The organism is Streptomyces winkii (assembly GCF_032248595.1).
GTDB lineage: Bacteria > Actinomycetota > Actinomycetes > Streptomycetales > Streptomycetaceae > Streptomyces > Streptomyces winkii.
The window spans coordinates 913,226-1,021,247 of record NZ_JASTTH010000001.1 but is presented as its reverse complement, the minus strand read 5'-3'; the positions used below and the strand labels follow the sequence as shown (position 1 = coordinate 1,021,247).

General features: G+C 70.3%; 69 protein-coding genes, 2 tRNA genes and 5 pseudogenes (1 of these 76 only partly in view). 27 read left to right on the top strand and 49 right to left on the bottom strand.

The genetic code is table 11. The annotated features are described in order from the left end of the window. From QQM67_RS04405 to QQM67_RS04375, 7 genes are all read right to left on the bottom strand, one after another. Window positions 1-940: Rho termination factor N-terminal domain-containing protein (locus QQM67_RS04405; protein WP_314172175.1), on the bottom strand; the 940-nt coding region annotated here is incomplete at its 3' end. Between the two features lie 431 nt (window positions 941-1,371). Beyond that, on the bottom strand, window positions 1,372-2,319 hold the full coding sequence (thrB, locus tag QQM67_RS04400) for a homoserine kinase (RefSeq protein WP_314172174.1): 948 nt from the start codon (window positions 2,317-2,319) through the stop codon (window positions 1,372-1,374). 390 nt (window positions 2,320-2,709) lie between these two features. Beyond that, entirely contained in the window at window positions 2,710-3,789 is a 1,080-nt protein-coding gene (thrC, locus tag QQM67_RS04395) for a threonine synthase (RefSeq protein ID WP_314172173.1), read from the bottom strand. A 52-nt stretch (window positions 3,790-3,841) separates the two neighbouring features. Beyond that, the gene (locus tag QQM67_RS04390; RefSeq protein ID WP_314172172.1) at window positions 3,842-5,134 is read right to left on the bottom strand and encodes a homoserine dehydrogenase; all 1,293 of its coding nucleotides are present in this window, start codon (window positions 5,132-5,134) and stop codon (window positions 3,842-3,844) included. Window positions 5,135-5,227: 93 nt separating this feature from the next. Beyond that, entirely contained in the window at window positions 5,228-6,619 is a 1,392-nt protein-coding gene (gene lysA, locus QQM67_RS04385) for a diaminopimelate decarboxylase (protein WP_314172171.1), read from the bottom strand. 175 nt (window positions 6,620-6,794) lie between these two features. Then, window positions 6,795-7,712, bottom strand: a complete 918-nt coding sequence (locus tag QQM67_RS04380; RefSeq protein WP_314172170.1) for a DALR anticodon-binding domain-containing protein — start codon at window positions 7,710-7,712, stop codon at window positions 6,795-6,797. Between the two features lie 223 nt (window positions 7,713-7,935). Then, on the bottom strand, window positions 7,936-8,370 hold the full coding sequence (locus tag QQM67_RS04375; protein WP_314172249.1) for a response regulator: 435 nt from the start codon (window positions 8,368-8,370) through the stop codon (window positions 7,936-7,938). Window positions 8,371-8,551: 181 nt separating this feature from the next. On the opposite strand from QQM67_RS04375, the gene QQM67_RS04370 reads away from it, so the two are divergent. Beyond that, window positions 8,552-8,623: transfer RNA gene (locus QQM67_RS04370), tRNA-Arg, on the top strand. Between the two features lie 292 nt (window positions 8,624-8,915). On the opposite strand, the gene QQM67_RS04365 is transcribed toward QQM67_RS04370, so the two are convergent. From QQM67_RS04365 to QQM67_RS04355, 3 genes are all read right to left on the bottom strand, one after another. Continuing rightward, window positions 8,916-10,256: a tyrosine-type recombinase/integrase gene (locus QQM67_RS04365; RefSeq protein WP_314172169.1), complete on the bottom strand. Its 1,341-nt coding sequence runs from the start codon at window positions 10,254-10,256 to the stop codon at window positions 8,916-8,918. Between the two features lie 563 nt (window positions 10,257-10,819). Beyond that, window positions 10,820-11,164 (bottom strand): hypothetical protein, encoded by a 345-nt coding sequence (locus QQM67_RS04360; protein ID WP_314172168.1) that lies wholly within the window; start codon window positions 11,162-11,164, stop codon window positions 10,820-10,822. A 1,457-nt stretch (window positions 11,165-12,621) separates the two neighbouring features. Then, on the bottom strand, window positions 12,622-13,431 hold the full coding sequence (locus tag QQM67_RS04355; RefSeq protein ID WP_314172167.1) for an IclR family transcriptional regulator: 810 nt from the start codon (window positions 13,429-13,431) through the stop codon (window positions 12,622-12,624). 277 nt (window positions 13,432-13,708) lie between these two features. Here QQM67_RS04355 and QQM67_RS04350 point away from each other — a divergent pair, with 277 nt between their 5' ends. From QQM67_RS04350 to ilvE, 5 genes are all read left to right on the top strand, one after another. Further along, a complete protein-coding gene (locus tag QQM67_RS04350; RefSeq protein ID WP_314172166.1) occupies window positions 13,709-15,028 on the top strand; it encodes an MFS transporter in 1,320 nt (439 codons plus the stop codon). Beyond that, complete coding sequence (locus tag QQM67_RS04345) at window positions 15,025-15,888, top strand: hypothetical protein (protein ID WP_314172165.1); 864 nt, start codon at window positions 15,025-15,027, stop codon at window positions 15,886-15,888. Before QQM67_RS04350 ends, QQM67_RS04345 begins: the two co-directional genes overlap by 4 nt. Next, a complete protein-coding gene (locus QQM67_RS04340) occupies window positions 15,872-17,659 on the top strand; it encodes a thiamine pyrophosphate-binding protein (RefSeq protein WP_314172164.1) in 1,788 nt (595 codons plus the stop codon). The genes QQM67_RS04345 and QQM67_RS04340 overlap by 17 nt, the downstream gene beginning before the upstream one ends. A 39-nt stretch (window positions 17,660-17,698) precedes the next feature. Beyond that, the gene (locus QQM67_RS04335; protein WP_314172163.1) at window positions 17,699-18,823 is read left to right on the top strand and encodes a Xaa-Pro peptidase family protein; all 1,125 of its coding nucleotides are present in this window, start codon (window positions 17,699-17,701) and stop codon (window positions 18,821-18,823) included. Window positions 18,824-18,915: 92 nt separating this feature from the next. Continuing rightward, window positions 18,916-19,791: a branched-chain-amino-acid transaminase gene (gene ilvE, locus QQM67_RS04330; protein WP_314172162.1), complete on the top strand. Its 876-nt coding sequence runs from the start codon at window positions 18,916-18,918 to the stop codon at window positions 19,789-19,791. Window positions 19,792-19,896: 105 nt separating this feature from the next. Here ilvE and lhgO read toward each other — a convergent pair whose 3' ends face one another. Both lhgO and QQM67_RS04320 read right to left on the bottom strand, forming a co-directional pair. Beyond that, complete coding sequence (lhgO, locus tag QQM67_RS04325; protein ID WP_314172161.1) at window positions 19,897-21,111, bottom strand: L-2-hydroxyglutarate oxidase; 1,215 nt, start codon at window positions 21,109-21,111, stop codon at window positions 19,897-19,899. Further along, entirely contained in the window at window positions 21,108-22,640 is a 1,533-nt protein-coding gene (locus tag QQM67_RS04320) for an aldehyde dehydrogenase family protein (protein WP_314172160.1), read from the bottom strand. Before QQM67_RS04320 ends, lhgO begins: the two co-directional genes overlap by 4 nt. Before the next feature lie 60 nt (window positions 22,641-22,700). Between QQM67_RS04320 and QQM67_RS04315 the strand changes: the two genes are divergently transcribed. The 8 genes from QQM67_RS04315 (at window position 22,701) to QQM67_RS04280 (ending at window position 32,175) form a co-directional block, all read left to right on the top strand. Next, a complete protein-coding gene (locus tag QQM67_RS04315; RefSeq protein WP_314172159.1) occupies window positions 22,701-23,324 on the top strand; it encodes a helix-turn-helix domain-containing protein in 624 nt (207 codons plus the stop codon). Window positions 23,325-23,365: 41 nt separating this feature from the next. After that, window positions 23,366-24,748 (top strand): MFS transporter, encoded by a 1,383-nt coding sequence (locus QQM67_RS04310; RefSeq protein WP_314172158.1) that lies wholly within the window; start codon window positions 23,366-23,368, stop codon window positions 24,746-24,748. Further along, complete coding sequence (locus tag QQM67_RS04305; RefSeq protein WP_314172157.1) at window positions 24,745-25,950, top strand: metal-dependent hydrolase family protein; 1,206 nt, start codon at window positions 24,745-24,747, stop codon at window positions 25,948-25,950. Before QQM67_RS04310 ends, QQM67_RS04305 begins: the two co-directional genes overlap by 4 nt. A gap of 39 nt (window positions 25,951-25,989) precedes the next feature. Then, on the top strand, window positions 25,990-27,129 hold the full coding sequence (gene solA / locus QQM67_RS04300) for an N-methyl-L-tryptophan oxidase (RefSeq protein WP_314172156.1): 1,140 nt from the start codon (window positions 25,990-25,992) through the stop codon (window positions 27,127-27,129). Then, window positions 27,126-28,517, top strand: a complete 1,392-nt coding sequence (locus QQM67_RS04295; protein ID WP_314172155.1) for an MmgE/PrpD family protein — start codon at window positions 27,126-27,128, stop codon at window positions 28,515-28,517. Before solA ends, QQM67_RS04295 begins: the two co-directional genes overlap by 4 nt. Window positions 28,518-28,686: 169 nt before the next feature. Then, window positions 28,687-30,366, top strand: coding sequence for a thiol reductant ABC exporter subunit CydC (gene cydC, locus QQM67_RS04290; RefSeq protein ID WP_314172154.1), 1,680 nt, complete (start codon window positions 28,687-28,689; stop codon window positions 30,364-30,366). A 187-nt stretch (window positions 30,367-30,553) separates the two neighbouring features. Next, entirely contained in the window at window positions 30,554-31,762 is a 1,209-nt protein-coding gene (locus QQM67_RS04285) for an IS701 family transposase (RefSeq protein ID WP_314172153.1), read from the top strand. A 342-nt stretch (window positions 31,763-32,104) separates the two neighbouring features. Next, window positions 32,105-32,175 (top strand) — tRNA-Arg (locus tag QQM67_RS04280). An 84-nt stretch (window positions 32,176-32,259) separates the two neighbouring features. Here QQM67_RS04280 and QQM67_RS04275 read toward each other — a convergent pair. After that, window positions 32,260-32,352 (bottom strand): annotated as a pseudogene (locus QQM67_RS04275) (IS5/IS1182 family transposase); the annotation flags it as partial. Here QQM67_RS04275 and QQM67_RS30575 point away from each other — a divergent pair. Beyond that, the gene (locus tag QQM67_RS30575; protein WP_449657447.1) at window positions 32,326-32,946 is read left to right on the top strand and encodes a transposase family protein; all 621 of its coding nucleotides are present in this window, start codon (window positions 32,326-32,328) and stop codon (window positions 32,944-32,946) included. The pseudogene QQM67_RS04275 and the gene QQM67_RS30575 sit on opposite strands and share 27 nt — an antisense overlap. Before the next feature lie 26 nt (window positions 32,947-32,972). On the opposite strand, the gene QQM67_RS04265 is transcribed toward QQM67_RS30575, so the two are convergent. Next, window positions 32,973-33,782 carry a hypothetical protein gene (locus QQM67_RS04265; RefSeq protein WP_314172152.1) on the bottom strand — a complete coding sequence of 270 codons (810 nt, stop codon included), beginning with the start codon at window positions 33,780-33,782 and terminating at the stop codon, window positions 32,973-32,975. 210 nt (window positions 33,783-33,992) lie between these two features. Further along, window positions 33,993-34,300, bottom strand: a pseudogene (locus QQM67_RS30760) (tyrosine-type recombinase/integrase); the annotation flags it as partial. Between the two features lie 3 nt (window positions 34,301-34,303). On the opposite strand from QQM67_RS30760, the gene QQM67_RS04255 reads away from it, so the two are divergent. Continuing rightward, entirely contained in the window at window positions 34,304-34,429 is a 126-nt protein-coding gene (locus QQM67_RS04255; protein WP_314172251.1) for a hypothetical protein, read from the top strand. A 157-nt stretch (window positions 34,430-34,586) separates the two neighbouring features. On the opposite strand, the gene QQM67_RS04250 is transcribed toward QQM67_RS04255, so the two are convergent. The 13 genes and pseudogenes from QQM67_RS04250 to QQM67_RS04190 all read right to left on the bottom strand — a co-directional run bounded on the left by QQM67_RS04250 (window position 34,587) and on the right by QQM67_RS04190 (window position 49,855). Next, window positions 34,587-35,315, bottom strand: a complete 729-nt coding sequence (locus QQM67_RS04250; RefSeq protein ID WP_314172150.1) for a hypothetical protein — start codon at window positions 35,313-35,315, stop codon at window positions 34,587-34,589. 24 nt (window positions 35,316-35,339) lie between these two features. Beyond that, window positions 35,340-35,894, bottom strand: a complete 555-nt coding sequence (locus QQM67_RS04245) for a hypothetical protein (RefSeq protein ID WP_314172149.1) — start codon at window positions 35,892-35,894, stop codon at window positions 35,340-35,342. Next, entirely contained in the window at window positions 35,867-37,159 is a 1,293-nt protein-coding gene (locus tag QQM67_RS04240; RefSeq protein WP_314172248.1) for an MlaD family protein, read from the bottom strand. Before QQM67_RS04240 ends, QQM67_RS04245 begins: the two co-directional genes overlap by 28 nt. After that, entirely contained in the window at window positions 37,159-38,478 is a 1,320-nt protein-coding gene (locus QQM67_RS04235; RefSeq protein ID WP_314172148.1) for an MCE family protein, read from the bottom strand. Before QQM67_RS04235 ends, QQM67_RS04240 begins: the two co-directional genes overlap by 1 nt. Next, on the bottom strand, window positions 38,475-39,638 hold the full coding sequence (locus QQM67_RS04230; protein WP_314172147.1) for an MCE family protein: 1,164 nt from the start codon (window positions 39,636-39,638) through the stop codon (window positions 38,475-38,477). Before QQM67_RS04230 ends, QQM67_RS04235 begins: the two co-directional genes overlap by 4 nt. After that, a complete protein-coding gene (locus QQM67_RS04225; protein WP_314172146.1) occupies window positions 39,635-40,633 on the bottom strand; it encodes an MCE family protein in 999 nt (332 codons plus the stop codon). The genes QQM67_RS04230 and QQM67_RS04225 overlap by 4 nt, the downstream gene beginning before the upstream one ends. Then, window positions 40,630-41,658: an MlaD family protein gene (locus QQM67_RS04220; protein ID WP_314172145.1), complete on the bottom strand. Its 1,029-nt coding sequence runs from the start codon at window positions 41,656-41,658 to the stop codon at window positions 40,630-40,632. Before QQM67_RS04220 ends, QQM67_RS04225 begins: the two co-directional genes overlap by 4 nt. Further along, entirely contained in the window at window positions 41,655-42,938 is a 1,284-nt protein-coding gene (locus QQM67_RS04215) for an MCE family protein (RefSeq protein WP_314172144.1), read from the bottom strand. The genes QQM67_RS04220 and QQM67_RS04215 overlap by 4 nt, the downstream gene beginning before the upstream one ends. Window positions 42,939-42,944: 6 nt before the next feature. Beyond that, window positions 42,945-43,775 (bottom strand): MlaE family ABC transporter permease, encoded by an 831-nt coding sequence (locus QQM67_RS04210; RefSeq protein ID WP_314172143.1) that lies wholly within the window; start codon window positions 43,773-43,775, stop codon window positions 42,945-42,947. A gap of 3 nt (window positions 43,776-43,778) precedes the next feature. Further along, entirely contained in the window at window positions 43,779-44,549 is a 771-nt protein-coding gene (locus QQM67_RS04205; RefSeq protein WP_314172142.1) for an MlaE family ABC transporter permease, read from the bottom strand. Window positions 44,550-44,851: 302 nt separating this feature from the next. Continuing rightward, window positions 44,852-45,784: pseudogene (locus QQM67_RS30570) on the bottom strand (ABC transporter ATP-binding protein); the annotation flags it as partial. Window positions 45,785-45,960: 176 nt separating this feature from the next. Next, the gene (locus tag QQM67_RS04195; RefSeq protein WP_314172141.1) at window positions 45,961-47,136 is read right to left on the bottom strand and encodes a sigma-70 family RNA polymerase sigma factor; all 1,176 of its coding nucleotides are present in this window, start codon (window positions 47,134-47,136) and stop codon (window positions 45,961-45,963) included. A gap of 238 nt (window positions 47,137-47,374) precedes the next feature. Continuing rightward, complete coding sequence (locus tag QQM67_RS04190; protein WP_314172140.1) at window positions 47,375-49,855, bottom strand: heavy metal translocating P-type ATPase; 2,481 nt, start codon at window positions 49,853-49,855, stop codon at window positions 47,375-47,377. A 1,138-nt stretch (window positions 49,856-50,993) separates the two neighbouring features. Between QQM67_RS04190 and QQM67_RS04185 the strand changes: the two genes are divergently transcribed. The 3 genes from QQM67_RS04185 to QQM67_RS04175 all read left to right on the top strand — a co-directional run bounded on the left by QQM67_RS04185 (window position 50,994) and on the right by QQM67_RS04175 (window position 53,938). Continuing rightward, the gene (locus QQM67_RS04185; RefSeq protein ID WP_314172139.1) at window positions 50,994-51,386 is read left to right on the top strand and encodes a hypothetical protein; all 393 of its coding nucleotides are present in this window, start codon (window positions 50,994-50,996) and stop codon (window positions 51,384-51,386) included. Window positions 51,387-51,524: 138 nt separating this feature from the next. After that, window positions 51,525-52,637, top strand: coding sequence for a PLP-dependent cysteine synthase family protein (locus QQM67_RS04180; protein ID WP_314172138.1), 1,113 nt, complete (start codon window positions 51,525-51,527; stop codon window positions 52,635-52,637). After that, complete coding sequence (locus QQM67_RS04175; protein ID WP_314172137.1) at window positions 52,634-53,938, top strand: MFS transporter; 1,305 nt, start codon at window positions 52,634-52,636, stop codon at window positions 53,936-53,938. Before QQM67_RS04180 ends, QQM67_RS04175 begins: the two co-directional genes overlap by 4 nt. 95 nt (window positions 53,939-54,033) lie before the next feature. On the opposite strand, the gene QQM67_RS04170 is transcribed toward QQM67_RS04175, so the two are convergent. The 5 genes and pseudogenes from QQM67_RS04170 to QQM67_RS04150 form a co-directional block, all read right to left on the bottom strand. Next, entirely contained in the window at window positions 54,034-54,651 is a 618-nt protein-coding gene (locus QQM67_RS04170) for a DUF305 domain-containing protein (RefSeq protein ID WP_314172136.1), read from the bottom strand. Window positions 54,652-54,774: 123 nt separating this feature from the next. Continuing rightward, a complete protein-coding gene (locus QQM67_RS04165; RefSeq protein ID WP_314172247.1) occupies window positions 54,775-55,131 on the bottom strand; it encodes a DUF6153 family protein in 357 nt (118 codons plus the stop codon). A gap of 238 nt (window positions 55,132-55,369) precedes the next feature. Further along, entirely contained in the window at window positions 55,370-55,861 is a 492-nt protein-coding gene (locus QQM67_RS04160) for a DUF4396 domain-containing protein (protein WP_314172135.1), read from the bottom strand. Window positions 55,862-55,947: 86 nt separating this feature from the next. Further along, window positions 55,948-56,252, bottom strand: a pseudogene (locus tag QQM67_RS04155) (cation transporter); the annotation flags it as partial. Window positions 56,253-56,320: 68 nt separating this feature from the next. Continuing rightward, window positions 56,321-56,584 (bottom strand): heavy-metal-associated domain-containing protein, encoded by a 264-nt coding sequence (locus QQM67_RS04150; protein WP_314172134.1) that lies wholly within the window; start codon window positions 56,582-56,584, stop codon window positions 56,321-56,323. A gap of 115 nt (window positions 56,585-56,699) precedes the next feature. On the opposite strand from QQM67_RS04150, the pseudogene QQM67_RS04145 reads away from it, so the two are divergent. Further along, window positions 56,700-57,460 (top strand): annotated as a pseudogene (locus QQM67_RS04145) (hypothetical protein). Window positions 57,461-57,634: 174 nt separating this feature from the next. Here QQM67_RS04145 and QQM67_RS04140 read toward each other — a convergent pair. Then, complete coding sequence (locus tag QQM67_RS04140) at window positions 57,635-58,852, bottom strand: CehA/McbA family metallohydrolase (protein WP_314172133.1); 1,218 nt, start codon at window positions 58,850-58,852, stop codon at window positions 57,635-57,637. Between the two features lie 331 nt (window positions 58,853-59,183). Between QQM67_RS04140 and QQM67_RS04135 the strand changes: the two genes are divergently transcribed. Together QQM67_RS04135 and hpnR are read left to right on the top strand one after the other, a co-directional pair. Continuing rightward, entirely contained in the window at window positions 59,184-59,726 is a 543-nt protein-coding gene (locus QQM67_RS04135; protein ID WP_314172246.1) for a tellurite resistance TerB family protein, read from the top strand. 281 nt (window positions 59,727-60,007) lie between these two features. Then, the gene (hpnR, locus tag QQM67_RS04130) at window positions 60,008-61,504 is read left to right on the top strand and encodes a hopanoid C-3 methylase HpnR (protein ID WP_314172132.1); all 1,497 of its coding nucleotides are present in this window, start codon (window positions 60,008-60,010) and stop codon (window positions 61,502-61,504) included. A gap of 67 nt (window positions 61,505-61,571) precedes the next feature. Here hpnR and QQM67_RS04125 read toward each other — a convergent pair whose 3' ends face one another. Then, window positions 61,572-61,916, bottom strand: a complete 345-nt coding sequence (locus tag QQM67_RS04125) for an MmcQ/YjbR family DNA-binding protein (RefSeq protein ID WP_314172131.1) — start codon at window positions 61,914-61,916, stop codon at window positions 61,572-61,574. Window positions 61,917-62,027: 111 nt separating this feature from the next. Between QQM67_RS04125 and QQM67_RS04120 the strand changes: the two genes are divergently transcribed. Continuing rightward, window positions 62,028-63,698 carry an alkaline phosphatase D family protein gene (locus QQM67_RS04120; protein ID WP_399065151.1) on the top strand — a complete coding sequence of 557 codons (1,671 nt, stop codon included), beginning with the start codon at window positions 62,028-62,030 and terminating at the stop codon, window positions 63,696-63,698. Window positions 63,699-63,711: 13 nt separating this feature from the next. Here QQM67_RS04120 and QQM67_RS04115 read toward each other — a convergent pair whose 3' ends face one another. Continuing rightward, window positions 63,712-64,377 carry an SDR family NAD(P)-dependent oxidoreductase gene (locus QQM67_RS04115; protein WP_314172129.1) on the bottom strand — a complete coding sequence of 222 codons (666 nt, stop codon included), beginning with the start codon at window positions 64,375-64,377 and terminating at the stop codon, window positions 63,712-63,714. Window positions 64,378-64,578: 201 nt separating this feature from the next. Here QQM67_RS04115 and QQM67_RS04110 point away from each other — a divergent pair, with 201 nt between their 5' ends. Next, on the top strand, window positions 64,579-65,565 hold the full coding sequence (locus QQM67_RS04110; RefSeq protein ID WP_314172128.1) for a LacI family DNA-binding transcriptional regulator: 987 nt from the start codon (window positions 64,579-64,581) through the stop codon (window positions 65,563-65,565). A 65-nt stretch (window positions 65,566-65,630) separates the two neighbouring features. On the opposite strand, the gene QQM67_RS04105 is transcribed toward QQM67_RS04110, so the two are convergent. The 6 genes from QQM67_RS04105 to QQM67_RS04080 all read right to left on the bottom strand — a co-directional run bounded on the left by QQM67_RS04105 (window position 65,631) and on the right by QQM67_RS04080 (window position 73,783). Then, entirely contained in the window at window positions 65,631-66,968 is a 1,338-nt protein-coding gene (locus QQM67_RS04105; protein ID WP_314172127.1) for an MmgE/PrpD family protein, read from the bottom strand. After that, window positions 66,965-68,338, bottom strand: coding sequence for an amidohydrolase family protein (locus tag QQM67_RS04100; RefSeq protein ID WP_314172126.1), 1,374 nt, complete (start codon window positions 68,336-68,338; stop codon window positions 66,965-66,967). Before QQM67_RS04100 ends, QQM67_RS04105 begins: the two co-directional genes overlap by 4 nt. A 94-nt stretch (window positions 68,339-68,432) precedes the next feature. Continuing rightward, a complete protein-coding gene (locus QQM67_RS04095; protein WP_314172125.1) occupies window positions 68,433-69,278 on the bottom strand; it encodes an ABC transporter permease in 846 nt (281 codons plus the stop codon). Then, window positions 69,275-70,231 carry an ABC transporter permease gene (locus QQM67_RS04090; RefSeq protein WP_314172124.1) on the bottom strand — a complete coding sequence of 319 codons (957 nt, stop codon included), beginning with the start codon at window positions 70,229-70,231 and terminating at the stop codon, window positions 69,275-69,277. The genes QQM67_RS04095 and QQM67_RS04090 overlap by 4 nt, the downstream gene beginning before the upstream one ends. After that, window positions 70,210-71,805: an ABC transporter substrate-binding protein gene (locus tag QQM67_RS04085; RefSeq protein WP_314172123.1), complete on the bottom strand. Its 1,596-nt coding sequence runs from the start codon at window positions 71,803-71,805 to the stop codon at window positions 70,210-70,212. Before QQM67_RS04085 ends, QQM67_RS04090 begins: the two co-directional genes overlap by 22 nt. Window positions 71,806-71,881: 76 nt before the next feature. Then, window positions 71,882-73,783 carry an ABC transporter ATP-binding protein gene (locus QQM67_RS04080; RefSeq protein ID WP_314172245.1) on the bottom strand — a complete coding sequence of 634 codons (1,902 nt, stop codon included), beginning with the start codon at window positions 73,781-73,783 and terminating at the stop codon, window positions 71,882-71,884. Between the two features lie 299 nt (window positions 73,784-74,082). Here QQM67_RS04080 and QQM67_RS04075 point away from each other — a divergent pair, with 299 nt between their 5' ends. Further along, window positions 74,083-75,183: an NAD(P)/FAD-dependent oxidoreductase gene (locus QQM67_RS04075; protein ID WP_314172122.1), complete on the top strand. Its 1,101-nt coding sequence runs from the start codon at window positions 74,083-74,085 to the stop codon at window positions 75,181-75,183. Between the two features lie 187 nt (window positions 75,184-75,370). Here the strand turns inward: QQM67_RS04075 and QQM67_RS04070 are convergent, their stop codons facing one another. The 3 genes from QQM67_RS04070 to QQM67_RS04060 all read right to left on the bottom strand — a co-directional run bounded on the left by QQM67_RS04070 (window position 75,371) and on the right by QQM67_RS04060 (window position 78,515). Continuing rightward, window positions 75,371-76,099: a GPP34 family phosphoprotein gene (locus QQM67_RS04070; protein WP_314172121.1), complete on the bottom strand. Its 729-nt coding sequence runs from the start codon at window positions 76,097-76,099 to the stop codon at window positions 75,371-75,373. A 172-nt stretch (window positions 76,100-76,271) separates the two neighbouring features. Further along, on the bottom strand, window positions 76,272-77,852 hold the full coding sequence (locus QQM67_RS04065; protein WP_314172120.1) for a serine/threonine-protein kinase: 1,581 nt from the start codon (window positions 77,850-77,852) through the stop codon (window positions 76,272-76,274). 210 nt (window positions 77,853-78,062) lie between these two features. Then, the gene (locus QQM67_RS04060) at window positions 78,063-78,515 is read right to left on the bottom strand and encodes a nitroreductase family deazaflavin-dependent oxidoreductase (RefSeq protein WP_314172119.1); all 453 of its coding nucleotides are present in this window, start codon (window positions 78,513-78,515) and stop codon (window positions 78,063-78,065) included. A gap of 275 nt (window positions 78,516-78,790) precedes the next feature. On the opposite strand from QQM67_RS04060, the gene QQM67_RS04055 reads away from it, so the two are divergent. Then, window positions 78,791-79,699, top strand: a complete 909-nt coding sequence (locus tag QQM67_RS04055; protein WP_314172118.1) for a metallophosphoesterase family protein — start codon at window positions 78,791-78,793, stop codon at window positions 79,697-79,699. Beyond that, window positions 79,696-80,460, top strand: coding sequence for a 4'-phosphopantetheinyl transferase family protein (locus QQM67_RS04050; RefSeq protein WP_314172117.1), 765 nt, complete (start codon window positions 79,696-79,698; stop codon window positions 80,458-80,460). Before QQM67_RS04055 ends, QQM67_RS04050 begins: the two co-directional genes overlap by 4 nt. 118 nt (window positions 80,461-80,578) lie before the next feature. On the opposite strand, the gene QQM67_RS04045 is transcribed toward QQM67_RS04050, so the two are convergent. From QQM67_RS04045 to QQM67_RS04030, 4 genes are all read right to left on the bottom strand, one after another. Continuing rightward, window positions 80,579-81,823, bottom strand: a complete 1,245-nt coding sequence (locus QQM67_RS04045; protein ID WP_314172116.1) for a cytochrome P450 — start codon at window positions 81,821-81,823, stop codon at window positions 80,579-80,581. A gap of 96 nt (window positions 81,824-81,919) precedes the next feature. Continuing rightward, complete coding sequence (gene fabD, locus QQM67_RS04040; RefSeq protein WP_314172115.1) at window positions 81,920-84,337, bottom strand: ACP S-malonyltransferase; 2,418 nt, start codon at window positions 84,335-84,337, stop codon at window positions 81,920-81,922. Then, on the bottom strand, window positions 84,337-90,771 hold the full coding sequence (locus QQM67_RS04035) for an SDR family NAD(P)-dependent oxidoreductase (RefSeq protein WP_314172114.1): 6,435 nt from the start codon (window positions 90,769-90,771) through the stop codon (window positions 84,337-84,339). The genes fabD and QQM67_RS04035 overlap by 1 nt, the downstream gene beginning before the upstream one ends. Next, window positions 90,768-108,022 carry the 3' portion of an SDR family NAD(P)-dependent oxidoreductase gene (locus QQM67_RS04030; protein ID WP_314172113.1) on the bottom strand. Its footprint extends 7,891 nt past the window's final position, so 17,255 of the gene's 25,146 nt are visible here — the last part of the coding sequence; its start codon lies beyond the right edge, outside the window; its stop codon occupies window positions 90,768-90,770. The genes QQM67_RS04035 and QQM67_RS04030 overlap by 4 nt, the downstream gene beginning before the upstream one ends.

The following is a 108,022-nucleotide window of genomic DNA, read 5'->3' as shown; positions in this document are numbered from 1 at the left end:
CGAGAATGTCCAAGATCCCGGCCACCGGAATCAGCACATCATCCTCAGCGACCTGCGGCTCCGCATCCTCACGCCCACCACGACGCCCCCGACGATCCCGATAACGACCCCGACGACCACGCCGGCCGCCCTCGAAGTCGTCGTCGTCACGCCGGCCGCCGCCCTGGCTCTGGTTCTGGCCGCCGCCCTGGTTCTGGCCGCCGCCGTCGCCGCCCTTGCCACGGCCGCGCTGGCGGTCGCGCTTGGAGGGGCGGTCCTGCTGCTGCCGGCCGCCGCCATCGCCGCGGCCGTCTCCGCCACGGCCGTCGCCGCGGTCGCCGCGGGAGCCGTCGCCCTTGGACTGCTGTCCGCCGTCGCCGCGGCCCTCGGTCTTCCCCTCGGCGGTGTCCACGGCGGCCTCGGCCTTGCCGCCACCGCCCTCGCCGCGCTCACGGCGGCCGCGGCGGTCGCCGCCGCCGGCCTTCTCCTCGTTCGCGGGCTGTCCCGGAATGTCGATCTGGGCGTCCTGCTCGTCGTCCGCGCCCGGCTCACCCGTGCGCGCCCGGGACGTGGCACGGCGCTTCGGCTTCGCGGCGGACTGGTCCTCGCCTTCCCCGGCGGAGGCCCCGTCCTTGCCGGCCGGCGCGTCGGCGCCGGAGGCCGAACCCCCGCCCGCCTGCCGCTCCTTGATGGTCTCGATCAGCTGGCTCTTGCGCATACGCGCGGTGCCCTTGATGCCGAGACCGGAGGCAACTTGCTGAAGCTCGGCGAGCACCATGCCCTCAAGCCCGGTGCCGGAGCGCCGACGCTTGGGCGCAGCACCCGAGGCAGGCGCGGCAGAAGCGTCCGTGGCAGGCGCGTCGGCTTTCTCCACAGGGGCACCCCCGGTGGAGGTGCCACCCGAGCCATCGGACTCAGGAGGAGCGGCGTTCACGCCCATCAGATCGGTGGTGTCGCTCACAAAGGGTCCTTCCCTGGAGCGGACGTCGGCCTGTCTGGCTCGGCGACCGGTCGTGCTGTCCGGCGATGGTCCTGTACGCGCGGACCTGGCCGAAACGGTGGTTCCCGCCTGGATGTGTGGCGGGGAGATCAATTCATGGTTCGACGTGCGAGGAGAATGTGCGTCCTCCACGTCGGCTCCGGAGCGTGCTCGGGACTGCTTCGCAACGCGAAGCAGCGTGGGAGGCTCCTGGAGGAAGAGGCGATCCTGGGCCTCTGCCCTGAGGGATCACTCAAGCACTGCACTCTACGGACCACCACAGAGTTTCACGTGTGGACCGCGAGACTGCGAGCACTGACTTGAGGTTAACACTACCGGACCCAACAAACATTCCCCCTCTCCTCGATCATCGGCCCCTCCGAGGCCTTCGCGTGCTGTTCAGGCCGTACACGTCACTGGGATGCGCCGCGGTCCGTACCGTCCGCCTTCAGCGGCAGGACGCTCGCTCCCGCGGTGTCGAGGCTCAGCCTGTTCGCCGTCCACTGCTCACCTGCGAGCTTCGCGACCTTGTCGGCGGCTCCGTGGCCCTCGGGCAGCGCGAGCACCGTGGGTCCCGCACCCGAGACAACAGCTGGGACGCCGTCCGCCCGCAGCCGGTTCACCAATTCCACGCTCTCCTTCATCGCCGGCGCCCGGTACTCCTGGTGCAGCCGGTCCTCGGTTGCCGGCAGCAGCAGATCGGGGCGCCTGGTCAGCGCCTCCACGAGCAGCGCGGCACGTCCGGTGTTGAACGCCGCGTCCACATGCGGAACATGACGGGGCAACAGACCGCGCGCCGTCTCCGTCGACAGCGGCACGGGAGGCACGAAGACCACCGGCACGACGGATTCCGCGGGCTCCATCCTGATCGCGCGCGCGGCTCCCGCGTCCATCCAGGCCAGCGTGAAGCCGCCCAGCAGACAGGCCGCGACGTTGTCGGGGTGGCCCTCGATCTCGGTGGCCAGCTCCAGCATCGCCGAGTCGTGGAGCTTGGCCTCGCCGCCCGTGGTGACCGCGCGTGCCGCCACGATCCCCGCGCAGATCGCCGCGGAGGAGGAGCCGAGGCCACGCCCGTGCGGGATGCGGTTGGCGCAGACGACCTCCAGACCGCGCGGCTGGCCGCCGAGCAGGTCGAACGCCGTACGCAGGGAGCGCACGAGCAGATGGTCCTCGTCGCGCGGCAGGGTCTCGGCGCCCTCCCCCGCGATGTCGACGTGCAGGCCGGAGTCGGCGACCCGTACGACGACGTCGTCGTACAGGCCCAGCGCGAGGCCCAGGGCGTCGTAGCCGGGGCCGAGGTTGGCGCTGGTGGCGGGAACGCGCACGCGGACAGCTGCGGCGCGGAACGCGGGACCGGCCATCTCCCGATGACTCTCCTTGGATTGTTGACGCGATTTCCCATGGACCGCGGCGGCGGCGCCGGAGGGGTCACGGCCCCTGTGCGCCCCGGGCGCGGCGGACCGGGTGGGGCTTCCCTGGCAGGACGAGGGGATGCCCCGGAATACGTACGGGGAGTGGGATGAACGCAAGCTTATCGAAGGAAGGTTCAGTGGCGACACAGGGCGCACGGGAGGCGCACGATGCGTGTCGCAAGCGGCTACGCGCTCCCTTGCCCCGGGTCTCCGACCGGGAACCTCTCCCCGCTTCCGCCTTCGTTCCCCTCTTGTTCCGTCTTCGCTCTCGCAGTTCTCTGCGCCGGGTGACGCTCCGGTGTCACGGGATGGCTTCCCGCCGCCGGTCCGGGCGAACCGTCAGGCCAGGCCGAGGTGTTCCGCCGCGGCGTCCGCGTCGACGGGCACCGTGACGGGACGCGGCGCGCCGGCCACCGCCCAGTCGGGATCCTTGAGGCCGTTGCCGGTGACCGTGCACACCACGCGCTGCCCCGGCTCCAGCCTGCCCTGCTCCGCGGCCTGGAGCAGGCCCGCGACCGACGCGGACGAGGCCGGCTCGACGAACACGCCCTCCCGGGACGACAACAGCTTGTAGGCGCGCAGGATCTGACGGTCCGTCACAGCGTCGATGAAGCCGCCCGACTCGTCCCGCGCGCGCTCCGCGAACCCCCATGACGCCGGGTTGCCGATGCGGATGGCGGTGGCGATCGTGCTCGGGTCCTTCACGGGCTCACCGCGCACGATGGGAGCGGCTCCGGAGGCCTGGAAGCCCCACATGCGCGGCGCACGCGTCGCGGGCCCGTCCGCGAGGTACTCGCTGTAACCGCGCCAGTACGCGGTGATGTTGCCCGCGTTGCCCACCGGCAGTACGTGTACGTCCGGGGCGTCCCCGAGCATGTCGACGATCTCGAAGGCGGCCGTCTTCTGCCCCTCGATGCGGTCGGGATTGACCGAATTGACCAGCGCCACCGGGTACTTCTCCGACAGGCCGCGGGCGAGGGTGAGGCAGTCGTCGAAATTCCCGTCCACCTGAAGGATCTTGGCGCCGTGCACCAGCGCCTGCCCCATCTTGCCCAGCGCGATCTTGCCCTGCGGCACCAGGACGGCGCAGACCATTCCGGCACGCACGGCATACGCGGCCGCTGACGCCGAAGTGTTGCCCGTGGACGCGCAGATGACGGCCTGCGCTCCGTCCTCCTTGGCCCGCGTGATCGCCATCGTCATGCCGCGGTCCTTGAAGGAGCCGGTCGGGTTGGCGCCCTCGACCTTCAAGTGGACGTCGCAGCCGGTGAGTTCGGAGAGCAGCTGCGCCGGTACGAGCGGAGTGCCGCCTTCTCGCAGGGTGACGGGAGCCGTCGCGTCGCCGACGGGCAGCCGGTCGCGGTACTCCTCGATGACGCCGCGCCACTGGCGGGAGGTGGCGGGTGCTGCGGTTTCCATGGTGGTCACTGTCCTCGATTCCCCTGTGGCCGGGCCCTGCTGGCGGTCCCGTTCATTCGCCCTCGACGCGCATGATGCTGGCGACTCCGCGCACGGTGTCGAGGCCGCGCAGCGCCTCGACCGTCGCGCTCAGCGCCGCGTCGGGCGCGCTGTGCGTGACGACGACGAGCCATGCGTCGCCGTCCTTGCCCTGCTGGCGGACGGTGTCGATGGAGACGCCGTGCTCCGCGAACGTGGTGGCGACCTGGGCGAGGACGCCGGGCTTGTCCGCCACGTCGAGGCTGATGTGGTAGCGAGTGACGACCTCGCCCATCGGCGAGACCGGAAGCTGCGCGTACGCCGATTCGCCGGGCCCCCGGGCCCCGTTGAGCTTGTTGCGGCACGCGGCGACGAGGTCACCGAGCACGGCCGAGGCCGTGGGCGCGCCGCCCGCACCCGGCCCGTAGAACATCAACTGGCCCGCGGCGTCCGCCTCGACGAAGACGGCGTTGTACGCCTCGCGGACGTTGGCGAGGGGATGGCTGAGCGGGATCATCGCCGGGTGCACGCGTGCGGTGACCGAGCGGCCGTCGGCGGCCCGTTCGCAGATGGCGAGCAGCTTCACCGTGCAGCCCATGCGTTTCGCCGAGGCGATGTCGGCCGCGGTGATCTCGGTGAGCCCCTCGCGGTGCACGTCGTCCAGGCGTACGCGGGTGTGGAAGGCGATCCCGGCGAGGATCGCGGCCTTGGCGGCGGCGTCGAAGCCCTCGACGTCGGCGGTCGGGTCGGCCTCGGCATAGCCGAGCGCGGTGGCCTCGTCGAGGGCCTCGCCGTAGCCGGCGCCGGTGGAGGCCATCCGGTCGAGGATGAAGTTCGTCGTGCCGTTGACGATGCCGAGGACGCGGTTGACCTTGTCGCCTGCCAGCGACTCGCGCAGGGGCCGCACGAGCGGGATCGCGGCGGCGACCGCGGCCTCGTAGTACAGGTCGTTGCCGTGTTTCTCGGCCGCCTCGTGGAGCGCGGGGCCGTCCTCCGCGAGGAGGGCCTTGTTGGCCGTCACGACGCTCGCGCCGTGCTCGAACGCGGTGGTGATGAGCCTGCGGGCGGGCTCGACGCCGCCGATGACCTCGACGACGACGTCGACGTCCTCGCGGCGGACGAGCGCGGCGGCGTCCGTGGTCACCAGCGCCGGATCGACGCCCTCGCGTACGCGGTCGGGACGGCGCACCGCGACGCCGGCCAGCTCCACCGGAGCGCCGATGCGAGCTGCGAGATCGTCCGCGTGCGTCGTCATGATGCGTGCCACCTCTGAGCCGACGACCCCACAGCCCAGCAGCGCCACCTTCAGCGGACGCGTACGCATCATCCGACCTCGCCTCTCGTCATTTCCAGTGCTGTCAGTCTCACGTACCGGTACGGAGATTCCACGCTCGTTCCAATATGTGGGACGAATGTCTCGCTAACCGACATCCAGTCGCAGGAGATCCTCCTCCGTCTCCCGCCGGATGATCACCCGCGCCTCTCCGTCCCGTACGGCGACGACCGGCGGCCGCAGCGCGTGGTTGTAGTTGTTCGCCATGGAGCGGCAGTACGCGCCCGTCGCCGGCACGGCGAGCAGATCCCCCGGAGCCAGGTCCGCCGGAAGGAACGCGTCCCGCACGACGATGTCGCCGCTCTCGCAGTGCTTGCCGACGACGCGGGAGAGCATGGGCTCGGCGGCGGAGGTCCGGGAGACGAGCGAGACGCTGTACTCGGCGTCGTAGAGCGCGGTGCGGACGTTGTCGGACATGCCGCCGTCCACGCTCACGTACGTACGCAGGCCCTGGAGCTCCTTGACCGTGCCCGTCTCGTACACCGTGCAGGCCGAGGGCCCGACCACGGCCCGGCCCGGCTCCACGGACAGCCGCGGCACGGCGAGGCCCGCGCCGCGGCACTCGCGCCCGACGATCTCGCGGAGCGAGGCGGCGATGTCGTGCGGCTCGCTCGGGTCGTCCTCGGGGGTGTAGGCGATGCCGAGGCCGCCGCCGAGGTCGATCTCGGGCAGCTCCAGGCCGTGCTCGTCCCGGATGTCGGCGAGCAGGCCGACGACGCGGTGCGCCGCGACCTCGAAGCCCGAGGTGTCGAAGATCTGCGAGCCGATGTGCGAGTGGATGCCGATCAGCTCCAGGCTGTCGAGCTTCAGCACGCGCCGTACGGCCTCGGCGGCCTGGTCCCCGGCGAGCGCGAGCCCGAACTTCTGGTCCTCGTGCGCCGTCGCGATGAACTCGTGCGTGTGCGCCTCGACGCCGACCGTGACGCGGATCTGGACGGGCTGGCGCCGGCCGAGCCGCTCGGCGATGTGCGCGACGCGGACGATCTCCTGGAAGGAGTCCAGCACGATGCGCCCGACGCCCGCCTCGACGGCCTGACCGATCTCCGCGGACGACTTGTTGTTGCCGTGCAGCGCGATCCGCTCGGGCGGCATGCCCGCGGCGAGCGCGATGGCGAGCTCGCCGCCGGAGCAGACGTCGAGGTTGAGCCCCTCCTCGGTCAGCCAGCGCACGACGGCGCGGGAGAGGAAGGCCTTGCCCGCGTAGAAGACGTCGGCGTCCTCACCGAAGGCGTCGCGCCACGCGCGGCAGCGGGCACGGAAGTCGGCCTCGTCGAGTACGAAGAGAGGGGTGCCGAACTCCTCGGCCAGATCCTTCACGTCGAGGCCGCCGACGGTGACGGAGCCGGCGGTGGTGCGGGCGGCGGTCTTCGGCCAGACGCGGGGGTCGAGCACGTTGAGGTCGGCGGGTGGCGCGGTGTAGTGCCCCTCCGGGAGCACATCGGCGTACCGGGGCCCTGCGGGGTGCGCGGAGCGGCTCATGCGGCGGCCTCGCTCTCACTGGAGCGGTTCGTCGGACGGTTCGTGTTCACGCTGATCGTGGTCCTTCGCGGTGTTCGAAGCCTGAGGTGTGTAAGAGGTCTGAGGGGTCTGAGTGTCTGTACGGGCCGGTCGGGCTCGAGACCTGGAGGGCTGGGCTCGGGGGCTCGCTCCGGTCTCAGAGGTGCGCGGGTGCGCTGACGCCGAGCTGGGTCAGGCCGCCTGCCAGCACCGTCCCCGTGGCCTCGACGAGGGCCAGGCGGGCACGGTGGGCGGCCCCGGGTTTCTCGTCACCGCTGGGCAGGGGCGGGCACTGGTCGTGGAAGTCGAAGAAGGCGTCGCCCACCGCGACGAGGTGCCGGGCATGGCGCGCCGGATCCGGCTGCTCGCTGACCCGCCGGTGATCGGCGAGCAGCGCGAGCAGCGCAGCGCCGCTCGGCCCGTACGCGGATCCTCCGCCCGTCGGGTCCCCGGCCTCGGCCGCTGCTTGCGGTTCGCCTCGAAAGCCGAGGTCACGGGCGTTCCGCGAGAGCGCACAGGTACGAGCGTGCGCGTACTGCACGCGGAAGAGGGTGCTCGCCTGCGCCGTCCGTACGGCCAGCGCCGCCGGGGTGTCTCCGGTGACCGCGCTCCAGCGGGCGATGTCGGTGGCGGGGGTGTCTGTGGTGGCGGGGGTGTCTGTGGCCGGGACGTCGTTTGCTGGGGTGCCGGTGGCCGGGGTGCCGGTGGTTGTGGCATCCGGGCTCGCGTCCTCACGGTGCCGCCGGGACAGCTCCGCCACGAGCTCGGCCCGCGCCCGGTCGTCGAGGGTGACGTTGAGGAAGCCGCCTCCGGTGATCTCCACGGAGCCGATCCCGTCCTGCCGCTCAAGGCGCGCACGCAGCACCTTCGCCACGTCGTACGCCGCCATGCCCGTGGCTGCCGCCAACCCGAAGGCGACGCTCACGGCGTAGTCCCCGGTCCCGCGCCGCGGCGGCGACTCGACGGTCACGCGCTGTGCCAGCCGTGCGCCTCCCCGTACCTCCCCCAGCTCACCGTCTTGCGCGGCACGGCGTACTGCTTGCAGCACGGTGCGGGAGAGCTGGGCGGGTGTCACAGAGCAAGCGTATGGGAGAGGGGCGGGTGCGACGCGAACGGGATTCCACACCGGACGGGCGCGGAGCGGCATCCGGGGGCGCGTACGCGGTCCGCGGGCATCGCGAGGCCGCGTCTGGGGCTGTGGCCGAGTGCAGAGCGGGCGTGCGGGGAGTACGGGGAGTACGGGGTGAATCGTCACTGCCCGGTTATTCGTCACTACCCGGTGATTCGTCCTTGCCCGGTCAGCGACGAGCGGGCCACCTGGCCGGCTCCTGTTCGTCCGCATCGCCTGGCCGCGGCTCCCCGTCCTCTGGAAGACCCGCCAACTGCCGCACCATGCGCACCAGTTCGGACGGCTCGAAGGGCTTCGCCAACAGCGCGTCCACGGGCGGCCCCTGCCCGTCCTCCCCGTCGATCTGCGTGTGCCCGCTGACGAGCGCGACCGGGATGTGGCGCGTACGGGGATCCGAGCGCAGGCGCTCGGCGGTCCTGAGACCGTCGAGGCGCGGCATCGCGACGTCGAGCGTCACGAGATCCGGCCGCACATCCTGCACGACGTCCAGGCACTCGACGCCGTCGGCAGCGGTTACCACCTCGAAGCCTTCCAGCTCGAGATTGACCTTGATCAGCTCCCGGATGACCTTGTCGTCGTCCACGACAAGGACCCGGCCGGACATACCTGGCACACAATGAGCCTAGGCACACCCCTCCCCCGGCGTCCGGCTTTTGCCCTTTTCCACCCCTGCGAGACACCGCCTCCGCACACTCGTCCACGGTCCCCTCACGCCGGAAACCTGGTTCCGGTGCACCACGACCAAGCTGGTACTGTTCCTCCTGTCGCCGCCACTGGCGCGACGAGCCCCCGTAGCTCAGGGGATAGAGCAACGGCCTCCGGAGCCGTGTGCGCAGGTTCGAATCCTGCCGGGGGTACTTCAGATTAAGGGTCCTGACCAGCAGAAATGCGGGTCAGAGTCTATTGTGCTCATGCCAAAAGGCAAACGGTTCTTGGACCGTTTGCCTTTTGGGGACGCGCGTAAGTCGCGGCCGACAGTGACGTTTCCTTGTGGGCATCCGACCAGCTCAGAGCACTCAATGGCGCCCAGCACATAGCAGCCACCCCTTGAACGGCCGCGAGGATTACAGTTCTGCTGCACGGAGAGCCATCAGTGGCTTCACCAGCGCATCTTCGTCGACGCTAGGGAAACGCGCACGGTTTGGCGGGTCACTGCTCAGGCGAAGCGGCATCCGTTTCATCGTCCGGAGAAGGCGGATCGTAGGCACGCAGGAGGTGCTCGATGCGCTGGTTTGTGATGGATTGCCGGTCATACAGGCACTTCGCGTAGCGCGTGAGGAGAACGTCGATGCTGTTGCCGGCGCGCTGGGCTACCTCAGCCGGGTCTGCTCCTGAGCACAGCCAGGTGGACAGGGCCGAGTGCCGCAGATCGTAAGGCTTCGCGGCGAGCGGAGACGCCACGAGTTGCGGCGGTAGTGCGAGCGCGCGGGCTTCGCTCCAGACTCTGTAGTACGAGGTGGAGCCGATGATGTCGCCGCGCTCGGTGAAGAACAGGCGGCCGTCCTCAGCGACCCCGAAGGTGTTGATGCTCTCGCGCCACAGGGCGACGAGGTGCGGGGGAAGGGGCACAACCCTGGTCTCGCCTGCCGGGCGGTTCTTCAGCCCCCGTTCGTCGTGGCGGCGCCCGTTGTCGGTCCACTTCTTGCCCACCTGCGGCAGGGCCCGGTTGACGACCAGCCGGCCCCAACCGTTGGTGGGCAGCACGCAGTCGGTGACTACGACCCCGGCTGCCTCTTCCGGACGCAGTCCGGCGTAGTACATGCCGGCGAAGAAGCCGACGAGCCGCCGCCCACGGGCCCGGTGATAGGTGCCGACGTAGGAGACGGCGGTGATCAGTGTTCGCGCCTGCTGAGGGTTGACGACAACACGAGGGTCGACCGTGGTCACCTGCCGCGAGGTCCCGGCCCGGATGTTGTCGAGCGGATGACTACCCAACTCCCCCTGTTCGACGGCGTAGTACAAAGCGCTCACCAGCACCTTCCGTTTACGCCGCCAGGTTTCCCGGGCCGCGGCCGTGCCGTCGCGTTTGCGGCGGAGTGCATCAAGCACGCCGCGGGCCACCGCAGGGTCGTGCAGGTCGATCAACGGCCGGGACGCCTTGGCTACCCAGTCCAGTACCAACCGTGCCTGTGCGGGGACTTCGCCTTCCTGGGGCCCCGGTACGACGAAAGCCCATCCCTGCAGCGAACGGTGCAGAAGCGACTCCTCGGGGCGACCCGGCAGGTCAAGCAACATCGCCCGGGTGATGGCCGCCAGCGCCTCGCTGTTCTCCCGCCGCGTGTGCGCTGCCCGCCCCAACCAGTGCGCCTGTGCGTAATTCACCGCGAACGCATACCAACTCAGCTGCGACGGCCCACGCGAACCGTATGCACCAGCCCGGCCCGGAGCCAGCCCCGCACGCAACGCACGCACCAACTCCGCCCCGAACTCCCCCGCCAAATCCGCCGCAAGACCGGCCCGCCCCGCATGGCCGCCGCTGCTGCTGCGCATCTGGCCGTGACATCGGCCCGCCCCCTCACCGAAACCCTGCCTACTGCTCCAGCCCCCACGTCTGTCCATCTCGGCCTCCTCACGGATCACGTTCCGATGAAACAGCCTCCTCACTCCAGGGCGTGCGGCACAGACACGTGCACAGATGCCGCCGTCGCCGCGCTGCGGGACGCACAGGGACGGTCGATCTTCTGCCGGGCTTGCGCGGTCTAGTCGCCGGACACACGGCTGAGTTCGACCCGCGTACGAACGCTCGGTACGCCCGGTCGTCGGCACCCGTCCAATACGGGCGGGTGTTCACCGCCGCCCGACGTGACAGCGAGGGGCATCCCCCTACTACGGCTGGCACTGGGCGAGCGGGCCGGCGCCGCGGCCCATGACCAGAAACCCGGCGTTGCCTCACAGGGGCAGGAACGGTGTGAGCCGGCGCTCCGGAAAGGGCAGCGCGGGCTCCGCAAGGGCGGCCGGGGCGTCAGCCGCCCGTGTGTGCTATCACGGAACTCACCTCCCGTCCCTCGTCGCGGGGCGCCGGAGCGTTGTCGGTCGGCCTGGTGGCCTCAAGGTCATCGCTGCTCCGTGGCCGGGCCCTGCTCCGCGTCGATCGAGCGGTCACGGGTTTCCGGCATGGTGACCCAGAAGAGGCCGGCCACCAGCATCACGACGCTGACGTACACCGCGATCAGATCGGGATGCCCTGCATCGATGAAGGCTGCGCTGACCAACGGCGCCGTGTCGCCCAATCCCGCGTTGACCAGGGAGTACGGAATGCCGATTCCCGTAACCCGGACGTCGGCCGGGATCAGCTCGGTGAACGTCGCAGCGATGGCCGGGCTGCGGCAGGTCGTCTTCGATACGGTCGTACGTGAGTTCGGAGGCACCTTCTCGACCGAGCACGGCGTCGGCCGCAAGAACCTCGACGCCTACGAACGCTACGTACCCCCCGGTACAAGCGCTGAAGGGCGTCCTCAAGAGACACATGGACCCGAACCACCTGCTGGACTGATCCAGATTGCCGTTGGCGCCTCGGCGCCCCTCCTGAGTCACCGGGAACAGACTCACCGGCCACTCGCATCAGGTCAACGCCCGCTTCGAGCGGCCGAATCCAGAAAACCGCTACCCGCTCGTGGGAAAGCTCGCCGCCGACAACATCCCTGTCGCGGTTGCGTGCCAGGTGCTCAGGCTCCCGCCAGCACTACTACCGCTGGGCTCAGTCAGCCTGCGACGCACGCCGAGTCGGCTGAGCCACCGTGCCAGCCAGGTGTTACGCAGCGGCACCGTCGGCCAATGCCACATCTACAGCTGCGAGGAAATGCTCTGCTGCTGCGATCCCGCTTGCGCACGGCGGAACGCGGCTCGACCTCAGTAACGCCGCACCCGCCGTCACGTAAGTCGCTGACCCATCCCTCGTCAGGTTGGCTGGGCGCTGTTGGTGCCCTCCTGCCCTGCGCGCACCCTGTGAACGAGCTCCCGGCACTTGGTCCGGTTCTTGAAGAGACTTGTCAAGTAACTGTTCGGGTAGACCGCCTCCACACTCGAGATGAGGCCTTCCAAGGCGCTCTGTGTCAGGGATGGGACTTGCTCCACTTCCAGAGAATCGGCGGTGTCCTTCGCTCACATGGCGACGGTCGGGATCGGTGCCTCGATACAGGGGAAGTTGAACAACTCACCCATGAGACTGGTAGCGCTCCCGGAGGGTTGCACTGCGACGGGAAGCTCTGGCGCTCAGCTCTGGTCGGCCCTGAGGCGCCCGAACCGCGCAACGCCATGCCAGCCGGATGGACGGTGGCTTCGGCGAGCAGTGGTGTCGCCTGCGGCCCCGTACCCCGCCGCGCCCAACCCGGGCGGGGAAGCTCTTGGTTGGTGAGCGAGTCGGCGACCTGCCGGGACTGCACCGCGCGGTGTGTGGGTGTGGGTGCGCCACTGGGGGCTGCCAGCCACGGCCGCCCGGCGATCACCCCTTCACGGCGGTCGCGGTACTGGTAGACGGCGACCCGAAGGGTGGAACGTGGAGGCACACGACTCGTCCACAGATCTTCCAACTCTTCGTAGACGGTGACGATATGGCCCTCCATGGGCAGCCTCAGCGCCAGGGTCCACCGCCGGAGCCGCGCCGGCGTCGCCGTCTCCAGGCGATCGCCGGCGCCACCGGTCCGGGCGTGCCAGGACCCTTCGTCGCCTGTCCCGCCGACGGCCACCTGGCACTACCCGGCCCTTGGCCTTACGCCAGCGAGAGGATCGCGTCCCGTGCGCTCAACCGTTGCCGGACCTGCTTTGGTTCGAGCTCTCCCGGTGTGGTCCCGTTCGCGGCCGCGAGCGCGGCCCGCACCGGTCGGGCCCGCGTCGGTGTCGGCGTCGACTTGGGGTTCTACGTCAGGTCGGGGAGCAATCGGCGAATGCTGGACTCGGTCAGGCCGTCCGTCGCCTCGGCAAGGCGTTTTGCCACTGTCTCGGCCTCCTCGGACAGCAGGCGGGCCAGCCGTGTACGGCGCTTGCTGTCCATGCGCGACGCTATGGCGGCGATGCTCAGTGACGCGACCGCTCTGCCGTCTTTGCCGATCACCGGGACGCCGATGGCGCGCATTCCCGGGATCAGCATTTGGTCGTTGAAGGTGTGGTCGCGGCGTCTGCTCTCACCGACCAGCCGGAGCAGGGTTTCTGCGTCGAAGCTCGCGTAGTTTTCCAATCGCGAAGAGTTCGCCTCGATGATGCGTTCTATTTCCTCGCCCGGCAGCCACGCGAGCAGTGCGAGGCTCCCCGCGCCGACGCCGAGCGGGCGGCGGTCGCCAACACGGAGGGTGAGCGTCTTGATCGGAAACGCCCCGGTGGCACGATCCACGCAGATCGCCTCGGTCGCATTGCGTACAGACAGGTACACCGTGTCTTCCGACTCCGTCGTCAGGCGCAGTATCGAGTCGTTCGCAAGATCGATGAGCCCATACCGATTCACTGCCGCGAAGCCCAGCGCGAAGAGTCCGAATCCCAGATGGAAACGCCCAGTCACTTCGTCCTGCGCGACGAGCCCGTCCTGGGCCATCGTGTTGAGAATCCGGTGCGCGGTCGCCTTTCGCAGGTCGGTGTCGGCGGCGATGTCGATCAGCCTTCGACCGTCGCGGTCGGCGTGTGACAGCGAGGCGAGAATCGCCATCGCACGCTCAACACTCTGGACTGACTCCATCGAGCATCCCTCGCAATTTGTGTGCCTGCTTGCCGAACCTGAGCGACCCTCCGCCCGGCGGGGCTTGGCCAGTATGCCGCTTCGCCTTCCCTGACCCGGCCACTCCCCCGACCTCTCCCCCAGCCTCTCCTCCGGCGACGACCCGAGGCGTCCGCGAGCACTGCTTCGACTCGACACCTTGACACGATTTCGAAACTCAGTACCGTCATGCGGAACCACATGGCTCGATGGGCGGCACGGCACCGACCGGCGCTGCCGCAGCGAGGGGACGGAACCAATGACGGCCGAGTACACGGCGACACCACCCGAGGAAGACCTTGACCTGGAGCGAAGGACCTTCAGGAGGCTGGGGCTGCGCCTCTTCCCCTTGCTCGTTCTGACCCTGTTCGTGAACTTCATGGACCGGGCGAACCTGGGGGTCGTGGCATCACCGATGTCGGACGATCTCGGCCTGAGCGGCAGCGCGTTCGGGCTCGCAGCCGGCCTGTTCTACCTCGGTTACCTGCTCTGCGAAGTGCCCAGCAACGTGGCGCTCAACAAGTTCGGGGCCCGCATCTGGATCGCGCGGATCATGATCACCTGGGGGCTGCTGACCATATGCCTGATGTTCGTCTCGGGCCCGGTCTCGCTCAACATCCTCAGGTTCCTGCTCGGCGCCGCCGAGGCCGGTCTGTTCCCGGGGATCATCCTGTATCTCACGTACTGGTGTCCCGGCCGCCTCTTCGCCCGTGCGTACTCGACCTTCCAGGTCGCCGTGCCGGTGGGCCTGGCCCTCACGAGCCTGATCACGTCCGCGATCCTGCTGATGCACGACGTCCTGGGACTGGCGGGCTGGAGGTGGGTCTTCCTCATCGAGGGCCTGCCGGCCGTCCTGCTCGGGATCCTCGTCTTCCTGGTGCTGCCCAACGGCCCGAAGGACGCGAAGTGGCTGCGCCCGGACGAGCGGGAGTACCTGCTGCGGCACGCGCAGGCCGCGCGGTCTGGCGACACCCACCGGCGCGGCGCACTCGCCGAGGTCATGCGCTCCAAGCTGACGTGGATCTACGCGGTGCTCTACTTCTGCATGATCATCGGGTTCTGGACGATCACGTACTGGCTTCCGACCGTCGTCCAGGAGCACTTCGAGGTCAGCGCGGTCAGCTCGGGCCTCATCTCAGCGGTGCCGTGGGCGTTCACCGCCGTCGCCATGGTGGCGGTCGGCATCTCCTCGACACGTACCAACGACGTCCGCTGGCACATGATCGGCTGCCTGGTCGTCGGCGGCCTGGCGCTGCTCGGCAGCACGCTCGTGGACTCGCCGATACTCGCCTTGGTCCTGTTGTGCCTGGCTGCGGGCGGCACACAAGCGGCCAGCCCGCTGTTCTGGGCACGAACCTCAACGGTCTTCGCGGGCGCCCTCGCCGCCGTGGCCATCGCGTTCGTCAACTCACTGGGCAACGTGAGCGGTCTCGTCGGACCGTACGTACTCGGCCTGCTGAGCGACCTCACCGGCGACACCCGGCTCGGGCTCGTGGTGATGAGCATCTTCATCCTGGTCGCGGCACTGCTGACCTCCGTGATCGTCCGCGCGCCGGCAACCCCGGGGAAGGAGCAGTGAGCGGCGAGCCGCCGTACGCCGACGACCTGACCATCGTCGACAGCGCCACGCAACTCGGCAGGTGCCACGGCTCAACGGTGGCGGTCGTCGGCTCCCACGGAGGGCGCTACCCGGCAATGCTGGCCGCCCGGTTCGAGGTGCGGGCGATCGTGTTCAACGACGCGGGCGTCGGCCGGGACCGAGCGGGCGTCAGCGGCCTCGACCATCTCGAAGAACTCGACGTGCCGGCGGCGGCCGTAAGCCACGAGACCGCCCGTATCGGAGACGGCCGCGACACGTTCCGACGCGGAAGGATCTCGTACGCCAACTCACCTGCCCGCGCGCTGGGATGCACGACCGGCATGCGGTGCGAGGAAGCGGTGCGTCTCCTCGCCGGGGCGTCCACCGCACCGGTCCTGGCACCGCAGCCGGAAGAGGCCCGCCATCTGTTGCGTGACGGCCGCCCACGCGTCTGGGCACTGGACTCCGCATCGCTGGCCGGCGCCGCCGACGAAGGAGACGTGCTGGTCACGGGATCCCACGGCGGACTGCTCGGAGGGGCACCGAGGACCGCACTGCGCACGGCGGCCATCGCGGCCGTCTTCAACGACGCCGGGATCGGCCGGGACAGAGCCGGGCTGAGCCGGCTGCCGGCACTGGACGCGCGCGGCATAGCCGCGGTCACGGTCTCCGCCACCTCCGCGCGAGTGGGAGACGGGCGCTCCACCTACGACGACGGCGTGCTGTCGGCACGGAACGAGGCCGCCGCCCGCCTCGGCGCCCGCGCGGGCATGCCCACACCCAAGTTCGTCGACCTCGTACTGGCGTCACTACAGGATCAACACACTGGGACAGGAGTGCCGGATGAACGCGACGGCTGAGAACAGGGACCACACAACTCACATGCCGTCCTCGGACGACCAAGCCATGTCCGGCGGGCGGGCGCTGGCGGAGATGCTCCGGATCAACGGCGCCGGCCCCATATTCGGCATGGCCGGCTTCCAACTGCTCCCGTACTACGAAGGCATTCGCCGGCTGGGGATGGAACACCACCTGGTCAACGACGAACGGGTCGGGGCGTTCGCAGCCGACGCCTACGCCCGGCTGACAGGCAGGCCCGGCATCTGCGACGGCACCCTCGGCCCCGGGGCGACCAACCTCGTCACCGCACTCGTGGAGTCGCTCAACGCGGGCGTCCCCTTGATCGCGCTGACAGGCAACACCCACCGGGGCCACTCCTGGAAGAACATGACCCAAGAGGCCCGCCAGGTCGAGATCCTGCGGCCGGCCGTCAAGGAACTGATCCGCGTCGAGGCCGTCGAGCGCATTCCCGAACTGGTCCGCAGGGCCTTCTCCGTCGCGACATCCGGACGCCCGGGCCCCGTCGTCCTCGACGTCCCGGAAGACGTCGCGCACGCCGAGCACGCATTCGCCGCCGACGAGTTCTTCGCCGACGCCGCCACCGCACGCGTACCGGCCCGGCGGCCCCGCCCCGACGCATCCGACGTGGAACGGGCGGCGGCGCTCCTGGCCCGCTCCCGCCGCCCCCTCATCCTGGCCGGTGGCGGCGTACACCTCTCGGGCGCACACGACGCCCTCCTGCACCTCGCCGAAGAGACAGGGACCCCGGTCGCGCACACGCTGAGCGGCAAGGGCGCGATCCCGTGCGTGCACGACCTGTCCGCGGGTCTGTTCGGACGGTACAGCCGGTACGCGAACGAACTCATCGAGTCCTCGGACTGCCTGCTCGTGGTCGGATGCAAGCTCGGGGAGATCGCCACCAAGCGCTACACCCTGCCCCGCCCGGGCACGCCCCTCATCCATCTCGACTTGGTCGCCGAGGAGATCGGCCGCTGGGCGCCCGCCGACGTCGGGCTCTGGGGAGACGCGCGTGCCGGGCTGACGGACCTCGCCGCGGCACTCGGCTCCGCCACGCCCCCGGACGAACGGACGGCCTACCGGCGCGAGATGCGCGAACGCCGCTCGGCGTGGGAAGCGGAGGCACGCGCTCGCTACGAGAGCGAGGAGGTCCCAGTCAACATGGGGCGGCTCGTCGGCGAACTCAACCAGGCGATGCCGGAAGACGGCGTACTCATCGCAGACGGCGGCTTCGCCAGCCACTGGGCCGGACTCCTCTACGACACCAAGCGGGCGGGACGGGGATTCGTGGCCGACCGCGGGTTCGCCTCCATCGGCTACGGCCTGCCGGGCGCGCTCGGCACGGCGCTGGCCGTCCGTACCGACCGTGGCAGCGCTCCCCCCGTGGTGAGCATCACCGGCGACAGCGGCCTCAACATGACGGTCGGAGACCTGGAGACCGCCCGCCGCGCGGGCGCCGCCTTCACCCTCGTCGTCGTCAACAACGCCGCGTCCGGCTACATCAAGGCACTCCAGCACGCCGTGTACGGCGAGAACAGCTACCAGTCCGCCAGCCTGATCGAGACGAACTACGCGGAACTCGCGAAGCACTTCGGATGCCACGGACACCGCGTCGAGCACCCGGACGACCTGGGTCCGGCCCTCAAGCAGGCGATCGCGACCCACGACGCACCGACGGTCGTCGACGTCGTCGTGACCCGGGACCCCGCCCAGATGCTGCCCGGCGTGGACAGCCGCACGCTCCAGGTCCGGCCCGGAGACCGGCCGGTCTGAAAGCCCACAGCCGCCGACACCCCAGAACGGAGCCAGACGATGACTACTCGTTTCGACCGCCTCCTGAACGGACCGATCCGCCAACTCCTCGACGACGCCGACGCATTGATCGTCAGCGAACCGCAGAACGTCTTCCTGGTCTCGGACGTCGTACCGCCCACGCTGCGCCTGCTGCCGGAGCGTCTCCTGATGCCCGTGTTCCACACGTCCGCCGAACCGTTCTGGGTCATCGCGGACATCACCGAAGACGTGATCCGGCGTCAGAGCCGCCATATCAGCGAGCAGGTCGTGTACGTCGAATACCGCGAGTCGCCGATCGAGGCCCTGGTCGACGCCCTGAAACAGCGCGGGCTCCCGCATCAGCGGATTCTCGTCGAAAAGAACCATCTGAGCGCCGGATATCACGAGGAACTCGCGGGCTCCCTGCCCGGCGTGACGATCGACGACGCGACACCCGCACTGCACGAGATGCGCTCCGTCAAGTCGCCTGAAGAGCAGCAGCAATTGCAGCGCCGCGCCAACGCCACCCTGCGTGCACTGGCCGCGTGTTACGCCGAGACACGCATCGGCGACACCGAAAAGGAAATACGCCAACTCGCCATCCAGAAGCTGTTCGCCGAAGGATTCGACACACTCGAGTTCGTCACGCTCGCCCGTGGCCGCGGCGACCTCCTCAACGGCGTCGCGGGCGACACTCCGCTTCAGCGCGGCGACATGCTCCGCGTCGACATGGGCGGCACCCTGGGCGGCTGGCGCTCCGACATCCACCGCACAGCGGTGGCCGGAACCCCGCCGCCTCGTCTGAGGGATGCCTGGCGCAGAAACCGCGAGGTCCACTACGCGGCCATGGACACCATGCGGGCCGGGCGCCCGGTGCGTGAGACCTACGCGACGTGCGTCCGCGAGTACGAACGCCGCGGCATGCGCTGCGACATGCCGTTCGTCGGCCACTCCCTCGGAGTGGGACAGCACGAGTTCCCGGTACTCACCCCGTTCGCCCCGGAGGAATACAAGAGCGGCATGGTCGTCATGCTCGAACCCATGGGAATCGACCCCGACAACGGCGGTTTCTCGATCGAGGACATGATCCTCGTCACTGACGGCGACCCCGTGGTCCTCTCGGACGCCGTGGAAACCGAAGAAATGATCGTGATCGGCGAATAGTCCCGCTCGGCCGGCCGTCCGGGCCGCCACCCCTCATAGCGAACGAAACCCCTCCCGTCATGAATTCAGAAGACCCAGAACGAGGTGCTCTCATGGACGCCAACGAACGAATCGCCTACGTCGGTGGGGAGTTTGTCCCGGAGGCGAAAGCAACGGTATCGATCCTGGACCACGCGGTGCTCTACGGTGACGGGGTCTTCGAGACCGTGGTCGCGTGGAACGGCCGGATCTTCAAGCTGGACGCCCATGTCCGGCGGTTCCTGCGGTCGTGCGCGGCCGTGGCCCTGGACTGCCCCGTCACCCAGGAACGGCTGACGGACCTGATCGTGGAGACCGTACGCCGGAACGGCCTGGACAACGCCTACATCAAGTGGATCCTGACCCGCGGCTCGAACGGCACACCCCTGATGGACCCCACCGGGTGCGTGCCGAACCTCATCATCATGGCGCGCCCGTACATCGACCGGTCGTCGGCCTCAGGGCTCCGAGTGAAGACCGTCGCCGTACGCCGCCCGCCGGGGCATGTCCTCGACGCGCATGTGAAGAGCCTCAACTACCTCAACCTGGTCATGGCCAAGATCGAGGCCAAGGCCGCCGCCGTCGACCAGGCACTCATCCTCGACGTGCACGGCCGCCTCTGCGAAGCGCCGGGGTTCAACGTCTTCGTCTCCGCCGACGGGGTGCTGAAGACGCCGCGCAACGACGTGCTCCGCGGCATCACCCGCGAGACGACCATGGAACTGGCCACCGAGAGAGGACTCCGGGTCGAGGAGACCGAGCTGGAACTGTACGACGCGTACACCGCCGACGAGCTGTTCCTCACCAGCACGGCAGGCGGTCTCATCCCCGTCGTCGAGGTGGACGGACGCACGGTCGGCGACGGCAAGCCCGGACCGGTGCTGTCGGCTCTCCAGGACGACTACCGCAAGGCACTGGCGTCCACCCGCTGGAGCACACCGGTCGCGTAGCAACTCCATCATCCGGCCGGCCGACCGTGTCGGTGCACGAGGGTTCGGCAGAACCTCCCCGGGCAGTGACGTCGTAGCACCGCGAGCTCAACAGACCGCACAACCTCACGAGTTGGCGTGATGCTGGAGAGACGTGCTGACGATGTGCTCGGCGATGGCGAGTGCCGAAGTCGCTCCCGGTGACGGCGCGTTGCGCACATGCACCATGTGCTCGGTCCCCGAAATGACGAAGTCGTCGACCAGGGCGCCGCGGCCGTCCATCGCCTGTGCGCGGATGCCCCGCGGCCCGCGCGTGACGTCGTGGTGAGCGAGGGCCGGAACGTACTTCCGCGCCTCGGCGACGAAGCGCCGCGAGCTGAGGGCGGTACGCGCCTCGCGGACGGCCGCCGGGAGATTGCGGGCTGCGAACCGCCAGAATCCGGCGAACCCGAGGGCTTCCCGCACGTCTCGGGGAACGAACCGCCGGCCTTCGTAGACCTCCCGTCCGGATGACAGAAAGGCGTTGGGGCCCAACAGAACTGCGCCGTCGATCCGCTTGGTGAGGTGGACACCCAGGAACGGGTAGCGGGGGTCGGGCACCGGATAGATGAGCCCGTTGACCAGATGGCTTTTACTCGCGTGCATCAGGAAGTAATCGCCGTAGAAGGGCACGATCCGCGGCTCGTCGGGTTCCCCTGCCGTACGTGCCAGGCGGTCGGAGTGGAGACCGGCGCAGGCGATCACGAGATCGAACTCCTCGGTCAGTGAGCCTGCCGTGAGGCGGACCGCTCGTTTGTGCCGCTCCAGGGCCGTGACCTCTTCGCCAAGCCGTACGGAGCCACCGGCCGCGCGGAGATCCTCCGACAGCGCGGCCGTGAGCGCCGCGTAGTCGACGATCGCGGTGTGCGGCGAGTGCAGTGCACGGATTCCCTGCGCGTGCGGCTCGAGTTGGGTGATCTCGTCACGGTCGATCAAGCGAACGCCTGGGACACCGTTGGCTACGGCTCGGCTGTGGATGTCGTCGAGGCGGGATGCTTGTTTCTCGTCGAGTGCGACGACGATCTTGCCGCACTCCTCGTAGGGGATCCGGTGCTCCCGCACAGCCTCTCGCAGCAGGCCGACTCCCCTCCTGCAGAGGGTGGCCTTGAGGCTCCCCGGCTCGTAATAGAGACCGGCGTGCACGACACCGCTGTTGTGTCCCGTCTGGTGGGCGGCCAGCCGGTCCTCCTTCTCGAACAGGGTGACCTCGAACCCATCGGCCTCCCGGGCGAGTTGGCGGGCGACCGACACTCCGACGATGCCGCCACCGACGACGGCTGCACGCTTCTTCGTGTGGCTCACCGGCCTCCCACCTCCACCACTCCGTCCACGCGTCGGGGCAGAGACCAGGGGTTCCCCGACTGCACCGGCGGGGGCAGCGCGGCATCGGGTGCCCCCTGGTAGGTGACGGGCCGGGTGAACCGGTCGAGGGCGGCCGCGCCGATCGAGGTCGACGCGGGCACCGTGGTTGCCGGCCAGGGCCCGCCGTGCTGCTGTCCCCATGCGGTGGCGACGCCGGTCGGCCATCCGTCGACCACGACCCGGCCGACCAGAGGCGTGACGGCTTCGAGCAGAGGGCCGACGTCGGAGTCCCGCTCACCGCCCGACATCACGCAGGCGGCCAGGGCTCCCTGAAGGCCGGTCACCACTGTGAGCAGTTGTGGCATGTCGTCGTACTCGACCACCAGCGCGACCGGTCCGAAGCACTCCGCGAGGAGGCGACTGCCTGGCCGCACGGCGCCGATCGGTGCGGCCAGCAGGGTCGACGCGACCGACCAGCCGTGCGCGGGGCCCGCCACCTGTGAGACGACGATCGCCCCGGCCTCGACCAGCTCGGTCACGCCGGTAGTTGCCGAGGCGGCGATGTTCTCGGTCAGGCACCACGCTCGGGGTGCGCAACTCCCGAGCGCACGCGCCGCGTCGGCAGCGAATTCCGACCCGGACGGCGCGAAGAGCAGACCGGGCTTCGTACAGAACTGGCCGGCGCCGCCGGTGAACGACTCGACGAAGCCAGCGGCGACTTCAGCCTTGCGCGCGGCGCCGGCCGGGGTGAGGACCACCGGGTTCACGGTTCCCATCTCGGCGAACACGGGGATCACCACCTCACGCTCGTTGGCGAGCCGCCAGAGGTGCTGGCCACCCTGCTGCGAGCCGGTGAAGGCCACCGCGGATATATGTTCCGACCGCACCAGGTCGGCGCCGCACTCGAAACCGGTGACGAGCGCGAAGGTACCGTCCGGCGCCCCGACCCGCTCCAGGACGCGTGCGGCGAGGTCGGCGAGCCGTGCGCTGAGCCCCGGGTGTGCCGGATGGCCTTTCACCACGACAGGGCACCCGGCCGCGAGCGCGGAGGCGGTGTCGTTGCCCAATACTCCAAAGGCAAAAGGGAAGTTGCTGGCGCCGAAAACCGCGACGGGGCCGAGCGGAATACGTGTGCGGGCCAGGCTGGGCGCGGCTGCTGTCGCACGGTCGATCGTCGCCCCGAGGTAGGAGCCCTCGCACGCGACCTGGGCGTAGAAGCGCAACTGCTCTGCGGTGCGCGCCAGTTCTCCGGCGAGCCGAGTCTCACCCAGCGCCGTCTCCTGGTCGGCGGTGGCGATCAGATCAGTGGCCGTGTCCGGCTCCTCCAGCGCGTCCGCGATCTCACGCAGCCAACGGGCCCGGGAGTTCGGGCTCAACGAGCCGACGGCGCGAGCGGCAGCGCTCGCCGCAGCGAGAGCCTTTTCCACCCGCTCCGGGGGCGTCACCGCAACTGTGCAGGTCACGCTTCCGGTTCGTGGATTCCTGCCTTGCTCGATTGATGGGAGCAAGGCTCTTGTGATGTCCTTCATGCTGTCGTAACGTACAGCCGCACTGAACACCTGTCCAGTGAGAGAGGAGCCAGGAACCCGATGTCCGCCGAGATCACCATCGACCGTGACGGCAGTCCCCACCAGGTCGGCGCGCGCCTCCAGGCATTCCGGGAGGCACGCCGCCTGTCCGTCCGAAAGACCGCGCTCGCCGCCGGAGTCAGCGCCAGCTTCGTGAGCCAGCTGGAGCGCGGTAAGTGCAATGCGAGCGTCGCCGTGCTGCAACGGCTGTGCGACGTGCTCGACATACACGTGTCGGATCTCTTCGCCTCCGCTGACGCGGGCGTCAGGCCAGTGCGGATGGCGACACGCGAGCCGCTCGTCACACGCGAGGGCATCACGAAGTACCTGATCACACCGTCCAGTTACAGCCCGCTCGCGCTCTACGACGCCACGTTCGACCCGACGGCCAACACCGGCGATCCGTACTCGCACGCCGGGCTGATCGAGACGGTCGTCGTCCTCGACCACGAGGTCACCATCCAGCTTGGAGACGACCCCCACATCCTCAAGGCCGGCGACAGCATCTCCTACACATCGGAGACACCTCACCGGATCTCCAATCACACCAACGAGCGCTCACGCGTCCACTGGCTGTGCGCGCCCGTCCTCGCTGCCGGCGAACGCGCCGAATCATCCAGTAACCCGGCGCCGCGCGCCCCTTGATCACGCCCGCCCCCCTGTACATCCGAGAGGGAACACATGCCATGAGCACCGACGAGGCCCACCAGACGCGACCGGTAGCACCCGCGCCGGCGAAGACCCAACAGACCGATCCCACGCCCTCCCGCGAAGCGTCGCGCGTGCTCTCCGCCACGAGCATCGGCAACTTCCTGGAGTGGTACGACTTCGCCGTCTACGGCTTCCTGGCGCCTCAGATCGGCGCGGCGTTCTTCGCCAGCGGTGACCAGGTCACGGACCTGCTCGCCACCTTCGCCATCCTGGGAGTCGCGTTCGTCTCCCGTCCCTTCGGCGGCGTCCTCTTCGGTCACTTCGGCGACAAGCTGGGGCGACGGGGAACGCTCTCCGCGATCATCCTGCTGATGACGGTGGCGACCGCCGCCGTCGGGCTGCTGCCGACGCAGGCTTCGATAGGTCTGTGGGCGCCGGTGCTGCTGGTGGTCTGCCGACTCGCGCAGGGCCTCTCCGCGGGGGCCGAGTTCAACGGCGCTTCCACGTTCGTCGTCGAGCACTCGCCCCACAACCGCCGTGGCCTCTACGCGAGTTCGATCATCTCCACTGTCGGGCTTGGCATCGCCTGCGCCGCCGGCGTCGGCGTGCTCCTCAACGCGGTACTCAGCCCGGAGGCGATGCAGGGCTGGGGTTGGCGGGTTCCGTTCCTGATCTCGCTGCCGCTGGGGCTCTCGGGCCTCTACATGAGGCTGAGGCTGAGCGAGACCAAGGCCTTCAAGCGTGCCGAGGAGTCGAAGCAGATCAGCCGGGCGCCCGTCCTCGAGGCGCTGCGCACCCGCCCGAAGGCCGTGCTGATCCTCTTCTGGGCCGCCGCGGCGCAGGGCGTCAACTACTACATGATGCTCTCCTACATCCCGAACCACCTTCAGGTGAACTCAGGGATGTCCGGCACCGCCGCACTCGGCACGGCGGCGATCGCCGAGCTGGTGCTGGCCGCCTTCGCCCCGGTCGTCGGCATCTACCTGTACAGGGTCGGCCCGCCGCGCATGCTGCTCGCCGGCATGGTCGGCTTCCTCCTGATGAACATCCCGGCGTTCATGCTCTTCGAGTACGGCACCTGGACGACCGCACTCCTCGGTCAGTCGCTGCTCGCCCTGTGCGAAGGCCTGCTCGTGGTCGCCTACACGCTCGTCCAGGTCGAGCTGTTCCCCGCCAGGATCCGCTTCAGCGGGTCGGCACTCGCCTACGGGCTTGCCTACGTGGTGTTCGCCGGCACCGCCGCCTTCGTCGCCACGTTCCTCGCCGACAAGTTCGAGACGCCCTACGCGGCGCCCGTGTACGCCATGACCGTGACGCTGATCGCGATCGCCGTCGTCGCGTCGTGGCTCCCCCGGGAGTACCGCGCCGCGAAGCGCCTGGAGGACGCGCTGCTCACCGCTTCGGAGGAAGTCCGATGACGATGCAGCGGTCGTCCGACGCCGTGGACAGGACCACAGTTCGAGCCGCCCGTGCCTTCGACGGGAGCAGGCAGCTCCCCGAAGCGGTCGTCACCGTTGAGGGCGGACTGATCGTGAACGTCGAGAGCGGCCCGAGTGCGGCTCAGCCGCAGGTCGACATCGACCTCGGCGACTGCACGCTGCTTCCGGGTCTCATCGACACCCATACGCACCTCGTGTGGGATGCCTCCGCCGCTCCCCAGGACCGGGTGGCGCTGGAATCGCCGGAACGGACCGTGCTCCGCGCCGTCGCCCACGCCATGCAGCATCTTCGAGCGGGAGAGACGACCGTCCGCGATCTGGGGGCGACCGGTGCCCTTTCCGTGCCGCTCGCCCAGGCCATCGCGGAGGGGGACGTGACGGGGCCGCGCGTGGTCCCCTGCGGCCGGGCGATCGCCATGACCGGTGGTCACGGCTGGTACCTGTGCCACGAGGCCGACGGACCGGACGCGGTGCGCGCCGCCGTCCGTTCAGAGATCAAGCACGGCGCCCGGGCGATCAAGCTCATAGCGTCCGGCGGGGTGTACGGGGAGAACGAGCGCCCCGAGGAGCCCCAACTCTCGCGCGCCGAGGTGGAGGTGGCGGTCGAGGAGGCTCACAAGGCGGGCTGCCGCGTGGCGGCGCACGCGTACTCGCCCGCGGTGATCGGCATGCTGCTCGACGTGGGCGTCGACAGCATCGAGCACGGCTCGCTGCTGGACGCACCCACCGCGCGGCGGATGCGGGAACAAGGCGTCGCGCTGGTCCCGACGTTGTGTGTCTTCGACGCGATACACAGCGCCTACGCGGACCAGCCCGACTCGCCCATCACCACCAAGGCCGCGGAGATCCGGACGAAGTCGCTCGAGGCCTGCCGCGTGGCCGCCGAGCACGGCGTCACGATCGCCGTGGGCACCGACTCCGGCGCCCCGGGAAACCCTCACGGGGCCGTTGCGCAGGAGATGCGGCTCATGGTTGAGGCAGGTCTTTCACCGGCCGAGGCCCTGCGCGCGGCGACGGGAGCCGCAGCCGAAGTGATCGGACTCGGCGGCAGAGTCGGCCAGTTGACCGAGGGACACGCCGCCGACCTCGTGGCCGTGCGGGGCAACCCCATGGCGGAGATCCAAGCCGTCCGCGACGTGGCGCTGGTGATGCTGGACGGGCGGATCATCGACGGTGCGTGACGCTCGGAGGACGATCAAGTCCCGGGAAGGGGCGTAGAGATGGACGCAGACGTCGCTGTGATCGGCGTCGGAACGATCGGCAGCATGGCCATGTGGCGGCTCGCCGAGCGCGGCGTGGAGGCCATCGGCTTCGAACGGTACGCGCCGGGACACGACCGGGGTGCGGCCGGCGGGAACACCCGGCTGTTCCGGCTCGCCTACATGGAGGGCGCCCAGTACGTGCCGCTTCTGAAGCAGTCCCTCGGGCTGTGGCGCGAGTTGTCCCGGCAGTCGGCAACCAACCTGCTGGTCCAGTGCGGCGGCCTGAACATCGGCCGCCTCCGGGACACTTCGATGCGGCAGGTCGCCGAGTCGGCGAGCAGCCACAACCTGGAACTCCAGACCCTGGGACGGGCGGAGATGGCTGACAGGTATCCCCAACATGTCCTGGCTGAGGACGAGTCGGCCTACTTCGATCCTGAGGCGGGATTCCTCAGGAGCGAGCAGTCGGTGGTGGTGGCGGCAGCCCGCGCTGAGTCTCTGGGTGCACGGATCCTCCGCTACCACCGGGTGGAACGTATCGAGCCGGGGCATGACGGCGTCGTCATCGAGGCCGAGGGGTCGACGTGGAAGGTGCGGACGGCGATCCTCGCCCTCGGCTCGTGGGCTCCCTCGTGGTTGCCGTCGGCCCTGGCACGCAGCGTGCGCCCCAAGCGGGTTCTGCTGTCCTGGTTCGCTCCGAGGCACATTCAGGACTTCGAGCCTGAAGTGTTCCCTGTCTTCACCCGCCAGAGCGGGAGCGACTTCCTCTACGGTGCCCCCACCGCGGACCACGCATCAGTGAAGGTGTGCGGGCTCCGGCCGTCGGACATCGACGACCCGGACCGTTTCGAACGCCGGCACGGGCCCGACGAACTCGCGAGCATGATCGAGCTGTTGCGGTCGCACATCACGGGGCTTCATCCGGATCCGGTTCGCTCGGCGAGCTTCACCGACCTGTACTCCAGCGACGGTCACGGAATCACCGGACACCACCCGCAGACCCCGAACATCGTGCTCGCCGGCGCCTACTCCGGACGCGGCTTCAAGTTCGCCCCCGCCGTCGGGGACGCGGTCGCACGCCTCGCCGTCGGTGAGGCCGTTCCCGAGATCGCGTTCATGGCACCGGAGCGTTTCGCCTCGACCGGGGGCCACCGGTGATCGGCAGCGGCGCGCCCGATGTGACGGGTGAGATCGCCCGGTTCGTCTCCGAGACACGTTTCGAGAACCTTGATTTCGACACCGTCGAACACCTGAAGCGGCTGATCCTGGACGGCGTTGCCAACTCCATGGGCGGCCTGCACACGGCAGCCTCCCGCATCCAGAGCGGCGTCCTCTCCGACCTCGGCGCCGAACCGGCCGCGCGCATCCTCGGATCGGGCGAACAAGCCTCCCTGCTGACCGCGGCCTACGTCAACGCGGCCTGCGCAAACGCGCTCGACTTCGACGACACCTACAAGACCTTCCTCCACCCCGGGGCCACAGCCATCGCGCCGTCGCTCGCCGTGGCGGAGAAGCTCTCAGCCCACGGGCGCGACGTCATCGCCGCGGTCGCGGTCGGATACGAGGTGCCGATCCGGGTCGCCGAAGCAGCCTTCCCGAGTCCGGAACGACTGCGTCAAGTCTGGGGGTTCGCCCCCTGGCAGACCCTTGGCGCCGCAGCCGCGACCGCCAACCTGCTCCGGCTCGACACGGAGACCACCCGACATGCCCTCGGCGCGGCCGCATTCAACGCTCCCGTCCCCAGCGTCCGCAAGATCGGCCTTGAGCCGGAGGACCGGCCGCTCTCGTGGACGAAGAACAACTACGGATGGGCCGCGATGGGCGGAGTGCTCGGATCGCTGCTCGCCCGCGACGGCTTCCGGAGCAGCCGCACCGTGCTGGACGGCGATCACGGATTCTGGATGATGGCGGGCTCGGACCGGTACGACACCGAGCTTCTGACCGCCGGCCTCGGCAGGGAATTCCGCCTCCGGGCAACCCAGGTCAAGCCCTACGCGTCGTGCCGCTGGACCCATTCCGCCCTCGACTGCATCCGGCAGATGCGGCGTCGCGCCGACCTGCCCGCGTTCTCGGAGATCGAGCGAATCGAGGTGCACACCTTCCGCGAGCTGGCGTCGAACTTCACGAACCCAACCCCGGAGGACATCGTCGACGCCCAGTTCAGCCTGCCGTACCTGCTCGCCCTGGAACTCGCAGAACGGTCGCCGTCACGAGGACTGACCGAGCCCGACCTCACCGACCCCACGGTCCTCGATACGGCCGCCCGCATCACCGTCCATCACGACAAGGGGATGGACGCCTCGTTCCACTCCGGGCACATGCCATCGCGCGTCGTGTGCCACCTCCGCGCAGGCGAGGTCGTCGAGACGACGGTGACCGATCCGGTATGGGGCAGCCCCGGGCATCCGTTCACCGACGACGACCTGTTGGCCAAGTGCACTGCCCTCGTCGAACGTGCCTGGGACCCTGCCGCGACCCGAAAGCTCATCGACGGAATCCTGCGTCTCGACCGCGTCGCCGACCTCACCACAATCCTCCCAGGCTGACCCGGCCATGCTCAGTTCGCGGAAAGATCGCCGGGAGGGGCGTCGGTACGGACTGCGGTCCGTCCTCGTGCCGAGTCTCTGACCGCAGTACGGCCACCGCCCGGAAACACTTTCGCGCGAGCCGCCGTCCGGATGATGAGGTGCACGGCTGGTCCTGATTCTCCTGTTCATGATGGCGGCCGATACCTCCGAGGTCTTCGTCGGCCCGATCGGGCTGTCCCTGGCGGTCGTCGCCGTGCGCGCGTGCGCGATCTTCAAGGGAGTCTTCCGTTACGGGGAGCGGCTCGCCGGTCATGACGCCGCGTTGAGAGTCCTGGCCGATCTGCGGACAAGGGTGTTCGACGCCGTCGCTGAGCGAAGGGAAACGGTCCGGGACGGGGACGTGCTGACCCGCATGGTCTCCGACGTCGACGGGGTGCAGGACCTGCTCCTGCGCTGTGCACTGCCCGCGCTCGCCGCGCCCGCAACCGGCGCGGCGGCCCTCGGCCTGGTGAGCGCGGTGCATCCACCGGCGGGCGCCGTGCTGGCGACGGGCCTGACCGTCGCCGGCCTGCTGGTGCCCGGCGCCGTGTACCTCACGAGCAGAAGGACCGGGGCACTCATCGCCGAGGCACGCACGAAGCTCACACTCGCCGGCCTGGACGTGCTCGAGGGTGCCGAGGACCTGGCCGCGTTCGGCGCCACCGCTCGAGCCATGGGCACGGCCGCCGAAGCAGCGGAGCGCCTGGCCCGCCTCGAACGCCGCGCCGCAGCGATCACCGGCACAGCCACGGCGGTCAGCATCATCGTCCAAGCGGCAACCGCTCTCGCCATGCTCCTCGCCGCCCGCGCCGAGGGCACTGTAACCACAGCGATGCTGACCCTGACAGCCCTGGTCGCCGTAGAGACCGCCCTGCCGCTGACCGCCGCGGCACACCACCTCTCCGCAGCGTCCCCCGCCGCACGCCGAGTCGCGGCGCTCCTTGCCCCTCCACCCCCACGCCGCCCGGCCGGGACCCCGCAGGACGCTGCGTGCCCGGGCCGGGCGGACGGTCGGCTGGCGATGCCGTCGGGGCCGCTCGGCATCGCGCTCCTCGGGGTGCGTGCCGACTACGGGGGCCGGCCGGCGCTGTGCGGTGTCGACCTGCACATCGAACGCGGGCGTCGGGTGGCTGTGGTGGGTGCCAGCGGAGCGGGAAAAAGCTCGTTGCTGGCGGCGCTCTGCGGTGAGCTGCCGATCTCGGGTGCGCTCACCCTCGCCGGAGCCGACTGGGGGCGCTATGACCCGGTGGATGTGCGGCGTGCCGTCCGGGGTCTCACCCAGGACGCGCACATCTTCACCGCAACGATCCGCGCCAACCTGCTGCTGGCCCGCCCCGACGCCACGGACGCGGACCTGGAGGCCGCCGCACGCCGCGCCCACCTCCTTGCCTTCGTCGACTCCCTCCCGTCCCGTTGGGATACCGAGATCAGCCCGACCACGCTCTCCGGCGGCCAGCGCCAGCGCGTCCTGCTGGCCCGTGCGTTCCTGGCAGACCCGCAGATCCTGCTCCTCGACGAACCCACCGAGGGACTCGACGCCCAGACGGCAGACGCCATCACCAGCGGCCTCCTGTCCTCCCCGACAGGGGGAACCCTCGTCCTTGTCACCCACCGCCTCACCGTCCTCGACGATGCCGACGAGATCCTCGTCATGGACTCCGGCCGCATCGTCCAACGCGGCCCCCACACCCACCTGTCCGCAGCCCCCGGCCCGTACCGCGACCTCCTCGACGCCGAACAGCTCACGACCCGTCACCTGGAACTCGCGCCCTCGACGTCATCGGCGACAGCCTCCAACTCCTGCGCTCCTCGCCGCCGGTGTCCATGACCCCGGCGGGACGAGGCCGGGCCGACTGCATACCGACGGTGGCTTTGCGGGTCGTGGGCTGTTTGTGGGCCAGCCCGGCTGACAGGTCGTCACCTAGTACTCCAGTGAGAGTTCGTGTCCTGGGCTGGTTGGTTTCGTTGTGCTGGGCATGGTGGGGGCGGATGAAGCCGGCTTGTAGGCCGCGGAGTTGGAGACGGCGTTCGGGCGGGTTGCGGGTCGGTGTTCGCGGGTGGACCTGCGGTGGCGGATGCGGGAGTACGTCCGCAGCCTGATGGGTCCTGTGCAGCGGAAGAATGGCTGGCAACTGGCCGAATACGCAGGTCATCACGGGCCGGCTGGCTTCCAGCACCTACTCAACGGCGCACGTTGGGATGCCGACGGAGTCCGTGATGATCTACAGCATTACGTCGCCGACCGGCTCGGCTGCGAGGACGGCGTACTGGTGGTGGATGACACCGGCTTCCTGAAGAAGGGGACCACCTCGGCCGGTGTCCAGCGGCAGTATTCCGGCACGGCCGGCCGCACCGAAAACTGCCAGATCGGGGTGTTCGCCGCCTACGCGACCAGCCGTGGACGGGCCCTGGTGGACCGGGAGTTGTATCTCCCGAAGTCCTGGACCACGGACCCGGGCCGGTGTCAGGCGGCGCGTATCCCCAGCTCCCGCGGGTTTGCCACGAAGGGTGAGCTGGCTCGCGCGATGATCCTGCGAGTTCTGCTGGCCTCACCCCTGCCCATCGCTTGGGTGACCGGCGATTGTGCTTATGGCCAAGAAGGGCGCATGCGCCGCACGTTGGAGGAAGCCGGGGTCAGCTACGTGCTGGCGGTTCCCAAGTCCCAGCAGCTGCCCGCCCCCTTCACCCGCATCGACCGGGCCTTCGCCGACGCTCCAAAGCAGGCATGGGAGCGTCGCTCGTGCGGGGACGGTGCCAAGGGACCACGGGCCTATGACTGGGCCGCGGCCCGCCTGCCGGTCATCGACGTCTTCGACGGCGATGACCCCACCCACCGGCGGTGGATTCTGGCCAGCCGCAGCCTCACCCACCCGCAGGAGATCGCGTACTTCCTGGCCTACGCACCCCACGAGACGACGGTCGGCGACCTTGTCCGCGTTGCCGGCACACGCTGGGCGATCGAAGAAGCCTTCCAGGCCGCCAAGAACGAATGCGGCCTGGACCAGTACGAAGTCCGCCGCTACGTGGGCTGGTATCGGCACATCACCCTGGCCATGCTCGTCCACGCCACCCTTGCCGCCCTCACCGCTCAGACCAACGAAAAGGGGGCTGCAGAAACGACACCACCAGCACTGTCCCCCTCACCGTGGCAGAGGTCCGACGGCTCATGGACGCTCTGCTTCCCCGCCCAAAACCCCACCACGACCCCACCCAACACGCCCTGAACTGGTCCCACTGGCGAAGACACCACCAAGCCACCGCCCGACACTGCCACTATCAAAGAAGAACCAGCCCAGGACACGAACTCTCACTGGAGTACTAGCTGCGTGGTATTGGTGGCGGGCGCTAAGGATTATCTCCATCACTTTCCTCGCAGCGCCCACTTCTTGCGGGACACCTCGCAGGGGCTCACTGCTCAACTACGGAACGCGCCACTCGAAACGAGCACCCTTCTCGTCGAGGGCCATGTGTAGGTACAGCACGCAAATCCACTGAAATCTTGCAGGTTCTGAGCTGTGGGCTATTTGTGGGACCGGGAGGCTGACACTCCATCACCTAACACTCTGACCTGCGAAAACTCCTGGGACTCGGACGGCCTCCGGAGCCGTGTGCGCAGGTTCGAATCCTGCCGGGGGTACTCCTTCTGAAGTGCCCAAACGCCCTGTGACCAGCGTGGATGCTGGAAGCGGGGCGTTGTTGCGTGTGCAGGCGGATGCGGCTCCGAGTCGATCGCGCAGCGCGTCCAGTCGAGCTGTCCGCGGCCGCCCAGATCGTCCAGGATCACGCGGTGGAGCTTGGCCCACACCCGAGCCTTCACGGTCACCATCGCCGAACACCGGCCCAGCAGCAGCCTCCTCTACCTTGTGGGCCGCGTCCCCTTCGTCCTCCCACTGCGCACCCTCACCCGCGCAAGCGCGAACTCCCCGCTCCACAGGACTTCCTGAGCGCGGTCAACTGCCCACACAACCCTTTGGTATTCCGGAAGGCCCGCCAGCACGGTGGCAACATCCAAGCCCTGGCCACGCCCACTGGATTTCCAGCATGGGTCAGCGATGTCGGACCCGGCTCAGTACACGACGTGACCGCCGCCCGCGAACACGTTCTGGGCGCCTTGTACTGGGCCGCCTCTCAACTCGCCCTGCCCACCCCGGCCGACAACGGCTACGACGAAGCCGGAATCGGCGTGTTCACACCGGTCAAGCTGCCAGCAGACGGTCAGGTGCTCGACGTGGACACGCGAACCTACAACACCCTACTCCGCAGCCTGCGATGTCTCGGCGAAGCGGATTCGCCCTGCTCACCGGCCGCTGGCGCGCCCTGCGACACGTCACCCCCCCCCCGCAAGATCAGCCACACCGTCGAAGCCGCACTTGTACTCACCCATTTCGAACACGGCATGACCAACTGAAAGTTGGTGAGATCACCTCACTTGCGTCAGCTCAGGCTTTCCGCCACCGACAGGTAATCGGTGTAGATCTGCGGTGAGCCGGAGAACGAAGCCAGCTGCTTCCATTCCTCGTACATCTGCTTCGTGTCCCGATAGGCCTTGGCGAATGCGGCAGCCTCTGCAGTCGCGATGTCCGCATCAGGATAGAACGCATGGAGTGCCGCGAGGCTGGCAATCTCCATAAGCACTACATACTGATCCAGCCGGTTTCCGCGCTCGCCTTTCAGCAGGCGGAATTTCCAGTCGGGATAGTCCTCGATGCGATGATGATTTTCAGCGATGAAGCTTTCGAAGGTCTCTGCCCGGACGTCGGGGCGCAGCGCGAGATTGTGGATGCCGATCACGCGGGCGAGAGGTTCTTCTCCTGGGCCGCGCTCCTGATAACGCGGCCCATCGGCGACGGTGCTTTTCTTGTTTTCCGCCAGCAAGCGGTAGTCGGTATAGATCGTGGGCAATTCGCTGAATGTGCCGTATTTCCTCCATTCGCGGACAAGCTTCCGGGCCTCGGGACGATCGTTCCAGAACTGGCGTGCCAATTCTGTTTGATTGCCGTCAGCCGCCAGGTAGCGGTCGCGCTGCCCGGCGTCATCGATCTCGAACAGCATCATGTATTGGCCGGCTCGTTCGCCACGCAGGCCGCGCAGCAGCGTCCAGCGCCATCCGGGGTAGCAGGGGATGTGCACGCCTTTATGGCGAACAAAGACTTCGAATTGCTCCGGCGTCACGCCGGCCTCGGTATCGATAGCGATGTAGTACAGACTGAAGACTGGTGCGTCTGACGTGTCATGGCGTGGCATTCAATGCTCCATGGGTCTCGACTGCTATTGGGTGAATCTGCTGGTCTAAGTCACATTTGGTTGTTCCGAAGTTCGACAACAAGTCAAGCGCTCGTCGAGCTGTAACGGCGTTCCTGCCCTCCCGATTCGGCGCGTTCCCCCTCCCCTTGGGCGTGGTTTCACCAGCCACGGCCGTGAGGTTCTGCCCACGCCTCGGGCGGGCCAAAACGCCTAGCCGTCGGCTCCTTCCTCTCCCAGACCTTGCATGATCCGGTCGTTCATCTCGGCCTCTTGGCCGTCGATGCACTTGGCGTAGATCTTGAGCAGGACCTCTACCGAGTGGCCTGCTGGTCGGGCGAACCTCCGGAGCAGGGACACCGGAGTTGCTGGGAGAGGCAGGCGTGCCGCAGGTCGTAGGGCTTGGCCGCCAGCACCGATGACACCTGTTCCGGCATGAGGGCCAGCTCCCGCGCCTGCCGCCAGACCCTGTAGTACGACGATGAGGCGACGACGTTTCCTCGCTCGCCGGCGAAGATCCGGGCGTGGCCGCCCGCCCGAACGCCTCCCCCGCCCAGGTCCGTGACGCTCTCCTGAACAACACCACGAGCGGCAAGGTCCAGGACCCGAGGCCCGGTTCGCCGAACAAGCTCCTCCACAGCCTGTTCTGATCCGACGTGGGTGTGGAGTCGCCCTCCTCCGCACCAGACCGTGCCGCCAACGGTGAGCACCGCGGCGGCACTTCGCCTCCCGGCCTGCCCCACCGGCTCAGTACCGCAGAGGACCGCGAGCACGTACCCTCCGGTGGCGCTCGGCATGCCAACCGGTTCAGAGGGCGTCCACGGCGCTCACCTTCCAGCCCCCTGCCGTGGGCACCATCGTCATCCGGACCCGGTTGAGGTCCACTCGCGGGCTCTTGGCCTGGGTGTTCTTGGTGATCTGGTTCATGAAGAGCAGGACGACGACCCGGTCCTGGGAGGCCGAGACCACCGAGGCGGCCGGGGTGCCGCCGGAGCGGGGTTCGGCAACCGTGGCGGTGACCTCGCCCTTGTACTTCTTCGCGGTCGGGCCGACCACCTTCTCGGTCGTCTTCGCGTACTCCTGGCGGAAGCCGCCTGTGAGGTGGGTGCGGGCCTTCGCGAAGTCGCGGCCCAGGTGCTGGTAGCGGTAGCTGAGGATGTCGGGGGCGGCCTTGCGGGCGGCGGCCAGGGCCTGGGCCCGTGCTTCCCGCGTGCCCTCGCCGGACTGCTGTAGCCAGCCGAACACCGCCGCCGAGACCAGGCTCACGACGACGAGTGCGGCGAGCAATACCATGCGCGCGCCGTGCCCGCGCCGCTCCGGCCCCGCCGCGCGCTCTCCGGTCCCCTCGGCCTGCCGCACCTTCGGTGACGGTTCCGCGCGCGGTGCCTTCGCCTCGGCGGTCACCGTGGGCGGCTCGTCGCTCTCCTCGGCCCGCGCACGTTCGGCCCGCTTGGTGGCCGCTCGGGCGGCGGCCGCGACAGCGCGGTTGCGGCTCGCGCCGGATCCGGTACGAGTACGGACTGGTGACTTCACCATGGGTCCTCCTCTCCTTTCTGCGCGTCAGGCCACGAACTCGACGTTCGAAGTGAGCCAGCGTCCGTGCTCATGCGCGAGGTCGAGTTGCAGGCGGTAGTTGCGCGTCTCCCCCCGGGGGTTGGAGATGTTCTTCACCGTGCTGTCGGCGACGACCAGCACCCGCGCCGTCTTCTCGTCGGCCCGGACGACGCCCGCCTCCAGGACCTGCCCCTTCGAGACCGACTTGTTCTGGGTGACGAGCTTCGTCAACTCCTCGGTCTGCGCGGAGAATTGCTTCTTGAACCGGCCCGTGGCGCCGTTGAGGACGTTCCTGCTGTCCGCCTTGTAGGTCTTGTAGTGCAGCGACGTGAAGTTCACCGCTGTCTGCCGTGCGGCGGAGAGGACGTCCTGCCGGCGCTGCTCCTCCTGGTGCTGTCCGTAGACCTGGTGGGCGAAGTAGCCGGAGAGCGCGAGCAGCGCTACCGCCGCGGCGACAAGCGTCGCGGTGATCGTCCGCCCGGTGCCGTCCAGGCGGCTGACGAGACGGGTGGCCGTGCGGCCCGCGGTGCGGGTCATGCCATGGGTCCAACGAGCAGCCATTGCCAGGAGTCCTTTCCGAACGTGCTCTGTCCCCCGCCTGAGGAGCCGATGCGAACGGTTCGTCCGTCAGGCCCGAGGACCGTTCCGCTCTCCGGGTCGTAGGGGCTGACCTGTGCCGCGGTCTGATCGCCCGTAGCGCCGTCGGTTCCGCCCGACCCGGAGGGCCGGGGAGAGTTCTGTGCCCCGCGGACGTTGGTGCCGCTGCCGCGTGGCGCCGTGCAGCGGGCGTAGGTGTTGGCGGGCCGCTCGCCGGTGTCGGAGGGGTCACGGCGCTTCGTGCTCTCGTAGCCCTGCCGGCACGCGGGCGGGTCGTCGGCGTTGACGACCAGCCCGAAGTGCGTGGTGCCGTCACCGGGGACGACGGTCTTGCTGCCGGCGACGGTGAGCGGGAACGCGACGAGCATCTGCTCCATCCCGGGCAGCCGGGCCGAGGTGATCTGGCCGCCGCTGATGAGGTTGCCGATCAGCAGGGGCAGGGCCGACTCGTTGGCTTTGATCAGGGAGTCGATCCGCGGTGCGGCCTTCTGTCCGTTCTCCAGCAGATTGCGGAGGTCCCCGTCCCCGGACTTGACGTCGCCGCTGAGGAGAGCCAGGTCGCGGGAGAAGGACTTGATCGCCGACCCCTTGTCCACCTGCGTCTTGAGCACGGTCTCGGAGTTCTCGATCAGCGAGATCGTCTGCGGCAGTGAAGCGGTCGCGGACTTGACCAGCTTGTCGCCCGAGTCGACCGTACGGCCCAGGTTCGGTCCCGTTCCGGCGAAGGCCTTGCCCAACTCGGCGACTGTGACGCGGAGGTCCTTCTTGCCGACGGAGCCGGTGAGCCGGTCCAGGCTGAGGATCAGGTCCGTCGTGGGGAGCGGCACCCGTGTGTCCCGCCGCGCGATGGTGCTGCCGTCCTTCAGATAGGGGCCGCTCCGGGTGCGGGGCTGGAGGTCGACGTGCTGCTCGCCGACCGCCGAGCGGTTGGCCACCACGGCGAGGGAGTCGGACGGGATGCGCGGGCCGTCGTCGAGCCTCATCTCGACCGAGACACCGTCCGGTCCGGACAGTCTCAGCGCTCCCACGCGGCCCACGGGGACCCCCCGGTAGGTGACCTCGGCGCCCTTGAAGATCCCGCCCGAGTCGGCGAACCGGGCCCGCACGGTGTAGCCGCGGTCCGTGAAGCGGTCGGCCAGCCCGGCGTACTCGGCTCCGACGTACGAGACACCGACGGCTGTGACGGTGGCGAACGCGATGAGCTGGACCCTGACGGTACGGGTGAGCATCACGGGTACATCCCCCCTGTCATGAGCCGCACGAGAGAGGCGGACACCCCGTTCCCGTACTGGGGTTGCCCGTCGTGCTCCCGGTAGGAGACGGGGTCGCCGGTGCACAGCGGCGGGCACAGAGCTCCGCCCCCGCCGCCGCTCCCTCCGTCTCCGCCGCCGTCCCCGGGCAGGTTCGGCACGTCGGGCACGTCGGGCACAGCGGGCACGTCGGGGGAGTCAGGGAGATCCGGCAGCTTCGGGGTTCCGGGGCCGGGCTTCTTCGGTTTCTTCCCGTCGGCGAGATTGCCGTAGACGCTGTCGAAGTCGAGGTCGGCCGTCATCTTCATGTTGACGTAGTCGCCCTTGACCGCGTCCGCGGCGTTGCGTGGGAAGGGGTAAGTGGTCAGCAGTTCCAGGGAGTCGGGCAGGTCGCTGCCCGCCTTGTTCAACTGCCGGAGAATCGGCGCCAGATGCCGCAGGTTCGCGACCGTGTCGTCGCGGGACGCGTTGACGACCCGGGTTCCGGTCTTCCCCAGTTTCGACAGGGAGGTCAGCATCTTCGTGAGCTTGCGCCGCTCGTCGGCCAGTACCTTCAGGGCCGGCGGCAGGGTGTCCAGGGCGGTGCCGACCGTCTTGCGCTCCCGCTTCATCCGTGCGGAGAGCCTGTCGATCCCCTTCAGCGCACGCACGATCTCGTCGCGCTGCTTGTCGAGGCCGCCCACGAATTCGTCGAGCTGCTTGAGGAGGGACTTGACACGGTCCTCCCGGCCGCCGAGGGCGTGGTTCAACTCCGTGGTGATGATCTTGAGTTGGGCCACGCCGCCGCCGTTCAGCAGCGCCGAGAGGGCGGAGAGGACCTCTTCGATCTCGGCACTGGAGCCGCTTCTGGACAGCGGGATCACCGCTCCGTCCCGGAGCCTGCCGTGCGGGCGCTTCACTCCCCCGGGCTTGGACAACGCCACGTACTTCTCGCCGAGGATGCTCGTCTGGCGCACCGAGGCGACGGCGTTGCCCGGCAGCTTCACGTGATCGGCCACCCGCAACCGGGCCCGCGCGTGCCAGCCGTCCAGCTGGATCTTCTCGACGGTGCCGACCGTGACGTTGTTGACCTTCACGGTGGACTGCGGCACGAGATCGAGCACGTCCCGGAACTCGACGGTGACGCGATAGGCACCGTCACCGGCAGCGGCACCACCGGGCAGCGGCACGTCGTAGAGCCCGCTGAACGTGCAGCCCGACAGCAGCGATCCGGTGAGGCCCCAGACCACGGCAGTCTTGACGGCTCGCTGCCCCGCGTTCTGCGGCGCACTGTGCGCTGTGCTGTTCACGGCGTTCATGCGCGGCCCTCCAGGATTCCGCCGAGGGACCGGTCCATGCGGGGCTTCTCCACCTTCGGGGCACCGGCCGAAGGCAGCTCGGGAAGCGAGTCGAAGAGGTCCTTCAGAGCCCCGCAGTCGGTCTTCGGGTCGGACGTCTTCAGCAGGGAGCACAGCACGGCGCCCGGATCCTGCGCCTGTTCGGCGTTGTTCCGGGTGTCGAGCGTGCCTGAGGACGGGTTGTACGCCTCCTTCAGGTTGGACAGTGCGGTGGGAGAGGCGTCCATCAGCTCCTCAAGGGCGCTGCGCTGCTTGACCAGTACGCGGGTCACCTTGCTCAGGCCCCGCACGTTGGAGCTGAGGGACTTCTTGTTCTCCCTGATGAAGCCGGACACGTCCCGCAGGGCGATCGCCAGGTACCGCACCGCGGCGACCAGGTCCTTCCGCTCCCCGGCGAGGGTTTTCGACGCCTTGGCCAGGTTGTCGTTGAAGGACCGTACGCTGCCGTCGTCGGCGGCGAGGGCGGCCGTGAAGACCTGGAGGTTCCGGATCGAGCCGAACATGTCGCTTCGTCCGTCGGAGAGCGTCGTCAGGGCCTTCGACAGGTCGTGGACCGTGCGGTTGACCTGCTTGCCCTGGCCGTCGAGGTTGTCGGCGCTGACGCCGAGGAGCCGGGAGAGCGAGCCGTCCTTGTTGGCCCCCTTGGGGCCCAGAGCCTCGGACGTCATGTGGAGGCTGTCGTAGACGCGGTCCAGCTCCACCGGCTCGGCGGTGCGCTTCTGGGGGATGACCGCGCCGTCGGGCATCACCGGGCCCTTCCGGTAGACGGGCAGGAGCTGCACGTAACGGTCGCTGACGACCGAGGAGTTGATGATCGCCGCCTCGGCGCCGGCGGGGATCTTGCGGTCGGCGGGGAGTTCGAGGAGTACGCGGACCCGCTTGCCCTGCGGGGTGACGTCCTTGACCTCGCCCACCTTGACTCCCAGTACGCGCACGTCTGAGCCGGGGTAGATGCCGACGGTGCGGGCGAAGTAGGCGGTGACCTTCTTGGTGTCGTTCCCGGGCCATGCCACGATCACCGCCGCGGCGACCACCGCCAGCGCGACGGCGAGCGCGAGCGCGGAGCGCGGGTTGCCGCGCAGGCGGTGCAGGGAGCCGAGCGCGGCAGGCAGAGGCTTCATCGTGATCCTCCCGGCTTCACGTCGGGGCCGCCGCGGGGACTCCCGGGCACGGCCACCAGGTTCTGCACGTACGAGTCGAACCAGGGCCCGTTCCCGAGGGTGTTGGCGAAGACGCGTGAGTACGGGCCGAGCAGTTCGGCGCTGCGGTCGAGGCTCTTCTGGTTGCGTTCGAGCATCCGCACCACGGTGTGCAGGCGGTTCAGGGCGGGGCCTATCTGCGCACGGTTGTCCTTCACCAGGCCGGAGAGCTGCACGCTCATCCGCACCGCGTTCTTCAGCAGCGAGTGGATGACCTTCCGCCGTGCGTCGATCTCCTTGAACAACTTGTCGCCGTCGTCGATCAGTTCGGTGAAGTCCCCGGACCGCTTGGCCAGAACGCCGCTGACGCCCTTGGAGTGCCGGAGCAGTTCACGCAGCTTCGCGTCGCGTGAGGAGACCGTTCGCGACAGCTTCGCCAGGCCCTTGATGGAGGCCCTGACCTCCTCCGGCGAGTCCTTGAAGGTGGCGGAGAGGGTGTCCATGGACTTGGCGAGCCGCTTCTTGTCGACCTTCTCCGTGGTGGTCGTCAGATCGCTGAACGCCTCCACCACGTCGTAGGCGGGGGTGGTACGGGAACGCGGGATGGTGCTGCCCTCCTCCAACTGCCCCGGGCCGTCCGGCTCCAGCGCGAGGAACTTCGCGCCGAGGATCGTCTTGACGCGGATGGCGGCGCCGGTGCGCTTGCCCAGCGCGGGGTCGCCCCTGAGGCGGAAGGACACCCGGACGTGGTCGCCGTCGAGGGCCACCTCGTCGACCTTGCCGGCCTTCACCCCCGCGATGCGGACCTCGTCGCCCGGCTTGAGACCGCCCGCCTCGGAGAAGGAGGCGCTGTAGTGGTCGCCGCTGCCGATCAGCGGCAGGTCGTCGATGTTGAACGCGGCCGCGGTGAGCAGCGCGAGGGTGGTGAGGCCCGCGATTCCGATCTTTACGGGGCTGCGGTCACGGAAGAGGGTCATCCGCCGCACCTCCCCTGGTCGACGTGGTACTCGGGAGTGATCACCTTGGCGGTCTTCGGCAGCACGACCCTGCCGTCGAAATCGCACAGGTAGAAGTTGAACCAGGAGCCGTACGTGGCGGTGCCGGTCAGCTTGTTGAGCTTGCCGGGCAGCCGCTGGATCACGCCCTCGACGGTCTTCTCGTGCCCGTTCAGCGTGTTGGAGAGTTTCGACAGCTCCCCGATGTCCGTCTTCAGCGCCGGGCGGCCGTCCTCCAGGAGTCCGGCGGTGGCGCCGGTCAGATCGTTGATGTCGGACAGTGAGTCGCCGATCGGCTTGCGGTCGGCAGACAGCCCGGAGATGAGCCGCCTGAGCTGGGTGAGCAGGGAGGAGAAGCGTGCGCTGCGCTTGTCCAGCGTGGCCAGCACGGTGTTGAGGTTCGTGATGACCGAGCCGATCAGTTTGTCGCGTTGAGCGAGCGTCGTCGTGAGCGAGGCGGTGTGCGCGAGCAGGCTGCCCACGGTGCCGCCCTCGCCCTGCAGCGTCTTGATGATCTCCGTTGCCAGCTGGTTGACGTCGCGCGGACTCAGCGCGGCGAAGAGGGGTTTGAAGCCGTTGAGGAGCACGTTGAGGTCGAGCGCGGGCTGCGTTCGGGAGAGCGGGATGTGCCCGCCGTCCGGCAGCCGCGATCCGTTCCCCGCACCTTCCGTGAGGGCGACGTACCGCTGGCCGACCAGGCTGCGGTAGCGGATGGTGGCCCCCGTGCTCCGCAACAGCGGACGCTTGTCGGTGACGGTGAACTCGACCTCGGCCAGCTTGCGGTGCGCGATCCGGATGTCCTCGACCTCGCCCACCCGTACTCCGGCCACGCGGATGTCGTCACCCACCTCAAGGCTCGTGACGTCGCTGAAGGTGGCGGTGTAGGTCTTCTCGGGCTCGAAGTCGAAGTTGACGATGGTGGCCGCGAGCAGCGCCGTCGCCGCCACCGTCACCACGGTGAAGAGGCCGAACTTGGTCAGGGGCCCGGTGATCGTGCGGGCGCTCATGCGACGTTCACCTTGGTCCCACGCGCCATCGGCCCGAACAGCAGGGTGGCCACCGGCGGCACGTCGTCTGCGGACTCGCCCATGACCGGTGCCACGAGCGGCCCGATGAGCCGCTGTTCGGATGCGGTCCCCGACACGGGGCCGAGTCCGCCCGCAGCGGCGGACCCCGACCGCTTGCTCGAAGTCCCATCCGCGAACGGGTAGTTGGGCGCCGGCACCGGCGGGTTCGGCAACCCGGCGCAGTAGGGACCGGTACGGGCCTCGTTGCGCGGTTCCTCACCGGGCTTGTAGCCGGGGCGCGGCCGTACGAACTCGAGCGTGATCCGCATCTTGCCGCCCCTGAACGCGGCGTCGGAGCGCCTGCTCTGGTCCACCAGGCCGTTCAGCAGGCACGGGTACTGGGGGGAGTACTCGTCCAGGAGGGCCAGCGTGGGGCGGGACACCCGCCCCAGAGTGATGAGACGGTCCTCGTTCTTGTCGAGGAAGCCGTCGAGGGTGTCGGACGTGGTCGTGGTCCCGGTCAGGAACGCCCGCAGGGTCTGCTTCTTCTCCACCACCGTCCGGCTGGTGGTGACGGTGTTGCGCAGTACGCGCAGCAAATCGGGCGCCGCGTCCGCATAGATCTCCGTCGTGTCGGCGAGGCGGGATATGTCCCGCTGGAGCGCCGGCATGTGCGGGTTGAGCTCGCGCAAGTAGGCCTCCAGCCTGGCGAAGTTGGAGCCGATCTTCTCTCCCCGCCCCTCAAGTGCCGTGGAGAAGGCGGAGAGTGTGGCGTTGAGGTCTCCGGGACGCACGGCCCGCAGGAGCGGCAGTAGGTCGTCCATCAGCTTCTGGAGCTCGATTCCCGCCCTGGTGCGGTCCTGGGTGATGACGTCGCCGTCCTCGATGTGCCGGTTCGAGGAACTGCCCGTGGTGATCAGGTCGACGTACTTCTCGCCGAAGAGCGTCTTGGGCAACAGCCGGGCGCGCACGTCCGACGGGATGTGCCTGGTCTGTCCGGGCTCCAGGGCGATGTCCAGCGTCGCCTTCCTCCCGTCGGCCCGCACACCGCGGACCTCGCCGACGATCAGGCCGCGCAGTTTGACGTCCGAGCGCCGCTGCAGTTGGTTGCCGAGGGAGTCGGCCTCCAGCGTGATCCGCACGACCGACGTGAACGCCTGCTGGTAGACGGCGACGGTCAGCGACAGCAGCAGGGTGAGCACAGTGAGGAAGACGACTCCGTACAGCCGCAGCCGGGCGGCGGCCGACAGTCGTCCGTGTATCGCGGCGGGCATCGGCATCGGCGGCTACCCCGCAATCCGAACGGTCGTGCTGGCGCCCCAGATCGCCAGGCTGAGGAAGAAGTCGATGACGTTGACGGCGACGATGGACGTACGCACCCCTCGGCCGACGGCGACACCGACTCCGGCCGGTCCGCCCTTGGCGTGGTAGCCGTAGTAGCAGTGCACCAGGATGATCACGACGGCGAAGACGATCACTTTCCCGAAGGACCAGAGCACGTCGACCGGCGACAGGTACTGCTGGAAGTAGTGGTCGTACGTGCCGGCGGACTGCCCGTAGTAGAGCGTGGTGATGGTCCGCGAGGCGAAGTACGAGGAGAGCAGCCCGAGTACGTACAGCGGGATCACCGCCACGAACCCGGCGATCATCCGCGTCGTCGCCAGGAACGGCAGCGACGGGACGGCCATCACCTCGAGGGCGTCGACCTCCTCGTTGATCCGCATCGCACCGAGCTGTGCGGTGAACCCGGCGCCCACCGTGGCGGACAGTGCGAGGCCGGAGACCAGCGGCGCGATCTCGCGGGTGTTGAAGTAGGCGGAGAGGAAGGCCACGAAGTTGGAGGTGCCGAGCTGGTTGAGCGCGGTGTACCCCTGCAGGCCCACCTCGGTGCCCGTGAAGAACGTCAGGAACGCGATCACGCCGACGGTTCCGCCGACGACCGCCAGCGCTCCTCGGCCGAAGCTCACCTCGGCCAGCAGGCGCAGCACCTCCTTCCGGTACCGGCGCAGGGTCCGGTGGCTCCAGGCCAGCGAGCGCCCGTAGAAGACCAGTTGGGTGCCCAGCTCCTCCAGGGAGCGGAGCGGCCGGGCGAGAAGGCTCTTGTCCGACGGCGCCATCCCCTACCCCCTCTGCGGAACGATCTGGAAGTAGACGGCGGTCATCACGAAGTTCGTGACGAACAGCAGCATGAAAGTGATCACCACCGACTGGTTGACGGCGTCACCGACGCCCTTTGGGCCGCCCTTGGCGTTGAGCCCCTTGTACGAGGCGACGATCGCGGCGATCGCTCCGAACACCAGCGCCTTGATCTCGCCCGCCCACAGGTCCGGGAGCTGCGCGAGCGTGGTGAAGGATGCGAGGTACGCGCCCGGAGTGCCGTCCTGGAGGATGACGTTGAAGAAGTAGCCTCCGGCCACGCCGACCACCGAGACGAGTCCGTTGAGCAGGGCGGCGACCACCATCGCCGCCAGCGTCCGCGGGACGACCAGCCGGTGCACCGGATCGATTCCCAGCACCTCCATGGCGTCGATCTCGTCCCGGATCTTGCGGGCCCCGAAGTCCGCGCAGATGGCGGTGCCTCCGGCCCCGGCGATGAGCAGGGCGGTGACGATCGGGGACGCCTCCCTGAGCACCGCCAGCACGGACGCGGCGCCCGCGAACGACTCGGCGCCCAACTGCCGCGTCAGGCTTGCGATCTGCAGCGCGATCACGGCACCGAAGGGGATCGAGACCAGGGCGGTCGGCAGGATCGTGACGCTGGCGATGAACCAGGCCTGCTGGATGAACTCCCGCAGCTGGAACGGGCGTCGGGGCAGGGCGCGCAGGGTGTCCAGGGCGAGGGCGAACAGGTCGCCCGAGTGCCTGACCGCCGTGGTCGGGGAGATCTTCATGTGGTGCCGTCCGGCTTCCGGTCCGCCTCCGGGGCGTCCTTTTCGGCGGACTCCCCGGCGGTCTCCTTGGCGCTCTTCCGGGCGGCTCTCCAGCGCGCGAACAGGCCCGGTCTGCGGTCTTCCTCTCCTTCCGGCTGACCGGCCGGCTCCGTTCCGGTCTCCCGGTCCCGCTCCGTGGCGGCCTCCAGCTGCGGCGCTGTGCCGGTGCCAAGTTCCGTGCTCGTCCCGCGGTTCGAGCCCGGCTCACGGCCTTCTTCGCTCTTGCGGCGCCTGCCGGCCCCGGGACCCACCCTGGCCGCACGGACTCTCTCGAGCTCCGCGATCGTCTCCCACCGTCGCGGCCGTTCGATGCCCGCACTGGGCAGCAGGCGGGGTACGTATGCCGCGGCAAGCGCGGCTCTCTGGTCGCTGAGCAGGCCGCCTCCGTCTCCGGCCTTCAGCTCGGCCAGTTCCTGCTCGACCTGCGCGGCGTCCTTCTCCTCCGCCATCCCGATCGGGCCCCGCATCCGGCCGCCCAGGAACTGGCCGACCACGGGTTCGTCGCTGTGCAGCAGCAGGGCACGCGGGCCGAACATCACCAGCTCGCGGCGGAAGAGCAGGCCGATGTTGTCCGGCACCTGACGGGCCGAGGCGATGTCGTGGGTGACGATCAGGAACGTGGCGTCGATCTGCGCATTGAGGTCCACGATCAGCTGGTTGAGGTACGCGACGCGCACGGGGTCGAGGCCCGAGTCGGGCTCGTCGAAGAGGATGATCTCCGGATCGAGCACCAACGCCCGTGCCAGCCCGGCCCGTTTGCGCATGCCGCCGGATATCTCACCTGGAAGCTTGTCCTCGTCCCCGATGAGGCCGACCATGTCCATCTTCTCGGACACGATCCTCTTGATCTCGCTCTCCGGCTTACGTGTGTGCTCCCGCAGCGGGAAGGCGATGTTGTCGTAGAGGTTCATCGAGCCGAAGAGCGCACCGTCCTGGAAGAGGACGCCGAAGAGCTTTCGCACCTCGTACAGTTCGTGCCGGCTCAGCCGCGTGACGTCCTGGCCCGCGACGTGGATCGAGCCCCGGTCCGGCCGGAGCAGCCCCACGAGCGTCTTGAGGAAGACGGACTTGCCCGTGCCCGACGGTCCGAGCATGACCGAGATCTCCCCGGCGGGCAGCGTCAGCGAGACGTCCTGCCAGATGACCTGTCTGCCGAAAGACTTGGTCAGCCCCGACACACTGATCTCCACCCCCATCCAGCCCACCTTTCAGCCCGTAGACCAACCGTCCTGCCACGAGTTCTACGGCGGGGGGTACGACGTCCGTCGCGACCGGCGGAGAATTTTTCTCTAGGTGTGCGGGGATTTCCGGCCGGCCGGTGCGCGCCGGGCGCGCAGGCCCGGTCAGGGGCGCGGGGGCGCGAGCCGGATGGCTAAGGGAGGTCCCAGTTCGACGACTCCAGCCGTGGTGCGGACGGGGCTGAGGGCTCCACCGGAGTGCGCACCGACGACGTTCCGGGAGCCGTCCGCTTCGGTACGTCCGCCCTCGGCGCCGGGACCGGGGCGGTACGGGGGCGCGCCGGCGTGGACGCCCGTGGTTCGGCGGGGACCTTCGCCTCCGCCGCGTCCGTCCCCTGCGCCGCCGTCGACGGGACGGAGGCGTCCTGCCCCGGCACCGAGGCGTGCGGGATCTCAGGCGGGACTCCGACGTCCCCTATGAACCAGGCCGGTGACGTGTCCGCTCGCAGTACGCCGACCGACACCGGCCCGGGACCGGGAAGCGCGAACACGCCGGCCACCGGCAGCCCCGTGCCCGGCTGCGCCCACCCGGCACCGGCGGCTCCGCTCCCGCGCGATCCCGGCTCCACGGCGTCGGCGGACCTTCCCGATCCGTCCGGGTGCTCCGCCGGCGGCGTCACGGGGCGCGTGGTCGCGGGCCGTGGCCCTTCGGCCTCCCTCGGGGTGTCACCGGGCGGGAGGAGCCCCAGCATCGTCAGCGTCGCGGCGGTGGACGCCACACCTGTGGCCATCGCGCCGCCCCCCGTACGGGCCCGGCCCGTCAGCCAGTGCCAGCCCCCGAACGCGAGCGCACCGGCGAGCAGTCGGCGCATCGTCCGTCTACCACGGGCGAGCAACGACTCGACCGTGCGGTAGCTCAGTCCCATCTCCTCGGCCACTTGAGCGACGTCCAGGTTCGAGGACTTCAGCCACAGCGCGTGTGCCTGCCTCGGGGGCAGTTCGCTGCTGCGCTGCGCCAGCCAGTTCGCCTCCAAGCGGTCGCAGACCGCTTCCTCCACCGGGGACTGGGAGGACACGGCGGAGAAGAGGCCCTGCACGTCTGTCTCGCGGCTCACCTGCCGGCACCGGTCAACGCACAGCCGCGTGGTGACCGTCGTCAGCCACGCACCCACCCGGCTCTCGTCGAGGTCCGGTCTCTCCCAGGCCCGCACCATGGCCTCGTGCACGGCATCCTCCGCGTCCTCCACGCATACGGACCGGCGCCGAGCCACCTTGAGCAACTGCTCACGTTCGCTCCAGATGCGCTGCCAGCGTGCATCGGAACCGTCGACCGAGCCTTCGCACGACCCGGTTTCCCTCTCCATCGTCATCTGAGTCCCTGCGCCATCGGGGGTCGGGGTCGGGTGCGGGAGGTGGGCGGCCCGACCATACCCTTCAGTAGCATCGCTGGGGAGGGGGTGTGAGCGGCGAGGATTCCTTCAGGGAACCGGACGTCGAGTCACCGGCCGCCACCGCTTGACCGGACCGGTCCCGTGGAGCGCTTCTGCGGCGCTGAGGATGGTGTGGCGGTTCGGCCCGGGACTGTGGCGTGGGAGCCGTGCTGATACGTCAGGTGTTTCCGGATCCCGTGTTCGCAGTTGCCGCACGGACACCAAGGGGGCCGGGTGGCTGCTGCGGGGACGGCTGTCCGTCCCGTAGCCGCAGCCGCTTCAGGGCCACGGCGTTGAGGGCGACGATGACGCTGGAGCCGGACATGGAGAGCGCGGCGATCTCCGGGCGGAGTACCAGGCCGAAGGCGGGCTCGAATACGCCGGCCGCGATTGGGAGGGCGATGGTGTTGTAGCCGATGGCCCATCCGAGGTTCTGGCGCATTTTCACCAGGGTTCCACGGCCGATACGCAGGGCAGTCGGGACACCGCCCGGGTCGGAGCGCATCAGCACGACATCGGCGGTCTCGATGGCGACGTCCGTGCCCGCACCGATGGCGATCCCGAGATCGGCCTGGGCCAGCGCCGGTGCGTCGTTGACGCCGTCGCCGACCATGGCGACCTTGCTGCCGCCGCGCTGCAACTCGGCGATCCTGGCTGCTTTGTCGCCGGGAAGGACTTCGGCGATCACGGTGTCGATGCCCATTTGGCGCGCGATCCACTCGGCGGTGGCCTGGTTGTCGCCGGTGAGCATCGCTACTTCGACGCCGAGGTCGTGCAGCTCGCGGACGGCGGCTGCCGAGGTTTCCCGCGGCGCGTCCGCGATGCCGATCAGGCCTGCCGCGCGGCCGTCGATACAGACGATGACGACCGTACGGCCGGTACCGGCCATCTCCTCGCGGCGTCGGGCCAGTTGGCCGAGGTCGGCACCTTCGCGCTCGGCCAGGCGCCGGTTGCCCACTGCCACCCGGTGGCCGTCGACGAGCGCGACCGCCCCGTGACCAGGCACATTCTCGAACTGCTGCGGGCTGACGGCTTCCACGGCGTGGTCCGCTGCGTGACGGACGACGGCTTGGGCCAGCGGGTGCTCGGACTCACGCTCCACCGCCCCAGCCAGCCGCAGCAGTTCCTCCTCGTCCGTCCCCGGCCCCACGAAGACGTCGGTGACTTCCGGTTCGCCCTTGGTCAGCGTGCCCGTCTTGTCCATGACCACGGTCTGGATGCCGGCCGCGGTCTCCAGGGCGTCCGCGTTCTTGAACAGCACGCCGCGCTTGGCTCCGAGACCGGTACCCACCATGATCGCCGTCGGGGTGGCCAACCCCAGGGCATCGGGGCAGGTGATGACCACCACGGTGATGGCGAAGAGCATCGCCGCGCTGAAGGTGCGGTCGGTGGCCAGCAGCCAGATGCCAAGGGTCCCCACCCCGCCGATCAGCGCGACGAACACGAGCCAGAAGGCGGCCCGGTCGGCCAGCCGCTGGCCTGGCGCCTTGGAGTTCTGGGCCTGCTGGACGAGTTCGACGATCTGGGCCAGCGCGGTGTCGGAGCCGATCTTGGTTGCTCGTACCCGCAGCGTGCCATTGGCGTTGAGGGTCGCACCGACCACCTCCGAGCCCGGCGCCTTGTGCACCGGCAGGCTCTCGCCCGTCACCATCGACTCGTCGACGTCGCTCTCGCCCTCCTCCACGGTGCCGTCGACGGCGATCTTGGCTCCGGGGCGGACAAGTAGCAGATCCCCGACCACGACCTCGGCGGTGGGAACCTCCACCGGTTCGCCCTCCCGTACAACCAGTGCCTTGGGAGGAGCGAGATCGAGCAGTGTACGAATGGCGTCGTTGGCGCCGCCCCGGGCCCGCATCTCGAACCAGTGCCCCAGCAGCACGAACGAGGCCAGAACAGTGGCCGCCTCGTAGAAGACCTCACCGCCGCCGCTCAGGGTGATGATCAGGGAGTACAGCCAGCCCGAACCGACGGCGACCGCGACGAGCACCATCATGTCCAAGGTGCGGGCGCGCAGGGCCCGTACGGCTCCGACGAAGAAGATCGTGCACGAGTAGAAGATCACGGGCAGGCTGAGCAGCAGCGCCCACTCGTCTTTCCGCAGTCCGAACGGGACCGGCGCGTCCAGGCCGAAGATGGCCTCTCCGATCGGCGACCAGATCAGCACGGGCACGGAGAACAGCACCGCTACGAGGAAGCGGTTGCGCATGTCAGCCACCATGGTCGCCATCGACATCTCACCGTGGCCTTCGTGCTCTGTCGCCTCACGCGACGGAGGCGCGTGCTTCGAAGGCGCCGGGTGTTCGTGCTCCGCCAGCTCGCCCGCGGGCCTCTCGGCAGGCCGACGGCCGGGATCGAGCAGCGGGTCGCAGATGTGGGACGGGACGGACTGGCCCGCGCAGTGGTAACCGCAGTCCGACACCCAGCGGCGCAGATCGGTCACGGAAGTGAGCTGCGGGTCGAAGTCGACAGTGGCCGTCTGTGCGACCGGGTTCGTCTCGACCGCCAGAACACCGGGACGACGCTCCAGCACGGTGGTCACAGTGCTCTGCTGCGAGGCGCGCAGCATGCCGCGGACGTCCAGTACGACCCGCTGCCCGTGCTCGTTCACTCCGGATGTGTGGTGCGTGCGACCGCGGTCGTCGTCCTCCGGGTGAGGCATGCGTGGCTCCTTTTCCGCTCGGTCTCCAGCGGCCCTGCCGCGGCACTCGAAGCTCGCTGGAAGCGCGCTTGAGGCTCGGCCCGTTCGACCCGATCTGCCACGGGCTGCTTCCGGAGCGCTGGCGGGCCGGCGGACCCTCGAAGACCTGGCCGTCTTTGCCCGCGGGAACCACGCCTGGGGTGGGTCGTCACGCAGCAGTCTGCCGAGGTGCCGTGCGCATCGCACTCCCGTGAAGGTCATGGGAGTGGGTCTGAGAACGGCCCGGAAGCCCGGCCGAACCCACGACGCGCAGATCGACCGTCGCTGCGGTGAGCGTCCGCAGCTACAGAGGGCCGTGGGCTCCGGCGACCCGGCTGTTATTTCACGTCGTTTGTCATTTGCGAAACGTTCAACGGGGGCGTGAGAGCTCGCTGCTGAGGACCCGTTAGGATCACGGCATGGTTACGGCTTGGCCGCCACCTCGCATACGGCGGACCCCCACACATGCGGGCGCGTCACGTCTGCTGTGGCTGGCCATGCTGCTCTTCTCCCTGGTGATCGCACACGGGTTGAGTGCCGGCAGCGCCGAGGGCCATGGGCAGGCGAGCGCGGCCGTAGCCTCTCCGGCAGCAACCACGCATGGACACGGCGCTGCCGCTGCGGAGTCGTCACCGCAACTCGACGCACAAGAGGACACCCACGGCCACGGCCATGATTCGGGTCATGCCGGCGAAGACTGTGTCTCGGGCCAGCCCCAGCAGGAACCGGCCTTGGACGCTCCTTGCCTCGCGCCGTTCGCTTGGGACTCGGATCGCACCGGTGCCGCCGCGAAGGGCTCTGTGCCGGGCCCGGGAGCGGCCGTGAACCCGGCGACGTCGAAGTGTTCCGTGGTGCAGCAGGTCTAGGATCCGACTCCCCCCATATCGTCACTCACGGCTACGCCTGAACACCATGAGTGCTTGATCGTGGGGATCGCCAGCGGGCGCAACCGTCCGAGCGGGCTTCGTCAGTCCCGGCCCGGCTCCGACTTCTCACGGCGCGCCTGTATCCACCTGCTTGTCTCGTCCTGTTCGTCGCCCTCCCGCGGTAGCGGGTGACGGCGGCTGCTGGAGGGCCGATGAGGCTTCACCCCCTACCCCCCGACCGTGCCTGCGCGGCGATGGCGCGCCAGGATTCCCTGCCGCGGCTGATTCCGCTGGTGATGGGCTTCGTGCTGGCCACGCTGCTCATGTGCTGCTGCGTGTCACATGGTCAGCTCGGTGATGCGCACCATCGCGCGCCCAAGACGTCTGCCGCTGTCGCATTGACCGTCACCGCGGGAAGTGACGCCCCGGACGATGAGCATCACGGGGCGGATTGCGTTCCCAGCGCGATCTCCCGGCCCATCCAGCCGCTGGATACGACGCCGGCGACAGCGATGACCGCCACGACACTCAGCGTGGCGTTCTTCACCGCGCTCCCGCGGTCGCCGTCGGCGATCCAGGGAGCAGATCGGCCGATACCTCGGTCGGGCCGGTCACTGCTCGCAGACGTCTGCCTCTGGCGCATCTAGACCTCGCCTCGCAGCCGGCCTCCTGGCTGCCGCGTGCCAGACCCGCAGCGGGGATCGCCCATCCCCGCTTCCCGGTGACGGCGCGCGAGATGAATCCGCATACCCGCACTGCGCCTTCATCGAATGAGAGCGAAACAGATGCAGTCACTGACCACTACTGCCGTCACCCCCACGCGCCCGGCCCTGGGCGCGCTCGTAGGCAACACCCCCGTCTTGTGGGTGTCGGAACCACTGGCCCCCGCCGGTCATCGTGGTTTCTGGGCGAAACTGGAGGGCTTCAATCCCGGGGGGATCAAGGACCGCCCGGCGCTGCACATGGTCGAACGGGCCCGTGCCCGCGGCGAACTGCTTCCCGGCGGCCGAATCGTCGAATCCACCAGTGGCACCCTCGGACTGGGGCTTGCCCTGGCCGGTCTGGTGCACGGGCATCCCGTCACCCTGGTCACCGACCCCGGCCTCGAGTCGTCGATGACCCGGCTCCTGACGGCCTACGGCGCCCGTGTCGACGTCGTCGCCGAACCCCATCCCGCCGGCGGCTGGCAGCAGGCCCGCCGAGACCGGGTCGCCCAAGTTCTGGACGAACACCCCGGATCGTGGTGCCCCGACCAGTACCACAACCCCGACAACACCAGCGCCTACCTCCCGCTGGCTCTCGAACTCGCCTCTCAGCTGGACCACATCGATGTCCTGGTGTGCAGCGTGGGCACGGGCGGCCACTCGGCCGGCATTTCGCATGTGCTGCGCCAGTTCTATCCGCAGCTTCGGCTCGTCGGCGTCGACACCATCGGCTCGACCATCTTCGGCCAGCCGGCCCGCCCGAGGGTCATGCGGGGCCTGGGCTCCAGCATCTATCCCCGCAACATCGCCTACGAGCAGTTCAGCGAGGTGCACTGGGTCGCCCCATCCGAGGCGGTGTGGACCTGCCGACAGCTGGCGTCCTCGCACTACGCCACCGGTGGATGGAGCGTCGGCGCCGTCGCCCTCGTCGCCGGCTGGCTTGCCCGCACTCTGCCTGCGGGCACGCGCATCGCGGCCGTCTTCCCCGACGGCCCTCAGCGCTACCTGGAGACCGTCTACGACGACGCCTACTGCACAGCACGCGGACTGCTCGACGCGCCACCCGCAGTCGCACCGGAGGTGGTTGGCCGTCCCGATGAAAAGGAGATCCACCGCTGGACCCGGTGCACCACCGTGAGCGACCCGCTCACCTTCCGTGCTCCGGCCTGCGACGTCCCCGGGGAGGCACGGTGAAGAGCACGCTCACGCAACTGCGTTCGTACGAGCGCAGTGTGCAGCTGTTGATGGTGAATCAGTTCACCATCAACTTCGGCTTCTACATGCTGATGCCCTACCTCGCACAGCACCTCTCCGGAACCCTGGGACTGGCCGGCTGGCTGGTCGGACTCGTCCTCGGAGTACGCAACTTCAGCCAGCAGGGCATGTTCCTGGTCGGAGGGACGCTGGCCGACCGGCTCGGCTACAAGCCGATGATCGTGGCCGGCTGCGCGCTGCGCACCGCCGGTTTCGCCACGCTCGGGCTCGTCGATTCACTGCCCGCGCTTCTCGCCGCCTCCGCAGCGACAGGCCTGGCCGGGGCCCTGTTCAATCCCGCGGTACGGGCCTATCTGGCGGCGGATACCGGGGAGCGCCGGGTAGAGGCCTTCGCGCTGTTCAACGTCTTCTACCAGGCGGGGATCCTGCTCGGCCCGGTGGTCGGCATGCTGCTGACGGGCGTCAACTTCCGCCTCACCTGCCTGGTTTCGGCCGGCATCTTCGCGGTGCTCAGCGTCGTGCAGATCCGTGCGCTGCCCGCACGGCGGGCGAAGGAGCCCGGGAGCAGCCGGTCCGGGGGCCAGGACGGCGTGTTCTCACAGTGGCGCGGGATCCTCTCCAACCGCCCGTTCCTGCTGTTCTCCGTGGCGATGATCGGCGCGTACGTCCTGTCCTTCCAGGTGTATCTCGCCCTCCCGTTGGAAGTTCGGCGGCTGGCGGGAGAAGGCGCCTTCGGCACCTCGGGCGTCGCGCTGCTCTTCGCCGTCTCCGGGCTGAGCACGATCCTCGGTCAGACGAAGCTGACGGCGTGGTGCAAGGCCCGGATGGAGCCCGGACAAGCACTCGCCTGGGGACTCGCGCTGATGGGGCTGGCGTTCGTGCCGCTGCTGCTGGCCATGGCCGTGCCCGTACCGGACGGAGGCGTGGGACTGTGGCTGGTGGCGGCGCTGCCGCCCACACTGGCCGCGCTGCTGTTGGCCCTTGGACAGATGACGGCCTACCCCTTCGAGATGGACACCATCGTGCGGCTCTCAGGTGACCGGCTCGTGGCCACCCATTACGGGCTGTACAACACGATCTGCGGCATCGGCATCACCCTCGGAAACCTGCTGACCGGCGCGTCACTGGACGCAGCACGCGCGGCCGGTGTTCCCGCGTTGCCATGGATCTGTCTGTGCGCACTCGGCACCGTCTGCGCCGCCTCTCTCTACGGGCTGCATCGCTCCGGCCGGCTGGCAACCCCGGCGACACGACCCGAGCCGGAGCCGGCGACCGCCTGACAGGTGATCGCCTTCGTGGCCGCCCTGGCGTGAAGCGACGGCGCGAGGGGCCGCATCCGTGCGGATGCGGCCCCTCACCCCCGTAAGCGACCTCGCTACTGGTCGAGCAGTCCCTTCATCTTCTTGATCTCCGCGGTCTGCGAAGTGCTGATGTCCTGAGCCATGTCCTTGGCGGGTTCGAACGCCCCGTCGGACTTCTCGGTACGGGCCATCTCCACGGCGCCCTCGTGATGTTCGACCATCATCTTCAGGAACGCGGTGTCGAACTCCTTGCCGGAGGACTTCTTCAGCTTCTCCATGTCCTCGGGCGTCATCATGCCGGGCATGCCGTGCTTTGAGTGGTCCATCCCGGGCATGGCCTTCGGGACCTCCTTGCCCCAGGATTTCAGCCAGCCGGACATCTTCTTGATCTCCGGGTCCTGGGCCTTCTCGATGTCCTCGGAGAGTTTCTTCACCTCCGGGGAGGACGCGCGGTCGGCGGCCAGCTCGGCCATCTCCACCGCCTGCCGGTGATGCGGGATCATGCCCACGGCGAAGGACTCGTCCGCGCCGTTGTGCTTGCCCTTGGCGGCCGGCGCCGATGACTTGTCGTCGTGGCCGGATCCGTGGCCTTCGGTGTCGTTGTCGCCGCCACAGGCGGTGAGGATCAGTGCGGCAGTGGCGGCGGCAGCCGCCGCTGCGACGGCGCGCGTATGTGAACGATGTGCAGTCATGCTGATATTGCTCCTGCGTCGAAGTGGTGTGCGTGTCCGGGGCACCCTCGGGCCGTAGCCAAGGGCGGTGCGAGCGCCTGGCCCGCGGCAGCGTGCTGCGGGTACCGGGCGCCGGGGGACGCGCTATATACGCAGGAGTTGGAGGTTCGCGAGTGAGGGCGGTGCCCGTTCCACGGCGGTGGCGGCGTCACAGCCGCTCGCCTGGAACGAAGCGGGGCTTGCGCAGTCGGCCACGTTCAAGGTCGCCGCGGTCAAGGTGGGTGCGCTGCTGATGCCGCTCGCCGCGCACGTGGGATCGGCGTGGCCGACGTGGCCGCGGTCCTTTGTCCCGGAGCCGTGGTGACAGGCGGCTTCTGACACATGTGCCACCCGCGACCCGACGCTCGCCGCCTCCCCGTTGTGGCTACTGGCCATCGGCATGGCGCGAGCGTGCTGGCCTACCGGCGCAGGCCCGAGGCCGTGCATGGCGACCAGCCCCATCAGCACGGGCAGGAGCAGCAACACGCACGCACGCGCAGCCCCCAGAGGGAGAGCGATGCGCGGTGTGCCGGTCATGCGGCCCATCCTAGGGTTCACGCCCAGCCCATGAGTCGGGAGTCCAGCGCCGCTGACGCACGGGAAGTCCACTGCGTGCGGCGCCGCCTGTCTCCGGGCGACCGTCTTCCACGATCAGGCCGCCGGCGGGGCCCCCGCGGCGGGCAGTGCGCTGCCGTGCCCCTCAGTGGTAGGCGTGCACAACTGCGTGCCCTTTGCCGCGGCCGATCATCCACTTGTTCACGGGTGTGGTGATCAGGAAGGCGATCGCGAAGCCCCCCAGCAGTGCGGACCAGAACAGGCCGTCGGACAGCTGGGCATCCATCGCTCCCGGTGTCACGGCGATGATGGAGTTGTCCACCAGTTCCATGACGGCGATGGACACGGTGTCGGCGGCGAGGGCGACGCGGATCGCGGCCTTGAGACCGAGACCCGCCCTGCGCACCGCGTACAGCGTGAAGGAATAGCCGAAGACGAAGGCCAGCGCGATCGCCAGGATCATCGTGGGGATGTTGTTCCAGAGCAACGCTGTGCCGACGGCCATGCCCAGGATCTCGCCTATGGCGCAGCCCGTCAGGCAGTGCAGCGTCGCCTTGGCCGCGGTGCCCCATGGCGCGCGGGCCGGCGGCTGTCCGATCTCGCCGGCCGCGCCGACGTGGTGGGAAGTGTGATCCATGACGTGCTCCCTTCCGATGGAACCGGGTCTTCCTAGAACGCCCGTCCTCGAACTGGCCGGTCTGGTGGGGACGTTGGTCCTGCGGTCAGCGGGCGCAGTTCCCCCGCCTCGTCCGCCTCGGCGCCGAGTTCGTCGGAGGCGGTCGCGCTGTCGGTCGGTACGGGCGCGGGCAGGGCGGCCGTGTAGCCCGTCGCTTCGACCGTGGCGATCAGGTCTTCCACGGCGACGCTCTCGCCATAGGTGACCTTGCCTTCTCCGTCGCGTAGTTGACGGTGGCCTCCACACCGTCCATGCGGTTGAGCTTCTTCTCGATGCGGGCCGCGCACGAGGCGCAGGTCATCCCGCCGATGGCGAGTTCGACCTCGGCGGCTTCAGAGACCGTAGTTGTCATCACTGCTCCTCGGGCTGGACGGATGGCGCCGGAGCGAGGCATGTGCAACGGACCCCGGCGGCCTGCGGTCAGGCGGTGGCTGCTCGGCCGGTGAGCTCGTATCCGGCGTCGTCGACGGCTTCGGCGATCAGCGCGTCGTCGGGTTCACCGCCGGTGGTCACGGTGACGCGGCCCGCCTCCACATCGACGGACACCGACCGCACCGTCTCCAAGCCGCCGACGGCCTCTGTGACCGCGGCGCGGCAGTGGGCGCAGGTCATGCCGGACACGTTGTAGACGGTGGTGGTGCCGTCTGTGTGGCAGCTGCCGTCCGGGGTGCAGCAGGACGCCATGGGATCTCCTCGGTCAGAGGGACGAGTGACTATACCCCTCGGGGGTATATTGTATACGTTCTCACATATACCCCCACCCCCTATCGATGAGCAAGCCGGTAACCGAGGAGCCGCCATGAACACCGGAGCGAGAATCACCGCCTTCACCGCTGCCCTCGCGGTCACGTTCGGCACCGCCTACTTCGTCGGAGGGGGCGTGGAGCCGATCGCCTCCCGCGCCGAGCCGACGGCAGCGCACGCCGGGCATCAGGAAGGCGGCTCGGATCCGACGGACAGCGAGAAATCGGGGCGCCCGGCCGGCGGGCTACAGATCTCCGAGAGCGGATACACCCTCGATCTCGAAACCCCCCGCGTCGAAGCCCAGCGCCGCGGCTCTTCGCCGACTTCACCCCTGCCAGGAAGGGGACCGGAAACCTCACTCTCGGCGCGGACCTGTCCGCCTCCGGCGACTACGAACCGCGCCCGCTGCCACGCCCGGCACGCACCGCCACCGTCGACGGGTACACCGTGGACCTCAAGGGCGGGCTGCGCCGCGGAGCCGCACAGGAGCTGGGGTTCTCGGTCAGCAAGGACGGCAAGGAGGTCACCGGCCTTCAGCCCTACCTTGGCGCGTACGGACACCTGGTGGCCCTGCGCTCGGGCGACCTGGCGTATCTGCACGTGCACCCCAACGGGGAACCGGGCGACGGCAGTACGAAGTCAGGCCCCGCTGTGTCGTTTACGGCGACCGCCCCCAGCGACGGTGCCTACCGGCTCTTCCTGGACTTCAAGCACGAAGGGAAAGTGCGCACCGCCGCATTCACCGTCGCCGCGGGCGGCGACTCCACGACGGCTGTGCACGGCGAGGGTCCCACCGGCAGCGAACACGACCACTGACCCGGGCCGGGCGCAAGCGGCAACGATGTGACACGGACTCAGCACACCCTGGGCCTCATCTGGCCGCTGCTGGGCGGTGGTTGCGACGGGCGCACAACCCGACCGTCGCCGCGGCCTGTTCGCGACTGCGCCGGTCGGGCACACCCCGTCAGGGCCCACCGCCCGGTGTGCGCGTCATGCCTGGAGCCACCATGGGCTCGAGTACGCCACTCCCCAGTCGTTGCACGGGTGGCCGGAGGGGCCCGGGGAAGGGTTTGCTTGGGACGGGTCAGAGACGCGCAGGACGGTCCAGTTGCCGTCGGCCGCGTTGAGGGGGACGGTGAACTTCGTCAGCTGATTGGAGTGGGTCTCGATGACGTCCGCGACTGTCGGCGCGTCCGAACCCGGGCGCAGGACCTGGATGTTGAGGGGCTTGCCCTCCCATTCGGGGCCGCGGTCCAGGTCGACGGTGAACTGGACGTCGCCCGAGTCCAGGCCGATCGTGCCGCCCATCTGGACGCCGTTCGCCACGGCGTCGAGTCGCAGCCCCGAGACGCGCGTTGCGAAGAACCGCCGGGCACGCATCGCCTCGAAGACGCCGGCGCGGGTGTTCTCGGTGACCCACAGCCCGCTGCGTCCCTTGCCTTCGGGGAAGCCCCAGTCCGTGCCGTGCTCGTCGGTGACGCCCGTCAGTCCCGTACGCCAGCCCTTGTTGAGACAGGCGACGAGCGGCGAGCGGCCGGTGCTCGACCAGCCGTCGAAGAGATAGTCGTCGCCGCGGTTGAACATCTCCAGGCCGACCATCTTCTCCAACACGGCTGCGGAGAAGCTGAAGTTGTCGAACATCCCGGACTCGCGCCCCGGGTGGTTGAAGCTGGCCACGGCGTCGCGGTCCTCCAGCCAGCCGTAGAGCGAGCCCGGACTGCCCGCGCCGCCGAGGTCGACCCAGTCGTCGGTGAACCAGACGTTGGCGTGGCCGTGCAGCGGGTGGGACCACTCGAAGCCGCGGATGGCGGTGTAGGTCCCGGGATCGTCGGCGGCGTCGGCGAGCTGCCCCGTCCGGTCCCACTCCGCTGAGCTGAGGCCCTCGATCGACAGCAGTGTGGCGTGGTCGGTGAGAGCGGCGACGTCCAGCCCCGCGTCACGCATCGAGGCGAAGGCGAGTTCGGGGTCGCCGTCGCCGTCGGACATGGCGGTGTGGTTGTGCATGTCCGCGTGTACGAGCGTGGTGCCTTGCCTGAGGCGGGAGCCCCGCGCGGCTCCGGTGCGCTTGACCGGAACGTCGGACGATCTGGCGGTACGGGTACTGACCGCGCTCGCGGTCCCCGGTGCCGAGGCGAGTATGAGGAGCCCGCTCGCCCCGGCGAGCATGGACCGTCGGCTGGGTCTGTGATGGTGGTCGCGTGTCGTCATGTGGGGATTCTGAGCGCACACCGCCTTACCGGTCAGCACCCCGCGCACGACGGATGGCTGAACTCTTCCCGAGAGATTGCCTATTCGGACAGTTCCTCAGTACGCGATTCGGTGTACGGAACCCAATTCGCCCAGTGCACACGGCTGTTGACGTGGTCGGCCGCGCATCGAAAGTCGAGGGGGATGCCGGGCTGGTCGGCTGAGTGGGCCTCAGCTCCGCCGCCCGGGGCAGGGGACTTTGCGGAACCTTGGGGTGGGCGCGGGCGTTGGCCCCGTAGGCATGCGAGCGGCATGCGCGAACGGTGCTGAGACGAACATCGAGGTGACGCAAGTGCCAATGTGGGACCGGCTCAAGGATCAGGCCAAGACTCTGCAGCAGTCCCAGAGTGGACGGACCGGCGGGCGAAGCAGCAGTACGGGGAGTGGAGGCGGTTCGAAGGCCCAGCTGGTCGGCGCGCTGAAGACGCAGCTCGCATCGCTGAAGACCGAGCTGAAGAGCGGTGCGTACCGGGACGCGAGCATGGCGATGTGTGCGCTGGTCGCGGCCGCGGACGGGCATGTGGACCCCGCCGAGCGGCAGAATGTCGAGTCGATGATCCTCCGTAACGAGGTGCTGCAGAACTTCCCGCCGGAGCAGTTGCGGCAGCGCTTCAACAAGCACGTGGACCAACTGACGCAGAACTTCCACCAGGGCAAGGCCGACGCGATGCAGGAGATCGCCAAGGCCGGCAAGAAGCCGGCCGAGGCAAGGGCAGTGATCCAGACCGGCATCGTCATCGCGGGTGCCGACGGCGACTTCTCCCCTGCCGAGCAGACGGTCATCCGGGAAGCCTGCACGGCACTGCAAGTGCCGCCGGCCGAGTTCCAGCTCTGACGTTCCCGGCCGGGCCAGGAGCGGTCAGGTCGCCTGATCGCAGTCCACCGCCGTGACGCCCGCGGACCGTGCGGCCGGCTCGGAGCGCAAGGGTCTCCGTCCGGAGACCCCTGTCAACCGCGGCCGGCCTGGACGCCGCGGGTCCGGTCGTCGAGGTCGAGGCCGCCGCGGCCTCCGCGGGACGGGGTGGCCGAACGGGGGATGCCGGTCCGTGCGCCGTTTGACGCCGAGGCTCCCGGACAACGGGTGGACGAAGCGGCCCACGACCCCCGGAGGCATCGGTGCGTCTGCTCCTCGTCCATCCCAGTGCCCTGATGTATTCGGAGATCTTCCTTCGACTCGAACCTCTCGGCCTGGAGCGCGTCGCCGGCGCCGCCCGGGAGGCCGGTCACGACGTGCGCGTCATCGACCTCCAGGTCTCCAGGCACTCCGACCTGGAGCGGGCGATGGCCACGTTCGAACCACAGGCGGTCGGCTTCTCCCTGAACTATCTGGCGAACGTCCCCGAGGCCATCGAGCTCGCGCACCGCGCCAAGCAGATCGTGCCCGGCGCGCACGTCTTCTTCGGCGGTCACAGCGTCTCCTTCGTCGCGGAGGAGGTGCTCGAACAGGCGGAAGGCGCGGTCGACTCCGTGATCCGCGGTGAGGGCGAACCGGCCGTCGGCCCGCTGCTGGAGGGGCTGGCGCAGGGCGGTGTCGAGGGTGTCCCCGGCATCGTCACCGCCGACGGCCGCGGACCGGGCCCGCGGATGCTGCACAGCATCGACACCCCCCGCCCGGCCCGCGATCTGCTCGCCCACCGCCGCCGCTACTTCATCGGCGAGCTCGACCCCTGCGCGTCCATCGAGTTCACGCGGGGCTGCCCCTGGGACTGCTCCTTCTGCTCCGCCTGGACCTTCTACGGGCGCAGCTACCGCAAGGCGTCTCCCGAGGCCGCGGGTGAGGAGATGGCGAGCATCCGGGAGAGCAGCGTCTTCATCGTCGACGACGTGGCCTTCATCCGCCCCGAGCACGGCGACGCCATCGCCGCCGAGATCGAGCGCCGCCGCATCCGCAAGCGCTACTACCTGGAGACCCGTGCGGACGTCCTGCTGCGCCACCCGGAGATCTTCGAGCGGTGGACGCGGCTGGGGCTGAAGTACATGTTCCTCGGGATGGAGGCGATCGACGCCGAAGGGCTGGACCTGTACCGCAAGCGCGTCAGCCCCGACGACAACTTCAGGGCGCTCGAACTCGCCCGGAAGATGGGCATCAACGTGGCCATCAACCTGATCGTCGACCCCGGATGGGACGAGGAGAGATTCCGCGTCATCCGAGAGTTCGCGATGTCGGTGCCCGAGATCGTGCACCTCACGGTCATGACGCCGTACCCCGGCACCGAGGTGTGGCACACCGAGTCGCGACGGCTGACGACCCGGGACTACCGGCTCTTCGACATCCAGCACGCCGTCGTGCCCACGGCCCTTCCGCTCGACGTCTTCTACCGCGAACTCGTGCGCACGCAAGCCGTCATCAACCGCAAGCACCTCGGCCTGCGCACCGCGTTCGGCGCGCTGCGCGTGCTGGGCGGCAATCTGCTGCGCGGCCAGACGAACTTCGCGCGCATGCTGTGGCGCTTCAACTCGGTCTACAACCCCGAGCGCCAGCTCACGGACCACTTCCGGCCCGTCGACTACGAACTGCCGCTGCCGGAACGGCTCGACGTCGGCGACCGGCGCAAGCTCTACATCCACGACCGCAAGGCCGCTCACGGAAGGGACGCCGCTCCTGCCGAGTGACCTGGCGGCACGATGAACCGCGCCGCCCGGCGACCGGCTTCGTGCCGCGAGGTTCAGCCGCTTCCGGCTACCCACCGTCGAGTTCCGCCACGAGGCGCTTCGGAGCCCGCAGCCGGAACGACTCCTCGATCAGCTCGGCCGCCTCGGCACGGTCGACGCCTTCGAGGCGTACGAGGAGGATCGGCGAGCCGTCGTAGTGGGAGGTCGTGAAGAACTTGCCTGGCTCGGATCCGATCAGCGCGAGCTTCTCCTCGACCGAGCCCACCCACACGACGAGCGCCTCGGGCTCATCCCGCACCCACGCGAACCCCCGAGGCTTCGTCCGCCAGGACGGCTGCCCGCCGTAGGACGCCTGCTCGTAGGCGCCCGGCAGGCCGGAGGCGATCTCACGGATGTCATCGATGGTGACCATCTCCGTAGCCTCCCCTACCGGGCCTCCCTGCGGATTCGCAGGTGTCCGTGTGGTCCGATCGGCGCCCTATAACAGATGGTTCATGGGCGTACGAGAGTAATGTCCGGTGCCGTGACCAACGGCCGGGCCACCCCCCAGGACCCCGCTCCCGACAGCAGATCCCCTCTCAGCCCCCGGCGCCGCACCGTCGCCGTGGCCACCGCGGCATCCGCGGTCCTGCTGCCGCTCAGCAACGGTCTCCTCGGCGCACAGTCGGACGAAGGCCCCGCCTTCCTGCACGGTGTCGCCTCCGGTGACCCGCTGCCCGAAGGCGTTCTGCTGTGGACCCGGGTCACACCCTCCCGAGAGGCCGTACCCGGTTCCGGAAAGGGAGCTCCGGTCCATGTGACCTGGGAGGTCGCGGAGGACGAGGAGTTCGCCACCGTCGTCGCACGGGGTACGGAGAAGGCCCATGCCTCCGCCGATCACACGGTCAAGGCCGATGTCCGCGGGCTGCGCCCCGACACCAGCTACTGGTTCCGCTTCAGCGCCGGCCCGGTCCGCTCGCGCGCCGGCCGCACGCGTACGACCAGCGCCGAGGACGCCGCGGTCCGCAACCTCCGCTTCGGCGTGGTCTCGTGCTCGCACTACGAGGCCGGCTACTTCGCCGCCTACCGGCACCTGGCCGCCCGTACCGACTTGCACGCCGTTCTCCATCTCGGCGACTACATCTACGAGTGCGGCACGGGCGAGTACACCGTGGCGGGGAAGATCGTCCGCAAGGTCCAGCCCGAGCAGGAGACCGTCACGCTTGCCGACTATCGCGTCCGGCACGCCCACTACAAGCTCGACCCCGATCTTCAGGCCCTGCACGCCGCGCACCCCGTCATCGCCATGTGGGACGACCACGAGTTCGCCAACAACGCCTGGTCCGGCGGCGCCGAGAACCACACGCCCGCGGACGGAGGAACCTGGGCAGGACGCGTACGGGCCGCGAAGCAGGCGTACTTCGAGTGGATGCCGGTGCGCCCCTCCGCCGAAGGCACCACGTACCGCCGCATCGGCTTCGGCCGGCTCGCCGACCTGCACATGCTCGACCTGCGTTCCTTCCGCGACCGGCAGCCGCCGCGCGTGCTCGGCCGCCGCGTCGGCGACGACCCCGGCCGCACCATCACGGGGCGCGCGCAGCTGGACTGGCTGAAGGCCGGACTGTCCAGGTCCACGGCCCGGTGGCGGATGGTCGGCACCTCCGTGATGATCGCGCCCCTCGCCTTCGACACCGTGCCCGCCGATACGCGCAGGTCCCTGGCGAAGCTGCTGGGCTCGGGACTCACTCTCGACCAGTGGGACGGGTACACGGACGACCGCCGGGAGCTGCTGACCCACCTCCGCGACGACCGGATCGACAACACGGTGTTCCTCGCCGGCGACATCCACATGGCTTTCGCGAACGACGTGCCGTTACGGGCGGCCCTCTCACCTCAGGCGGCACCGGTGGCGACGGAGTTCGTCGTCACGTCCGTCACCTCCCCGAACCTCGACGACATCTCGCTGGTCCCCTCCGTCGAGGTCTCCTTGAGGGCGAATGCCGCGATCCGGCGCGGCAACCCCCATGTGCGGTGGCTCGACACGGACGGCCACGGATACGGAGTCCTCGACGTCGACGCCGAGCGAGTTCAGATGGACTACTTCGTCCTGTCCGACAAGGCGGACCGCGACGCCACCGCCGAGGTCCGGTGCTCGTACCGCACGCGGTCCGGCACGCAGCGGCTGGAGAAGGCGGACACACCGGTGCGTCCGTAGCACGGGCCCTCTCTCACTCGGGCATGGGCTCGGCGTAGTGGCGGAACCCGGTGCGCTCGATGTGGATGGCGTACAGGCGCTCCGCCAGGACGTCCGGGCTGGAGTGCTCGGCGTCCGGGCGGATCGCACCGGGGACGATCAGCTGGGCGGCGTGGATGTTCTCCGCGGCGAGCGCGTCGTGGAGCATCGCCGCATAGGCGCTCTCGGCGGCGAAGGCGATGGAGGTGCCGGCCCGCTCGGGGTGCGGGCGCACGGCGCTGCCGCCGTTGACGAAGAGCAGGGTGCCGCGGCCCAGCGCCCGCATCCCGGGCAGGACGGCGTTCACACAGGTGAGGGCACCCTTGAGGGAGAAGGCCAGCGGATCGTCCAGGTCGGCCGCGCCGGTGTCGAGGACCGGCTTCATGAAGTCGGCGCGGACCGCGGGGCTGTACTGGAGGATCTCCACGGAGCCCAGCTCCCCGGCCGCCGTTGCCAGGGCCGTCGTCAGGGAAGCGGGGTCGAGGACGTCGGCGGCGTAACCGCGGACCCGGACGCCGTCCCGTTCCAGCTCGGCCGTCAGGGGTCCGAGGTGGTCGGTGCTGCGGGAGAGGAGCGCGACGCCGTGGCCGGCGGTGCCGAAGCGGCGGGCGGCGGCAAGGCCCAGGCCGGGGCCCGCGCCGATGAGAGCGAACGTGGTCACGGTGAATCCTTCACGGGTGTGCCAGGGGGCAGGGCTGGAGAAGGGTCCGATCGGCGACCCGGGTTCCGATCGGGCAACTCGGGTTCCACTATTGCCCGCGGGCTCGACCCGCGGGTTCGCGCAGTCATCATTGGCTGCGAGTTGGTTGTCCACGACGGCGGGCGTATAACTGCCTGACCGGTGTGGTGGGAGGGACGGAAGGTGAAGCGAGCAACCATCGGCGACGTGGCCGCGGTGGCCGGGGTGTCGGTCGCGACGGTTTCGCGGGTCCTCAACGGCGGCGCCGTCAAGGAGGCGACCGCCGCCAAGGTGTGGGCTGCCGTCGACCGGCTCGACTACTCGCCGAACGCGCTCACCAAGAGCATCTTCGCCGGGCGCTCCAGCACGATCGGGGTGGTCATCGACGATCTCACCAGCCCGTTCTACCTCGGCCTCATGCGGGGGATCGACGAGGTGGCCGACGCCAACGACAGCCTGGTGATGTTCGCCAGCACCTTCCGCCATGCCGGCAGCGGCGACGCCCAGATCCGGACCATGAACGAGCAGAGGGTGCGCGGTCTGATCGTCACCACCGTCGAGACCACCGACGACAGGACGCGCAGGATGGCCACGGGCGGGACGCCGTGTGTCGTCGTCGCGCGGTCGGTGCAGGACCCGCCGCCCCGGCTGCACTCGGTGGCCCTGGACAATCTCGCTGCCGGACGGCTGATGGCGGAGCACCTGATCGCGTGCGGGAGGCGCTCGGTCGGCGTCATCACGTCCGGGGGGCGGCCGTCGCAGCACGGACGCACCGAGGGGCTCCGCCAGGGGCTCGCCGAGGCCGGGCTCGAACTGCCCCCGGACGCCGTGACATCGGTGGAGGGCAACGAGCAAGTCAGCGATGCCGTGAGGTCGTTGCTGGAACACCGCGCGTCCGTGGACGCGATCGTCTGCCTCACCGGGCGGCGTACGGTCGCCGTCCACTCCGCGCTGATGAGCCGTGGGCTGGCGATCCCTGACGACATCGGGTTCCTGACGATGGACGACTTCGCCTGGGGCCCGGCTCTCGGCGTCACGGTCATCGGCCAACCGTCCCACCGGATGGGGCAGATGGCGGCCGAGCTCATCGTCGAGAACCCGGGCGAGGCGGTTCAGCTCACCTTCGAACCGGAGCTGATCGCCCGCACGTCCTGCGGCGAGGCCGGGTAGCCGGACGGCTCGTACGTACTGCCCGACGGCGCACCGCTCAACGCACACTCCTCAACGCACACTGCTCAACGGCGCATCGCCTCGGTCAGCTTGGAGAGCTTCAGCGAGCCGTCCGCGTCGATCACCGACTCCCGGAGGGCTCGCGCCGGGTCCGCGCCCAGCAGGGGGGATACGAGCCGGTCGAACTTCGCCCGTACCTCGCTCTCGGTGAGGCCGAAGGGATGCGGGCGGGCGGAGTCCGCCTTGGGCACCGGGCCGTGCTGGACCTGTCCGTCGTCGAAGGTCACGGTGACGGCCCGACGGCGGGTGCGCGAGACCGTCACCTCGCGGGCCAGCGCCGAGGTCGAGGCGATGAGGTCCGGGCGTACCCATGCCGGGCCCGGCTCGACCCCGCCGGCCAGCAGGGCGCTCAGCGTACGGATGCCGAAGGCGACGTCGGCGGGCCCGTCGATCCGCGGCTCGGCGAACTTCTGGAGATCCAGCGGGCCGTCGATCCGGATGTGCCGGACGGTACGCCCCTCGGGGGCGCGTCGCAGGACGGATTCGAGTGCGGTCAGATACTGCTGCACGTGCCAGCACGCGGGGAACCGCTTGAAACCGGCGCGTATGATGGCGGGTTCGACCGTCTCCGCCAGGGTCTCGTCCCAGCGCCAGCGGTCGCTGCCCGCCATCAGCCAGAACCCCGCCGGTCCGTCCAGGACGTCGGGCAGCCCGACCGCGCCGGAATCGGCGAGGTCGACAGCCAGTACGGCCGAGGCGGCGCTCCATCCCAGGTTGTTCTTCACGGTGGGCACCGGCCGCTCGTACCACTTGGCGACGTACGGGACGCAGGACTGCGTCCCCGCCAACCCCACGACGCGGCCGAGCCGTTGGGCGGAGGCGTCGGTGACCGCCGCTGCCGCGAGGGAGGCCGCGATGGCGTCGAAGACCCCCACGGCGCGCACCTTGCCAGCCCGGCTGTCAGACGGCCGCGCCGCCCGCCCGAGCAGCCAGTGCGCCTCGTATCCGACGACGACGCCCTTCAGCAGGTCGTCGAGAGTCGCCTCCGCCCGCTCACCGGCGGCGAGCGCCGCGGCCACGACGGGGGCGCCGGGGTGCCCGGCCAGCGTGTCGTCGTAGTCGAGCGCGTTGGCGGACTCCCCGTTGAGATACGCGGCGCAGAAGGCCGGGCGCAGCAGACCGTCCGCCGTCGTCGCCTCCGGCGTGCCGCCGAACGGTGCCATGGCGAGGAAGTTCGGCTGTACGTGGTCGAGTTGCGCGCCGGTGAGGGAGCAGGCGAGGTGGTCGAGGACGCAGTGCCGTGCGCGCGTTCGCACTTCGCGGGGCAGCGGTGCGTTTGCCGACTCCCGGCAGCGTTCGATCAGTTGACGAGTCGCCTGGTCGGTCGCCCGGTCGGTGATCACGCCGTCACCGCCGGGGTCGCGGGGGCCGCCAGGGCAGCGAACGCGTCCCGTGCGAGCGCCGTCTCCCCGCCGACGACGACGAGTTGCACGTCGGCAGGGCTCTTCGCCGCCGAGACCACGACGTCGGCGAACTGGCCGGGCTTGAGGAGCCCGCGGTCGGCGCCCACCCGGGGAAGCGCTTTGCCGACGTTGCCGGTGGCCATGGCGACGGCCCGCTCCAGCGGCGCGAGGCCGACGCGGGCGACGGCGTCGACCATCTCGAACATGCCGTCCCAGTGCCCGGCGGCGTAGTCCGTCGCCATGATGTCGACCAGGTCCTCCTGGAGCAGCGCGATGAGGTGTTCCGGAGTCGAGTGCAGCTCCTTGCGCCCCCACGCGTCGAAGGTGTCGATCTCGACGAAGCCGCCGTGTTCCCTGATCCAGCGCGCGTTCTCAACTGCCTCTTCGGCGCTGAAGGTTCCGTGGTTCGTATGGCCGCCGATGAAGAGCTCCCCGGCGATGCTCGCGGCCTGGCGGGCGGCCTCGTCCGAGGGTGCGGAGTTGTGCACCAGCGTGGGCACGCCGAGTTCGACGGCGAGATGGGCCGACGCCACCAGCCCGTCGAGCGCGACCTGGAAGCTCGGAAGCACCGACTCCTCGATCAGCGTGACCGTCTTGTCGACGGCGATGAGGCCCGACAGCCCCTGCTGCTCGAGCAGTTCGGCGACCTCGGCGCGGTCGGGGCTGCCCGGCCGGATGTGCCGTCCGAGTACGGCGTACTTGAGCGCCTTCGCCTGCGCGGGAGTGATCTTCACGCCCGTCGCCTGCTCGACGGCGGCCGGAATGTACATGTAGTCCTGACCGCCTCCGCCGAGCGTCATGCCGGCACCGACCTCGCCGATGACCACGGCGCCCGTATCGGTCATCTGGCGTGCGGTCATGGCGCGGTGTAGGTCGGTGAGCCCGGCGCCGTCCGCGGCGTCCGCCGCGGCGAACATCGGGTCGAAGTGCACCGTGCTGCTCTCGACCCGCACCGGCTGGCGCCCCCGTACCAGCGCGGTCTCGTCGGGCACCTTGAAGCCGTCGAGGTCGACGACCGTCGTGTGCCCCTGGCCGAGGTGCCGCCGCAGATTGCCCAGGGCCTCCTCCACGGAGACGCCGGGCGTGCCGCTCGCGAACCGCGGGCCCGGAGCGACGGCGTGGACGTGCGGGTCGATGGCCCCCGGCATGAGCAGCCGGCCGCCGGTGTCGACGACCACATCGCCGACACCGCCGGTGTAGTCGGCCGGGCCGACGGCGGCGATGCGGCTGCCTTCGATGACGACCGAGCCGGTGAAGGGCGCGGTGCGGCCGTCGCCGTTGACGATGAGGCCGTTGTTGAGGATGAGCATGGAGTGCCTTCCGCGGGTCGTTGTCGGTAGCCCGTGACGGGGCGTTGTCAGCAGCGCTCGACGGTCGTCGCCGGCAGCGCTTGAGCGGTCGTCGTCAGTAGCGCTTGAGGCGGGGATCGAGTCGATCGCGGATCTGCTCGCCGACGATGTTGACGAGTACGAGGGTGATCAGCAGCGCCGCGCCCGGCGATGTGGAGATCCACCATTGACTGGCGAGCAGGGCCTGTCCGGCGCTGGTCATGCCGCCCCACGACGGCGTCGGCGGCTGGACTCCGAGGCCGATGAAGGACAGCGAGGCCTCCATATACATCATCATTCCGACGTCGAGGCTGGCGTAGACGATGACGGAGGGCAGGACGTTGGGAAGCACGTGTTTCCACAGGATCCTGGCGTGGCTCGCGCCGAGGAGCCGTGCCCCGTTGACGTAGTCGAGGTTCCGGATCAGCAGCACCTGCCCGACCACGAGGCGGGTGTAGAGGATCCAGCCGGTGATTCCGAGGACCACGACGACGTTGGTGAACCCGGGGCCGATGGCGGCGATGATGCCGAGCGCGAGGATCAGGCTGGGCAGCGCCATCTGCACGTCGCCGAGGCGCAGGACGGCCGTACGCAGGGGGCCGCCGAAGTACCCGGCCGCAAGGCCGATCGCGACGCCGGCCACCATCCGCACGAGGACCGCGAGCAGCCCCACCACGATCGAGACCCTGGCGCCGTACACGATGCGGCTCAGCAGGTCGCGGCCGAGTTCGTCGGTGCCGAGCGGATACTTCCAGGTGCCGCCGTCGAACACGGGCGGCAGCAGCCGGTCGGAGAGGGCCTGCGTCGCGGGGTCGTGCGGCGCCAGCCAGGGCGCGAAGACCGCCACGACGACGATCAGCGCGAGACCCGCGACCGGAACGAAGACCAGCCATCGGCGCATGCGTGCCCGTGCCCCGCTCATGCGACTGCCTTGTCTCGCGTACGGACGTCGAGCACGCCGTACAGCGCCTCGACGATGAGGTTGGTCAGCAGCACGAGCGTTCCGACGACGAGGATGTACGCCAGTACCACGGGCATGTCGTGGCCGGTGATGCTCTGGACCGCCTGCCGGTTCGCGCCCGGCCAGCCGAAGACCGTCTCGGTGATGACGGTCCCGCCGTAGAGCTCGCCGATCTGGAGGCCGATGACGGTGATCACCGGGATCGCGGCGTTCTTCAGGGCGTGCACCAGCACCACCCGGCGGCTCGACAGGCCCTTGGCGCGCGCCGTGCGGACGAACTCGGAGTCGAGGACTTCGACCATGCTGGAGCGCAACAGGCGGGCGTAGGTGCCGACTTGGAAGGCGCCCAGTGCGACGGCCGGCATCACCAGGTACTCCGGTCCCCCGCCCCCGGACTCCGGCAGCCACCGCAGGTTCACCGCGAAGAAGAGGATCATCACGATCCCCAGCCAGAACGTGGGCAGGGACTGCGTGAAGACCGCCGAGGAGATCACCAGCCGGTCGAAGCGGGACCCGCGCCGTACGGCGGCGAGGATTCCCGCAGGGATCGCGACGAGGAACGCCACAACGAGTGACGCGACGATCAGCGTGAGCGTCGCGGGCATGCTGTCGAGGACGACGCCGAGCGCCGGAACCCCCTGGCGGTAGGAGAACCCCAGATCCCCCTGGACCGCGCGCCCCAGCCACTCCAGATACTGGAGGGGAAGCGGCCGGTCGAAGCCGTGCTCGTGGCGGAAGGTCTCGATCTCCTGGGGGGTGGCGTCCGGCGACGACAGCTGCGCCGCCGGATCACCTCCGAGATTGAGCAGGGCGAAGACGACCACCGTCAGCCCGAGCAGCACCAGAACGCTGTGAGCGAGGCGTCGTATGACCTTTGGCAACATGATCGTCTTCAGCTCTTTCCGGCGTTCCACAGCCAGAGCTTCTGGTCGCTCCGGGGCGTGAAGCTGACGCCGTCGGCCATGGCGTACGTGTCGACGGTCGAGTAGAGGAAGACGACCGGTGCCGCGTCGTGCAGCTTCCGCATCAGCTCGCCGTAGGTCGCCTGGCGCGCCTTCGGGTCGGCCTCTCCCCTGGCCTTGGATATGAGCCGGTCGGTCTCGGGCGAGTGGTAGTAGAGCCCGCGCCTCTTGGAGTCGAAGGTGAGGCCCATGCAGAAGTCGGAGTCGAGGGTGAGGCTCGAACATCCCTGCACGAAAAGGGTGTTGGCGCCCATCTTGTTCTTCAGGAAGGTGTTGCTGAAGTAGTTGAGATCGGACTTGAGCCTGACCTTGATTCCGACCGCTTTGAGCTGGTCGCCGACGGCCTGCCAGACGAGGTTCTGCACCGGCTTGTCGTTGTAGAGCGTCAGGCTCAGGCCGCTGCCGTAACCGGCCTGCTTCAGCAGCTTCTTGGCCTTCGCCGGGTCGTACGGATAGGGGTCGACGTCCGGGTCGTAGCCGAATACCGGCTTGCTGGCGGGCTGACCGCTGCGCTCGGCACCGCCCTTGAGCAGGTCGTCGACGAGCTTCTCCTTGTCGATGGCGTAGTTGAGGGCCAGGCGGACGCGCCGGTCGCGGGCGGCACCCTTGGTGGTGTTCATCTGGACCCACAGGTTGCGTACGCCGGGGACGGAGGTGACCTTGAAGTCCGGCTTGGACTTCAGAGACCGGGCGTGGTCCGCCGAGATGTAGGGCACCATGTCGGTCTTGCCGCTCTCCAGCGAGGCGAGCGCCGTGGCGGGTTCGCTCACGAAGCGCCACACCACCCGGCTGACCTTCGGCTTGCCCTTCCAGTAGCGGCAGTTGGCGTCCATCGTGAGGTGGTCGCCCTTGACCCACTCGACGAACTTGAAGGGGCCGGTGCCGACCGGACGCGTCGCGAACTTCGCGTTGCCCGCGGTCTGTACGGCCTTCTTCGGGGTGATGAACAGCAGCGAGGCAAGGGCCTTGGTGAAGCTGGTGTCGGGAGCCTTGAGCTTGAACGTCACGGCGTGGTCGCCGTCGGCGGTGACCGACGCGATGTTGCTCACGTACGACGTCTGCTTCGAGGCGAGCTTCTTGTCGTTGCTGATGCGGTCGAAGGTGTTGACGACGTCGGCCGATGTGAAGGGGTCGCCGTCGTGGAACGTCACGCCCCGCCGCAGCTGCATCTTGTAGGTCGTCGGGTCGGGCTGGGTGTACTTCGTGGCCAGGTCGGGCACCGGCTTGCGGTTCGCGTCCATCGTGAACAGGCCGTCGTACAGGTTCGCGCTGATCTGGGCCGGCACGACCAGGGTGTCGTAGTTGCCGTCCAGACTCGTCGGCTCCTCGGGCAGATTGACGGTGAGGGTCTTGCCGTTGCCGCACTCGGCGCGCTCGGCGGAGGAGCCGCCGAACGAGCACGCACTCAGCGAACCGGCGGCCAGCACTGCCACGCCCAGCGCGGCGGTGAGGGACCGGCGCCGGTCGGGACCGGTGCGGCAGTGGCCCGGAATGCGGGCCGCACGTGGTGGTGGAGAGACGTTCACGGTGTATCGCTCCTCGGGGTGCGATGGGAGATGAGTGGAGACGCCGAGCGGGCCCTGGCGCCGTAATCGCCGGAAGTCAGCCCGCTTTTCGCTGCTCGAACCCGTACTGGCTGGCAGCCACGAGCCGACGGGTGTAGGAGTTCTGCGGGCGGAAGATCACGTCCTCCGTCGGCCCCTGCTCGACGATCCGGCCGCGGTGCATCACGACCGTGTGGTCGGCGAGGTGGCGGACAACGCCGAGGTCGTGGCCGATGAAGATGATCGGGAGCCCCGATCGCCGCCGCTCCGCCTCCAGCACGTTCAGGACGTGGGCGCGGATGGAGACGTCCAGCGACGAGACCGCCTCGTCGCACACGAGCAGGGCGGGGTCGACCGCGAGGGCGCGGGCGATGGCGATGCGCTGCCGCTGGCCGCCGGAGAACTGGTGCGGGTAGCGGTGCCGCAGCTCCGGATCGATGCCGACCCGGGTCAGCAGCTCGGCCACCCGTTCCGTGCGCTCGGCCTTGGTCCGTACGGCGCGGTTGATGTCGAGCCCCTCGGCCACGAGGTCGACGACCCGCATGCGCGGATTGAGCGAGGCGTACGGATCCTGGAAGACCATCTGGATGGCACGCGGCGGCTGGTACCGGCCGCGGCCCGGGGACGGGAACACCCGTGTCCCGTCGAAGGTGATCGTGCCTTCGCTGGGGCGTTCCAGGCCGACGAGCGCGCGTGCCAGGGTCGTCTTGCCCGAGCCCGACTCGCCGACCACGCCGAGTATCCGGCCTCTGCCGACCGAGAGGCTCACGCCCGCCACGGCCTCGACGGCGGCGGTCCTGCGGCCGAAGCGTCCGGTCGAGCCGTACCGCACGCTCAGGTCGCGTACGTCGAGCAGGGCCTCGGTGCCGACGTCCGGCCTCTCCGGCCCCTCCGGCCCGTCCGGCACCGACGCGAGTGCGGGCGGCACGGGTGCGCGCGGCACCGCGTCGTCAGACCGCTCGGGCCCGGCAGCCGGAACCAGCGGCACGGCGCCCTCAGGAGCCGCCTCGTCCGCCACGAGCAGCTCCGCGACCGCCTCCGCGTACTCGGGCCCACCGGAGTTCTCGGCGCGCATGGCGTCGAAGATGCGCTCGTCGACGCCGGCGAACCGTTCGACCCGCGGCCCCAGCAGCTCGGGCGTCGATGCCAGCAGCGCCTTCGTGTACGGATGACTGGGAGTCTCGACGATCTGCGCGGTCGGGCCCTTCTCGATGACCCGGCCGCCGTGCATGACGAGGATCCGGTCCGCCAGGCTGCTGACCAGGTTCAGATCGTGGCTGATGAAGATCATGGCTGCGCCCGTACGGTCCCGTACGTCCCGCAGCAGATCGATGACCTGCGCCTGGATGACGACGTCCAGAGCGGTGGTCGGTTCGTCGGCGACGATGACCGACGGCTCGCAGCAGACCGCCATGGCGATCATCACCCGCTGGCGCATGCCGCCGGACAGCTCGTGCGGGTACTGCCGGACCCGGCGCTCCGGGTCCGGCAGCCCCACGGCCTCGAAGAGTTCGGCCGCACGCCGGCGTCCCCGGCCGCGCGGTGTGCCCTTGTGCGCGCGGAGGATCTCGGCGACCTGGTCGCCGCATGTCATCAGCGGGTTGAGGGCGGCCTGGGGGTCCTGAAACACGTAGCCGATGTCCCGCCCCCGGATGTGCTGGAGACTCGCGGATCTGCGCCCGAGAAGTTCTTCGCCCCGGAACTGGACAGAGCCCGTCGTCTGTGCCTGTGATGGCCCCAGTCCGCACAGGGCGAGCGAGCCGATGGATTTGCCAGAGCCGCTCTCGCCCACCACTCCGAGAATCTCGCCCGCCGCCAGCTCGTAACTGAGGTTCGCGACCGGCGTCGAGAGGCCCTGCTGTGTCCGGATCTCGACGGTCAGGTCACGCACTGTCAGCACCGGCTCAGCCCGCTGTGAAGCCGAACTCCGTTCAACGGTGAGCCCGCCTGAGACGTCCATGGACGTCGGCTGTCGTTGCATGCGGGTCATCATGGCGACGCCAGGTCAGGAGACGTCAAGACTTGGGTGTAACTAGTTTCATTCAGCCCTCAAACGTTACTTCCGCGTTACCCGAGACGGGGTAAATCTTGACACTTGGGCCCAAGCCAGCACCTCACAACTGAGCTGACCTCTTGCCGAGTTGCACCGAGGTGATGTAACTAGTTACATCACTGGGCGAGACAACCTCCCCGGTGATCGTCCCTTCCTGGACCCGCCTTCTGCGCGTTCGGGGACCAGTCCCAGGAGGCTGAAAACTGATGAAGGCAGTAATCGTCGGCGGCGGCATACTCGGCACAGCACTCGCCTACCGCCTCACGACCGAGGGAGCGGAGGTCGAGCTGTTCGAGGCCGGACGGCTCGGCGGGGGGACGTCGGCGGTGGGTGCCGGCTGGCTGAACTCCGGCGGCAAGGAGCCCTTCGAGTACCACGCGCTCAACGTCGACGGCATGGCCGAATACGCCACGCTGGCCCGGGAGTTCGGGCACGCGCCGTGGTATCACGCGAGCGGCAACCTCAAGTGGACCGCCCCGGACAAGGACGAGCAGGTGCGAGCGGACGTCGAGCGCCTGCGCTCGTGGGGCTACCCGGTGGAGCTTCTCTCGCCCCGGCGGATCACCGAGATCGAGCCCTACCTCAAGGTGCCGGACGACGTCACGCAGGTCGTCTACTACCCGTGGGAGGGCCTGGCCGACCTCACGCAGCTCACCGGTGTGCTGGCGCACGGCGCCGCCGCGAACGGGGCGGCGATCCACACGAATACGAGGGTGGCGTCCCTGGTCACCGAGGGCGAACGGATCACGGGCGTAACGCTCGTGGACGGTACGACGGTCGACGGCGACGTGGTGGCGATCTGCACCGGGCGCTGGTCCGACGAGCTCGTCAAGACGGCGGGCGTCGACTTTCCCATGGCTCCGAGCCTCGGCTTCAACATCTACACGGGGCCGGCGCCCGTCGTGCTCAACGCGATGGTGCACACCCCGGACGTCAACTTCCGGCCCGACGGCTCCGGTCGGGTCATGGCGCGTACGAGCGAGTTCGACGACGCCGTGCCCATCGACGGGGTCGTCGACCCCGTCCCGGACATCGGCAAGGAGATCCTCGCCCGGGCGGTCAGGTATCTGCCCGGTCTCGAAGGGGTCGCCATCGAGGGAGCCCGCGTCGCCTACCGCTCGATCCCCGGCGACGACCACCCGGTCGTCGGCGAGGTGCCCGGGCGGCCCGGTCTCTATCTGCTCGTCACGCACAGCGCCGGAACGATGGGGCCGCTGCTCGGCAGGCTCGCGGCGCTGGAGATCGCTAACGACGAACGCGACTCACGGCTGGCGACGTTCCGCCCGGAGCGGATCGTCACGGTCTGACGACCTTGGCCGCCGTCAGACCCCGCGGCATGCCGAAACGATCTGCGGACGCGGCGCCGCGGAAGTACGCACCGCATCACGGAAACGCCTTCGACCGGCGGCCCCCACGCGCTGGGGGCCGCCCGACGCGCTGACGGACCGCGAGGCACGCCGACCGGTACTCCTGCGCTGATGCCGAAACCGGCCGTCAGACCCGGGGGCGGCGGTACCTCGTGTCGTTGTCGTGCGACGGCACCAGCGAGATGAGCGCCGCGCTGGTGTCCCGCAGCTCTTCGGGGACGAGCTCCACGCCGCCGATGCCGCGAGCGCGGTCCAGTCTGTCGCGCATGCTCGCCGGGACACCCAGCTCCTTGCCCAGCCGGACCGTCTCGACGATGTCGCGCAGGAACAGCATGTGCTCGTCGATGCGGGCGTGCTCGGCACCGGCGGCGCGGAGCTCCGCGACGAGCGCGCCGTGCAACTCGGGGTGGGGGTGGTGGCGTTGCTTAGCGCCGAAGAGGCCCGCGATCCCTCCGGACGTGGGGATCAGTGCGCCGCGGCCGGCGAGGGCGTCCCGGTGCAGCGAGAACGCCCCATGGCGGTGCCGTAACCACGGCAGGAGCTTGCAACGGCCGTTGCCGGAAGCGGAACAGCGCCGCCGCAGTTCGGACAGCGACTCGTCCGCCCAGGCCAGGCCCGTGGGACCGGTGTCGAGCAGCTCGATCTCGACGCCGTGCGTCCGGTAGATGTCGAAGCCGAGCTTGCGAAACTTCCGGGTACGGAGCAACAGCTTGCGGCGCAGCGCGAGTTCGCCCACCTCGGCCGCCGCGCACCCGATCGCGGCGCGGGCGGTGCCGTGCACCTTGCCGGAGGGCAGGTGCGAGAGCAGGACGAACTCCTCCGGCAGGGACAACTGCCGCGGTGCAGGCACGGCCATGTGGCGCTCTCTTCCCGATCCTTCGTTTCCGGCGGTCAGTCGGTGTCTTCCAGCTCGAATCGGGACCCGGCCCTCTCCCATCTCCGGGCAGTGGTCTCCGCGGCTCTGCTGCGCCCGCCGCCGGGTGGACGTCAACTCCCCGCGCGGCCGGGATCGTTCGGCGAATCGTCGGTTACGGCGTCCGGTAGCGACTGCCCGCGTAGCTGCGCAGCGCCGATTCGAGGCCCTGCGCACGTGCCTTCGCCTTCTTCTTGAACGGCGAGGGGACGGCGCACTTCACCGTGCCCTCGCCGGAACGCAGCGGGCCGGGCACCTGGGTCTGCGCCCCTTCGGCCAGGGTCGCCGTCACGGCGAGCCCTCGGCCGTTCTTCTCCCGGGTCAGCGCGACGGACGTGATGTCCCGCCAGGGCACCGTGAGTGTGTGGCGGCCGCGCTGAGCGGAGAGGCCGTCCCCGTCCACGCGCAGCGCCCTCGACAGCAGGAGCGGCAGCGAGACCTTCAGTCCGTACAGCACGGACAGCAGCGTGACGGCGAGCACGTACAGCGACATGACCTGAAGGACGTCGGAGTTGGCCGCCACGTTCAACAGGATGGCGTCGATCACCAACGCGAACCCGATCGGCCGCGCCATGCGGCGCCAGAAGACCTTGGGGCCCCACTCCTCCACCGCGAAGCCGTCGCGGCCCGGCGCTTCCGCCGCCGGCTCTACGGCGCGCCGCTTCCAGAGGCGGCGGGGCGCCCGGGGCCGGGTCGTCTCCGCCGCGCCCCCGTCTGCCTCCGAAGTCCCTTGATCCGGACCGGTGGTGGCCTCGCCGTCCGGGTGCGGACCCGGACCCCTCGTCGTCGGGCCCGTCTCCGCGCCTGTCTGCGCGTCCGTCTGCGCCTCCGCCCCCGCGTCCGTCAGAGCCACGCGCGGATCGGGCACGGGCGCCGGACGCCGGTTCGCGAATCGAGTGACGAGCGCCTCTGCCGCGGGGCGCTCCTCCGGCGTCTTCCGCAGGCAGTCCGTGGCCAACTCCCGCAGCCCGTACGGCAGTCCGCCGAAGTCGGGCGCCTCGTACACGATCCGGAACAGCAAAGCGTGTGAGGGCCCGTCACCGAACGGCCCGGCCCCGGTGGCGGCGTAGACGAGCAGCGAGCCGAGGGAGAAGACGTCCGCGGGCGGGCCAGCCGACCGGCCGAGCGCCTGCTCGGGCGCCATGAAGCCGGGCGTGCCCAGGATGGTCCCGGTCCTCGTCAGGTCGGCCTCGCCGGAGATCTCAAGGGGTTCCAGGGCCTTGGAGACGCCGAAGTCGATGACTCGTGGGCCGTCGTCGAGGAGCAGGATGTTGGAGGGCTTGAGGTCGCGGTGGACGAGGCCGGCCTTGTGGAACGAGGCGAGCGCCTCGGCCAGTCCGCTGCCGAGCCTGCGCACTTCCCGCTCGTCCAACGGGCCGCGGCGCGTGACGCGTTCGGCGAGCGAGGGGCCGTCGACGTACTGGCTCGCGATCCACGGCACGGCGGCGTCCGGGTCCGCGTCGACGACCTGCGCGGCCCAGAAGCCGCCCGCCCGCATCGCGAGCTTGGCCTCGCGCCGGAACCGCTCGCGGAAGCCGGGGGACGACGCGAGGTCCTCCCGGATGAGCTTCACCGCGACGCGCCGCCCCGCGGGAGACTCGCCGAGGAACACCCGGCCCATGCCGCCCGATCCGAGGCGGGACGTCAGCCGGTAGGGGCCGACGGTCCGCGGGTCCCCGGCTCCCAGCGGCTCCATCGGACTCCTCCCTGGCCCCGCCTCGGACCTCGTGTGCTGCGCCGTGCGTCTCTCGCCTGTCTCGCCTGACCGATCTCGCTGTCTGACGACGCATCGGTTCCGCTCATCGGTTCCAGTCGCCCGCTCCGGTCACCCGGACGAACGGGCATCCAACCGGCGGACGTGCGCGGCGAGTTCGCCATCAGTCCCTCGTACTCGACGATGGCCCGCCTAGCTTGCCGAGGGCGCGGGCTCCAGCACGAAGACGGGGATGATGCGGTCGGTCTTCTCCTGGTACTCCGCGTACGGCGGGTACGCGGCGACCGCGCGCTCCCACCACTCGGCCCTCTCGTCTCCGGTGACCTCACGGGCCGTCATGTCCTGGCGCTCGGCGCCGTCCTGGAGCTCCACATGCGGGTCGGACATGAGGTTGAAGTACCAGACCGGGTGTCGCGGGGAGCCGCCCTTGGAGGCAACGACCGCGTACCGCCCCTCGTGCTCCACGCGCATCAGCGGGGTCTTGCGGATCTTGCCGCTTTTCGCGCCGCGCGTCGTGAGAATGACGACGGGCAGGCCCGTGTCCCGGAGCGTCGTCCCGCGCGTGCCGCCCGAACTCTCATACTCCTCTACCTGTTCGCGCACCCACTGCGCCGGACTCGGTTCGTACTCGCCCTCAAGTGGCATCGCGTGCATCCGATCGTCGCGTACGGATTGTGTGGCGCAGTTGAACACAGGCACCGCCCGGAATCATCCTCGACGCGCTGCCGGGGAGGCGATGAGGCGGGCATGCGTCCCGGCCCGTACGGGCGCCTTGACCGACGGCGGCCGCCGGACGGAGTGATGGCAAGATCACGGTACGGGGCCCGACCCCCGCCGGTAGGGTTCGAAGCCCGGCGGGGGCCTCGCGGAGGCGGTCCGGTCGGCCAGGGGCGCTGCTCAGGGCGTGAGGAAGGGTTGGTGTGGCGGGGAAGCTGTACGCCGTCAGTGATCTGCACGTCGCCTATCCGGAGAACCGGGCGATCACCGACGAGTTGGTGCCCGAGTCCGAGGGGGACTGGCTCGTCGTCGCGGGGGACGTGGCCGAGCGGTACGAGGACGTCGAGTGGGCGCTGCGGCTGCTGAGCGGGCGGTTCGCCAAGGTGATCTGGGTGCCCGGGAACCACGAACTGTGGACGCACCCCGCGGACTTGTGCGAGCTGCGCGGCGAGAAGCGCTACGAGCACCTGGTCGAGCTGTGCCGGGGCCTGGGGGTCGTGACGCCCGAGGACCCGTATCCGGTGTGGCGGGGCGAGGGCGGGCCGGTCACCGTGGTGCCGCTGTTCGTGCTCTACGACTACTCGTTCCGGGTGCCCGGTGCGCACACCAAGGAGGAGTCGCTGCGGCTGGCCCATAAGGCGGGCGTCGTGTGCACGGACGAGTATCTGCTGCACCCCGATCCCCATGCCGGGCGGGACGAATGGTGCAGGGCGCGCGTCGCGCGGACCGAGGAGCGGCTGGCCGCCCTCGCGCCGGACGAACGCACCGTGCTCGTCAACCATTTCCCGCTGGTGCGCGCGCCGACGCGGGTGCTGCGCTACCCGGACTTCGCCCAGTGGTGCGGCACCGAGCTGACAGCCGACTGGCACACGCGGTTCAACGCCGTCACCGTCGTGTACGGGCATCTGCACATCCCCAGGGTCACCTGGTACGACGGGGTCCGCTTCGAGGAGGTCTCCGTCGGCTATCCGCGCGAGTGGCGCGGCCGCGAACCGCGCAGACGACTGCGGCAGATCCTTCCCATGCCGTCGCCGGAAGCCCCGCCCGCTCCGGGAGCGCCGGCGGCGGGGCCCGGGGCTCGGGCGCCGCGCTCCAGCGGGAACTCCCGGTGATCCGCGGCCTGTTGCCCGGCGCGGTGCACACCGAGGAGACGTTCGGGAACGGCGACGGCAGCACGTACCACGGCCTCTTCCCTGAGGAGGCGGCCGTCGTGTCGAAGGCCGTGGCCAAGCGGCAGCGCGAGTTCGCGGACGTACGGGCGTGCGCGCGGCGCGCGCTCGGGCGGCTGGGATTGCCGCCCCAGCCGCTGGTGCCCGGGCACCGGGGCGCTCCGCGGTGGCCGGAGGGGGTCGTCGGCAGCATGACGCACTGCGACGGATACCGGGCGGCGGCCGTCACCCGGGCCGCCGACGCGGCCGGCGTCGGCATCGACGCGGAGCCCGACGGGCCGCTGCCGGAGGGCGTGCTGGACGTGATCTCCCTGCCCGGGGAGCGCGAGCATCTGCGGGCGCTGGCGCGGTCGCGTCCCGAAGTGTGCTGGGAGCGCCTGCTGTTCAGCGCGAAGGAGAGCGTCTTCAAGGTCTGGTACCCGCTCGCGGCACGCGAACTCGACTTCTCCGAGGCCGAGATCGCCATCGACGCGGCCCGGGGAACCTTCTCCGCGCAGCTGTTGGTCGAGGGTCCCGACGTGAACGGCGAGCCGCTGCGCGGCATGACCGGGCGCTGGGCGGCGGAGCGGGGGCTGCTCGTGACCGCTGTCTTCCTCGGCGCGCGGCGTACGGACCCGGGCGCGGGGACGGGCGCCGACACGGGGACGGGCACCGACACGGGGACGGAGACGGACACGAGCGCGGGCACGGGCCGCGGCAGGTAGGGCGACGGGACGGCCGAGTCCCCGTCTGCTCCCCTGCTCCCCATCCCCGACGTACGAATGTGCCCCGCTCCTCCCTGACAGAGCGGGGCACATACGCGTACGGCCTACGGCTCGCTCGCTACCCGGCCGGGGTGAGCCACATGGGGATCCGGGCGTAGCCGCGCAGGGCGAGCCCGCTGCGGCGTTCCGGATCGGCCTCGGCCAGCTCGATGTTCGAGAAGCGGCCGAGCAGCGACGTGAAGAGCTTGCGGATCTCCAGCCGGGCCAGTCCCGCTCCGAGGCAGTAGTGGATTCCGCCGCCGAAGCTCATCGCCGCCGACTCGCTCCGGTCGAGCCGCAGCCGGTCGGGGTCGGTGAAGACGCGGGGGTCGCGGTTGGCGGCCCCGATCATCAGGAACAGATACTCGTCGGCGGGCACGGCGGTGCCGTCCGCGAGAACGACCGGCTCCTTGGTGTAGCCGGTGATGAACTGCACCGGGGAGTCGTAGCGGATCAGCTCCTCGACGGCGCCCGGCATCGCCTCGGGATTCTCGCGCAGCCACCGCATCTGGTCCGGGTTCTCCAGCAGCGCGAACATGCCGTTGCCCATGGAGTGAGTCGTGGTCTCGAACCCGGCCATGAAGAGCAGGATCAACATGGTGACGAGCTCCTGCTCGGTGAGCCGGTCACCGGCCTCGGTCGCGTTGGCGAGGGTTGACGTCAGATCGTCGGCGGGCTGGCGCATGCGGTCGGCCCCGAGCTTGCGGAAGTACGCGATGAGTTCGTCCGCGGCGGCGTCGGCCTTCGGCAACTCGTCGCCGACGAAGCCGAGTTCGACCATGGAGGACAGGTCGAGCACGACGTCGTGGAAGCGGTGCCAGTCGGACGCCGGAACGCCGAGCATCCGGCCGATCACCGCCACGGAGAGCGGGAAGGCGAACCCGCTCATCATGTCCACCGGCTCGCCGGACTGCGCCTTCCTGACGGCCGGCTTGATCAGGTCGTCGATCAGCTCCTGGATGGCCGGCTCCAGCGCGGCGACGCTGCGGGGCGTAAAGGCGCCGTTGACGAGGCGGCGCAGCCGGGTGTGGTCCGGCGGGTCGAGCCGGTGCATGGTGCCCTGGAGAAGGGCCTCCGCGGAGTGCTCCGCGGGGTCGGGGCGGCCGGGCTGTATCTGCTCGGGGCCCTTGATGACGCGGGGGTCGCGCAGTGCGGCGCTCGCGACCTCGTAGCCCGTCGCCACCCAGCCGAGTTGTGCGGAGCGGTGTACCTGACCCTGCTCGTGGAGGCGCCCGTACAGCGGGTACGGGTTCTTCTTCCCCGCCGCGGACTGGAAGATCTCCGACACGATCTCGTCGATGCCGTCGGTGAGTTGCGTGCTCATGGTGTCCCCTCATGGCGCCGTGTGCGGCGCCGTTTCCGGTGGTGTTGCGGCTACTGCTGCTCGTGCGGTGTTGCGGGCTCGGGTCCGGGGTTCCGTTCAGGTGCCGGCGGCGACCGTCCGGATCGGTGCGGCGGTGAAGCGGGAGGTCTCGCCCCACGACTCGAAGGCGGCGGCGACGTGTTCGGCGGCGCCCTCCAGGAGCATCAGGCCGATGGCGTCGGCGTGCCGGGCCCGCCACGACTCGCACGCGGTGCCCTTGACCCACTGGTTGAAGGCGCCCAGCGCGGGCCCGGTGTGCACCTGGAAGTTGACCCTGTCGCCGGTCTGGCCGGTGAGGGCCAGCCGGGCGGAGTACGCGAAGTACCAGCGGAAGACCAGCGCCATCTTCGACTTCGGCTGCCGCTCCGCCTTCTCGGTGACGTCGGGCTCGCCCTTCGCGCGGTAGTGGTCGCACACCTCTGTCCAGACCTCGTCGAGGGTGCGGTGGAAGTACGACCTCTCCAGCAACGCCCTTGTCTTCGCGGGGAGTTCGTGGAGCCCGTCGTAGTGCTGGTACAGCGAGTACAGCTTGTCGGCACGGGTGGGGAAGAACACGCCCTTGCGCAGCACCTGGACCCTGGCGCCCATCTCGAACATGTCGCCTGCGGGTGCGTAGCCCGTGTCCTGGATGTCGATCTGCTGGAGCATGTCCTTGACGGCGTCGCTGGTGCCCGACTCGACGGTGCACTGGTTGACGGACCCCGTCAGCACGTAGTCGGCACCCAGCATGAAGGCCGCGGCGACCGCCTCCGGCGTGCCGAGGCCGCCCGCGAGCCCCATGCAGAGCGGCTCCCGGTAGCCGTGCGTGCGCTGGGCCTCGCGGCGCAGCCCGAGCATCGCGGGCAGCATGACGGTGGAGATGCCCCCGTCGGTGTGGCCGCCCGAGTCGGCCTCGACGGTGATGTCGTGGCTCATCGGGACCTGCCGTACGAGACCGGCCTGCTCCTCGGTGATCGCGCCTTCGCGGAGGAGTTCCGCGACCGCCTTCTCCGGTGGTGGAGCCATGAAGGCACGGGCGACCTCGGGGCGGGAGACCTTCGCGAGGACGCGGTGGCCGCACTCCGGCGTTCCGTCCGGCGCGCGCCGCATGCCGCGGGCCCGGTAGAGCACGAGCGCCGGGGTCATCTGGATGAAGGCCGCCGCCTCGACGACGTCCACGCCGTTGCGCAGCAGCATCTCCGCGAAGCGGCGCTCTGCCGCCGGATCGTCGTGGTCGGCGAGGAAGTTGACCCCGAACGGCTCTCCGGCACGCAGCTCGCGCCGCACCTGGGCGATGTTCTCCTCGACCGCGGCGAGCGGCAGGCCGCCGGTGCCGAGGAAGCCGAGCATGCCGCCGCGTGCGAGGCGTACCACCATGGCCGGTGAGGCGATGCCCCGGTACATGCCGCCCGCCGCATAGGAGTACTGGAGCCCGAGCCGCCTGCGGAAGACCGCACTGCCGAGCGTCCCGGCTCCGGTGACCGGGACCTCGGGGGCGGGCCGGGAGGCCGGGGCCGCTGCCGCGGTCGCCGGCGTCTCTGTCCCGACTGCCGTGTCGGTGGCGGACGTTGCACGGGCGGCGGGAGGCGCGAGCGCACCGGACGGCCGTACGGAGGACGCCGGTGGCGGCGCCAGCGAGGGCGGCGGGGCCGGGCGGTGCGCGTCGCGGATCTGCCGGATCAGCTTCGCCACCACGCTGCCGCCGAGTTCGGTGAACTCCCCCACGCCCAGGTCCAGCAGGTGGCGCACGCTCTCGGCCCAGCGCACGGGGCTGGAGATCTGCCGTACGAGCAGATCCGCCGTGCCGCCCCGCGGATAGGCACGTGCGGTGACGTTGGAGATCACGGGTGTCGCCGGGTCGCCGAGCGAGAAGCCGCGCACGTACTCCCCGAACGCCTCCTGCGCGGGCCGCATCAGCGGCGAGTGGAAGGCCCCCGAGACGTTGAGCCGCACACAGCGCACACCGCGCTGGTTCAGGAACGCCTCTACGGCGCCGATGTCGTCCGCGGCTCCGGAGATCACCTGCTGAGCGGGGGCGTTGTCGTTGGCGAGGGTGAGCCCGCCGAAGCCGTTCTGCCCCAGCAGCTGCGTCAACTCCCACGTGTCCAGGCCGAGTACGGCCGCCATGCCGCCGCCCTCCGCCTGCGACATGAGGGCTCCGCGACGCTGCACCAGACGCAGCCCGGTCTCGAAGCCGAAGGCTCCGGCCGCGTGCAGCGCGCAGTACTCCCCCACGCTGTGCCCGGCGAAGTACGCGGCCGAACGCCCCGTCTCCTCCTGCCACTTGAGGTGGGCGAGCGTACCGACGACGAAGAGCGCGGGCTGGGTGTACTCGGTGCTGCGCAGCAGCCGCCGCGGGTCCTCCGCGCACAGCTCGCGCACGGAGTAGCCGAGGACGCCGGAGGCCCGCTCGGTCAACTCGGGGAAGGCGTCGAAGAGTTCACGGCCCATCCCGCGCGCCTGTGCCCCCTGTCCGGGGAATACGACCGCCTCCATCACCGGCCTCCCCGCTCGGCCGCGTACAGCCGGTCGCAGAGGCGCAGCACCTTCTTCAGTGCGGCGGGCTCCGTCATCACCTGTGCGTGCGTCTCCGTGTCGACGTCGACGACGAAGAAGTCGTCGATGCCGTCCGCCCATTCGCGCCAGTACGCGGTGCCGTCCACCGCCGGAAGGCCGGCGTCGGGGTAGAGCACCATGTACTCCTCGAAGGGGCCGAAGAACCGGCCTCCGGCGTTGCGCAGGTAGTAACAGCGCACGTCGTCGCGCCTGGGCAGCGGGTGCACCTGGTGCGTCTCTCCGTGCACCGCTTCGAAGTAGCGCGCCAACTGCCGTACCCGCGAGCGCAGTTGCCCCGGAGTCTTGTGGATGCCGCGGGCGACGGCGGCCTCGACGAGGGCGTCGAGGAAGGCTTCGGGGTCGAGTGAGGTGTCGACCTCGTCCCGGTGCAGGACCGCGGACCCGCCGCCCTGGGCGTCGAGGCTGTTGTTGCCCAGCATCAGATTGACCGCGCGGAAGGCGCTCACCCTGGAGACCACGTCGGCGTCGCGGCTGCCGCCCGTCATCAGGGAGTTGGCGAGGTTGGTCGACGACGCGTCCAGGGTGTCCAGCATCACCAGGGAGTCCACCGTCGCGCCCTGGAGCTGTAGTTGGCGGACCACCTCGTAGGCGAAGAGGCCGCCGAGCGAGAAGCCGCCGATGTCGTAGGGGCCCTCCGGCTGTACGGCCCGGATGATGTCCACGTAGTACGCGGCCATGGCCTCCTGGCCGGTGAGGATCTCCTCGGAGCCCGTCCAGCCCCTGGGCTGGATGCCGTAGAAGGGCCGTTCGCAGCGTTCGGCGACGGGCGCGTACGACTCGACGCCGCCGTTGCCGTGGTGGACCCAGAAGACCGGGCGGCCCTCCCGCACCGCGTTCATGGGGATCAACTCGGGGAATTCCTCAGGCGACTTGGCCACGGGGCGCACGGCGGGTGCCGGCTCCGGGCCGGGACCGGCCACGGGCCGCGCCTCCTCCTTCTCCGGCCTCTCCTCCTTCGGCCTCTCCTCCTTCGGCTCCTTCCTCTGGGCCTTCTCCGGCTCCGGTGCGTGCCCGTGCCCAGGCCGCACGGCGCGTTCGATCTCCGCGATGAGCTCCTGGAGCGTCTCGCAGCCCGCGATGACGTCGAGCGTCAGCGTGGGATCGAACTCCTTGCGTGCCTTGCCGAGGAACTGGGTGAGGAAGATCGAGTCCAGCCCGTACTCGCGCAGCGGCACATCGGGCCGCAGGGACGCCGCGTCGATCTCCAGCAGGTCCGCCATGAGGGCGGTGACGCGCGCGGTGACGCCGGCACCGGACGCCTCCGGTACGGACGCGGCGTCCGCCGCGTACCGCTGCTCGTCTCGTGAACTCGCCGCCGCCCCAGGTGACTTGGACTGCTCGAACCACTCGGGCCGCTTGGGCAGCTTGGGCGTCTCCGGCAGCAACCGGGCACGCATCCGCTCGTGGTCGCCCTCCAGCACCAGGACGGACGGGAGCCCGCAGGCCCAAGCCCGGTACAGCGCGTCGAGCCCGGCCTCCTCCCGCATGGGGCGCATGCCCACGTCCCGGAGCAGGGCCTCGGTCCGCGCGCCGCCGCGCATACCGCCCTCCTCCCACAGCGGCCAGCCGACCGAGAGGGTGCGGCCATGGCGTTCGCCCCGTGCCCGCAGCGCTTCGCGGTGGTGGGCGTAGCCGTCCATGAAGGCGTTGGCGGCGGCGTAGTCGGCCTGGCCGACGTTGCCGAAGGCGGCCATCGAGGAGAAGGCGATCAGGAAGTCCAACTCCACGCGGGCGGCGGCCTCGTCGAGGTTGCGCAGCCCGGCGACCTTCGCGGCGAACACCTTCCGCAGCTCGTCCGCGCTCTTGCGTGCGATGAAGCCGTCGCGCAGCACCCCTGCCGCGTGTACGACGCCGTGCAGCGCGCCGTGTTCGGCGACCACGCCGTCGACGGCGGCAGCCACCGCCCCGGCGTCGGAGACGTCGAGGACGCGGTACTCCGCCGCGGCTCCCAAGGCGCCCAACTCCGCGAGGAGTTCACGCTGCCGTGGGCCTTCCTCGCTGCGGCCGCAGAGAATCAGCGTGGGCCGCTGGACGCGCCGGGCGACGTCCTTGGCGAACAGCGCGGCGAGTCCGCCGGAGCCGCCGGTGAAGAGGTACACCCCTGCGTCGCGCCAGGGGACGCGGGGCGCGGGCGGGGGCGTCTCACGCCAGCGCGAGACCCTCCGGCGTCCGCCGCCGTGACGTACGCCGATCTCGGCCGGGTCGGCGCCGTCTCCGCGCAGCAGGGCGGCCAGTTGGGCCATGTCCACGGAGGCCGCGGTGCGGCCCTCCCCGTCGGACTCGGCGTGGCCCTCGTCTTCGGCCCCGCTGGTGCCCCCGCCGTCGACCTCTATCCACTGGATGAGCAGGCCGGGGTGTTCCTGACGCGCGGTGCGCAGCATGCCGCTCAGGCCGCCGAGCCACGGTGCCCCGGACGGCGTCACCAGCTGGACGAGACGCGTGCCGCCGGCCGGGTCGCCGGCCTCCTCCTGGATCAACTCCAGCAGGCGGCAGGCGTATTCGGTGTAGCGGGCGGCGATGTCGCCCTCCGCCTGCCACAACTCGCAGGCACTGCCCGGCGATTCGCCGGGGGATTCGTTCAGAGAATCACCCGGGGAGGCGGTCAGCGCTTCGGTCAGGGCGGCCACGTCGGCGCCGGGCAGCTCGCACAGTACGACGCGGCGCCCGGCCGGAGTGGCCGCCACGGCCACCGCCTCGGCCTCGCTCCATGCGGGCTCGATCATCAGCACGGGCGGTGCCGCGGGCGGCTGCCGCAGTCCGCCGTCGGGGACGGTACGGGTGCTGAACCCCCGGAAGCGCACGCAGACTTCGCCGGACGTGCCGCACAGATCGATGTCGAGGGTGCGCACGGTGCCACCGGGCCGATCGCCCTCCGAGGGGCGTGCCACGGCCCAGCCCTCGGCCGGGGTGGGGGCGAGGATCTGCACCTCGCGAACGGCGAACGGCAGCGCGGCGACTCCGCTCGCGGCGGGCGTGCCGTCCGTGTCCGGTGTGCCCGGCCCAGCCTCCGCGCCGGCCGCCTCGGACTGTTCGCCGAGCAGTACGCCGAGGGCGGTCTGGAGCGCCGCGTCCAGCATCGCCGGGTTGAGCCTCTGGCCCTCTGCCGCCGCCTCCGGCAGCACCAGACGGGCCAGGGCCGCGTCCGCGCCGTAGTGCAGCGTCTCCATGGCACGCAGCGCCGGGCCGTAGCCGAGGCCCATCGCCTCGAAACGGTCGTAGCACTGGTCGCCCTCGAGCCGGTGCGGGCGGCTCGCGAGCAGGGCGGGGATGTCATGAGGAGGTACGGGCGGCCCCGTCGGGCCGTCGGTGCCGACGCTGTCACCGGGCCGGTCGCGGGTCGGGGCATCGGTGCCGGCCGCGACAGTGCCTCGTGCGTAGATCTCGCGCTCCACGCCCTCGCCCGCGTGGACTTCATACGCGCCGTCCGCGGGGTCCACGGTCACGCCGACGGTGCGCGGCGACGTCACCTGGAGCTGCCGCAGCCACATGACGTCCCGCAGCCGGAGCCGCGCGGCGGGCCCGGCGAGCCCGGCGGTCCCCGCACGTGCGAACGCCTCGTGGACCAGTTCAAGACAGGCGGTGCCGGGCAGTGTGGGCACGCCCTGGACGCGGTGGTCGCGCAGGAAGTACTCGTCCCCGCTCAGGAGCCGGCTGTACGCAGTGTCGGCCGTTTCCGGAGCAGCGGTCGGCGCGGTCTCGGCCCCGGCCACGGCCATGGGAAGCGGCCCTGGTCGAGGCGCCGGCGCCCCCGGCCGTGCGCCGTCGGCGATCCAGTAGCGCTGGAGCCGGAAGGGGTAGGCGGGCAGCGGAATGCGCTGCGGCGGATGCTCGCCCCACAGCCGCCGCCAGTCGAACTCTGCGCCGGCGACCCAGAGTTTCAGCAGCCGGTCGAGCTTGCCCTTGGCCATCCAGTTCCCGATGGCGGCCGTGATGTCCTCGTCGTCCACGAGGTCGTTCCAGATGCTCCGCCGTTCGGCACGGCCGGTGCGTACGCCCTGCGGCGAACCGCCGTCGAGGAACCCCCGCAGCTGGGCGCGCAGTTCGGACACCGACTCCGTGACGCAGGCCAGGCGCTCCTCCATGGCGACGCGGCCGACCTGAAGCGTGTAGGAGATGCGCGGCAGTTCGGCCTCGGAGGCGCCCTCCTTGTCGAGCCAGTCGAGGAGTTGCCGCGCGCGTGCGCGCAGCGTCTCGGGTTCGCGTGCGGAGAGGAGTACGGCGAGGGGGCGGGTGTCGGCGGACGGCGCCGGCCCCGGACGGCCGGCAGGCCGGGATTCGGCCGGAGGACGGTACTCCTCCAGCACCACATGCGCATTCGCACCACCGAAACCGAAGGAACTCACCCCCGCCCGACGCGGCAACTCCCGCCCCTGCGAATCCCGCACCGCCACCCACGGCTCACACTCCCGCACAAGCCGGAACGGAGAACCCTCCAACCGCACATACGGATTCACCGACTCACAATGCAGACTCCCCACCAACATCCGGTGCCGCATCTGCAACAACACCTTCACCACACCCGCAACACCGGACGCCAACTCCAAATGCCCGATATTCGTCTTCACCGAACCCAGACCGATATGAGCCCCCGGACCCTCCGACTCCTCAACCCCCCAATCCGCATACAACCGCGAAAACGCCGCCCGCAACCCGTTCACCTCAACCGGATCACCCAACCCCGTCCCCGTACCATGCGCCTCCACATAACCCACCGACCGCGGATCAACACCCGCACGCTCCCACGCACGCACCACCAAATCCGCCTGAGCACGAGGATTCGGCGCCGTCAAAGAATTCGCACGACCCCCATGATTCACCGCCGACGAACGCACCACCCCATACACATGATCACCATCACGCACCGCCGCCGACAAACCCTTCAACACCAAAATCCCCACCCCCTCACCACGCCCATAACCATCCGCCCCCACCGAAAACGTCTTACACCGACCATCCACACTCAACATCCCAGCCCGGGAGAAGCTGATGTGACCGTCGGGAACGACGATGGTGTTCACTCCGCCGACCACGGCGGTTTCGCATTCCGCGCGGGCGATCGCCGTGACCCCCCGGTGAATTGCCACGAGAGAACTCGAACAGGCCGTCTCGACGGGCTCGCTCGGGCCGTGCACGTCGAGGAAGAAGCTCATCCGGTTCGGGCCGAGCGAGGGGACGCCCCCTGTGGGCGAGACGGTGTCGGACCGTCCGCACCGTTCCGAAAGGGCGCTGTAGCCGGTGTCGTTCGTCCCGACGAAGAGCGCGAGATCGGTTCCGGCGAGGCTGTCCGCCGAATGACCCGCGTCCTCAAGGGCCTTCCAGACGTAGAGCATCAACAGCCGCTGCTGCGGGTCCATATGGACGGCCTCCTTCGGCGCGATGCCGAAGAAGAGCGGGTCGAAGTCGGCGACGCCGTCGATGAATCCGCCGTGTCTGACGTTCGTGCGGCCCGGGTCCTGAACCGGGTCGCCGTCGTACTCGCGCCAGTCCCAGCGGTCCGGCGGCACCTCCCGGATGCAGTCCCGCCCCTCACGCAGGTTCTCCCAGAACTCGTCGATGTCCTCGGCGCCCGGGAAGCGGCCGCTCATGCCGATCACGGCGACGGCGTCTTCCGGGAGGTCTCCGGGAACCTCGGGAGCCCGGGAGACCTCGGGGCTCCCGGTGTCGTACGCCGGGCTCGCGTCTCCCACTCCCCCGGCCGCGGCCGGAGCGGCCGGAGCGGCCGGAGCGGTAAGGAAACGGCCCGCGTGCGGGGCGAGTTGCGCGGGCTCCGGCCCGGCCCCGGACGGCGCCGCCGCCGGATCAGCGACGTCCAAGGGCCGGGCCGGAGGTTCTGCGGAAGCGGCGGCGGTCCCCGCGTCCGCGCCGAGCAGGCGGGCGGCGAGCGAGGACCGGTGCTCCCGGGCGAGATGGGCGCTGAACGCCCGAAGGTCGGGGTGCTCGAAGAGGACGGTGGGCGCGAGCTCCAGCCCCAGTTCGTCGTTCACGAGATTGACGAGCTGGCTCATGACGATCGAGTCCAGCCCGTACTCGTTGAGTTCGACGTCGACGTCCAGGTCCGCGGGGCTCACCTTCAGCAGCTCGCTGACGGCGCGCGTCACCACGTCGCACACGCGCTCGCGGAGCGCCTCGTCACGGGCCTCCTCGTCACGGGCCCGCTCCCGCTGCTCCGGCTCCTCGGGGACCGGCCCCTGGCCCGGCAGTTGTTCCGTCCACTGCCCGCCGGGCGGGGACTGCCCCTGCCGCTGCTGCCAGTCCCGGACCAGCCGCAGGGCCTCCTCCTGGCCGACCCGTCCCGTACGGATGAGTTCGTGCAGCTCGTGAAGTTCGGTAAGTGACGTGATGCGACTGGTCATATGAGGCTCCGCTGGAAATCGTCAGCGCTCAGGGCGCCCTCGCCGATGGCCTGGATGAGTTGCAGCAACCGGGCGTCCGCGTCGGGTGTCCCGGCCGCCCGCTCCCCCGGCGTTCCTTCGCCCGGCCCGCCGTCGCCGTACGTACGCACCTGGAACCCCCTGATCCGCACGCGGACTTCGCCCTCGTCGTCGCAGACGTCGACGTCGAGCCGGCGCACCCCGCCGGGGCGGTCGCCGGCCGCGAAGCGGGCCACGGCCCATCCCGACTCCGGTGTCGCACCGAGGACTTCCAGCCCGTCGAGAGCGAACGGCAGCGCCGTGGCGGACGTGCCGCCGGGTGCGGCGAAGAGCCCGGCGGTCGACTGGAGCGCCGCGTCGAGCAGGCCCGGGTGCAGCACGAACCCGGTTCTCGCAACCGCGGCCGGGGAGAGCCGCAGGCGGGCGACGGCCTGCCGGGAACCGCAGTTCAGGGTCTCGACGGCTCGCAGCGTGGACCCGTACTCCAGGCCCGCGCCGGCGAACCGGGCGTAGCACGCCTCGGCGTCCAGCACCGCCCCGTCGCACTCCGCCAACTGCGCGGCCATATCGAGGCGTTGGGCCCGCTCCCCGGCCGCGTGGCGCCGCAGCCGCCCGGTGGCGTGCACGACGCGTTCGCCGTCCGGGCCCTCCGTGTAGATCTCGAAGGCCGGTTCGCCGTCCGCCCCCACGGACACGGCCGTGTGCGCGTCCACGGCCCGTACGCCCCGCAGGGGGCGGGACCAGACGACCCGGCTCAGCGCCCAGTCGCCCGCCTCCTCGCCTCCGGCCGCCAGTGCGGCCGCGGCCCGCGCCATCTCCAGCGTCGCCGCTCCCGGCAGCACGGGCTCGCCCTGCACCCGGTGGTCGGCGAGGTAGAACTCACGGCCGGTGAAGCGCGAGGTGTAGCGCTGCTCGCGGAGGTCGGAGGTGTTCGTGTGGACGAGTGGATGCAGTCCGCGCGAGACGTGCGGGCCGTGCGCGGGGCTCGTCATGTCGAGCCAGTAGCGGCGGAGTTGGAAGGGGTACGTCGGCAGGGAGATCCGGTGCGGGCGGTTCTCCCCCCACAGCAGGTTCCAGTCGCACTCCGCGCCCGCCGTCCAGGCCCGGAGCACCGGGGCCCAGTGCTCTGCGTCCGCACGTCCCGTGGGCGCGAAGCGGTCGGTGAGGACGGCCGGTGCCGCCGGGACCTCGCCGTCGCGCGGGACGCGGCCGGTGAAGACGGCCGGTGACGCCTCGCCCTGCTCGCCCGCGAGCCACGCCTCCAGCGCCGTCCGCAGCTCGCCGAGGGTCCCGGCGACCACCGCCAGCCGCTCCGCCATGGCCGTACGGCCTGTCTGCGAGGTGTACGACAGGGCGGGGAGGTCGTCCTCGCGGTGGTCGCCGCGGCGCAGGACCTCGACCCAGCGGGCGGCCATGTCACGCAGTACGTCGGGACGGTGGGCGGAGAGGAGTACGGCGAGGGGGCGGGTGTCGGCGGACGGCGCCGGCCCGGGACGGCCGGCAGGCCGGGATTCGGCCGGAGGACGGTACTCCTCCAGCACCACATGCGCATTCGCACCACCGAAACCGAAGGAACTCACCCCCGCCCGACGCGGCAACTCCCGCCCCTGCGAATCCCGCACCGCCACCCACGGCTCACACTCCCGCACAAGCCGGAACGGAGAACCCTCCAACCGCACATACGGATTCACCGAGTCACAATGCAGACTCCCCACCAACATCCGGTGCCGCATCTGCAACAACACCTTCACCACACCCGCAACACCGGACGCCAACTCCAAATGCCCGATATTCGTCTTCACCGAACCCAGACCGATATGAGCCCCCGGACCCTCCGACTCCTCAACCCCCCAATCCGCATACAACCGCGAAAACGCCGCCCGCAACCCGTTCACCTCAACCGGATCACCCAACCCCGTCCCCGTACCATGCGCCTCCACATAACCCACCGACCGCGGATCAACACCCGCACGCTCCCACGCACGCACCACCAAATCCGCCTGAGCACGAGGATTCGGCGCCGTCAAAGAATTCGCACGACCCCCATGATTCACCGCCGACGAACGCACCACCCCATACACATGATCACCATCACGCACCGCCGCCGACAAACCCTTCAACACCAAAATCCCCACCCCCTCACCACGCCCATAACCATCCGCCCCCACCGAAAACGTCTTACACCGACCATCCACACTCAACATCCCAGCCCGGGAAATGCTGATGTGACCGTCGATGCTGACCATCGTGTTGACGCCGCCGGCGATCGCCATTTCGGACTGGCCTTCGCGAATCGCCTGAAGGGCGCGGTGAATTGCGACCAGAGAACTCGAACAGGCGGTGTCGACCGGCTCGCTCGGGCCGTGCAGATCGAGGAAGTGGCTCATCCGGTTCGGGCCCATGCACGGCGCGGCTCCCGTTGCGTCGTACCCCTCGATCACCGGTGAGTAGCGGCTGACCATGCTGCCGTAGCCGGTGTTCGTCGTGCCGACGAAGAGAGCGGTGGCCGTGCCCGCGAGGCTGTCGGGCGCATAGCCCGCGTCCTCCAGCGCCTTCCAGGTGTGGAGCATCAGCAGCCGCTGCTGCGGGTCCATCAACTCCGCTTCCTTGGGCGAGATATCGAAGAACAGCGGGTCGAAGTCGCCGACCCCGTCCATGAATCCGCCGGACGTCACATTGGTGGTGTTGGGCTCCTTCACGGGGTCGCCGTAGTACTCGCGCCAGTCCCAGCGGTCCGGCGGCACCTCCCGGATGCAGTCCCGCCCCTCACGCAGGTTCTCCCAGAACTCGTCGATGTCGTCCGCCATGGGGAACCGGGCGCTGATGCCGATGACGGCCACGGGTTCCTCCGGGGAGCCGCCCTCCGGCTGCCCGGCGGGGCTCGGCTCTGGGGCGGGGAGTGCGGGTCGGGTCTGGACCGGCTCGGGGCGGGGCCGAACGGCCAGGCCGGTCAGACGGTCCGCGTGCCGGTCGAGGAGGTAGCCCGCGACGGATTCCAGCGTCGGGTGCTCGAAGAAGAATGTCGGGTCCAGCATCAGCGAGAACTCGGCGTTGACGGCGGCCGCCAGCTCTGCCAACGACAGCGAGTCCACGCCGTACTTGCTCATCTCCGCCGTGCCGCTGATCTTCTCCGCCGGGACCTTGAGCACCGCCGACGTCATCTCCCGCAGCCGCTTGACGAGCGCGCGGCGCAGCACGTCGCCGTCCGCGTCCGCTTCGGCGTTCGCCGCGGGGGGCGATGCGAGGGCGGGCACGGTCACCGGCTCAGGCGCCGGAGCCGGAGCCGGAGTTGGGGCCGGGGCCGCCGGGGCCGGAGTCGGGGCCCCGGCGCCCGCGAACTGGTCCGCGTACTCCTCCAGCAGATGTCCCGCGACGCCGTCGAGCGTCGAGTGCTCGAAGAGCAGCGTCGGGACGAGCGACAGCCCGTACTCGGCGTTCAGCAGCGCGACGAACTCCGTCAGGGAGATCGAGTCGAAGCCGTACTCGCTCAGCTCCACCCCGCCCTCGATCTCCTCCGCCGGTACGTCCAGCAACCCCGAGAGGTGCGCGGCGAGTTCGCCGACGAGCTCCGCGTGTGTCATGCCTCGGCTCCGTTCGTGGTCGGCGGCGGGCACGTCCGCCTCGGGTTCAGCGGCGGCCCCGGGCTCAGGGGCGGCCTCGGGCCCCGCGGTGGCCTCCGCCTCCGGCGCGGTGAACAGCGCCGATTCGATCCGCGGACGGTCGCCGAAGGCGGTCAGCGCATGCGGCAGATCGCTCGCGCAGAGCTGTGCCAGGGCCTCGAACCCCTCGCGGGCGCGGAGCGGGAGCATTCCGGAGGCGGCGTGGATACGGCGTTCCGTGGCGGCGTCCACGCGCATCCCGCCGTCGGCCCACAGGGGCCAGCCGACCGACAGCGAACGGCCGTGGCGCTCGCCGCGCGCCGCCAGTTCGCGGCGGTGCCCGGCGTAGGCGTCCAGGAAGGCGTTGGCCGCGGCGTAGTCGGCCTGCCCCGGGTTGCCGAGTACGGACATCGAGGAGAAGGCGAGGAAGAAGTCCAACTCCACGGCGGCGGTGGCCTCGTCGAGGTGCACCAGCCCCGCGACCTTCGGCGCGAGGACATCGCGCAGTTGCTCGGTGCTCTTCCGTGCGACGAAGCCGTCCCGCAGCACTCCGGCGCTGTGTACGACGCCGTCGAGCCGTCCGTGCTCCGCCAGCACGCCCTCCACCAGCCGCGTGACGTCGTCGCGCCGTGCGACGTCCAGGCTGTGGTACGACGCCGCCGACGCACCCAAGTCACGCAGCTCCGCGAGGAGTTCGCGCTGTGCCGGGCCCAGCGGTGAGCGCCCGCACAGCACGAGCGCGGCGCCGGGCGCGGTGTGTGCGATCCGGCGCGCGAAGAGCGCTCCGAGGCCGCCCGCTCCGCCGGTGACGAGGTAGACGCCGCCCGGCTTCCACGGTTCGCCGTCGCCGCCTCCGTCCGGGCTCGTGTTCGGGCGGAAGTCGTGCCAGCGCCGCACCAGGCGCTCGCCGCCGATGCGGCGCACGGCCGTCTCGTCGTGGTTCGCGGCCTCCTCGTCGAGGTGTGCGCAGAGCGTCGCGGCGTCGGCCGCGTCAGTCTCGACGAGCTGCGCCGCCAGCCCGGGGTGCTCCGCGCACGCCGTACGCAGCAGGCCCGCGAGCCCGGCGAAGAGCCGTCCCTCGCCGTGCGCGGGAACGGCGATCTGAAGCAGTACGCGCTCCTCGCGGACGGCGGGCAGCAGTTGCTGCACCTTGACGAGCAGCGCCTCGGCCTGCCGGGTGTACCGCTCGGCGAGGTCGGCTCCGCCCGGCAGCTCCGCGCACGGGACTCCCGTACGCCGTGAGACCTCGTCCGCGTCGGCGCCCGACGGGCCACCGCCCAGCAGGATCTCCCTGCGGACCGGCTGGGCCGAGGGGCGTGGGGGCCCGGCCGTGTGCCAGGCCGGACGGGCGAAGACCAGCGTGCCGTCGGCGGGGGCCGCGGGAGTGGGAGCCGTGGTCGCCGCGGCGGCGGACGCCGGTGCCGGGGCCCGGCCGTGGGAGTCCGGCAACTCCGTGGCCGCGCCCGGAAGTTCACGGGTGCTGAACCCGAGCAGCCGCACGCACACCACGCCGTCGTCGTCGCAGATCTCCACGTCCATGCGCCGCACCGGGCCGTCGGCGTCGCCGTCGGCGGGACGGGCCACCGCCCACCCGCTCTCGGGGCTCGCGGCGAGCACGTGCACCTGCTCCACCGCGAACGGCAGCGCGGCCGTCAGCCCGTCGGACTCACCGCCCAGCGCCAGTCCCACGGTCGCCTGCAACGCCGCGTCCAGCAGGGACGGATGGAGCGTCCAGGCCCGCCCGTCCCGTGCCTCCGCGGGCACGCGCAGCCGCCCGACGGCCAGCCGGCGCCCGATATGCAGCCGCTCCAGGCCGCGCATGGAGCGGCCGTACGACATGCCGGTGCCGCCGAGCAGTTCGTAGCACTCCTCGTGGCCGAGGGTGCGCTGATCGCACCGGGCCAGCAGTCCGTCGAGGTCGAGCGGCGCGACCGCGCCGTCCGGGCGGCGCTCGATCTGGCCCCTGCCGTGCACCAGGCGCCGTCCGCCGCCGTCCGTCGAAGCGATCTCGAAGCCGAACGCGCCGTCGTCCGCCAACGCGCCGTCGTCCGCCCGCGGTTCGAGCACCGTCTCGACGGAGAGCGGTTCGGTCACACGCGCCGCACGCGCCCATACGACGTTGCGCAGCAGCACCCCTTCGGACGTCAGGCCCTGTGCGATGGCCGCCGCGTGCGCCAGTTCCAGGTAGGCGACACCGGGCAGTACGGGAACTCCGCCGACCCGGTGGTGGTCGAGGAAGAACTCCTTCCCGGTCAGCGCGACTCCGGGCCCGAATCGGGCGGAGGAACCAGGAGCCGCGTCGGGCTCCGTGTCTCCCGGCAGCGGCCCGGTCCAGTAGCGCTCGCCGCCGAACGGGTAACCGGGCAGCGACACGACGCGGAAGCCGCCGTCGGCGTACAGCGGTGCGAAGCGTGCGACCGCGCCCCGTACGTACGACTCCGCGAGCGCGGCGAGGCTTTCGGGCCGGTCACGGTCCGCCATCAGCCGCTCGGCGCGGGCGAGTTCACCCCCACGCTCACCTGCGCCCGCGTCCGTGTTCCCGTCGTGCGGCGGGCCGGTCGTCTCGCCCGACCACACGCCCTCGGCGGTACCGTCGCGCAGCCAGTCGCGCAGGGCCGTCGTCCACTCCTCGCGGTCTGCGGCGACGCAGGCCAGGCGGTGTTCGCTGTGCCGCCGTCCCGTGGCCAGCGTCCAGGCCACGTCCCCGAGGTCGAGGTCCGTGTGCCGCTCGGCGTGGTCCAGCATCCGCTGGGCCTGTGCGCGCAGCGCGGTGCCGTCCTGGCCGGAGAGCACCAGCAGCCACCGCTCGCGCTCCGCGTGCCCCGACTCGGCGGCGGGAGGGGCCTGTTCGATGAGTACGTGCGCGTTGGTGCCGGCTGCGCCGAAGGAGCTGACGCCCGCACGGCGCGGCCCGTCGGCCGGTTCGGGCCACGGCAGCAGTCCGGTGTTGACGTAGAACGGGCTGTCCGCCAGGTCGATGGCCGGGTTGGGACGCGTGAAGTGCAGCGAGGGCGGCAGCTGTTCGCGGTCGAGGGCCAGCAGCACCTTGAGCGCTCCGGCCACCCCCGCGGTGAACTGGGTGTGCCCCACATTGGTCTTGATCGTGCCCAGCGCGCACCCGCCCTTCGGCGCCCCCGCGAAGACGCCGCGCAGCGCCTCGAATTCGATGGGGTCGCCCAGCGGCGTGCCCGTGCCGTGCGCCTCGATGAGCTGGATGCCGGACGGATCGACGCCCGCGCGTTCGTAGACGTCGCGGATCAGGCTCTCCTGGGCCTCGCCGCTGGGCGCCGTGATGCCGTTGGTGGTGCCGTCCTGGTTGACGCCCGAGCCACGGATCACGCCGTAGACGCGGTCGCCGTCGCGCAGCGCGTCCGCCAGCCGCTTCAGCACGACGACCCCGGCGCCCTCGCCGGGCACGAAGCCGTCGGCCGCCGCGTCGAAGGCATGGCAGCGCCCGGTGGCCGAGAGCATCCGGGCCCGGCCCGAGTACTGGTAGAGCCGCGGCGTCGCCTGGATGAACACCCCTCCGGCCAGCGCCATGGACGTCGTGCCCAGCCGCAGGTCCTGGCAGGCGGTGTGGATGGCGACCAGCGAGCTGGAGCACGCCGAGTCGACGGACATCGCCGGGCCGTCCAGATCCAGGAAGTAGGAGATGCGGGAGGCGATGACCGAGGCCATGTTGCCCCACATGGTCTGCGGCGGCCGGTCGGCGCCGATCAGTTCGTGGTAGTCGCCGGGGTAGGCGCCGACGTAGACGCCGCAACCGCGCCCGTCCAGGCGCTCGCCCGCGTAGCCGGCGTCCTCCAGGGCGTGCCAGCACTCCTCCAGATAAATGCGCTGCTGGGGATCTGCGTACGTCGCCTCGTTGCCCGAGACCCCGAAGTAGAGGGCGTCGAACCGGGCGATGTCCTCGACGAAGCTGCCGTGTTCGGCCCGGCCGCCGGTGATCTCCGACAGGTCCCAGCGCCTCACCTCGCCGACGAGGTCGTCGCCTGCCGCGAGATGCGCCCACAGCGCCTCGGCGTCCGGCGACTGCGCGAACCGGGCGGAGAGGCCCACCACTGCGACGGCGTCCTCGGGCGTACGTACGGAGTCGTCAGGCGTACGTGCCGGGGTGCCGTCCGTACGTACCGAGTTGTCGGGCGTACGGACGGTGCCCTCGGCCGCATGCGTGCCGCCGTGCTGCGGAGTGCCGCGCACCCAGTGGCTCCTGCGCTGGAACGGGTACGTGGGCAGCGGCGTACGGCGGACCTCTACGCCCGCGAACAGCGGCCCGAAGTCGACGGATTCACCGTCGAGATAGCGGCTGCGGGCGGACTCCTCCGGACCGGGACTCTGGCTCTCGCCCGGCGTGCCCGTGTCCGTGCCGGTCCGGGTCCCCCGCACCACGCCGGTGTGCGCGTCGCCGCCCGCCAGCCACTCGTCGAGCTGTGCGATCAGCTCCTCGCGGGTGCGGGCCACGAAGGCCGCGCGGTGTGCGAAGTGGGCCCGCCCGTTGGCGAGGGTGTGGCTGACGTCGGCGAGAACCGCGTCGGGCGCGGCCCGCAGATGCTCCGCCAGGTCGCGCACGCGCTCGCGCAGCGGCGCGGGCTGGGGCGCGGAGAGCGGGAAGAGCCACGGCCTGGCGGCGGACTCCGCCACGAGTCCGGGGCGTTCGTCGCGTGCGGGTGCCTCTTCCACGACGACGTGGCTGTTGGTGCCGCTGAAGCCGAACGAGCTGAGAGCAGCCGCCCGCCGCCCCTCGGCGTTGGGCTCCCAGGGGCGCAGTGAGGTGTTCACGTACAGAGGTCCGCCTTCCAGCCGGATCGCGGGGTTGCGGTCGTGGTAGTGCAGGGACGGCGGGATCTGGCGGTGGCGCAGCGAGAGGACGATCTTGTGCAGGCCGGCCACACCCGCGGCGGACGTCGTGTGCCCGAGGTTCGTCTTGATCGATCCCAGGGCGCAGCCGCCCGGGACGTCGCTGCCCTCGAAGACGCGTTGCAGCGCATGGCACTCGATCGGGTCGCCGAGCTGGGTGCCGGTGCCGTGCGCCTCGACCATGCCGATCTCGGCCGGCTCGATCCCGAAGTCGTCGTAGACCCGCCGGATCAGCCGCTCCTGCGACAGGGCGCTGGGCGCGGTGATGCCGTTGGTGGCACCGTCCTGGTTGACGCCCGAGCCGCGGATGACGGCGTGCACGTGGTCGCCGTCGCGCAGCGCGTCCGACAGCCGCCGCAGCACCACGACGCCCACGCCCTCGCCCGGCACGAACCCGTCGGCCGCCGCGTCGAAGGTGTGGCAGCGCCCGGTGGGCGAGAGCATCCCGGCGCGGCTCGCCGAGAGATATGTCGCCGGTGTGGTCTGCACGCTCACGCCGCCCGCGACGGCCATCTCGGTCTCGCCGCTCCACAGGCCCTGGCACGCCAGATGCACGGCGACCAGCGAGCTGGAGCAGGCCGTGTCGACGGCGATGGCCGGGCCCTGGAGGTTCAGGTGGTAGGCGATGCGCGCGGGGACGATCGAGGGCGCGTTGCCCCACACCGCCTGCGCGGGCGGCGCGTCCTCGAAGTGGTCGGAGTAGTCGCCGCCGGTGCAGCCGACGTAGACGCCGCACCGCATGCCGTCGGTCGACGCTCCGGCGTGACCGGCGTCCTCCAGGGCCGCCCACGCCTGTTCGAGGAAGAGCCGCTGCTGGGGGTCGGTGTAGGCCGCCTCGCGGCCCGACAACTTGAAGAACCGCGCGTCGAATTGGTCGATGCCGTCGAGGAAACTGCCGTCGCGGCAGGTCAGTTCGTCCTCGCCGTACGCCGAGAGGTCCCACCTGTCGATCGGTCCTACGAGGTCGTCGCCCGCCGCCAGGTGCCGCCACAGAGCGTCGAGGTCGTCCGAGCCGGCGAAGCGGCCGCTGACGCCCACGATGGCGACGGGTTCGCGGGTGCCGCCGCCGTCGCGGCGGCCGGCGAGGGCGGCCATGTCCTGCGGTGCGAGCGCGGTGTCCTCCGGGGCGGCGGCCCGTCGGGGCGCCGCTGCGGGTACGGGCTCCGTGGCGGGGGCGGGTCCGGTCACGGGCTCAGGTGCCTCCCCGGCCACGGGCTCAACTCCCGGCGCGCGGGCGGGATTCCGCCCGTCCCGCCGCCCGTCCTGCGCCGCTGCGGACGGCACGGGTGCCGCCGGAAGCGTGGGCCGGTGGTCCCGCACGATGTGGTCCGCCAGCTCGTCCACGCTGCGGTGATCGAAGATCACGGTCGTCAGCAGGTCCAGCCCCAGCTCCTGGTTGAGGCGCTGCACGAACCGTGCGCCGACGATCGAGTCGAGCCCGACGTCGGCGAAGGCCCCGCTCCTGTCGATCCGCTCCACCGGCAGCCGCAGCGCGTCCGCCAGCTCCGCCTCGACCACGTCCGCCACCCGGGACAGGCCCGCGCCGCCGGGCGCCGCCGGGTCCGACTCCCCGGTCGCGTCCGCTGTTCCGGGCACGACGGCCGTCTCCCGTACGACGCCGGACTCCGCCGCGCCCTGCCGCGGTTCGCCCGATGCCGCCGCGTCCGCGTCCGCCGCGGGCCCGCGTACCAGTCCGTCGCTGTGGGCGATCACGATCTGCTGGCCCAGCGCGGAGGCGTCCCGCGCCGGGTCGTCGACGCCGGTGAAGCCCTCCTGCACCAGCACCCGGCGCCAGCTCTCCGGGGCCAGCGCCGGACTGCCCGGCACCCGCAGCTCCGCGTCGCCGTAGAGCCACCAGCCGTCCAGCAGACCGAAGGTGAGGTGGTTGACGAGGTAGAAGCCGCTGATCTCGTTCAGCGCCAGCATTCCCCCGCCGCGCAGCAGCGACTTGGCGTGCCGCAGGGCGGTGCGTACGTCGCCCGTCGCGTGCAGGACGTTCGCCGCGATCACCACGTCGTACGCACCGGGCTCGAAGCCCTGCGCGTGCGGCGGCCGGGACACGTCGAGGACCCGGCACGCGAGGTGGTCGCGGGTCGCGCCGAGGGTGTCCTCGGCCTGCTGAAGGAAGGCGACCGACAGATCGGTGAAGCAGTACTCGGCGACGTCCAGACCGGCGCGCTCCAGCCGTTCGAGCACGGGGACCGTCGTTCCGCCGGTGCCGGCGCCGATCTCCAGTACGCGGAGCCGGGCCCCCGGGTCTGCCTGCCGGCGGGCGTGCAGGAAGGCCGCGACCTGTCCTGCCAGGACGGCGTTGAAGTGCGAGGCCACCGCGTTGTCCCGGTAGACGCCCTCCACAAGTGAGAACGATCCGTCGGGGAAGAGCACGTCGGTCGCGGGAACGCGTCCGTGCAGGATGTCCGCGAGGGCGGGCAGCGTACGGCTCAACAGGGCTGTGGGCGCCCGGAGATCGGAGTGACCGGCCGCCCAGCGCTCCGCGTTCCGCTGCCACTCGGCGAGACAGTCGCCGGCGTCCCGCGCGGTGGGGGCGTGGGCGCTCCAGTCGCCGCTCGGGTCGATGAGCGCGTGCTCCCGGAGGGTCCGCAGCGTGGCGGCGAGCCAGCCGCCGAAGCGCTCGTCCACGTTCGCCGCCGCGTCCGTGCCGGGGCCGAAGCCGTCGGCCGGGCGGTGCAGGCCCGCACGCCGCAGTCCGGCCGCCACGACCCGGCACAGCAGGGCGTCGATCTCGCCGGGCACGGGGCCCGCGTGGTGTTCCGCCAGCCCGGCGGGCAGCGCCTCGGGGGCCGCGACGGCGGTCGAAGTCCGGCCGTGCGAAAGCGCGTTGAGGGTCTCCCCGGCGATCACGCCCTCCACGGGCAGCGGACGGCCGAGCCGCATGAAGCCGATCTCGTCGAGGGGACCGGACAGCAGCCCTTCCAGGGCCTCCATGGCGGACGCGGCCTCGATCGGCGCGAGTCCCATGCCGGTCACACCGCGCAGCACCTCGTCGGTGACGTTGCCCCAGTAGCCCCAGTTGACGACCTTCACGGGGCAGCCCAACTCCCGGCCGAGCCGGGGGGCGAGGGCGTCCTCGTAGGCGCAGGCAGCCGCGTAGTGCGCCTGATGGGAGTTGCGTATGAAGCTGACGAGCGACGAGACCAGCAGGACGAAGTCGAGCCGCTGTCCGGCGAAGACGTCGGCCAGGTGGACGGCCGGGTCGGCCTTGGCGGCGAGGGTCGCCTCCAGCTCCGGCTCGCTCATCTCGGCGAGCAGCGTGTGGCTGAAGACCATCGCCAGGTGCACGACGCCGTCGACGCGTCCGTGCCGCCGGATCACCTCGTCCCGTGCTCGGGCGAGCGCGGCCGGATCGGTGGCGTCGGCGGACAGATACTCGGGGGCGCGTCCGCCCGCGGCCTCGGCGACCCGGGCCGCGTGGGCCCGCACTGACTCGTCCTCCGCACGGCGGCCCACCCACACCACGCGTGCGTCGTGACGGCGCAGCAGATGCTCGCTGAGGACGGCGCCGAGGTCGCCCGCGCCGCCGATCAGCACGTAGACGCCGCCGCGGCGGAAGCCGCCGTTCGCAGCGGGCACGGACCGCTCGACGTCGACGGACCGCTCCACGTCCGCGGGCCGCAGCGCGCCGACGGGCAGGAGCCTGCGGCTCAGCCACTGGCCGCCCCGGCGGGCGAGGGGATGCGCGCGGCGGTCGGCGGGCAGCGCGAAGACCTCGGCGGGGACGAAGGGTTCGCCGTCGGTCAGGTCCACCGCGCGGACACTCCAGTACGGCTGCTCCTTGGCCAGCCCTCCGACGAGACCGTGCAGTGCGGCCTGCGCCGGGTCCGCGCCGCCGGCGCGGTCCGGGTCGAACGCGTCGCGCGTCAGCAGCGTCAGGCCGAACCGCCGCTCGTCGCCGACGGTCGCCGACAGCGCCTGGAGCAGCCTGAACAGCCCGCGTACGGCGGTGCGTCGGGCCTCGACGCGCTGCCGCGCACCGTGCTGTGCGGCGGGCGTCGGGACCTGCACGACAACATGGTCGAAGGCGCCCGCGGCGGCCAGCGCCCGGCGGACCTCCGCCACGGAGGGCTCTCCCGCCCCCGCCGCCGAATCCGGCCACGAGGCCGGCTCCGGGTCTCCGTACGCATCCAGCTCCGCGAGGGTCACCACGCCGGACCCGTACGCGTCGAGCGCGGCGCGGGCCTCCGGCTCCAGGCCGACCGCCAGTACGCGCTCCGTGGGCGACGGGAGCGCGGCGTCGCCCTGCGGGCGTACCGGCTCCCAGACCGGATGCAACGTGAGGTCCCCGGCGGGCAGTTCACGCTGCTGCTCGTGCCGCGCCGCCGGTGCCGAGCCGTCCCGGGAGGTGACGCGGGAGGTGACGGCGGACGCGCCGACTCCCTTGGCCGCCAAGGGAGTTGCGGAGCGGGCGGGCGCCGCGGAACCGGCGGGAGTCACGGACGCCTCCGCGAACACGGGCCCGGACGCGGGCTCCGGGAGCCCGTCGTTCCACCAGTACTTCTCCCGCGCGAAGGGGTAGCCGGGCAGGCCGACCTTGCGCGGCCGGGGCCCCTCCTCGTAGGCGCGGGGCCAGTCCACGTCCAGGCCGTCGATCCACGCCTCCGCCAGCGGCGCCAGCCTCCGTCGGCGCATCCAGCGCAGGACGGTCTCCTGGAAGTCCTCGTCGCGGGCGAGGTCTTGGGCCAGTCCGCCCGCTGCCCCGTCCGTACGCATCCGGGCGCCCTGCGGCAGATCCGTACCCCTGGCGCAGGCGTCGAGCGCGTCGACGAGGACGGGCAGCGCGCTCGTCACCACGGCGAAACGGGCGCGCATCGCCTCCCGGCCGACCTGGAGGGTGTAGGCGATGTCCGGCAGATCGGCGTCGCTCCACTCGCCCGAGCGCAGCGCGTCCCGCAGGCGTCCGGCGTACTCGCGCAGCCGCTCGCCGTCCCGCGCGGAGAGCACCGCGACGACCGGCTCGGGGGAGGCGGGGCGCGGCTCCGCCTCGGGCGCCGCACGCTCCTCGACGTACTCCTCGACCAGCACATGGGCGTTCGAGCCGCCCGCGCCGAACGCGGAGACGCCGCCGAGGCGGGGGCGCTGCCCTCGGCGCGGCCACGGCGCCGCCTCCCGCTGGAGCACGAACGGACCGCTGCCGAAGTCGATCTCGGGGTTGGTGCGTTCGGCGTGCAGCGTCGGTACGAACGTGCCGTGGCGCATCTGGAGCAGCAGCTTGGCCAGGCCCGCGGCGCCCGCGGCCGACTCCAGATGCCCGACGTTGGACTTGGCCGAGCCCAGGGAGCAGAAGTTCCGGTCGTCGGTGAACTCGCCGAAGGCGGCGGTCAGTCCGGCGATCTCGACGGGGTCGCCGAGTGCGGTGCCCGTACCGTGCGCCTCGATGCAGCCGATGTCGCGCGGGTCGACGCCGGACCCGCGCCACGCGGCGCGGATCACGGACGCCTGAGCGAGCGGGTTGGGGACCGTGAAGCCGTGTGTGCGGCCGCCGTGGTTCACGGCGCTGCCGCGGATCACGCCGAGCACGCGGTCGCCGTCGGCGACGGCGTCGGCCAGCGGGCGCAGCAGGAGCGCGCCCACGCCCTCGCCCGGCACGTAGCCGTCGCCGCCCGCGCCGAAGCTGCGGCAGCGCCCGTCCGTCGAGGCGAACTGCCCCTCGCCGATCATCAGATACTTGCTCGGGTGCAGCGACAGGTTCACGCCGCCCGCCACCGCGGAGGCGCACTCGCCGCGCCGGATCGCGGCACAGGCGAGATGGACGGCGGTGAGCGCCGAGGCGCACATCGTGTCCACGGCGACGCTCGGCCCGGAGGCGTCCAGGAAGTACGAGAGGCGGTTCGCGATCGAGGCGAGGCTGCCCGGCACCACCACGGGTTCGCCCCGGACGCTCTGCTCGGCGCCGTAGAGCTGGTACTCGGAGTACATCGCGCCCACGAAGACTCCGATGTCGCCGCCGTCCTGCGGCACGCGGTCCCGTGCGGCGGCGCGCAGCGAGGCCCGCGTGTGGCCCGCGTCCTCCAGCGCCGTCCACGCGCACTGGAGGAAGAGCCGCTCCTGCGGGTCCATGGTGGACGCGGCCTTCGGCGAGATGCCGAAGAAGAGGGGGTCGAACTCGTCGACGCCGTCGAGGAATCCGCCCCACTTGCTGTACGTCCTGCCGGGCACGCCGCGGCGCTCGTCGTAGTAACGGCCGTGGTCCCAGCGGTCGTCGGGGATCTCGGTGACGCTGTCCCGTCCCGCGAGGAGGTTCTCCCAGAAGGCGTCCAGGTCGGCGGCCCCGGGGTAGCGGCCGGCCATGCCGACGACGGCGATGGCGGTGTCGGTGCCAGTGGTGCCGTACGCGGGGACGGCAGGTGCCGCGGTGGACGGTGCGGGTGTGAACTCCGCGGCGGAGGGCGCCGGTTGGGCGCCGCCGGGCGCGATGTGCTCGACGGGCTCACGCCCGCCGGGCCCGCCGGGCTCCGGCTCCGTGCCGCTCGGCCGCGTACCTTCGGGCGCCGTACCGGCGTCCGCGTCCGCGCCGACGAGTGCGGCGAGGGCTTCCGGCTGGGTGCGGAGGAAGTGCTCCACGAGGCCGTCGACGGTGCGTACTTCGAAGAAGAGCGTGCTGCCGACGCCGTCGAGCACCTTGCGCACGGCGTCGGTGAGCTGGACGACGAGGATCGAGTCGATGCCGTAGCGCTCGAAGGGCACGTCGGCCCGGATGTCGCCGACGGGGAGCTGGAGCACGTCCGCGACGAGCCCACGGAAGAGATCACGGGCCGCGTCCGTCACGCGCGCCGTGGGGTCCTCGCCGCCTCCGGCGGGTACGGCCGCGCTGACCACGGGGTCCGGGGTCACGGAGCGCGCGGCGACGGCCGCTGCGACGGGGGCAGTTGAGGACCGCGGCTCCTCGGCCCCGGCTCCCGCGCCCGGGACGGCCCCGGCCTCCGGCAGCGTCCCCCGGAACGCGGAGACGCCGCCCGGCCGCGGCTGCCGCACCTCCCCGTCGCTCTCCGCGACGATCACCTGCTGGCCGAGATCGTCGGCCCCCTCGGCGGCGACGAACGCCTCCCGGAAGCCCACCTCCGCCAGCACGCGGCGCCAGCTCTCCGGCGCCAGACCCGGCGATCCGGCGATGCGCGGCGCCGGGTCGTCGTAGAGCCACCAGCCGTCCAGCAGGCCGAAGGTGAGGTGGCTGAAGAGGATGTTGCCGCTCAGCTCGTTCAGCAGCAGCAGTCCGCCGGCGCGGGCCGCGGCCTTCGCGTTGCGCAAGGTGTTGCGGATGTTGCCCGTCGCGTGCAGCACGTTCGTGGCGATCACGACGTCGTGTCCGCCGACCTCGACCGGCTGCCCGTCGAGCGGCTTCTCCGCGTCGAAGAGCTGCGTCTCCAGATACGGCGCGAGCTCGCCGTACTCGCGCCGGGCGTGCAGCAGGAACGCCTTGGAGATGTCCGTGTAGGTGTACTTGTCGATATGCCGCGCCAGCGGCCGCAGCCGCCGGAAGACCACGGAGCTGGTGCCCCCGGTGCCCGCGCCTATCTCCAGGATGCGCAGCCGCGCCGACGGGTCCTGCCGCAACCGGTGTTCGAGATACGCGACGAGGGTGTCGGCGAGGACGTCGTTGAAGTAGTCCGCGACCGGGTTGTTCTTGTAGACGGCCTCCACGAGCCGCAGCGAGGCGTCCGGGAACATCACGTCGGTTGCGCGGCGGCGCCCCGTGAGGATGCCGGTCAGCTCGCGCAGCGTCGTGTCGACCAGTACGGCCTGCGCGCGCTTGGCCTCGTCCGCGAGCCAGCGGTGCCGCTCGCGGTCCCACTCCGCCCACGCGTCCTCGGTGGCGACGGGCCGCGGGTCGACGGCCGCGTACCGGCCCGCACCGTCCTGCCCGTCCGCCCCTTCGCGGCGCAGACGTCCGGCGGCGGTCAGCACGTCGAGGCTGTGCTCCGTCCAGCGCTGGTAGCGCTCCTCGACGCCGCCGACGGAGCGCCACTCGGCGGCGGTGGCCGCGCGCCCGTCGCGGAAGAGACCCAGCGACGTCAGCAGCGCCCAGGTGATCCGCACGAGGGCGTCGTGCATGGACCCCGCGTGGCCGTCGGCCTGCGCCCGAAGCCGCTCGATCTCCGCGCTGCGGTCGGGGCGGGCGGCGCGCAGGGCTCCGGCGAGCGCGGGTGCGGGCGCCGACGAGGCGTTCGGCAGCCGCCGCAGCTCGTCGTCGTCGTAGATGCCGTCGATGCTCCGGCTGTCGGACGCCTTGAGCAGGGCGAGTTGGCGGTACGGGGAGGCCAGCAGCGCGTCGAAGGCGGCCATGCCCTCGTCCGGTTCGATGGAGCCCAGCCCCAGACGGGCCATGCGCTGCCGGTAGCCGTCGGCGGTCACGATGCCGACACCCGCCCAGTAGCCCCAACTCATCACCTTCACGGGGCAGTCGAGGGTGGCGGCGAGATGCTCGGCCCAGGCGTCGGAGAAGGTGCAGCCGGCCGCGTAGTTGGCCTGTCCGGGCGCCTTGAAGAACGACTGCATCGAGGAGAAGAACGCTGCGAACTCCAGCGGCTGCCCGGCGAAGGCCGCCGCCATGTTCACCGCGATCTCGGCCTTGGCGGCGTAGGTGGTACGGAAACCGTCCTCGTCCATCCTGGCCAGGCTCTGGTCGCCGAGGACGATCGCCGTGTGCAGCACGCCGCGCACGGGACCGTGGCGCTGGACGATCTCCGAGACGGCGCGCGAGAGAGCCTCCCGGTCCGTCGCGTCGGCACGTACGTACTCCGGGCGCGGGCCGCAGGACGCGA

Excerpts from the sequence above, each read along its gene's own strand:
- QQM67_RS04180 (WP_314172138.1), top strand. The coding sequence starts at position 51,525 with ATGCAGTCACTGACCACTACTGCCGTCACCCCCACGCGCCCGGCCCTG.
- QQM67_RS04065 (WP_314172120.1), bottom strand. The coding sequence starts at position 77,852 with ATGGAGCCGCTGGGAGCCGGGGACCCGCGGACCGTCGGCCCCTACCGG.
- QQM67_RS04165 (WP_314172247.1), bottom strand. The coding sequence starts at position 55,131 with ATGGGGCTGGTCGCCATGCACGGCCTCGGGCCTGCGCCGGTAGGCCAG.
- QQM67_RS04215 (WP_314172144.1), bottom strand. The coding sequence starts at position 42,938 with ATGCCGATGCCCGCCGCGATACACGGACGACTGTCGGCCGCCGCCCGG.
- QQM67_RS04355 (WP_314172167.1), bottom strand. The coding sequence starts at position 13,431 with ATGGAGTCAGTCCAGAGTGTTGAGCGTGCGATGGCGATTCTCGCCTCG.
- thrB (WP_314172174.1), bottom strand. The coding sequence starts at position 2,319 with ATGGCCGGTCCCGCGTTCCGCGCCGCAGCTGTCCGCGTGCGCGTTCCC.
- QQM67_RS04170 (WP_314172136.1), bottom strand. The coding sequence starts at position 54,651 with ATGACTGCACATCGTTCACATACGCGCGCCGTCGCAGCGGCGGCTGCC.
- QQM67_RS04185 (WP_314172139.1), top strand. The coding sequence starts at position 50,994 with ATGGCGCGCCAGGATTCCCTGCCGCGGCTGATTCCGCTGGTGATGGGC.
- QQM67_RS04230 (WP_314172147.1), bottom strand. The coding sequence starts at position 39,638 with ATGAAGCCTCTGCCTGCCGCGCTCGGCTCCCTGCACCGCCTGCGCGGC.
- QQM67_RS04305 (WP_314172157.1), top strand. The coding sequence starts at position 24,745 with ATGACGATGCAGCGGTCGTCCGACGCCGTGGACAGGACCACAGTTCGA.
- QQM67_RS04350 (WP_314172166.1), top strand. The coding sequence starts at position 13,709 with ATGACGGCCGAGTACACGGCGACACCACCCGAGGAAGACCTTGACCTG.
- QQM67_RS04125 (WP_314172131.1), bottom strand. The coding sequence starts at position 61,916 with ATGGTCACCATCGATGACATCCGTGAGATCGCCTCCGGCCTGCCGGGC.
- QQM67_RS04080 (WP_314172245.1), bottom strand. The coding sequence starts at position 73,783 with ATGGACGTCTCAGGCGGGCTCACCGTTGAACGGAGTTCGGCTTCACAG.
- QQM67_RS04315 (WP_314172159.1), top strand. The coding sequence starts at position 22,701 with ATGTCCGCCGAGATCACCATCGACCGTGACGGCAGTCCCCACCAGGTC.
- cydC (WP_314172154.1), top strand. The coding sequence starts at position 28,687 with ATGATGGCGGCCGATACCTCCGAGGTCTTCGTCGGCCCGATCGGGCTG.
- ilvE (WP_314172162.1), top strand. The coding sequence starts at position 18,916 with ATGGACGCCAACGAACGAATCGCCTACGTCGGTGGGGAGTTTGTCCCG.
- QQM67_RS04075 (WP_314172122.1), top strand. The coding sequence starts at position 74,083 with ATGAAGGCAGTAATCGTCGGCGGCGGCATACTCGGCACAGCACTCGCC.
- QQM67_RS04310 (WP_314172158.1), top strand. The coding sequence starts at position 23,366 with ATGAGCACCGACGAGGCCCACCAGACGCGACCGGTAGCACCCGCGCCG.
- QQM67_RS04340 (WP_314172164.1), top strand. The coding sequence starts at position 15,872 with ATGAACGCGACGGCTGAGAACAGGGACCACACAACTCACATGCCGTCC.
- solA (WP_314172156.1), top strand. The coding sequence starts at position 25,990 with ATGGACGCAGACGTCGCTGTGATCGGCGTCGGAACGATCGGCAGCATG.
- QQM67_RS04225 (WP_314172146.1), bottom strand. The coding sequence starts at position 40,633 with ATGACCCTCTTCCGTGACCGCAGCCCCGTAAAGATCGGAATCGCGGGC.
- QQM67_RS04195 (WP_314172141.1), bottom strand. The coding sequence starts at position 47,136 with ATGACGATGGAGAGGGAAACCGGGTCGTGCGAAGGCTCGGTCGACGGT.
- fabD (WP_314172115.1), bottom strand. The coding sequence starts at position 84,337 with ATGGAGGCGGTCGTATTCCCCGGACAGGGGGCACAGGCGCGCGGGATG.
- QQM67_RS04365 (WP_314172169.1), bottom strand. The coding sequence starts at position 10,256 with ATGCGCAGCAGCAGCGGCGGCCATGCGGGGCGGGCCGGTCTTGCGGCG.
- QQM67_RS04060 (WP_314172119.1), bottom strand. The coding sequence starts at position 78,515 with ATGCCACTTGAGGGCGAGTACGAACCGAGTCCGGCGCAGTGGGTGCGC.
- QQM67_RS04375 (WP_314172249.1), bottom strand. The coding sequence starts at position 8,370 with ATGTCCGGCCGGGTCCTTGTCGTGGACGACGACAAGGTCATCCGGGAG.
- QQM67_RS04190 (WP_314172140.1), bottom strand. The coding sequence starts at position 49,855 with ATGCCTCACCCGGAGGACGACGACCGCGGTCGCACGCACCACACATCC.
- QQM67_RS04140 (WP_314172133.1), bottom strand. The coding sequence starts at position 58,852 with ATGACGACACGCGACCACCATCACAGACCCAGCCGACGGTCCATGCTC.
- QQM67_RS04390 (WP_314172172.1), bottom strand. The coding sequence starts at position 5,134 with ATGATGCGTACGCGTCCGCTGAAGGTGGCGCTGCTGGGCTGTGGGGTC.
- QQM67_RS04100 (WP_314172126.1), bottom strand. The coding sequence starts at position 68,338 with ATGCTCATCCTCAACAACGGCCTCATCGTCAACGGCGACGGCCGCACC.
- QQM67_RS04210 (WP_314172143.1), bottom strand. The coding sequence starts at position 43,775 with ATGGCGCCGTCGGACAAGAGCCTTCTCGCCCGGCCGCTCCGCTCCCTG.
- QQM67_RS04335 (WP_314172163.1), top strand. The coding sequence starts at position 17,699 with ATGACTACTCGTTTCGACCGCCTCCTGAACGGACCGATCCGCCAACTC.
- QQM67_RS04235 (WP_314172148.1), bottom strand. The coding sequence starts at position 38,478 with ATGAACGCCGTGAACAGCACAGCGCACAGTGCGCCGCAGAACGCGGGG.
- QQM67_RS04045 (WP_314172116.1), bottom strand. The coding sequence starts at position 81,823 with ATGAGCACGCAACTCACCGACGGCATCGACGAGATCGTGTCGGAGATC.
- QQM67_RS04320 (WP_314172160.1), bottom strand. The coding sequence starts at position 22,640 with ATGAAGGACATCACAAGAGCCTTGCTCCCATCAATCGAGCAAGGCAGG.
- QQM67_RS04240 (WP_314172248.1), bottom strand. The coding sequence starts at position 37,159 with ATGCTCACCCGTACCGTCAGGGTCCAGCTCATCGCGTTCGCCACCGTC.
- QQM67_RS04035 (WP_314172114.1), bottom strand. The coding sequence starts at position 90,771 with ATGACCAGTCGCATCACGTCACTTACCGAACTTCACGAGCTGCACGAA.
- QQM67_RS04205 (WP_314172142.1), bottom strand. The coding sequence starts at position 44,549 with ATGAAGATCTCCCCGACCACGGCGGTCAGGCACTCGGGCGACCTGTTC.
- QQM67_RS04265 (WP_314172152.1), bottom strand. The coding sequence starts at position 33,782 with ATGCCACGCCATGACACGTCAGACGCACCAGTCTTCAGTCTGTACTAC.
- QQM67_RS04160 (WP_314172135.1), bottom strand. The coding sequence starts at position 55,861 with ATGGATCACACTTCCCACCACGTCGGCGCGGCCGGCGAGATCGGACAG.
- QQM67_RS04220 (WP_314172145.1), bottom strand. The coding sequence starts at position 41,658 with ATGAGCGCCCGCACGATCACCGGGCCCCTGACCAAGTTCGGCCTCTTC.
- QQM67_RS04150 (WP_314172134.1), bottom strand. The coding sequence starts at position 56,584 with ATGGCGTCCTGCTGCACCCCGGACGGCAGCTGCCACACAGACGGCACC.
- QQM67_RS04070 (WP_314172121.1), bottom strand. The coding sequence starts at position 76,099 with ATGGCCGTGCCTGCACCGCGGCAGTTGTCCCTGCCGGAGGAGTTCGTC.
- thrC (WP_314172173.1), bottom strand. The coding sequence starts at position 3,789 with ATGGAAACCGCAGCACCCGCCACCTCCCGCCAGTGGCGCGGCGTCATC.
- QQM67_RS04095 (WP_314172125.1), bottom strand. The coding sequence starts at position 69,278 with ATGAGCGGGGCACGGGCACGCATGCGCCGATGGCTGGTCTTCGTTCCG.
- QQM67_RS04245 (WP_314172149.1), bottom strand. The coding sequence starts at position 35,894 with ATGGCTGCTCGTTGGACCCATGGCATGACCCGCACCGCGGGCCGCACG.
- QQM67_RS04250 (WP_314172150.1), bottom strand. The coding sequence starts at position 35,315 with ATGGTGAAGTCACCAGTCCGTACTCGTACCGGATCCGGCGCGAGCCGC.
- lysA (WP_314172171.1), bottom strand. The coding sequence starts at position 6,619 with ATGAGCCGCTCCGCGCACCCCGCAGGGCCCCGGTACGCCGATGTGCTC.